The following is a 108,148-nucleotide window of genomic DNA, read 5'->3' on the forward strand; positions in this document are numbered from 1 at the left end:
CTGGGTGTTCCAGTCGGCGACGGACCTTCAGCGGTTCGTCGACCACGTCACCGGCGACGTCCTGGGCAGCGTCCAGGAGGACGCCGCCATCGCCGAGGCCGACGTGACGGAGGGCCAGACCGTCACGCTCTCGCTCTCGGAGGGGCTGTTGCACGCCCGGCCCGGCGACGACGGTGGCGCGACCGGCGTCACGACGACCGATGCCGACGCGGGCGACGTGGTCGGCGTCACGGGGTTCGAGGGTGTCATCGACCTCGATCCGGGCCACGTCAGCGTGATCCAGGTCCCGACGATCAGATCGGGGCGAGTGGAGGACCACGACGAACTCGCGGCTGCCTGTGCGGACGTCCCGCTCGTGACCGCTGCAGGCGTCGAGGCCGTCTCGGCGCTCCGGGAGGCCGGCGTCGAGCCCACGACGTACTTCGCACCGGGCGAGGTCGCCGCCGACGCCGCCTCTCGTGGACTGGACGCCGTCGTCGTCGCCACCCAGAACACCGTCGGGCGGGTCACCGACGCGCTCCGCGACGCCAACGTCGAGTACGACGTCACCCAGTGACCGGCGGCAGGCACCGACGTTTTTTACGCGCCCGGTCGTCGGTTCGGCCATGAGCGACGAGTCCACCGACACCGAGGCGGCAGTCGTCGAGTTCCTGGCGGCCGCGGACGCCGCCTACGAGGATTACGAGAAGGGGTACAGCGACGCCGACGCCACGCTCCGGCAACTGGAGAGCGCTATCGACGACCTTCGAACGTCGGTCGAGGAGTGAGCGCCGTTCCGGGAACGCGCTCGTCACTGCATCCCGCCTCGCCCACGCGGATTCGGGAAGAATTATCGGGCCGGCCCCCACTGGGTCGAGTATGACAGGGTTCTCCAGTCGTGTCGAAGCGGTCTCCATCTCCGGTATCCGCGAGGTATTCGAGGCAGCGGGCGAGGACGCAATCAACCTCGGGCTGGGCCAGCCTGACTTCCCCACGCCCGAGCACGCCCGCGAGGCGGCCGTCGACGCTATCCGCGCGGGGCAGGCCGACGCCTACACGTCCAACAAGGGTACCGAGGAACTGCGCGAGGCCATCGCGGCCAAGCACGCCCGGGACAACGACCTCGACGTCGACCCGGCCGACATCATCGCCACTTCAGGAGGGAGCGAGGCGCTCCATATCGCGCTGGAGGCCCACGTCGACGCCGGCGAGGAGGTCATCTTTCCCGACCCTGGGTTCGTCTCCTACGACGCGTTGACCCATCTGGCAGGCGGGACGCCGAACCCCGTCGGCCTGCGCGAGGACCTCACGTTGGACCCGGCGACCGTCGAGGACGCCATCACGGACGATACCGCGGCGTTCGTCGTCAACTCCCCGGCCAACCCCACCGGCGCGGTCCAGTCGCCCGAGGACATGCGCGCGTTCGCCCGCATCGCCGAGGAGCACGACGTCCTCTGTGTCTCCGACGAGGTGTACGAACACCAGGTCTTCGAGGGCGAGCACCGCTCGCCGGCGGAGTTCACCGACTCGGGTAACGTCGTCGTCGTCAACGCCTGCTCGAAGGCCTACTCGATGACCGGGTGGCGCCTGGGGTGGGTCACTGGCTCGACCGAGCGCATCGAGCGGATGCTCCGGGTCCACCAGTACGCCCAGGCGTGTGCCTCGGCACCGGCCCAGTACGCGGCCGAAGCGGCACTGACGGGGCCACAGGAACCGGTCGCCGAGATGCGCGAGGCCTTCGAACAGCGCCGAGACGTCCTGCTCGATGGGCTCGCGGAGATGGGGCTGGAGTGTCCGACGCCGAAGGGTGCCTTCTACGCCATGCCGAAAGTGCCCGAGGGCTGGGTCGACGAAGTCATCGATCGCGGTGTCGTCGTGGTTCCGGGCGACGCCTTCGGCGAACGCGGGGCCGGCTATGCGCGGATCTCCTACGCGACCGATATGGAGACACTCGAAGACGCCATCGAGGTCATGGCCGAGGCAACCGCGGCCGTCAAGTAGCTACCCGAGTTCCAGCGTCTCGATGTAGCGGACGAACGACTCCAGTGCGGGGTTGCCGTGGTAGTGGACCACCTTCGCGTCGCTGTCGTACTCGAGAATTCCCAGCTCGGACAGTTTCGGGAGGTGGGTGTGGGTCAGCGATACCATCACCGACTCCCGTGACTCGGGAGCCTCACGCACCGGGATCGACCGCTCGCGGACGACCACCTGGTCGACGATATCGTCCAGCGGGATCTCTTCGTCCGTCCGGTCCTTGAGGTGATAGAGCAGTGTCCGGCGCCTCGGGACCGAGATGAGGTTCAGCGCCTGGTCGAACGAGTAGGGGATGGGAATCGTCTCCGGGCGGTCGGGGTCCCACTTCCCGACACCGCCCGGCGGCGCACCGGACTCCCTGAACGTCGGCGCGTCGTCTGGCCGGTCGGCCCCGAGGACGGTCCAGCCGGTCTCGCAGTCGTACTCCAGGACGCTGTCGTACAGCGGTCGGAACAGTTCGACCGTCTCCTCGCTGTGGGCCGTCGGGTCCATGTGGTGGTGGGCGACGGTATCCGTGCGCTCGCAGACGTCGTTGAGCGCGTTCACCACGGAGATGACGTCGTCGCGCGCGAACGGGCGCAACAACCCGGTCACCGAGTGGAAACAGAGTGCCGACGACTCCGGTGTCTCGTCCCACCTGCCCAGTATCTGTGCAGTGGCCGCCACGAGATCGACGAGTTCCGCGTCCGACGCGAGCACTTCCAGATCGATCTCGGGAAACGCGTCGGTGCCGGCGGCCTGTGACCCCTTCGACCGATCTCCGCTGGCGTCGATCATGGCCGCCCGTCGGGGTCGGCTGTCGTCGAGGCGTTGTTGCCACACCGAGAGGCGCTCGTCCGGTGTCGCATCGACAGTGACGCTGAGCACGTTCGAGTTCTCCGGTACGTCTACCGTGAGCAGGTCGATACAGGCCGCGTCGTCCCCGTCTTCGCCGGTCGGGACTAACAGCAGGACCGTCGTCGGGTCCGCCAGCAAGGTGCTCACCCCAGCGTCGGCCTCGTTCATTCGACGGCACGTATGCTGTCGCCAGGTAAAAATGTATCACCAGGTAAACTGTCCACCAGGGTCATGGATGGGGCCCGAATTTGGAACAGTCTCGGAAGAGAGTTCGAACAACGGTTATGACGGTGGCGTGGTTCCGACTAGCCGAATCAGGTGTGTCGCACGTACACGAGACGGGCATCGGACGCGGAGACGGGGCGACCGGAGAGAGACAGCGTTATAATCGAGGCACGAGGAAAACGTGTCAAGACAGTGCGATGGAGAAGGCGCTCTGGTACCTGTTGACGGCGACGCGCGGCGGAGCCAACCGGGCGCGCATCATCGACGCTCTTTCTGACCGACCGATGAACGCAAACGAACTGGCCGACGAACTCGACGTGGGGTACAAGACGATCCGCCACCACATGGAGCAACTCGAAGAACACGACGTCGTCGAGTCGGGCGACGAGGACTACGCGAAACTGTACTTCCTCACCGACCGGTTCGACAAGTACCGTGACACCTTCGAAGAGATCGTCGAGCAGATGGACACATGAACGGGCGTACGACACACCGACACCGGACTGGATGGACGGGACAGGCCGACGACCCGGGGGTGGGCCGCTGATGGCGATGGGACCGCTCATCACGGCAGCGGCCGTGCTGGCGGGGATCAACGTGGTACTCCTGCTCCCGCTGGTAGGGATCTGGGCGCGTAACTACGCGACGTTCAGGACCGGCCTGGTCGCCGGATTGCTCGCGTTCGCCGTAGCGATGCTCGCGGAGAACGCCATCGCCGTCTACTTCTTTTTCTCGATGCAGAGCTTCTACGCCGGCGACCCCCACGTCCAGGAGGCGGTGCTGGTGTTGCGCTCGCTCCAGTTCGTCGCCATCGCGGGCCTGAGCTACACGACCCTGCGCTGACGCCACGGAATCCGAAGGGTGGATACTGGTCGGGTTCATACTGTGGGTCGATGGAACACCTCGCCCCGTCGAACGTGCCACTGTACGACACAGTCGACGAGCAACAGGACATCTGGCAACGGTGTGCGGATCGGGGACAGCCGGTGCTCGCGATCCGTCTCGGCGAACGCGGGTATATCGTCCGCTACGACCTCCAGCATCTCGACGTCGAACTGTCGACGGAGACCGTCCAGAAACTCCGGAACCGAGTCCGATCACGCCGGCCGTACCCGACGGGAACAGATCCGGTCTCGGAGACGGAGGGCGTCGGCGGCGAGACCGGCCCGGTCGCGGGCGAACTCCACGTGTCGACCGAGCACGCAGCCAGAGAACTGGCCTCCCACATCTCGCCGTTCGTACTGACACGGGACAACTGGGTCTGAGTCGCCGCGCCGGCGACCGCACGAGACTTTTTGCCCTATCGCTCCGTTGTCGACGTATGGCAATCTCCCGACACGACACGGGGATTTCGGCGGCGGGACGGGCTCTCTGGTCGCAGGTCCACCCGGTGTTCATGCTCCCGCCACTGGCGACGTCGCTGTTCGGCGCGCTCCTGGCGGGTGGTGTCGACCTGCGCGTGGCCGCCCTGCACGCCGGCGCGATGTTCTTTGCCGTCTACACCGCCCACGTCAAGGACGGCTACGTCGACTTCTACGTCCGGGGCGAGGACGACGACCACCCGCTGACGAGCACCGCGTGTCGGGGGGCGCTCGTCGGCGCTGGGGTCGCGTTCACGGCCTGTACCGCTGGCCTGTGGGCACTGGTCGGGCCCGTGGCGGCGCTGGTCACCGTGCCGACGTGGCTCATCGGTTACACGCACGCCCCGCAACTCGATATGAACCCGGTCGGGGCGACGATGGGCTACCCGACGGGCATCGCGCTCGCGCTGCTGGGTGGCTATTACGCCCAGGTGACGGCGTTCTCGCCCCGCGTGGCTGGCCTGGCCGTGGTGTTCCTCGTGCTGTTGACCGGCATCAAGGTCATCGACGACGAACAGGACTACGACTACGACTCCAGCATCGACAAACGGACCGTCGCCGTCGTGCTGGGCCCCAAACGGGCGCGTCACCTTGCCGTCGGACTACTCGTCGGCGCGATGGCCGGTGTGGTGGCGCTGGCGGCCGTGCTACCCACGGTGCCACCGACCGCCGCCGGAGCGGGTGTCGTCTTCGGTGCCGTCGCCGCCTTCGCACACCGTGCGGACTCCGAACTGGCGACGATGCTACTCATCCGTGGTTCGTACCTTTTCCTGGCGGTGTTAGTGGCTGCGGTGTGGTTCCAGCCACTGGGCTAAATGGGTGCGGAACGGTCACCCACACTCGATCGTCACTACTCTATCTAGTTCGACGCTGACGCTCTCGCTGGCAGCGAAGATGTCGATCGTGTACTGTCCGGCGGCCGTCGTGTTCTCACAGTCGACCATCACCTCAAACGCAGTCCGCTCGCCACTGTCCACGGTATCCATATCGTTCCAGGATTCGATTGCGGGCGGGCCCTCGAGGTCGCTCCGGACGAAATCGTAGCGGATTTTGATCTCCATCGGGAACCGGTTCGTGATTGTTAGAAGGGAAACATTACTCTCGTTCCCCGAAACCGTCACTGGCTCCGGGTGTTCGATCCCCAGGTAGGCGTCCGGATCCTCGGCGACCCTGATCTCGACCGTCCGGTCGGCGCCGATCGTGCTGACGCCGCCGGTCTGGACCGTCAGCGAGGCGACGACGAGCGCCACGCCGACGAGGAGGGCGACCCGTCTCCCGTTCATCGTTCGCCCACCTCCGGCGGGTCCGCGGTGCTTCCCAGTCGGAGTTGCGAGTGGTTGAGGTACGTATGAACGCTGGCAGAGACGAAGAAGGCCACGACGAGAAACAGCGCACAGGAGAAGTCCGGAACACTAGCAGCGGGACCGATATCGAAACCGACACCGACGAGTGCGACGATTCCAACCATCGAGAGCCCGACGTAGTACAGGCTCCAGGGGATGTCGACACCAGGCACCACGTCGAGGTACACTTCCAGATCGGAGACGGCATCGGCCAGCGCGACCGTCTCCCGCTGGCGGTCGTACTCGACGAACCCCTCGGCGTCCATCTTCGGCAGGTGGTGCTGATGGAGGGCTGTCTTGACCCGCTTGGTCTCTGTCGAGGTGAGCCCGTCGATGGGTTTCTCGTTCTCCCAGGCGGCGACGTGTTCCGCGAGTTCACGGAGGTAGACGCGTCGATCGCAGTTCTTGAGATAGTGGAAGACGAACCGTCGTCGATTGTTGCTCAGGATCTCGAAGACCGCGTTCTCGGAGGGTGTTTGACCAGTGCTATTAGTCCCCGCTCCCGTGTACTTGACATCGGCTTTGCTCATAGTCCCTGAGTGGCTCTCACAGCGACGCCGCCGATACGCACTCGCCGACCCGTTATAGTTAGAGACCTGACAATCCCGTGAACGAGCGGCTTACTCGCTTCGTTGTACTACTCCGCGAAACCGACATCCGGTAAGTCGGCGCTATCGAACCGAAAAGAGGGTTTGCGAGGCGAATGCGCCGGTTTCGCCCCCGCAAAGAGCCATTGGGTACTGTCACTGGTCTATACAAAAGGGGTGATGCCACGTGGCATAACGTGAGCACCCCCGGCCGTGGTGTCGGATGCGTGATTGGTCGGACGGGTGTGCAAACGGAGACCAAAATAATGCAACGACGCAAATTCCTGGTCGGACTTGGATCGCTTGCTGCTGGTGCCAGTGCCGTGATGGGGACTGGTGCTATCACAGAAACGAGTATGGAACGTGGTGTTCGCGGACGGGTCGCTGCTGACGGCCCCAGCAGTGCGTACGTGGCGATCAATCCACTGTCTATCAACGGCGAACATCTCGAATTCCGGTCGAATGGAGAGATGCGCCTGTTCTTCGGGGATATCGGAAGCGGTGGCGCTGGCCTCAACCCCGATTCGGACAACCGATTTGACGGGATCTTCGAGGTGGAAAATCAGAATCCATCCGGTAACTCGGTCCACGAGTACTGGCTCTGGATCGAGAATTCGACCTCGAGACTGACGTTCTACCGGGACAGTGAGCCCGCCAATTCGCTTGAAGGTATCGGTAACGCTGAGAGTATGGGGATGGGTGACGACGATCCCGTGCGACAAGTTGTTGGTGTCCATGTTGATCTAACTGACTCCGGACTGTCTGCAGGAGACAGCCTCTCGTCACTGGTCGACGCGGACGACGAGTTCGTCATCCACATGGAGAAGACGAACGGGTCCCCGCCCTGATCGACCGAGTATCAGCGGGAGTGTAACCTAATTACCCCCTCATTTCTTCCGACCCAAATTGTCGATACGCTTCCTCTGATAGGCGGTCGATAACTATTGAAGGTATCTCTCTATGGAGTTCTATGACCGTCAGGGCCGCTCTCTCGCGAGTTGTGACCGCAGCGCTTCTCGTTACCATCGTCGCGCTCCTGCTCAGCGGATGGCTCGGTCAACCGGTCCTGTTCGGGTACGTGGCGACCGATAGTATGAGTCCGACACTCCAACCGGGTGACGGATTCGTCGCGATACCGTCCGCGGTCGCTGGGCCAGTAGACCAGGGAGACGTCGTCACCTTCCGGGCGGAGGTACTTCACGACGGGGGCCTCACCACGCACCGCGTCATTGGGGAGACCGATCACGGGTATATTACGAAAGGAGACGCGAATCCGATCCCGGATCAGTCTGGCTCCGGCGAGCCCCCCGTCCGTGACGAGCAGGTGGTCGCGAAGGCGTTGCAGATCCACGGTACTGTCGTCGTCATCCCACGGCTCGGACAGGCCGTCACCGGAACGCAGACGATCTTAGAACGCGTCCAGCGTCATTTCGCCGGATTCGTCGGGTCCCGGACGCTCCTGGGAACACAGGGGTTCGCCACCCTCATCGCCATCGTCATGCTGGGACTGTACGGCGCAGACGTGCTCCGTGAGTGGTTCAGCGCCCAGTCGAAGTCCCGCGAACGGTCGTCCAAGCGCGATACAGGCTTGAACGTACGGGTTCTTCTGATAGTATTCACACTCACTATCGTCACCGCGATGACGGTCGGCATGGCGGCTCCGTCCGGGTATCACGAGTTTCACACGATCAAATCAGGCACTGAAGCCGCGACGCTACACGTTTCGAACAGCGCGTTCCTCCCGATGGTCGTCTATCTCGAACCGGGTAGCCAGAAGATCGAGACCTCGTCTAACCGCCTAACAGTTGGGCCCCACTCCACGGAGGAGGTGACGGCATTTATCTCACCGTCACAGGGTCCTCACGACTCCCGTCGGTATCTCGGCGAGCATCGATACTTCGCGCTCCTCCCCCAGGACGTTCTCAGCCATCTCTATCGGTACCACCCGTGGGCGCCGATCCTCGCTATCGATGCGCTCGTCGCTATCCCGTTCTACCTGTTCGGCGTTCGACTCGTGGGAACGGGTCGTGCTCGCAATCGCTCACGTGGCCGTGAGCTCTCCGTATTCGCCCACCTCCGTAGACAATTCAGGAAGCTCTACTGATCGAGATACCGTGGGATGAAACAGGACGACCTCGGACCCGACGCTGAAGTAGTAGGCGCTGGCGTCACGAAGGACCCGCTCGTCCCAGATTGGCCAGTGTCTCTGCTGCTGCGAGCTTTGTCGGCGGAAAGGTATCCCTTGTCCCGTCCCTGAAGACGGTACTCTGATCATAGCAATAGTCGTGTTCTGTCAATACTCTCGTCAGATGGCATCAATTACGAACCTTCCGCGGAGGCCGCTGGGCGCACCGGATATCGCGAAACTCGGGAGCAGAGAGCAGGTCGATGTCGTGCCATATGGCGGGCTCGGAGACGACGAGAACATCGAGATCTACGCCATCAAGCTCGCCGTCGACGACACGGCGTATGCGCTCGGGTTCGACGACGACGCCGGCGAATGGACTCACATACTGACCGTGGACGCAGCCGACCGCCAATCAGCGGACGAGCAACTAGATTCGGCTCTCGACGCGTGGGCGATCCAACACTACAGCGAGGATTTCGACGTCGTGAAGCCGCTGTGAATCACGGCTTCCACACAGACACCATACAACCAAAGCCAGTCTCGTCCACTGTGTCCTGGGGTAATCCCCACCAACCGATGAATATGGTATAAATAACAATTCTTCAATGGGACGCCGAAGAGGTAATGTCGAGACGCTGGCTCCGTCTGCGTTCTCTCTTCGACAGACAGTTCGCAACTGTCCTCGTCGGACTACTGATCCTCGCACTCCTTGGTGGCTGGCTCACCTACGGTGCTCACGTCGAACCTGGGACGACGACGGAAGAACGGGTCGCGACTTCGTGGTCGATGACTGCCAACTATGAGCACCGGGCGACAGTCACGGAATCGAACCCGATCTACGACAACGGAACGGAACTGTCGAATCGGTCGGTGTATCTCGCGTTCGCCGCGCCGGTGTTGAACGGGAGTTTCGTCTTCGACTACAACGCGAGCGACAGCGGGCAACTCGACGTGGCGGTCGTGGAACGGGCGGTGGTCCGCTCGGTTGAACGGGATCGCGAACAAACGACCGAGGTGTGGAGCCGGACACGCACGCTCACCACTGCGCGTGTCGATTCGCTGTCGCCTGACGACACGATGCGAGTCCCGTTCAGCGTCGATGTCAACCGAACGATGAACCGGACCGAACAGATCGAGGAACAACTGGGTCGACCACCTGGCGATCCGCGGATGGAAATCGTCTCGCTCGTACGCATCACCGGCACCGTCAACGGCCAGTCCGTGAACCGGACGATGGAGTACGTGCTCCCGATCGCCTTCCAGTCAGCAACCTACCGTGTCAACGCCACGGCTAGCACGCAGGAGTTCCAGACGACCGAGACCGTCCAGGTCCCCCGCGAACCGAGCACTCTCGAAACCGTCGGCGGGCCCGCGCTGATCGGGCTCGCGTTCGTCGCGCTTACCGCTCTCGTGGTCGCGCGGACGCGCAACGGCCTCGCGCTGACCGACGTCGAGCGGCAACGGCTCACCTACGAGGACGAAAGAGAGACCTTCGACGATTGGATCACAACTATCGAACTGCCGCCCGACGTTCACGACCTGCCAGAAGCGCGGGCGGCGTCGCTGGGTGACCTCGTGGACTTCGCGATCGACACCGACAACAGCGTCGTCGAGGCCCCGGATGGCCAGTCGTACCACGTGGTCCACGACGGGTACTGCTACACCTACGAGCCGCCGGCTGCCCCGACGGAGACGCCGGGTGAAGACCCGGAGATAGCTGCACCAGCAGAGGGAGTAGCCGATGGGTCCGAGGGCCCCGACGACGAATCGGAGGCGTCGAGTCCGCTCGGCGGCGACGACGCGTAGCAGTCCCACCGACCGGTGGGGCGACAGCTGGGGGCCGCGGCGGCGACGAGCGAGAGTACGGCCGTTCTCAGTTATCACTTATTATCTTCACCACGGCTCCCTCTTCCAGTTCCGTCTCGTCACTGATTCGCCGGTTCGCTCGGGCATCGACCGCGTGAGTGTAGCCCTCGCCGATGTCGGAGTGGACGGCATACGCGAGGTCCTTCGGCGTCGAGCCCTGCGGAAGGAGGAAGGCGTCCGGGAGGACGTTGCCCTGGCCGTCGGTCCACTTCGTGTCGTTCTGGACCGGGTAGGCCGTGAAGTAGTCGAGCAGACCGTAGACGGCGGTGTCCAGCGCTTGCTGGACGCCGGTGCCGCCCCACTGGTGCATCACCTCGCGGATGCGATCGAGTCCTTCGCGCTGCTGGTCGCTGACGTCGCCGACGATCTCGAAGTCATCGTCGCCCGGATCGTAGTCGATGGCGCCGGCCTTCGCGGCCTTCCGCAGTGCCAGTTCGCCGTCCGCGGTGGCGGGGACGACGACCTCGGCGGCCTCCCGTAGCCGGTCGATGTTGCCCTCGGGCGCGATGTCGGCCTTGTTGGCGACGACGGCGATCGGTTTCGTCCGGCGTCGGATGTCGCTGGCCAGTGTCTCCCGGTGGTCGTCGGTCCAGGCGATGGGATCGTCGGGATACTCCATCTCTCGGAGCGTACGGGCCACGTCCAGTTCGGTCGCGCCGACGCCGGCGAGCATGTCCGTCAGCGCCTCGTCGATGTCGAAGTCGGGCGAGCGGGAGGCGCGTTCGACCGACTCCCAGTTCCGGTCGACGATGCTGGCGAGCCACAGGTCCATCTCCCGCTCGACGAAGTCGACGTCCTCGACGGGGTCGTGTTCGCCGACTTCGACGGGTTCGCCCTCCTCGTTGGTCCCGCCAGAGGCGTCGACGACGTTGAGGATGACGTCGGCGTTCGTCAGTTCGTCGAGGAACTGGTTGCCCAGCCCGCGCCCCTCGTGGGCGCCGGGGACGAGACCGGCGACGTCGATGAGTTCGATCGGGACGTACCGTTTCCCGTCGTGACAGTGCTCGTCCCCACACCGCTCGTCGCGATCCAGACAGGGGCAGTCGGTCCGGACGTGACTGACCCCGCGGTTAGCGTCGATGGTCGTGAACGGGTAGTTCCCGACGTCCACGTCGGCCATCGTCGCCGCCTTGTAGAAGGTCGACTTCCCGGCGTTCGGTTTGCCGGCAAGCGCGATCGAGAGCATGCTATCGCATACCGCAGTCTGGGAAAAGGGGGTTTCGGTTTCGCAGGTGTCGCTGGTGGGAGACCTACTCGGCCGGTTCGACCCGCTCGTCGTCCTCGGTCGCCTCGTCCGTGGTGGAGTCGGACTCGCTCTCGCCCACAGCGTCGGACTCGTCGTTGGTTCCCGCGTCGGCCTCCTCGACGGCGTTGTCGGTCTCGGCGGTCGCCCCTGTCTCGTCGTCGGCCGCCAGTTCCTCGGCCATCTCCGCCATCGCTTCGGCGGATTCGTCCGGACGCTCGATGACCGCCTCGGTATGCATCCGCATCTCGCCGCGGGCACGGATGGTTCCGTCGACGGTCGCGTTCTCGTGGAGGTCGACGTTGTCGGCCGAGATATCGCCCCAGACCTTCACCCCGGGACCGACACGGACGTCACCGTTGCGGGTGGTCACGTCGCCCTTGATCTCGGTCCCGCGGCCGACGGCGATATCTTCGCGGGCGCGGAGGCTGCCGAAGACGGTGGTATCACGGCCGACCTCCAGGGACTCCGCACGGATGTTGCCGTGGAGTCGGCAGTCGTCGCCGACGGTCGCCGGCGTCGAGACCTGCCAGGTGTCGTCGGAGACGGTCGCGCCCCGCGGGATCAACACTGGGTCGTGGTCGTCGGCGCCGTTGCCGAGCACCTCGTCGACGACCTCCTGTGCGGCCTCGTCCTCGCCGATGCGGAGCAACTGTGAGAGGTAGACGAACAGGAAGACGATGGTCGGCATCGGGTTGCGGATGACGATCCAGCCGTTGGCCTCGAATCCCTCCTCGATGTCGACGTCGTCGCCGATGTCCAGATCGCCTGCGACACGCAACTCGCCGCCGACGTGGACGCGCTCGCCGATGTAGGCGTCCTCGCCGACGAGGACGTTCTCGGCGACGTCACACCACATATCGAGTCGACAGTCGCCTTCGGCCTCGATGTGGCCGCCGAAGCGGACGCGCTCGTCGGCGATGACCGACCGGCCCCGGACGCCGAACTCGACCGTGCTCTGCCCGCCGACGATGACGTCACCGTCCGTCACCAGGTCGTGTTCCTCGACGGTCGTCCCGTCGGGGATCGCGAGTTCCGAGAGCGGGTCAGAACCGAATGGCACGTGCCAACAAGCGGTTCCACTCGTATTAAAGCCTCAGGGTGTGCACGACGAGCGTCTGACGTGCGTCTGACGCGGCCGTTACCCGTCGTCCCTGTCCCCGAGCGCTTCCGCCTGCTCACCGCGGGTGAGACCACCGATACCGGCGAACCGACCGTCGTACTGCCAGGTCGGGATCGCGTCCCAGGTCGTCCCGTCGCCGGCATCATCCAGGCGCCGGACCCACAGGACGACTACTGTGAGCCACCCCACGAGTACGGCCAGGACGCCTGGGACGTCTGCCCGAAGCACTACGGCTATCAGTGGGAGCGTGACCCAGCCGGTGAGGACACCGGCGTCGAGATACTGCCGGGTCCGGACAGACACCGAGAGATCGACAGTCCTCGTCATAGCTGCCGTTTCGGAGCCGGGAGTAACTGTCTTGTGGGGGCGAGAAGCTACACTTTTATCTGCTACGCCCGTACGCTGGTATATGACGGTTCTCTCGTTCGACGAGCAGGGCGTCGACGTCGTGTTTCAGGGCACCGAGTTCCGCCTGGAGAAATCGCTGATCGAGGACGCGACACAGAAGTCCTACCCGGACGTCACTGACCACGAGGTACTGCAGATCGTCGAGTCCGACCCGGCGCTCTCCGGTGAGCCCCGACGGGTCTCGGAGATCGTCGACTGATCCCGTCTGCTGTCCGTCTCGTCCACATCTGCTATACGACTGAGTGGGGTCGGTACAGCAATCTCTTCGAGACGGTGCACCCTATCAGTGTGTTGTCTCTTTCTGGAGCGCCCTTATTATCACCCTATCAACACTTCTTTGCCACCAGGAATCCACGCCGTCTATCGATACCTTCGAAGGGTCTAGAACTCTCGAAGGTATATATTGGGAATTTGTATAATCGGGTGCCGTCGTGCGGTTTCGACGGTCTGTTTTCGTGACAAGTGGTCACATATGCGGCAGACATTTAAGTACTCGGTACGCACTGATAGATAATGTCAGACCCACGTGTAGCCGGGGCCGGTGTCACGAAGTTCGGGAAACACCCCGAACGGACCGGTCGCGACCTGTTCGCCGAGGCAGGACTCGAAGCACTGGACGATTCCGGCGTCGACCCGGACGACGTCGACAGCCTGTACTACGGCAACTTCATGGGCGAACTGGCCGAACACCAGGGCCATCAGGGACCGCTGATGGCCGAAGCCATCGGGCTGGACGCCCCCGCGACCAGGTTCGAGGCGGCCTGTGCCTCCGCTGGGGCAGCCATCCGTGAGGCGGTCCGGGCGATCCGGAGCGGGGAGTCCGACGTCATCGTCGTCGGCGGCGCCGAACGGATGACCAACATCGGGACCGCGGCCGCGACGGACGCGCTGGCCATCGCCGCCGACGACCTCTACGAGGTCCGTGCCGGGATGACCTTCCCCGGCGCCTACGCGCTGATGGCCCGGTCGTACTTCGACCAGTACGGTGGCTCTCACGAGGACCTCGCCCACATCGCGGTCAAGAACCACGAGCACGCCCTCGTCAACGACCACGCCCAGATTCGGAAAGAGATCACCGTCGAGGACGCGCTGGAAGCGCCGACCATCGCGAGCCCGCTGGGGCTCTACGACTCCTGTCCGATCACCGATGGCGCGGCCGCAGCGGTCCTGACGAGCGAGGCCTACGCCGAGGACCACGGCCTGGACGCGCCGGTCGCCGTCACCGGAACCGGGCAGGGTGGCGACAACCTCGCGCTCCACGACCGCCCCCACCTCGCCCAGACGCCGGCCGCCGACAAGGCCGCCGAGGAGGCCTACACCGACGCTGGCGTCGGACCCGACGACGTCGACGTCGCCGAGGTCCACGACTGTTTCACCATCGCGGAAGTGCTCGCCATCGAGTCGCTGGGGCTCTACGAGCGCGGTGAGGGGATCTTCGCGGCGACGAACGGCGAGACCGACCGCCACGGCGAGCTGCCGGTGAACCTCTCGGGTGGCCTGAAAGCCAAGGGACACCCCGTCGGTGCGACCGGCGTCGCCCAACTGGCGACGATCACCTGGGTCCTGGACGGCACCCATCCCAGGGCCGACGCGGTGCCGGAGGGAACTGTCGGCGTCGCCCACAACGCCGGCGGGACCGTGGCGTCCACGACGGTCCACGTCCTGGAGGTGGCAGAATGACCGACCGAGCGCCCGACGGGCAGTACGACGCCTGGCTCGACGCCATCGAGGGCGACGAGGGCCACTACATCGAATGTGAGAACGGCCACGGCTGGCTCCCGCCGCGGCGTATCTGTCCGGAGTGTGGCTCGCGGGACCTCACCGAGACACCGCTGCCCGACGCTGGCGAGGTGCTCACGCATACGACCATCACCGTCCCGACGCCACAGTTCGAGGACGACGCCCCCTACGTCACCGCCGTCGCGGACTTCGGCCCGGTCACGATCACAGGGATCGTCCGGGGCGTCGACCCGGAGGACGTCGATATCGGGACGATGGTCGGCATCGAGGTCGGCGAGCGCGTGACCACCGGGGACCGGCTCGTGGTCTTCCGCCCGCGCTGATCAGTCCTCGATCGGAACGGTGGTCGTCTCACCGCGGACGATGTCGACGAACTCCGCGGGATGTTCGACGTGGGGGAGCAACAGCGACTGTTCGATCGAGACGAGTTTGGTGTCGGCCCGCTCGGCCAGTTTCCGCCCTTCCGAGAGGGGTGTGATGTCAGCGTCGGCGCCCCAGACCAGCGTCACCGGCACGTCCAGTTCTGCGAGCGTGTCCCCCAGGTCCGCTTCGGGGTCGAGGAAGCCCGAGACGAACGACGCCGGCGCGAACCGGGCGCCTGGCTGGTGGCCCGACAGCCACTCGTAGTCGACGACCTCGTCGGTGAGGTTGGCCATGTCGTAGTAGCCGTGGTCGGCGTGGAAGTGCCGGATCGACCGCTTCGAGACGATGAGGTTGTAGACGGCCTGGCCGACCAGCGGCGAGCGCAGCAGCGAGCGCAGCCAGACGTTCCGGTCGCCCATCGACGAATCGGTCGGACAGATCAGGACGAGTTCGGCCACGTCGACCTCGCTGGCGGCGCTGGCGGCGTAGGCACCCGTCAGCGAGGAGGCGACCACCGTCGCGTCCTCGGTGTTGTCGGCGACGAAGTCCCGGACGAACGTTGTCAGCAGCGACGCCGAGTAGAGTAGCGGCGGCCGATCCGAGTGCCCGAAACCGGGCAGGTCGGGCGCCACGACGTGGTACTCTTCGGCCAGTCGGTCGAACACCGCGTGCCACTCGTGGCTGCTGCCCGCGGCGTTGATGCCGTGGAAGAGGACCAGGTCTGGGTCGGCCGGGTCGCCGGCCTCGGTGTAGGCGATGTCGAAGCCACGCCAGCGGTAGCTCCGCTGGGTCCCGTCGAGGAACGGTTCGAACTCTGCAGCGCGGGACTGGAGGAGACGGTTCGCGAGCGCCGTCGCGCCGACAGTCCCGGCGGCGACACCCAGGGCCTTTCGGAGTTTCATACGTCGAGACGAGGGCCGGAACGGGCTTAACCGTGGTGGGAAACTACGACCGCTCCTCTGACAGACACTTCCGCAACGGCGCCAGCAGTTCGTCGACGACGCTGTAGGGGTCGGTCTCGCGAGCGACGACCCGGTCGAGGAACTCGTCTAACCCGCCCCGCCGTTCGAGTTCGTCCGACAGCAGCCCGTTTGCGTCCTCCCGCAGGAGCGTTCGTATCTCGGCGGCGTAGCGCTCGCGGGCCTGCTGTTCGCGACGGCCGGTGCGGTCGAGGAACGCGGCGTGGTCGGTCAGCGCGTCGAGGAACGCGTCGACGCCCTCGCCACGGTTCGCGACGGTCTCGACGATGGGTGGGTCCCACGCGTCACCTTCCTCGGCCGTCGTGACCCCTGCACCGTCACCCACCGTCTCGGCGATGGTCCCGTGGTGGCCGGTCTCCGGGCGGCCGCCGCGCTCCTGGAGCATCTCGCGTAACTGCTGGACGGTCCGGTCGGCGCCGTCCAGATCGGCCTTGTTGACGACGAAGACATCGGCGATCTCGAGGATGCCGGCCTTGAGCATCTGGACGTCGTCGCCGCTGCCGGGCGGGACCAGCACGGCGACGGTGTCGGCAGTCCGGACGATGTCGACCTCGTTCTGGCCGGCGCCGACCGTCTCGACGACGATCTTGTCCTTCCCGAAGGCGTCGAGCGCGGTGACGGCGTCGGTCGTCGCCGTCGAGAGGCCGCCCAGCGACCCGCGGGCGGACATCGAGCGGAAGAAGACGTCCATGTCGCCGGCGTTGGAAGCCATGCGGATACGGTCGCCCAGGACTGCGCCGCCGGTGAACGGCGAGGAGGGGTCGATGGCGATGACGCCGACGGTGTCGCCCTGCTCGCGGTAGGCCGCTGCGACCTTGTCGACCAGCGTGGACTTGCCGGCGCCGGGACTGCCCGTGACGCCGATCACGTCGGCGTCGCCGGCGTGGTCGTGCAGCGCCGAGACCTGCTCGCGGTAGCCCGGTGCCCGGTTCTCGATGTTGGTGATGACTCTGGCCAGCGCACTGTGCTTGCCGGCGAGGACGTCCGAGACGAGGTCGCTCATCGCTCGGGGGCGTGCTCGCGGATGTAGGTAATCATCTCCGCCATCGAGGCGCCGGGGCCGAATATCTCGTCGACGCCCCGGTCGCGCAACTCGGCCTTGTCGTCGTCGGGGACGATGCCGCCGACCAGGATCAGACGGTCGTCGAAGGCGTCGTACTGTTTCAGTCCGTCGAGGATCTTCGGGACCAGCGTGTTGTGCGCTCCCGAGAGGATGGAGATGCCGACGACGTCGACGTCCTCCTGGACGGCGGCCTGGACGACCTCCTCGGGCGAGCGGTGCAGCCCCGAGTAGATGACCTCGAAGCCGGCGTCCCGTAGCGCCCGAGAGATGACGTGGGCACCCCTGTCGTGGCCGTCCAGTCCCACTTTCGCCACCAGGCACCTGATGGTCCGCTCCGATTGCTCCTGCTCGACGCTCATGTGTGACCGTACCACGTGGCGTGGTTTCACTCTTTGCCTGCCGTCGCAGGTTACATCCCCATGTCGTCGGCGGCCGCGGGCACCGGGAGCGAGTGGGCGTCGGTCCCCAATAGCTCGGCCGCGTGGTCCAGCGCCATGTCGAAGCCGTAGTATCGCTCCAGTTCGTCGCCATCGGCGGCGGGGCGGACCTTCAGCATGGCGTACCCCTCGACGTTCTGTGCGATGGCAGCGGTCCGGCCGTCCCGTTCGAATGTCAGCAGGCGCTCGGTCTCCGTCTCGCGGTACGTCGCCGTGATGCCGTCCGCGACCGCTTCGGTGTCGGTCATCGTCGTGGAGTTGGACTGGAGACAGTCGAAGCTACCGGTTCCGAACACGGGGCGGGCGCAGTCGAAAGAGCCGAGAGTCCCGCTCGCTTCTGTCCGGGTATGCCGAAGTGGCTCCAGAGCGGGCGCCGACGGGACATGTGCATCCTGCTGGCCGGCGCCGAGGACGGCGAACTCGGCGGCCAGCGCCTCAAGACCCGCCTCGAATCCCGCTACGACACGCGTATCGAACCACAGAGTTTCTACGGGGCGCTGACGGCCCTGGAAGACGCCGGCTTCGTCACCCACAGGACCGACGGCATCACCGACAAGTATTCGCTCACCGACGCGGGGGAACGGCGCCTCCGTGAGCAGTACGAGTGGATGAGCGAGCAGGTCCAGTAGCCATCGGAATCAGTGCGTACCCGATCGTACGACAGCAGTACGATCGCTGTGTAAACCGTTCGATGACTACTGTTGTCGACGAGTGACGCCGACGCTGTATCTCCTGATCCTGTCGACCCGCATCAGGTCTGAACTCGACACCGAGTTGTGTTGAGAGTCTGGTAGATAGACTGTTTACTCGCTCTGGTAGAAGTTCACACGCCTTCTAGGACCTTATACTCCCGAAATCGAACGATTCACTCGAAGCGTAGTAAATGTCAGCAACAAGATACTTAACCCTCCCGCGAGAGGTACCACCTGATGCGTTCCACCATCTCGCCTGGACGACCGACCTATCGCGATCCCTGTTCACCCCGATTTTCGAACCAATGAGCAAGTCACTCGACAGCGCGACCGCAGCGACCGACAGCACCATCGATCAGACCATCGAGACTATCGCCGAGACCGCCCCGGCGGTCCGGACGGCCATCGCGACACACCGCGAGCAGGCCGGGACCGTCAACCCCAGCGGCGACGAGCAACTGGCCGCGGACGTCAGGGCCGACGAACTGTTCGAGCAGCGCATCCTGGGCATCGACGGCATCGCCAGCTACGCCAGCGAGGAGCGCGACGAGATCGCGACCGCCGACGGTCGCCTCCACGTGGCGATGGACCCGCTGGACGGCTCCTCGAACCTCGAACCCAACAGCGGGATGGGGACCATCTTCGGCGTCTACAGCGAGCGGCCGCCGACCCACGGCAAATACCTGCTCGCAGCGGGGTTCGTCATCTACGGTCCCGTGACCTCGATGGTGGTCGCCCGTAACGGGCGCGTCCGTGAGTACATCGTCGAGGCGGACGACTACCGACTGGTCGACGACGACGTCACCATCCCGTCGGACCCGACCGTCTTCGGCTTCGGAGGCGGCGTCGACTCCTGGACCGACGACTTCGAGACCTTCGCCGAGGAGATCCGCCGCGAGCTGAAACTGCGCTACGGCGGAGCGATGATCGCCGATATCAACCAGGTCCTCTCCTACGGTGGGATGTTCTCGTATCCGGCGCTGCAGTCCCGCCCCGAGGGCAAACTCCGCCTCCAGTTCGAGGGCCAGCCGATGGCCTACATCGTCGAGACGGCTGGCGGGCGCTCCTCGAACGGTTCGGGGTCACTACTGGAGACGAACCCTGACGAACTCCACGAGCGGACGCCCCTGTACCTGGGCAACGCGGCGCTGATCGACAGGCTCGAAGCCCGACTTTAGAGGAAGTAGTCGACGAGGTAGGCGCCGCCGACGATCACCGTCGCACCCAGCGCGTCCCGCGTTCGCTGTGCTCCGAGCGGCGGAATCGGCAGCGCGCTCTCCTGTGCGTCCTCGGATGGCGTCTCACTGCTGTTGGTCGGGGTTCCCGGCGTCGACGTGGCCGATGTCTGTGTCTGAGCCTGTGCTCCCGCGTCCGTTCCGACAGGTGTCGGCGTCGTGGTCGCCACCGGCGCTGGCGTCGCGGTCGGTGTCGCCTCCCCGGCGCCCTCGACGGTGAGCGCGCCGGTCTGTGTGTCGGTCCCGGTCGCCAGCGTCACGTTGTACGTCCCCGGGTCTCGGTTCGGGAAGACAGTGTCGTAGGTGTAGGTCACCGACTCGTTCGTCCGCAGAAGTTCCACCTGGGACGCGACCGTCTCGTTCTCGATGGCCAGTGTGACGTTCTGCTGGCCCTCGACGCTGCCAGTGTTGCGGATCGTCGCCGAGAAGTTCGAGAGGGACTCGCCCTGTCCGATACTCGTCTCCGCGGGCATGCTCGTGATCTCGAAGTCGGCCGGAGCCGACCCGTTCGCCACGACCACGCCGCGCTGTTCGTCGAAGAACCGCTGGTCCTGATCTGGCGCGGTCGGTTTGCTGGTGTAGAACTCCACGTCGATGGTCTCACCGGGTTCGAGTGTCGAGAGGTCGACCGACGTTCCGAAGCTGCCGTCTCCACCGACCGTCCCCTGGGTGGTCGATATCGTTCGGATCGGCTCTTGCTCGCCGGCGACGACGTGGATCCAGTAGGGCGTTCCCGGTGCCATGTTCGTCGTTCCGGAGAGACGCGCCCCCGCCGTCGGCTCCAGTACGAGCCGGCCCTGCGTGCTCAACTGATCGTACTCGATCCGTGGTTTCTCGAAGGTAAACGTCGTCGTCGCAGTCCGCTCTTCGGTGACGTAGGGGAAGTGCTCGGTCCCGTCGTCGGCCGGTTCGTTCGCCGGTGCGAACGCCGGTGGCAGCTCGCCAGGGCCGGTTTCCTGGAATTCGTATTGCTCGCCGGCCGGGAGTTCGTAGGTGAATTCGACGCGATAGGTCTCACCCGGTTCGGGCTTCCCCTCGAATGGGCGGCGGTGGCGTGTGTCGATGACGAGATAGAACGTCTCCAGGCGCTTGCCCTCGGGACCCGGTTCGGTGAGCAACACGACGTCCTGTGGCGCTGCCGTCTCGAAGTCGACTCGATTGGGTTCGGCGTTCACACCGGGGTCGACTTCGGTGATCGTGAGGTTGACTCCCTCCTGGCGGTCCCGGAGTGCCAGTAAGTTGGTCAGGTTCGCGGCTGCGGCCGTCTGTGGGTCGCCGGTGATGTCGGTCATCGCTCCCATCGTCCCGTTCCCGCCGAACTCGACGACGAGACGGTCGCCCAGCGTGACGTTCGACGACTCCACGACGCCGCCTGGGAGGCTGCTCTCGCCCTGTACCCTGTCCGCGTTGGCACTCGGGCCAGTGTAGGTCGCTGCGGTGCCCATGCCGGGCTGGACGAGTCGGAGGTTCGAGCGAGCCAGCGAGTGTCGGAAGTCGGGTACCCCGTCGTTTCTGACGACGATGTCGTCACCGGTCCCAGCGACGAGGCGATAGCGGGCTGGCCGTAGCGGTCGTGGGAGCTGACCGATGCCGACGTGGCGCTTGAACGCCGCGAGGGTGTCGGCGACCGGCTTGCCGTCGACGGTCTCGAAGGAGAGGTCGTCGAACTCCGCCGTCGCCTCGGGATCGGTCGTGGGGCCGTAGGTGTGTGCGTAGCTGACTACCGTCCCGCTCTGTGGTCGGTAGACTGCCGACGACGGCACGTCGGTTCCCACGAGCCGGGTGTTGATCGTGAACGTCGCACCGTTCTCGACGTACAGGATATCGAGGTAGTTTCTGAGGCCGGTCCCGCCGGTCCGCTTGTCGCCGCCGATCATCACGTAGCCCGCGTCGGTGTTCTGGAAGGAGACCGTGACGGTCACGAGGTCGCCAGCGGTCGTCTCGTAGAGGGGCTTGCCGAACGAGGCCGTGTGTGGTTCCTCGACGACACTGATGTTCGCCGTCCCCGTCCAGCCGTCCGGTCGGTTTACCGCCGCGAACTCGAAGACGTAGTCGGCCGCGCTGGTCTCCTCGAAGGTGACCGTCGAGCCGTTGTAGGTGGTCGAGTCGACGATGACGATCTTCGAGTCCGATCCCTCGACGTGGTTCGCGTACATCGCGACCCCGTTGACCGTGGTCGCGTCGCCCAGATCACCGGGGACAGCGTCGTTCGGGACGGTAGACGCGGGACGGCCGGCGAAGATGCGGAACAACTGCCGTGCGGTCAGCCGGTCGGAACTGACTTCGATCGGTGTGTAGGGTCTCCGGGCCGACACCAGCAACCGTGCGTCGGTGTTGCTCCCGTTCGTGTTGACCGTCGTCTTGACGTCCCCGTTCTCGTCGACGAAGCGGGCCATTCCCCGGTCGGCTCTTGGCTCCTCTTCCTCCGGTGGGACACCCTCTCGTGGTTCTTCGTCCGTGGGTTCGTCCTCTCGTGGTTCTTCGCCCGGAGGCTCCGCTTGTGCCGTCTCGCCGGTCGCGTCTGTGGCCTGCTCCGTGTCGGTCGTTTCGTTCGCTGCCGTGATCGGACCCTCGACCGTGTCGCTCCCGGTCTGCTGGTCGCTGGCCTGGGCGCCGACAGGTGGAACGAGGAGGCTCAGGACCACGACGACGACGAACACGACCACGAGGCTCTCGAGGGCACCACGCTGGACCCGGTGGCCGTCGACCGTCGGAGAGGGTGATCGCGGAATCATCGGTGTAAGACAGCTATCGGGGTTGGTACTGGTCCGTATATCACCGCTCAGCCGGCTTATGTCTGTGGGACGGATTCTCAGCAGCAATAATCGACGGCCACGGACCGACACCATCACAATGTTCATAATCGCGTGCCGTCACGGTACTGGACGTATGCCGGACTGTGACGCGTGTGGACTCTCGCTGAACGGTTCGGTCAACTTCTGTCCCCGGTGTGGGAGTCCACAGAACGAGGCCGCCGCGAAGCGACTCGACGACTACGTCGAACAGAAGGCGGCACAGGTGGCCGAGACCGAGGACTCCGGAACCGGGACGGCGCTCGCGGACCGGGTGAGCTATCTCGTCGGCTACGTCACCATCATCGTCGCCTTCGCCGTCGCCTCGGACGTCCGGACGGTCCTGTTCCTGCTCGGGGGCATCGTGATCCTCCCACCGGTGGGCCGACTCGTCGGTCGCCTCGTCGGGCAGTCTCTCGACCGTCGGATCAGAGCGGCCGTCTTCCTCCTCCTCGTGGTAGCCGGTACTGCAGCTGGTCAGTTCCTCTGAGCGGCCCGAAACGGTGGATTTTTTACACACCGATAGGACGTGACAATAGGGCCACGAGCAGGGGTGGTGGCCCGGGGGGACGCCGTGTACTCAGGAGACCGACTGGTCCGGCTAGGGACCGCTGGTGGGTGGTATCGGACGGTACTGGACGAACTCGCGGATGTCGAGCGTGTGCTGTGGCTCGTCGTCGTCGTCACGCTGGTCGTCGACGTCTGGCTCACGCATCTCGGTCTCGAGACCGGCCTCCGCGAGGGGAACCCGCTCATGCGGCTGGCTATCGAGACGTTCGGGATCGCCGTCCTCGTGGTCGTGAAGATAGCCGTCCTCGCGCTCGCGGGTGCGGCCCGTCGTGCGCTGTCCGGACCGGACGGCGTGGTCGTGCCACTCGGTGTGGCGCTGCCCTGGGCCGTCGCTGTCTGCATCAACGGGACGCTCATCTTCGGCGGGTAACCGGTCGGGTCGTGGACCCGGACCACCGCCCATGGGTGGCGGTACCCTTTTGCGGTCTCTCTGTCAACTTTCGCCATGGCAAACGAGGTCAACCCGTTCGAGAGTCTGCAAGAGCAGATCGAGGACGCGGCCGAGTATCTCCCCTATCCGACGGACGTCCTCGAGCGGCTGAAACACCCGGAACGGGTACTCGAGACGAACCTCTCTGTCGAGCTGGACGACGGGTCGATCGAGGTGTTCCGGGCGTACCGGTCGCAGTTCAACGGCGACCGGGGGCCCTACAAAGGCGGGATCCGCTATCATCCACAGGTCACCCGCGACGAGGTGAAGGCGCTCTCGGGCTGGATGGTCTACAAGTGCGCTGCCGTCAACATCCCCTACGGCGGCGGGAAAGGGGGGATCGAGATCGATCCCGACGCCTACTCCGACAGCGAACTGGAGCGGGTCACACGGTCGTTCGCGAAGGAACTCAGGCCGTTCATCGGCGCCGACCGCGACATCCCCGCACCGGACGTCAACACCGGCCAGCGGGAGATGAACTGGATCAAGGACACCTACGAGACCCTGGAGAACACGACCGAACCGGGCGTCATCACCGGCAAGGCACTCGACTCTGGCGGGAGCGCCGGCCGGGTCGAAGCCACCGGCCGGTCGGTGATGCTCACCACGCGGGAGGCGTTCGACTACCTGGGGAAGGAGATCGAGGGCGCGACCGTGGCCGTCCAGGGGTACGGCAACGCCGGCTCCGTCGCTGCGAAACTCATCGAGGACCTCGGTGCGAACGTCGTCGCCGTCTCGGACTCCTCTGGAGCGGTCTACAACCCCGACGGCCTCGATACACGTGCCGCCAAGGATCACAAGGGAGAGACCGGTTCGCTGGCTGGCTTCGAGGGCGCGACCGAGGAACTGACCAACAAGGAGTTACTGACGATGGACGTCGACGTGCTCGTCCCGGCCGCCTTGGAGAACGCGATCACCCAGGAGATCGCTCGCGAGGTCAGCGCCGACATCATCGTCGAGGCAGCCAACGGCCCACTGACGCCGAACGCAGACGACGTCCTGACCGACCGTGACGTCCACGTCTTCCCCGACATTCTCGCGAACGCCGGCGGCGTGACGGTCTCGTACTTCGAGTGGGTCCAGAACCGCCAGCGGTTCTCCTGGACCGAACAGCGCGTCAACGACGAACTCGAACGGGTCATCACCGAGGCCTTCGAGGACCTGGTCGAGACCTACGAGGACACCGAGGCACCGAACCTCCGGACGGCGATGTACGTCGTGGCGATCAAGCGGGTCGTCAGTGCCGCCGAACAGGGCGGCATCTGGCCGTAGGTCGACGGCCGGGACCGTCGGCGTTTTCCTCGCTCCCTCCTAACCGCCGGTATGGACACCTACGACCGGCGGGTCCGCGTGAAGGCACCCTTCGAACGCGTCTGGGAGTTCCACTCCTCGGGCGACGGGTTGGTCGCACTGACGCCGGACTGGATGCACCTCCGCATCGAGGAGACGCGCGGGCCGGACGGCGAACCCGACCCCGAGGTGCTGGAGGCCGGGTCGACCGTGGTCTCCTCCGTCCAGCCCTTCGGCGTCGGGCCGCGCCAGCGCTGGGTCTCGGATATCGTCGCCCGCGAGGCGGGTGACGGCGAGGCGATGTTCCGCGACGTGATGCGGGAGGGGCCGTTCCCCCACTGGGAACACACCCACCGGTTCGTGGCCGACGGCCCCGACGCCACTATCGTCGAGGATTCGGTCGAGTACGAACTCCCCGGCGGCCCGCTGGGTCGAGCGGTGGGTCCGCTGGGCGTCGTCGGCTTCGAGCCCATGTTCCGGTACCGACACCGGACGACGAAGGAACTGCTGGAAGACTAGAGGTACTGGACCTCGCTGTGCCCGACCGCGACCGGGACGGCCCGTTCGAGCGAGCGACCGTCGAACTCGACGGTCGCCCGTATCGTCCGCGGCGCGACCGAGAGCACACGCTCCATCGGGACGTCCGGTTCGTTCACGACCGTCCCGTCTCTGTTCCTGGTGACGGTGTGATCGACGGTCACGACGAGGCCGAACAGGAGACTCCGGATGCCACGGCCCAGTCCAGGGTCGTCTGCTTCGAGGCGGTCGTCGACGATCGGGAGGACCGTCTCGGCGGCGTGTTCGATGGCTGCCCGCTTCGCCCACTGGTCGAAGGGTTCGGTCCCGTGTTCGTCCCGGACACGATCCGACTCGGCCAGGTATTCGACTGCGTCGTCGGTGACTGTCTTCGTCGTCGCTGCTGGCTCGCCGTCCGGCCGGTGGAGGCGTCCGTCGGCTGCGATGTCTGCTCTCGTTCCGCTCGCGATGGCGGTCCCGCCGGCGATCGCCGCGAGCGATCCGCCCAGGGAGGCGAGGAACCGTCGTCGGTCCATATCGTCAGACTCACACAGATCGGGAATAAGCCTTCAGTTGACACAAACGGCGGTTGTAGCGACCGGCAGGACCGAAGCGCGTGTGCAGTCGTTCCACACAGCCACACGCTTTTCCAGCGTGAGTCCTTCGTATCCGTGTATGCCGGACGTACTCGTCGTCGGTGGTGGTCCCGCCGGCCTCAGTGCTGCACTGTTCACGTCGAAGAACGGTCTCGACACGGTGGTCTACGACACCGACGACACGTGGTTGCACAAGGCCCACCTGTTCAACTACCTCGGGATCGAATCGAAGGATGGCGACGCGTTCCACGCCGACGCCCGCGACCAGGTCGCCGGCTTCGGTGCCGACCTCCGGGACGGCGAAGTGACAGCAGTCGAGCAGACCGACGACGGGTTCGAGGCGACGGTCGACGGCGAGACGGTCGCCACAACCTATCTCGTGCTCGCGACCGGGACGGACCGCTCGCTCGCGGAGTCGCTGGGTTGTGCGTTCGACGACGACGTCGTCGAGGTGGATGTCTCGATGGCCACGAGCGTCGACGACGTCTACGCGACCGGCGCGATGGTCCGCGACCAGGAGTGGCAGGCCATCATCTCGGCCGGCGACGGCGGTGCGGCGGCGCTGGACATCCTCTCGAAGGAGGAGGGCGAACATTTCCACGACTTCGATACGCCCGCCGACGCCGAGTAGCCCGTCGGAACCCTCTAGCTTCTTGTCCCGGTACTCCCTCGGGGCGTCTGTGTTCGAACGCCGATTCGACCCGCGGGTCGGACTCGTGGTCGCGGTGCTCGCCGTCAGTACGAGTGCGATCCTCGTCCGCTGGAGCGACGCGCCCCCGCTGGTCGCGGCGTTCTACCGCGTCCTGTTCACGACGGCACTGGTCGCGCCGGTCGCGCTGGGGAGACACGCGGCGCGGCTGTCGGACCTGTCAGGACGTGACCTGCTCGCGGCCGGCTTGACCGGCGTCGCGCTGGCGGTCCACTTCGCCGCGTGGTTTGAGAGTCTCTCCTGGACCAGCGTCGCCGCGTCGGTGACGCTCGTCCAGTCCCACCCGCTGTTCGTCGCGCTGGGGGCGTGGCTGCTTCTCGACGAGCGCGTCAGTCCGCGGACGGCCGTCGGCGTGCTGGTGGCCGTCGTCGGGATGCTGGTGATGTCGGTCGGGGACCTGCTGGGTGGGGGTGTCGGCCCCGCCCCGCTCTACGGGAACGGCCTCGCCGCGCTGGGTGGCCTGATGACGGCGGCCTATCTGCTCGCCGGGCGCTCGATACGACAGCGCCTCCCGCTGCTCCCGTACGTGACCGTCGTCTACGGCGTCGCCGCCGCCTGTCTGCTGGTCCTCGTCGTGAGCAGCGGCCACGCCGTCACCGGCTACCCCGCCCGCGAGTGGTGGCTCTTCCTCGCCATGGCGGTCGGCCCGGGCGTCTTCGGGCACACCGTCCTCAACTGGGCGCTGGAACACGTCGATTCCAGCCTGGTGAGCGTCTCGCTGCTGGGCGAACCGATGGGCAGCGCCCTGCTCGCGCTGCTGTTGCTCGCGGAGGTCCCCAGTGTGGCGACGCTCGCCGGCGGCGCCGTCGTCCTCGCCGGCATCGCCGTCACCGCGCGCGGCCGGCCCGGTCCGGACTGATCAGCCCGCCGGGCCGCCGCTGGCCAGTTTGTCGACGGCACCCCTGATGTCGCCGGCGTCGAAGTCGTGGTCCGGACGGATGTTGACGAAATCCAGGAACTCCTCGGCGGCGAGCAGTTCGTTCGTCTCGTAGTACTCCGCGGCTGCCCTGACGGCAACGTCGGCGCCGATGATCGGCTCCAGCGCGCCCAGCGCACAGGCCAGGTCGTAGGCCCGCGCGTCGGCGATGGCGTCCGCGCGGACACTCGTCGCGTCGATGAAGTACACCTCGTCGTCGGCCAGCAGGACGTTCTCACAGCGGAAGTCGCCGTGTGCGAGGCCGTCCTCGTGCATCAGGTGGAGGAACTCGAACACCGTCGGTGCGTGGGCTTCGACGGTTCCGGCCGTCAGGTCGTCGAACGTCTCGAACTCCGCCAGGTACTCCAGTACCACGACGCCCATCCCCTCGTACTCGAAGGCCTCGACGGGTTCGGGGGCGTTGATGCCCAGTTCGCGCATCCGCTCTGTCGCGGCCAGTTCGTGCTCGGCCATCTCGTAGGGGGTCCCGAAATGCTCGAAGAAGCCCTCCGTCCCCGAGGAGAAGGCCCCGAGGTTCCGGCCGGTGGTCAGGAGCGCGTGGACCAGCGAGTTCTGCTGGGTGATCACCTTCACGAACCAGTGATTGTTGATCACCAGCGGCGTCGAGAGCCAGTTGTCGGCCTCCAGGAACTCGACGCGTGCCGACGGCTCGTCGTAGCGGTCCATCACCGCCTGGGTCACGCCGACCAGTTGGTCCCAGGGAACCGTCCCGCGCAGGAACCGTCGGAACGCCATCGACCGGACAGAGGTGTGGCCCCCGGATATGGCTTGTGCCCCGATCAGGCGGTGGCTTTGAGGTTGTGGACGACGTCGAGCCACTCGACGATCTCGGCGGTCGGCTCGATGGCCGACTGGATGGCGCTGACGTCCTTGTAGGCCATCGGCGCCTCGTCCCGGACCGCCTCGACGACGGACTCGGAGTAGATGCCGTCCATCGCCGCGGCGAACTCGTCCATGTCGACGACGTCGTGGGCGTGGGTCCGGCTCATCACGCGGCCGGCGCCGTGGGGGGCGGTCTGGTGGTAGTCGTCGTTGCCCTTCCCGCGAGCGATGACCGACCCTTCGGCCATGTTGAACGGGATGACCAGGCGCTGGCCCTCGCGGGCGGGCGTCGCCCCCTTCCGGATCGTCAGGTCCCGGAAGTCGATGTAGTTGTGGATCGACTGGAAGCGCTCGACCGGTTCCACGCCGATGGCGTCACAGATGGCGTCGCTCATCAGTTCGCGGTTCCAGCGGGCGTACTGCTGGGCGAACAGCATGTCGACGTAGTAGCCGTGGGCCTCGCGGCCTTCGAGCCAGTCGAGGTCCGTGTTGCGGTCGCTGTCGGTGCTGTGGACCGCGTCCTGGAGCTGGCCGAGCTTGTCGAAGGCGGCCTCGATCTCTTTCCCGTCGAGTTCACGCCGGAGGCGGTCTTTCTCCAGGTAGGACTCGCCCTTGCCGCCAGTGACCCACTCGTAGAGGTCACGCGACTCGACGGTGTCGGGGTCGAACTTCAGGAACTGCGTGTACTCGTCGGGAATCTCGTCGCGGATGGCACCGATGGTCCGGCGGTCCGTCGCCGTCGACTGCCAGTACTCGGCGACGGACTTCCCGAGGTAGCGCGATCCACTGTGGATGACGAGCCAGTAGTCGCCGGACTCGCGCGCACGAGCGAACTCGACGAAGTGGTTCCCGCCGCCCAGCGTCCCGGCGCTCTTGATGACGTGGTCCATCCCCTGGCGCTGGGCTGCGAGCACGCGGTCACACAGGCCCTCGAAGTAGTCGCCGTCGTAGCCGTCGAAGTCGAATTCGATCGGGTCGATGTGCTCGCCGAACCGCTCGGCGAAGGCCTCGTCGAACTGCTCGAAGACGTCGTTGGCCCGGTCGAACGGGAACTCCTCGACGAAGTGGACGGCGTCGTCGTAGTCGTGAACCGACCGACCCATCGGAACTGCCTCGCGGACGCGGCGCTCTCGCTCGGCGTCTTCGAGGGGGAGCTCCGGCCCGAGGTTCGTCGCGCACATCCCACAGCCGACGTCGACGCCGACGATGTTCGGGACGACGCGGTCTGCCAGTGGCATCGTGAAGCCGATGGGCGCGCCGGCGCCCCAGTGGGTGTCGGGCATCACCCGGACCGGCTCGGTGAACGCAGGATGGTCGATGAGTGTCTTGATCTGGTCGAGACACCCCTCCTCGACGAGCGACTCGTCGTCTACCATGACGTGTGCCGTCGTGTGGGCACCGTCGAGTTGCAGGGTCATTGCCCGGAGTTAGCCGACTGCCGGTGTTGAAGTTCACGGTCGTCTGTGAGTGGGTGGCGCGGCTGGAGAACGCGGAAAAAGGCCCGCCCGAACACGGGGTTACGATCGAAACTACAGAATTCCTCATTCTCAGCCCGTCAGAACCGTTTTCAGTCGCTGGGAACGTCCGTCTGTTTATATGCTCCCTCCGTCCAGATGTCCATATGTGAGGTAACACCGATGTCCTACCAAGCAGCGAACCCCCTGGCCGACGAATTCGAGCTGGAGTTCGATAGACCCTGGACGGCGTACTGGCTCGCGACCCTGCGGGTGCTGACCGGCTGGTGGTTCTTCCACGCCGGCGTGACGAAACTGATCGAGGACGGCCTGAACTTCGGGTACGGGGCGGCCTACATGCAGCAGATGACCGGGACGGCGCTGGGCCCAATCCCGGTCTGGATGGGGAACAACCTTGCGTGGTTGATCAAGCCCGGCGTGCCGCTGTTCGAGACGCTGATCGGGCTGGCACTGATGGCTGGCATCCTCGTCCGACTGGCCTCCTTCGGCGGGGTCATCTTCATGACCCTGTTCTGGGTGGGCAACGCCGGCTTCGGCCACGGCCTGGTCAACAGCGACTTCATGGGCCTGCTGCTGTTCATGACCATGATCGTCCTGGCGACCGGGCGCTACTACGGCCTGGACGCCATCATCGAGAAGATGGACTTCGTCCAACAGCGCCCCCGGCTGAAGTACCTGCTCGGCTGACCAACACCACGAACACACCACAACCACACTCCACAACCAAGGTGAATACAAATGACTGACATCATCGACAAGGCGGCAATGGCACTGAGCGGCGGACTGATGCTGCTGGGCGTGGTCGGCCTGGGACTCGTCGAGACCCTCGCTGGCAAACCCTACGGGGCCGCACCACTGACCAACGAAGCGGGCGAAGTGATCGCGACCCCCATGATCGACCCGACGATCCGGACCGGGCTCGTCCTGGCCGGCATCGCCGTCCTGGGCGTCTACGCGGCCTACAAGATGGCGACGCCCGCACCGGAAGACGAGACGGCCGGCCGCGAGGTCGTGGCCGACTGATCTGTGACGGCGACTATCGACATCTGATTCTCCCCGCTTGCTGTGACCGCGTAGCGACAGCGCCGACCATCGACGGCCAGGTTCTTCTCGTCGGGAGCCCTCGTCGGCTATATGCTCGACGCTGGCAGCCCGGCACCGGATTTCGATCTCCAGGGGACCGCTGGCGGACAGACTGGCGCCTATCGGCTCTCCGCTGCGGCCAGCCAGGCGCCGGTCGTAGTGGCGTTCTACACCGAGGATTTCGCCCCGCGCTGCCGGCGCTATCTGGCAGCGCTCCGTGATACCGACTGGGGGTCACTGACCGACGGCATCGCGGTCTTCGGCGTCGCGCCGGGCGAGATGGAGGAGCATCGGTCGTTCGCGGACGACCTCGACCTCCCGTTCCCGCTGCTGGTCGACCACGCCGGGATCGACGCGCAGTTCGGCGTCCAGCGGCCCGACGGGACCACGCGACGGGCGGCGTTCCTCGTCGACGCCCGCTGTCGGGTCCGGTTCGCGTGGGCCGACGACGGGGTGGGTGAGGTCCCCGACGTCGACCCGCTACTGGACGCCGTCGCCGCGCTGTGATCACTCCCACTCACTGGCGAGCAGGCCGTAGACGTGGACGTCCTCGTGCTCGCCGTGGCGGAACCAGTGGTCCCGCATGACGCCCTCGTGTTCGAAGCCGACCTTCTCTAAGACACGCTGGGACGGTTCGTTGTCGTCGAAGGCCCGAGCGTAGACACGGTGGAGGCGCAACTCCGAGAAGGCGTGGTCGACGGTGGTCCGTGCAGCGTCTGTGGCGTAGCCGTTGCCCCAGGCGTCGGGCGTCAGGTAGTAGCCGAGTTCCCCGTTGCCAGTGGTGGGGTTGACGTCGTTCAGCCCGACGACGCCGACCGGGTCGTCATCGACACAGATCAGGAAGTGGACGTCGTCGGTCTCCTGTCCGGTGACGGATTCGATCCACTCCCGTTCCGTCGCCTCACTCTGTGGTCGGACGAACGAGAGGCCCTCACGGACCGCCGGGTCGTTGACGGTCTCGTGGAGGAACGGGGCGTCCTCCTCTTCGACGGTCGCCAGCGATACCTGCTCGCCTTCGAGGAAGGTGGGACCGGGCATAATCGAGGGGACGACGGACTGTCGGAAGAGCGTTCTCCCGGTGTGTGGGACGTTGCCTCGGATCGGCCGGGCCGACAGCGGGAGCGACACGCCAAAGGCGGGCCGGCCCTGGAGAGGGTGTATGGGGACAGCGCTATCGAGCCGGCAGGCACAGGCCGAGGAAGTCGTCGACCGCCTCTCCGCGGAGTATCCCGATTCGACAATCTCGCTCAACTACTCGAACCGTCTCGAACTGCTGGTCGCAGTCGTGCTCTCGGCGCAGTGTACCGACGAGCGCGTCAACGAGGTGACCGAAGACCTCTTCGAGACGTACCAGACGGCGGCCGACTACGCAGCGGCTAGCGAGGAGGAACTCGCAGAGGACATCTACGGGATCACGTTCCACAACAACAAGGGAGGCTACCTCAAAGGGATCGGCGAACAGATCGTCGCCGAACACGACGGGGAGGTCCCCGACACCATGTCGGCACTGACCGACCTGCCCGGCGTGGGGCGCAAGACGGCCAACGTCGTCCTCCAGCACGGCCACGACATCGTCGAGGGGATCGTCGTCGACACGCACGTCCAGCGCATCGCTCGCCGTCTGGGACTGACCGAGGAGGAACGGCCCGAAGCCATCGAACAGGACCTGCTCGACGTCGTTCCGGAGGACGACTGGCAGCAGTTCACCCACCTGCTGATCGACCACGGGCGGGCGGTCTGTGGTGCTCGCAGCGCCGACTGTGGGGCGTGCGTGCTGGCGGATATCTGTCCGTCCGAGCAGGGCGACAGTGACGTCGACCTGGCCAGTGGCGACCCCTGGTGACTATCGTAGCCATTGAAAATCAGTGCACACCCGATCGCACGACGATGGTGCGATCGGTGTGTACGTCGTTTCAATTGTTACTGTACGTCTCGTCGAGTCTGACCGTCAGTACCGGGATATCGGCGATGCGGACCACCTTCTCGGTGACGCTCCCGAGCAGATAGCGGTCCAGCCCCGTCCGGCCGTGGGTGCCCATCACCAGCAGGTCCGCGCCCACCTCGTCGGCGTACTCGACGATCCCCTCGTGGGGTTCGGCCCGCCGGACCGCTGTCGTGACCGAGACGTCGTCGCCGAACGCCGACGCGACGTTCTCGACGATCGCCTGCCCTTCGGCTTCGAGCCTGTCCAGTGTGTCGGCCTCCTCGGCGACAAGCCCTGACGGCTCTCCGGGATGGTCCTCGCCGCGCATCCCTGAGGATGTCCCCACTGGGTCCTCGCCGATCATACCGGCCCGCTCGAATGCGGTGTCTGCCACGTACAGGACGTGGACGTCGGCGCCGTACCGTTCGGCGTGGTCGCGAGCGTGTGCGAGCGCTGCCTCCGCGCCCTCGCTGCCGTCCGTCGGGAAGAGGATAGTGTCGTACATGGCTCTACACCTAGACGTTCGGTAACTGTCGGCATGAATGTTTTTGTTTATTGATAATTGTTCCTCTCGTTCACGAATTCCGCCTCGTTCGTCCGGTCAGGCGGGGAAGACGACGAGTCGGCCCGTGATGTAGACGAGATAGAGCAGGACGAGGTAGCCGCCTTCCCGGCGCCCCAGCGACCCGTCGCCGACGACCCGGAGATACGCAAGCAGCCCGACGCCGACGAGGAGCTTGAACGGGAGGTCCCAGAGGATCACCGACTGTGGGACGGTGTAGGTCGAGAGTACTCCACCGAGGCCGATTCCGACCAGCGGGTTCACGACGTTACTGCCGACGAGCGTCCCCAGCGCGAGCGAGGGGGTCCGTCGCCGTATCGACTCGATGACCGTCGACAGTTCCGGGAGCGCCGCGGCGATGCCGATGGTGAGGACGCCGAGCATCGAGCCGCCGAGCTGGAGGCGGGTAACGGTCGCCTCGACGACCGAGAGGACGACGAACGCGCCCACGAGTACACCCACGAGACCGAGGAAGGCGACGACGGCATCCCTGGCGACGTTGGGGCTCTCTGTGGCAGCTTCGGGGAGCGCCGGCGTCCGAACCGTCCGGGAGAAACTGTAGTACGCGTAGGCTCCGAACGCCAGCAACAGGACGACTCCGTCGACCCGCGAGACGATCCCGTCCACGCCGACAACCAGGACGAGCGCGAACGAGGCCAGCATCGGGATGTAACTCGCCCGGATGAACGATTTTGCAAGGGTGTACCGGCCGAACCCGACGAAGAAGAGACCGAACAGGAGCAACTGCTGGACCGTCGAGGAACCCATGTTGCTCCCGATGACGGTCGCGGACGCGACGACCGGGTCCAGGGTCCCGCTGAGGATACCCAGCGACGCGATCAGGTGGGCACCGATCTCGGGCAGACTCGTCCCGAAGGAGACGACGAACATCCCGATGAGCAGTTCCGAGACGTCGTAGTGCCGCGCCAGGCTGAGAAAGCGATCGACCGCGATGCTGGCGCTCTTGACCAGCACGACGAGCGCGACCGCGCCGAGACCGAGCTGCAGGAGCGTCGTCGTGTCGAGGACTACCATCGGCGGCCTCCGTGCATATCCCTCGTACGTACCCCCTTCCTTACAGAGCTAGGGTCACAGGACGTACCGCAGGACGTAGCGGGCGGCTCCGACCACGTAGGCGAGCATCCAGAAGATGACGTAGCCGAACACGCCGATGCGAAGTCGCGACCGCCAGTGGTCCATCGTGTCGCCGCCGATCTCGTCGAGCAGCAGGTCCTGATCGTAGTCGTTGTAGAGATCGTGCTCTTTCTTGGCTCGGAAGATACGCACGATGCCGGTTCCGCCGAACGCGAGCAGCGCGTACGCCTGGAGGCCGAGATACGCATGGACAGCCGAGAGGCCCCCTAGCTGGTCGGGCAGTCGGGGCATCATCCAGCCCAGCATCGGCACTGTTGTCAACACCAGCCCGGTGACGACGAACTTCAGGTGGTGCAGCAGTACGTCCCACGTGACCGGCTCGGTCTCGATGATGTAGTAGGCACCGTAGACGAAACACGGGAAACTCAGTGTCACCGACAACAGGACGATAGTGGCGACGACCCCGTCAGACACCATGTCCGGGGTTTAGGACAGGTCGCGCTAAAACGTGCCGGATGGCGAAGGACAGAAGGTGTAAGACGGTGCAGGCCGTACCTCCGTGCAATGGCCGACCCGGATTCGACCGCCTCGGACGACGCTGACGGTCCAGCCGTCGGTGAATCGGTCTCCGTCCCCGACGACGACAGCGGCGCGGCCGACGCCTCCTCGACGGACCAGGAGAGCGAAGAGCCGGATATGGAGGCGCTGCGCCAGCAGGTCGAGGAGAAGTACGATTTCGACGACTTCGGGCCGGCGGACATGGCCGAGATGTCTGCCGAGGAGTGGGACGCCGCCTTCGACGCCGACACCTGGATCACCGACGCCGAACTGCTCGACCGCGTCGAGCGTGACCTGCTGACCCGCGTCGCGAACCGGGACGTCTTCGCCCGTATCGAGCGCCATCACGACCCCGAGCGGGTGCTGGCTTACTCCGACGAGGGGTACGCGCTGGTCTACCCTGATGGGAGTATCGAGGGCGAAGGGACGGTCCTCCGGGACGTCAAACCGACCGTCGCGCTGTGTTCGATGGACTCCTACGAGGTGCCCGAGGAGGTCCCACGGAACCCACTTCCCGAACCCGAGGCAGTCCCGGAAGGTGGCGGCGAACTGGGCAACTGGATGCTCCAGGTCATCGCCGGGGCACAGTTGCTCGCCGGCCTCGCGCTTCTCGTCGGCGGCGGCCTGGCGACTGCTGGCATCATCGGCGACGCCGGGACCAGCATCGCGCTGCTGTTCGTCGCCGGATTCGCCTTCGTCGCTATCTCGCTCGTGCTCTTCTTCACGGTCGCGAACGCCCGTCTCTCCGATAAGTTCCGGGCCGAAGAGTACCGCGACCGCCTGCGAGCCATCGGGCTGGAGGACGGGGACCGGCCCGATTTTGTTCCCGAGATCGAACCCGAATATAGCGGGGACCGAACCGAGGCAGATTCGAACGATGAAGCCGGTGTGTGACACCGCCTGCGGGTGTATTCGGTGGGTTTATACAAACTCAGTCCCGAGCCCCACGTGTACATGAACAGACGGGAGTTCGTCCGGACCGCCGGGGGTGCCGCCGGGACAGCGGCTGCCCTCAGTGCCACCGGGTCCGCAGCCGCCCAGGAAGAGGGCGGCGACGGTGGCCAGACGGTCCCGGACTACGGCGGATACCTCGACCAGGTCGGGAACTTCGGCGGGCCCGCGAGCACCGTCGACGCCACCGGCCAGGACACGGTGACGGTCGAGGTCGGTGTCCAGGCCAACGGCGGCGCCTACGGGTTCGGCCCGCCGGCCGTCCACGTCGACAACGGTGCGACCGTGCAGTGGGAGTGGACCGGCAACGGCGGCGGCCACAACGTCGTGCAGGCCAACGGGGAGACGCTCAACTCCGGCGATGCGGTCTCGTCGAGCGGTGTCAACTACGAACACACCTTCGAAGAGGACGGCATCTACACGTACTACTGTGTCCCCCACGAAGGGCTCCAGATGAAAGGTGCCATCGTCGTCGGTGAGGACTATCCGACGGTGACCCTCAGCAGCGGCGGCCCGGTCGAAGTCGATCCTCACTACGCGGGTGTCCCAATCCAGCCGCACTTCGTCGGGTTCGGCGCGGGACTGGCCGTCCTCATCCCCCTGATCTTCACCTTCTTCATGCTGAAGTACGGTGAATCGCCACATACCAGCGGGGGGAACAACTGATGGCTTCGGAAGGCTCCACGTACGGTGACATCCACCGGTACGAACCGCCGCGCGAGAGCACGGCTGCCGCGGTCGGGATCGTCCTGCTGACGGTCCTCCAGATCGTCCTCGTCGGACTGTTCACCTACGGAATGCTCGCCGGGTGGGCGTCCGGTATCGGGACGACACTGACCGTGCGGCTCATCGAGGCTAACATGTTCCTCGGCGGCGTCCTGACGGCTATCTTCCTGGATCTGTCGTTCATCATGCTGCTGTACCGTAAGGAGTTCCTCCCCGACGTGATGATCGTCAAGAAGCGCCGTCGCAAGTGGGAGGACCTCTACATCCGCCAGGAGGACGTCGACGGAACGACCGCTCTGGACGAGGAACAGCTCGTCGACACGATCAAACGCGCAGTCTACCCCTACTACAAGAAATAACATGCCACTAGACGAAGACAAATATCCAGCCGAGACAGGGCGACGCCGTTTCGTGAAGGGTGTCGTCGGCAGCGCTGCCCTCTCCAGCGTGGGTGTTGGTGGCGCCGCGGCCATCGACGCGACCACCGACGCGGCAGGTGAGGGTGGCGGGACGACCCCGTTCGTCGCGGTCGAGAACACGGCGGGGCCAGCGCCTCGCGGGATGCCGATCATCCCGATAGAGATAGACGGCGGCCAGCTAAAGGGCGTCTGGCCCGAGTACGACTCCGACGCCGGCGTCGCCATCGCCCGTGACTTCGGCGGTAGCGGTATCGACTACTCCTCCGCGTGGTTCCAGTACTGCGGAATGCAGACCGCAGAGGGTGTCTACCCGCAGGCCGAGCAGGACAACCTCTTCCGGCACAAACCCGGCACGTTCTCCTGGCAGGGCGAGTACGAGAGCGGTGCGCCACTGACGGTCGATATGTTCTCGGACTACCAGGAATGGGGCAACGGCATCGGGCGGTCCGGTGTCGGGAAGCCGGCGGCTGCGACGTGGCGTTCCGACGGTGACGTCAAGACGATCCCTATCGAAATCATCCGTTCAGTAGAGGTCGAGAAGATGGCCAACGGCGAAGGGAAGTACTCGGAACTGCCTGGTTCGGTCCAGAGCTTCATCTCGGAAGCGACGGCGGACGGGTTCGTCGCCTGGATGAACAAGTGCACCCACTTCTGCTGTGTTCCCGGGTACAAGGCCTACTCCGGGAGCGCAAACTTCGGCGCGGAGGACAAAATTTACTGTCAGTGCCACCAATCGGTGTACGACCCGTTCAGCCCAGTACAGAAGACGTTCGTGGCACTGCCACGGCCACCACAGACGGAATAACCCATGAGCCTAGAACGCAAAGACGAACACGACCACAAAGGCTGGATGAAAAAGCGCGACCTCTCGCCCATCGAGACGGTCTACCTGACAGCGCTCATCTGGCTCGACAAACGGCTCCGGGTCGTTGACTATCTGGAGATCCTGGAGGATCTCTACTACAAGGTCAACATGCAGATGCCCAAGAGCCACACCGAGCAGTACAACCTCGACAACAAGTTCTGGTACTGGTACCCCCTGTACGCCCTGGGGTCGTTCTCGACGGTGGCGTACATCGTCGCGGCGATCTCCGGTGCGCTGCTGGGGTTCTACTACGCGCCGGCGGCGGCAGCCGCGGATGGCTCGCCGACGATCGCGTACGACTCGGTGATGCTCATCATGGGCCAGCTCAATCTCGGGTACTTCCTTCGATCGGTCCACCGATGGGCCGCTCAGGTGATGGTCGCGGCCGTGTTCCTGCACATGCTCCGTGTCTACTTCACGGGTGCGTACAAGGAACCACGCGAGCTCAACTGGCTCATCGGCATCGTGCTCATCTCGTTGACGCTGGTGTTCGGGTACACGGGCTACCTGCTCCCGTGGAGCCAGCTGTCCTACTGGGCCGGCCAGATCGGCGTCGAGATGTCGCTGTCGATCCCGCTCATCGGCGAGTGGGTCGCACAGCTGATGTTCGGCGGATTCACGCTCTCGCAGGCGACACTACAACGGATGTACATCCTGCACGTGTTCTTCCTGCCGTTCATCACCACCGCGGTCATCGCGGTCCACATCGGCATCGTCTGGATGCAGGGCATCGCGGAACCACACTGATACAATGACAGACAACGACACAGACTCCGAGGACGTTCGCACGGACGGCTCCGGCGGTGGCGGCATCGTCGCGCCGGACGACGAGACGCCAACGTGGTCCGAGCGGAAGACCCGTTCACAGGGGCTCTCGCGAGTGACCTACGAATACTTCGAGCGGGCTCGCCGTGAGGACCAGGATCTGCGCCAGGAATCCGACTACGTCGAACGTGACGTGCTGGCGTTCCCCGCCTGGCCACACGAGATGATGCGCAACATCGCCCTGACGAGCTTCTTCGTCGGGATGATCCTGTTCGTCTCGGCGGTACTCCCGCCGGAGATGCCGAACCCGGCAAACTCCAGCGTGACACCGGCGATCATCCTGCCGGACTGGTACCTCTACTGGTCCTTTGGCCTGCTGAAACTCGGGCCGCTGAATCCCAGTCTCTCGATCCTGGGCGGCTCGAAGCTGATGGCCGACCGGACCTACGGTGTGCTGGCGAATGTCGTCGTGGTCGGGTTCGTCGCCATCGTCCCCTTCCTCAACAAGGGGTCGGCACGGCGCCCCGTCGAGCAGCCCTTCTGGGCTGCTGTCGGGATGTCCGGCGTCATCTTCAGCCTGACCATCGCCGCACTGTCGATCAAGAACCTGATCCCGATGGACTCGCACCTGCTGTTCGACCTGACGTTCCTGCTCCCGTTCGTCAGCGCCACCATCACCTACGCGGTGCTGAAGACGATGCGTGAGGGGTACATGTTCGACCTCAACCGGCGGTACTACCGGCTCAGGCCGCCGAAGTGACACGCCCGCCACAATCCCTTCTCGCCGCAGTAAAGTAGTTCCCGCCCCTAGTCGATCGTAATGACAGAGGACCCGGAGTCGGACCGACGTGACGTCGTCGTCCCTCTGCGTGTGTACAAGACAGTGACAGTGTTCTCGACGCTGTTCGCCGTCCTGTGTGTCGTCGGGGGGTTCATCCTCATCGACACCGCGACCCAGCGAGCGTCGGTACCGGCCTCGGAGATCGACGTCCCGCTGGGGGTCGCCGGTCTCGGACTGATACTCGCGGGGTCGGCTGTCTACGCGTTCTCGACCCGGTTCCGCACCGAGGAAATGGGAAAGTCTAAAGACGACGCTGACGAAGGCTCGGGTAATGGCTGACGAATTCATCAAGGGGCTCGGTGCCCTCCTGGTCGGCGGTCTCGGTTGGATGAGTTTCGCCGGTTGGTATCGGACGCCCAGTTTCGAGGGGGCACAACTCACCGGTGAGGTCACCCTGGAGAACCCCACCGTCTACGACCAGCTCGGGCTGTTCCTGATGGACGCGTTCTTCTGGTTCGCTATCATCGGCGCACTCACCTTCTGGGTCGTCATCCCGCTGGTCGACGAACTCCGCGAGTATCTCGACGAGCGGTCGGCCTGAGCGGCGTCACTTCCGTCTACGGTTCCTTTCGCGCGGCCGGCTTGTCGGCCCGTCCGTGGCCATCCCCACGGCACGTTCCTGCCGGTGCGAATCCGCCGAGCAGACGCTCTATCAGCCGAGTATCGCTTACCGACAGGTGGGCGGTGACGCCATGGCGATCCAGTCGACGCCGAACAGGCGGGACGAGATCCGCTCAGCACGACCACAGTGGTGGCTCTGGACGGCTCTGAAGCTGGCGGGACGGGAGTTCGGCACCGGGGGACAGAACGCGCGTGCCGGCCATCGTACCGACCGTCGAGCGTGACGCTGGCCGGCGTAGCGAACGGAGAAAACGTGTCGCGTTCAGACGATCGACTGCCAGGGACCGGCGATGATCCAGAAGAGGCTCTGGTAGCCGGCGTACGCCAGGACCAGCATGGCAGCCACGATAGAGCCTTTCGGTCGTTCGAGCGGGATGTCCCGCCGGGCCTCGACCTTCCGGGATTCGAACTCGAAGAAGTCGGTGATGACCGCACCGAGGACGAGCATGGACATGACCATACCGCCGTGGTGAGCCAGCGTCATGTAGTAGAACGACGTCATGACGAGGACGAAGTTGCTCGCGAGATGGGCGGGATGTCGACTGACCTCCTCAGCACCGCCCGTCTCGTACTGTTGCTTGTGCCGTCTGTGGGCCAGTTGTCGCGTCACGAGGTTTGCGACCACCAGTGCGACGATGACGTACTCGATGAGGAGCACGTCTCCGGGACCTGTACTTCCCATGATGGTGTCCAGCGGCCCGAAGAGCGTGACGGATGGCTGCATACTGGATCCTCAGTCCGAATCCCATTAGTGTCTTTCCACTCGGCGCCGGTGTGGGTCGGGTCGCTGTCAGGTGAACCGCTGTCGACTCTCGTCGACGACGGCGACCCGAACCGTCCCGTCCTCGCCGAGTGTCACGGGCTCACCGGGACCGACGGTGTCGACACGAGTGTCGTCGAGCAGGAGGACGACGGTAGCCTCGTCACGTTCGACAGAGAGGGTGACGTCGGCCAGTGGGACGACCCAGTGGTCCGGATTCGTCGCGAACGGGGCGATCGGCGCGACCACGCCGACGTCGGACGGCGAGAGGATGGGGCCGCCGACACGGCGTGCGTAGCCGGCCGATCCGGCGGTAGTCGCGACGACGACGCCGTCGGCCCGGAACGCGTCGATCGTGTCGGTCGGGGTCGCGACGCCGAACTCGGAGATGCGGGCCGCGTCGGCCGTGACGAGGGTCACGTCCCAGAACGCTCGGCCTACCGCCTCGTCGCCGCGAGTGACCGACAGGACGGTGTGGTGTTCGACCTGTGCGTCGGGCAGCGCTGGGACTGCCTCTGTGACCGCTGACGCGGGGACGCTTCTGACACCTCTGCCGGCGTCGACGGGGAGCACGAGCGGGTCGCGGTCGGACCGTGCGACCCGTGTCAGTGCGGACTGGCCGACGGCGACGACGTGGTCGGTCGCGGGGACCGACCCATCTGTGGGGGTCTCGACCGCGACGCCACTGTCCGCGAGCGTCTCCGCGACGGCATCGTCGCCGACGACGCCGACCGAGGGCGTTGTCATCACTCGCCGCTTCGGTCAGCCGATGGAAAAGCGTGCCGTCCTCGGGCGGTCATAGGGATTATCGTCGCAGTCCAGAGATTGCTCCCGTGAAATCGAAGTCCGGCACCGGACCGGAGGGCTCGATTCCTCCGGCCGGCTACGATACTCCCTATTAGAATGGGAGTTTCTGCCGTGCGTACTTCCACAGCATCGGCGCGTCCGAGAGATGGAAGAGCTTCGTCATCGCCCGGACGTTCCCGCGGTTGGCCTCTGTGAGTGTGTCCGAATCGGTGCTGTGGAGGTCCCGCATCAACTGGTCGTAGCGCTCGTTGGGGGCGAGATACAGCAGTTCGGTCATCGTGAGCCGTGTCCGCTGGTTCGGCGCGACGTCGGTGTGCCAGAGGTGGTCGTAGACGGCCAGCGATTCCGCGGAGGTGTCCGGCGTGTCCGGGGTCAGCGCCGCGTCGACGGTCGCGGCGGCCGCGCGGGCGGACTTCATCCCCTTGTGGATGCCCTCGCCCCACAGCGGGTCGATGGTCGGGACGGTGTCCCCGATGGCCATGAAGTTGTCAGTGCTCATCGACTCGGGGGGCTGGATGTGGGCCGACCCGCGGTGGGCCTGCGTCCCCTCGATGCGGACGGCGTCCGCCAGTCGCGGATCGGTGTCCAGCCAGTACTCCAGGTAGTCGTCGATGGCCCACCCGTCGCGGGCGTTGTCGCGGTGGGCTTCGTTCTGGATGTAACAGAGCCCGACCTTGGCCGTGTCTTCGCCGGTGTGGAAGATCCACGAGTAGCCGCCGGGCGCGAGGTCGTGGTCCAGGCGGAGCATCATCGCGTCCGTGAGGTCTGCGTACCGAGGGTGGTCCATCTGGACGTTCTCGTACTCGTACTCGATGCCGATAGCCTGGTGGTCGCGTTCGAGGTCACAGACGTCGAGTTTCTTCGCGAGCGGGGCGGCTGGCCCCGTAGCGTCGATGACGATGTCGGCGTAGACTTCCTCGTCGCCAGCGTACCTGACGCCGACGATCTCGCCGTCGTCCATGATCGGTGCCGAGACCCGCGCGTCGAACCGGTAGGTGGCGCCGTAGTTTCGACCTTCCTCGACGAGCCACCGCTTGAAATCGGCAAACTCCAGCACGGCGCCGGTCTGCTTGCGGACGTAGTGGTCGTTGGGGGACTCCAGTACCACGTCGTCGGTGTAGTTCATCACGACGTCGTCCGGGATGTTGAACGCCGTCATCGCCGACGGGAACGTCCCCGCAGTGGACTTGTTGCTCTGACGTGGGAACTCGTCTTCGGATTCGGTCTCCAGTACCAGCACGTCGTAGTCCCGCTCGGCGAGGTCGCGGGCACACTGTGCCCCCGCTGGCCCCGCCCCCGCGACGACCACGTCAAAGCGCTCGCTCATAACCGGAGGTTACACGTCCGAGTAATCAACCTTGCTGAATCCACCGAGATACTGTGGGTCGGGTGCCTCTCGAAAGGGTAAAGACGCCACCAGCCACACGACTGGCCAACGCGGGGCAACGAGATATGGTACTCACCTCAGTCGCCGGCGCGCTCGCGGATCGACGTCGACTCCCGACCGCCCTCCGGGCAGTACTGGGCTACTACGCCGAGAGCGGCGTCTTCGACTACGCCAGCCTCTCGCTGAAATCCGAGATCGACGACCGCACCGAGGCGATGGTCGCGGACGTGAACACACGCGTCGAGGAGGCACTGGCCGCGGAGTTCGGCCACCCCGTCGCCTTCGAGTACGACACGAAACTCGTCCTGCCCGCCCAACTCACGCTGGGGTACGTCTACCGAACCGCCCGCCGGCAGGCGCCCGGCGATCCGGTCACGGACACCATCGCGGACGGCGTCCCCGACGTCGACGAGACGGCCCTGGAACAGGGGCCGGCACAGGAGCTCTCGCCTCGGGAGATGGTCGTCCGCGCCGAGCAGATGACCCGGCTCTCCATCGAGGCGCTGATCGACGGCGACATGCGCGACGCCATCAACGACGACGAGTTCGAGGACTTCGAGGTCGACTTCGAGGCCGACGCGGACGACATCCGTCGGGTCGCCGAGACCGCACAGGCGGCGCTACAGTCCCATCTGGACGGCCTCCTGGAATCGATGCCGCCCGTCGTCGAGGAGGCCTACCAGTGGGCCGTCGACTACAGCGAGGCCCACCAGGACCGCGACGACTACTTCCGGGACCTGATGACCGACGCCGAGGCCGGCGACGCGGATGCGCTGGACGCCATCCGCGCCGAGTACAAGTTCGCCGACTACGACGAGGACCCGCCGACGTTCACCGACCGGGAGAAGGAACTCCCCTACAGCAAGACCCAGTACGCCCGCGTCGGTGTCCTCTACGACGGGATGCTCGACCTCTATCGGCTCGCCGGTCTGGACATCGAACCGGCCTTCGCCAAGTCCATCGTGCTGGCGATCATCGGCGCGCAGATCTGGCTCGACGACGTCGACGACTACGAGGACGACCGCCGCGAAGGGCAACTGACGCCGGTGACCGCCGAGTACCTGCTCGCGCCCGACGAGGAAGCCGGCTATCGGCACGTCGTCGACATCACCGAACAATACCTCGACCTGGCCGAGGAGTACGCGACGGCCGCGGACTCGCCGCTGACCGGCATCGCCGCGGAGTACATCTACCGGTCGGGCGAGCCGGACGTGTTACCGGGCTCGTTCTGAGCGGGGGTTACTGACCCCTCTCTTAGCGCTTCCCGAGTGCTTGCTCGAAGACCCGCTGTGCGCGGTCGTAGGCAGCGTTCCGGTCGACGATGGGGTGTGGATACTCCGGCGCCAGTCGCTCCCGGTCGTCGTCCGAGAGCGTCGGCCAGTCGACGATCTTCGCGGAGTCGACACCTCGCAACTCGGGGACGTACTCGGTGACGTAGTCCGCGCCGTCGTCGTACTTGCTCATCTGGGAGACCGGGTCGAAGATGCGCACGTCCACGGAGTCGGTGCCAGTCGAGGCGATCCACTGCCAGCTCGCGGCGTTGGTCGCCGCGTCGTGGTCGACGAGCTGTTTGGTGAAGTAGCGCAGCCCCTCCCGCCAGTCGACGAGCAGGTGCTTCGTCAGGAACGAGGCGACGTTCTGGCGCGGGCGGTTGTGGACGTACCCCTCCTCGTTCAGCTGTCGCATCCCGGCGTCGACCAGCGGATAGCCGGTCTCGCCGCGTTTCCAGGCGGCGAGGTGGTCGGGGTCGTTCTCCCAGGCGATCTCGTTGGGGAAGCGCTTGTAGTTGGCCGACAGCAGGTCGGGATTGTAGTACAGCAGGTGGTAGCTCTGTTCCCGCCAGGAGAGTTCGTACCGGTACTTCTGGACGTTGCGCTGGGCGCTGCCGGTGACCGCTGCCTTGCGGTCGCTGGCGTCGCTCCAGACCTCGCGGATGCCGATCATTCCGGCCGCGAGATACGGCGACATGCGCGAGACGGCTCCGATCGGTCGCTCGACAGCGGCTTTCATGTCGTCGCGCGTGTCGCTGTAGCTCTCGATGCCGTCGGCGAGGAACTGGTCGTACCGCTCGCGGGCGGCCGCGTAGCCCGCGGTCGGGAGGTCGATGTCCGCAGTGATCTCCGGGGCGGTCTTTGGGTCCGAGATGTCGGCCAGTTCGTCCGCCGTCGGCGTGTCCGCAGGCGGGAGTTTGTGCTCGGCCTGCCAGTCGTCGTAGAAGCGGCTGTGGTTCTCGTAGCGGGGCGCCAGTCGTTCGGGATCGACGAGCACCAGGTCGGTCACCGACCTCGTGGGGACCGCCTCGTCGACGCGACGCTGGCGGTTCCGGCGTGCCGGTCGGTAGTACTCGTTGTAGACGACACGGTCGGCGTCGTACTCCGCGACGACCTCGGCAAGCACCTCCGCAGCGTCGCCAGACCGGACGAGCAGGTCGCTGTCCCGCTCCCGGTAGGCCCGTTTCAGTGCCCGCACACCCTGCATGAAGAAAGCTCGCTGTCGTTTCCCGACCTTCCGCAGCATGTCGGTGTCGACGACGTAGACGGGAACGACTGGGCCGTCGTTCGCGGCCAGTGCGAGCCCGCGGTTGTCCGGGAGGCGGAGGTCCCGCTGGTGCCAGAAGACGTTCATAGAGACGGGACGGCTCCGGGACGTAAGTCACCGCCACCAACGTGGTTGGGTGTGCGGGACCGCACCACGGGCTGGTATGGAACCGGTCCAGGGCATCGAAACGTCGGTCGCTCGGCTGTCACCCCTGCCCGGGATACCCCCGATCGTCCGATTCTTGACTCAACAGCGTTCGGTGGCCCGCCAACCGGTCGTAGACGCCGCCGAGGACGAGCCCGTAGACGAGATACGCCAGTAGCATCGCCGCCAGGATCGGCAGTGTCGCCGATAGCTGCTCCCAGCCTCGAAAGACAGCGACCCACACGGTCGCGGCGTACCCGAGCCAGACGACGACACCGAACACCACCCCGTGGATCGCGCCTGACTCACCGGGCAGTCCCCACGTGAAGCCGGTAAACAACAGCGGCCACGCGACGACGAACAGCGCCACGAGGACGACGGCTGTCAGCAGGGTAGCTGTCGGGCTGCCGAGCTGGCAGTACGGGGGGCCGCCGACTGAACAGAGGCTAGCGAACGTCGCGAGGACGAAGAGGTTGGTCCCGGCGAGCGCGACGTCCGCGACGAACAGGAACGCCAACAGGACGGCCGTGGCGACTGCCCCTCCGGCCAGTCCGCTTCGTACTGGGTCCATACCGTCGGCTACGCTACCGTGCCGAATAAATGTAGCTGAGAGTGAAGGAACCTCGCTCGACAGACGAGCGCAATCACCGGTAGATACGGGATAGTGTGCACCCGGCTGTCTTTGCTACCGGGACACCCGCTGCGTTCGTCTGCGAACGCCTGCGGTCGCGGTACACACGCAGCGCACCGGAATCGGCGATGAGCGCCGATTCCGGCCTTTTTCGCCCACGTTTTTGCAAGCGGGGGTCGCTCTAGTGATCGTCGGCATTTTTCGATAGATACTGCTGAGATGGCGGGAGGGAGCATGAACAGGCGCCTCTCAGACCGATGACCACCCGAGATGCCATTTATATGTAGTCGTCGATATTCCCCATCTCAAGCACTCTAAATACGCATTTGCGTCGCTATTTCACTCGTGCCAATCTCACTCTTCTCAGTCCCAAACGCTATTTGGCTGCTTTTTTAATCCTCTACGCTGATTTGAGTGGGTCTCATTGGTACCCTACCTAACTATACAAAACTTCTGAGGATCACTACCGCGACCCCCCGCAGCAAAAAGGTGGTCTAGTAGAACTCCCGAACCAGATCCATCGCGCCGTCGGGGGCGCCGTCGGGGATCTCGGCCATCGAGGACTCGATGCCCTCACGCTGCTCGAAGGGGACCGAATCCTCGTTCTGGTAGAGCACGCCCATGTACTCCTTGTCGGATTCGAGGATTTTGTCCTTGGCCTGGTCGCGGTTGTGCGGATCGTGGTCGGTCTCGTCTAAGTCCACGATCGAATCCCGGAAGTAGTCGTAGGTGTCGACGTCGTTGAAGGTGACACACGGCGAGTAGACGTTGACGAAGCCGAAGCCGTCGTGTTCGATAGCCTGCTGGACGATCTCGGCGTGGCGCTGGGCGTTCGAGCTAAAGGACTGCGCGATGAACGTCGCACCGGCCGACAGCGCGAGGGCCTTCGGGTTGACGGGGGGCTGTTTCGGCCCCTCGGGGGTCGTGCCCGTCTCGAAGTCCTCGCGCGAGGTCGGCGAGGCCTGGCCCTTGGTCAGGCCGTAGATGCGGTTGTCCATGACGACGTAGGACATGTCGACGTTCCGGCGCACCGCGTGGATGAAGTGGCCGGCACCGATGGAGTAGCCGTCGCCGTCGCCGCCGGCGACCATCACTTCCAGATCTGGGTTGGCCATCTTCACGCCGATCCCCACCGGCAGGGCGCGGCCGTGGACGCCGTGCAGCGCGTAGCTGTGCATGTAGGTCCCGATCTTCCCGGAACAGCCGATGCCGGCGACCACGAACGTGTTGTCCGGGTCGTTGCCGGTCTCGGCCAGGGCCTTCATCATGCCGTTCATAGTCCCGAAGTCACCGCAGCCGGGACACCACGTCGGTTGCTTGTCGGACTTGAAATCGGTGAATCTGACGTCTGAGCTCATTCTGCTTCGACCTCCTGTGTACCGCTGTTCGAATCGAGTGTCTCGCTGACCTCTGCTGCGAGTTCGTCCGCCTTGAAGCGGACGCCGTTGTACTTGTTGATGCGGTCGACGCGTTCGAGCACGTCGTGTTCGATGATGTCGGCGAACTGCCCGGTCGCGTTACACTCGACGACGATGACCTCCTCGGCGGCCTGGACCTCGTCGGTCAGGTCGGGCCGCGGGAAGATGTAGGGCACCGAGATGAACCGGACGTCGTAGCCCTCCTCCTCCAGCAGTGTCAGGCCCTCGCGCATCGCGCCCTCGTTCGAGCCCCAGGAGATGATGAGCGTCTCCGCCTCTGGGTCGCCGAACTCCCGGTAGTCGAACTCCTCCTGTTCGCGGGCGGTCTCGACCTTGCGCTGGCGCTTGTCGACCTGTTCGATGCGGACGTCGGTGTCCTCGGTCCGGCGCCCCAGTTCGTCGTGTTCGAGCCCGGTCGTCATGTGTGCGCCGTCTGCCGTCCCGGGGAACGCTCGCGGGGAGACGCCGTCTGCGGCGGGGAAGTGCGCCTGGAAGCGGCCCTGTTCGTCGAGCCAGGCGTCGATCTCGTCCTCGTCGACGACCTTGCCGCGCTCGACCTCGACCGCGTCCATGTCGAAGGTCTCGGGCGAGAAGGTCTGCTCGGTGACGGCCATCGCCAGGTCCGAGACCAGGAAGACGGGGGTCTGGTACTTCTCGGCGAGGTTGAACGCCTCGACAGTCTTCCAGAAGCACTCGGAGACGGTCGTCGGCGCGACGACGAACCGCGGAATCTCGCCGTGGCCGCCGTACAGTGTCATGTTGAGGTCGCCCTGTTCCTGTTTCGTGGGCATCCCGGTCGAGGGACCCGAACGCATCACGTCACAGATGACCAGCGGGGTCTCGCTGGTCGCGACGAGGCCGAAGGTCTCGGTCATCAGGTCGATGCCCGGTCCGGAGGTCGCCGTCATGGCGCGGGCGCCGGCCCGGGCCGCACCGAGGGCCATGTTGATCGCCGAGAGTTCGTCCTCGGCCTGGACGACCTTGCCGCCGAACTGGTCGACACGGCCGGTCATGTACTCCATGACGTCGGTCGCCGGCGTGATCGGGTAGCCGGCGTAGAAGCGACAACCGGCGGCGATGGCGCCCATGCCGATGGCCTCGTCGCCGTTGAGCAGGACGTAGTCCTCGTCGGTCGTCTCCATCTGGTAGTCGAAGGTCTGGTCGTACTCCTCCTGGACGTACTCCTGGCCCATGCGGGCGGCCTGTTTGTTGTTCTCGACGATGGCCTCGCCCTTGTCGCCGAAGCGCTTCTGGAGGCTCTCGTCCAAGTTCTCGATGGGGAAGCTCGTCACCTCGCAGGCCGCGCCCAGCGCCACGACGTTGAGCATGATGGCACCGCCAGCGTCCTCGGCGAGGCGTTTGAGCGGGACCTCCAGGGCGGTCGCGCCGTGGGGGACCTCGACGTCCTGCATCGTCGAGCGCTCGCCGTCGTAGATGATGACCGAGTCTTCGTGGAGTTCGTCCTCGTTCTCGTGGATGGTGCGCTCGGTGAGCGCGATGAGGATATCGAGGCGGTCGACGACGCTCTCGACGCGGTCGACCGAGGTCCGCACTTTGTAGGCGGTGTAGCCTCCGCGGATGCGGGAGGCGAAGTCCTTGGAGGTGAAGACGTGCCGACCGGCCCGGGAGAGTGCCTGTGCGAAGATCTTCCCGGTAGAGTCGATCCCATCGCCGGCTTCGCCGCCGATGGCCCAGTTGAGGTCCTCTGGCATACTACCAAACGGGTAGCCTGCGGGGGGAGAAAAGGCTTCTGTGTGCGCCCGCACGCGCGGGGAATTCGGATCTGAAATAATCTACCGAGAACCCGGCAGAATCGACCGAAACCCCCTTGTCACGGCCGTCCCACCTCGGCGATATGGACGAACGTTCACTGCCCGTGCGGGCGGTCCGCTCGGTCGGGCCAGACGCCATCGCTATCGACATCGAGACTCCCGACGAGTTCGATGCACAGCCGGGGCAGTTCGTGAAGGTCACGCTGCCCGGCGACGACGAGGACGAGTCCCGGTTCTACACTATCTCCTCTCCCGACATCGAAGGGACGTTCGAGATGACAGTCGGAATCGACCCCGAGGGGGCCGTCGCGCCGCGACTCGCCGAGCTAGAGGCCGGCGACGAACTCCTCGTCGCTGGGCCGTTCGGCTCGGACTACTACGAGGGTGAACCGCGTGCGGTCGTCATCGCCGGCGGGCCAGGCGTCGGACCCGCGGTCGGCATCGCCGAGCGCGCCCTCCAGGACGGGAACGACGCAGCTGTCGTCTATCAGGACGACGACCCGATCCACGTCGAGCGACTCGACGCGCTCGAAGACCAGGGGGCGCTCGTCCGCCTGCTGGCCGACGGGGAAGCCCTGACCGAGGCGGTCGCTGACGCCGTCGCCGACGGCGGGCAGGTCTTCGTCTACGGCTTCGCGGACTTCCTCGACGACGCGACCGAGGCCCTCACCGCCGCGGGCGTCGACGCCGACGACGCCAAGGTCGAGAACTTCGGCTGACCGTCGGTGAGGGGCTTTTGTAGGTCTATCCCCTAGCCACGCCGAATGCACACCAACGAGCAGTTCGCGTACGACGTCGCGGTCGTCGGCGGCGGTCCGGCGGGGCTGACGAGCGCGCTCTACACCACGCGACTCGGCCTCGATACCGTCGTCGTCAACCGCGGCGGCGGCCGGGCGGCCATGATGACCGACACGCACAACGTCATCGGTATCACCGAGGACGTCTCGGGCAACGAGTTCCTCCAGACGGCCCGCGAGCAGGTACAGGACTACGGCGCCGACTACCGCCAGGGGTTCGTCGAGGACGTCGAGCCACTCGACGGCGGGTTCGAACTCACGACCGACGATGGGCCTGTACTCGCACGCCGGGTCGTCCTCGCGACTGGGTTCTCGGACGAGCGGCCCGACCCCCCGCTGCCCAGAACTGGGCGCGGACTCCACTGGTGTCTCCACTGTGACGCGTTCATGTTCGTCGACGAACCGGTGTTCGTGATGGGGACCGGCGAGTCAGCGGCGGCAGTGGCGATGATCATGCTCAACTACACCGACGAGGTGGACCTGTTGACCCGCGGTGACGCGCCCGAGTGGAGCGAGGAGACGGCTCGGCAACTGGATGCACACCCCGTCGACGTTATCGAAGACGACGTCGTCGGGATGACCAAAGACGAGTCGGGCTGGCTGGAGTCCTTCGAGTTCGCCGACGGGACCGTCCGGCAGTACCGCGGCGGCTTCCCGATGTACGGCTCGGACTACCACGCCGAACTGGCCGACGCGCTGGGCGTCGAGCGCAACGACGACGGGACCGTCGCCGTCGACGGCCACGGCAGCACGTCCGTCGATGGCGTCTACGCCGTCGGCGACCTCACGCCGGGGCACAACCAGATTCCGGTGGCGATGGGCGAGGGGGCGAACGCCGGCATCGCGATCCACAAGGACCTCCGGAAGTTCCCGCGTTCGCTGGCCGACATCGAGGCCGACGGCCCTGTCGGTACGGACGAGGTGCCGGCCATCTCGGCCGAGTTGCAGGCGACGGCTGTCGCCCACGAGGGACACGCGGCCGGCCCCCGGACGGAAGGTGAGGCGGCGGCCGACGACTGATCGCAACAAAGCATATAACCATATCTTGCCAACTACCCCCATGCGCGAGGCAAGTCGGACGACGCGCCAGCGCATCGCCGACCGATTACGCGACGAAGCGATGGCTGCGGGAACGATCGCGACAGTGTTCGAGATACAGACAAGCGACGCGCTCACGCACGTCGAGCACATCGCGAAGTCACTGGAACCGACCGACGAGCAGTTGCTCGTCGCCCCGCCCGAATGCGAGGAGTGTGGGTTCAGCGACTTCGACGACCTGACCAACCGACCCAGTCGGTGTCCGGAGTGCAAGTGTGAGAGCGTGACAGAACCGGCCTACCGGATCGGCTAGCGTCTCCTCGACTCCGGTAGGCTCCCCTCACTGGCCAGAGAAGCCGATGCGACCGCGCGAGGAGAGGTCGTGGTCACCGGAGGGACCCTGCTGTTCGAACTCGTAGCGGTCGTCGGTCAGATAGACGGCGCCGTCTTCTGTGGTGATCTCGATCTCCTCTAGGACAGCCCCCTCACAGGGGCCGTAGGTACACTGCCCGGTGTCAGACTCGAAGGTCGCGCCGTGTTTCTCACACACCAGTTCCCCGTCGCGACGTGTCGCGCCGCTGCCCTTGTCGAGACGGATGTCCCGCCAGTGGGGGCAGTAGTTCTCGAAGGCGACCACGCCGTCGGTGAGACGGACCAGGATGGCCTCCTCGGTGTCGAAGCCGTCACGGACGGTAAACAGGAAACTTCCGGACTCCGGAACCTCGTCGACTGCCGCGATACGACTGTCCTCGTCCATTCTTGGCCGGTATACGGTAGAGACCGTTTTCAAGGACTCGGTCCGTGCAGAACTGGTCGGTACCCGTCTGCGACCCCCGTGAGGAACAGCGCGCGCCCCGAGTTTGGCAGTCGTCGGGCCGCACCACTCGTTTTCAGTAGTGTTCGGCCTCGATACGCCCGTCGTAGAGTCGCTGGAGGAGTTTGGTCATCGGGCCGGTTCCGACGTCGATGCCGTCGACGGATCCGACCGGGCGGACTTCCCACGTCGAGTTAGTCACGAACGCCTCGTCGGCCTCGCGGACGTCGTCGAGCGTGTACTCCCCCTCCTCGACGGGGAACCCCTCGTCTCGGGCCAGATCGACGACGACCCCGCGGGTCACGCCGGGGAGCAGATCCAGGTCTGCACTGGGGGTCCGGAGCGCGTTGTCCGCGACGAAGAAGAGGTTGCTCGTCGCGCCCTCGACGACCGTCCCGTCGACGTCGCGCATCAGCGCCTCGTCGGCAGGGTCGCCGTCGGCGGCGGCCCGCTGGAGTTCGAGTCGGGCGAGGATACCGTTGAGGTAGTTGTGGGTCTTCGTGTCGGCCGGCAGGGATTCGCTGGGAATCCGCCGGGTCCTGACCGTCTGGAGGTCGGCCGGGCCGTCCCAGACGTGGGTACCTTCGCGCCCGCCGCGGGGCAGTTCCGAACAGACGACCACCACCGTCGGATCGACCTCGGGATCCGGCGTGAGTTTCCCGGGCTGGACCCCGCGGGTGACAGAGACCTTGACGTACGCCTCGGTGAGGTTGTTTGCCGCCAGCGTCTCGTCGACGCGTTCTCGGAGGTCGTCGGGGACCGCGTCGCCGAACCCCAGCGTCGCGGCGGTGTGCTGGAGGCGTTCACGGTGGGCGTCCCAGGCGAAGGGCTCGCCGCCGTAGACGCGGAGCGTCTCGAAGCCAGCGTCGCCGTACATGAACCCGCGGTCCCGGACCGAGACCGTCGCCTCGTCGGCCGGCACGAGCGTGCCGTCTACGTGATACTGCATGTGAGACAGAAGTTCTCGATCATCGTCTTCCCGTGGTCTGTCAGGATGCTCTCGGGATGGAACTGGACGCCGATGTGTGGCCGCTCCCGGTGGCGGACTCCCATCACGATACCCGCTTCGTCGTCGGTGTAGGCGGTCTCTTCGAGGATATCCGGCAAGCCATCCCGGTCGACGGCCAGCGAGTGGTACCGGCCGACCGCGAACCCCTCTGGCAGCCCGTCGAAGACGCCGCTGCCGTCGTGGGTGATCGTCGAGGACTTGCCGTGGACGACCGACTCCGCGTGGCCGACGGGTGCGCCGTTGGCCGCACAGAGCGCCTGGTGCCCCAGACAGACCCCCAGCGTCGGATACGAGAGCTCGTCGAAGATGGGCATCGAGACGCCCGCTTGCTGTGGCGTTCCCGGCCCCGGCGAGACGACGATGCCGTCCGGGTCCAGCGCCTCGATACCTTCGACGGTGATGGCGTCGTTGCGCCGGACGATCACGTCGTCTTCGTCGCCGCCCAGGCGGAGCACCACCTCGCCGACGTACTGGACGAGGTTGTAGACGAAGGAGTCGTAGTTGTCCACGACCAGGACGGTCGGCGCCGTGCTCCCGCCAGCGGCACTCATGGCTGGCCCTCCACCGTCAGGTCCGCTCGCGCACCCAGTGCTTCGTCGACGGCCGTCACGAGGGCCCGCCCCTTGTCCAGCGTCTCCTCGTACTCGCGGTCGGGGTCGGAGTCGTGGACGATGCCCGCGCCCACGCGGAGGTGGTACTCCTCGCCGTAGCGAACGAGCGTCCGGATGACGATGTTCAGTGTCGCCCGACCGTCGAAGCCGAACAGGCCGATGGAACCGGTGTAGGGCCCCCGTCGGGTCCCCTCGACCTCGTCGATGATCTCCATCGTCCGGGGTTTGGGTGCGCCGGTGATGGTCCCGCCGGGGAACACCGCGGCGACGGCGTCACGGAGCGAGGCCCGGCGTCGCAGTCGCCCCTCGACGACCGAGACGAGATGCATCACCTCCGAGTAGCGGTCGACCCGGCGGTAGTCGGTCACCTCGACGGAGCCGAACTGGCTCACTTTCCCGAGGTCGTTGCGCTCCAGGTCGACGAGCATCGCGTGTTCGGCGCGCTCTTTCTCGTCGGCCAGCAGGTCCGCTTCGAGGCGGTCGTCTTCCACGTCGGTCGCGCCACGGGGACGAGTCCCGGCGATGGGTTCGGTGACGAGGCGGTCGCCGTCCCGGTGCAGGAGTAGCTCGGGGCTCGCACTGACGAGGTCGACGCCGGGAAACTCAAGCAGCGCCGAGTACGGCGCCGGATTCACCTCGCGGAGCGCGTCGAACGCTTCGACGGGGTGGACAGCGGCCGGAGCCGAGAGCCGCTGGGAGACGTTCGCCTGGAAGGTGTCGCCCTCGCGGATGTACTCCTTGACCGTCCGGACGCGGTCGGCGAACGTCTCGCGGGTGCAGTCGCTCTCGAAGCGTGCCTCGTCCGCCTCGACGGGCGGGTCGCCGACAGCGGGGTCGCCCTCGACGGCCTGTCGGGCCAGTTCCAGCGCGTGTTGCTTGCCGAACTCGTAGGCCACGCCGACATCCTCGTGGTCGTCCAGCCGCGGACAGGCGGTCACCCGGAGTTCGACCGGGCCGTCACCGCGAGGTTCCGCCCAGGCGGCCACTCGGTCGTAGGTCGCCACCTGGAGTCTGGGGAGCGCCCGGTCGGCGACGGCCGACTCTGGCAGCTCCTCCAGTTCGCGGGCGATGTCGTAGGAGAGCCACCCGATCGCGCCACACGGGTAGGGAACGTCACAGGGCCCGCGTGCCAGCGACTCGGCGTCGAGGACGGCCGCCAGCGCGTCGAGGCTCCCGCCCGTCTCCGGGCCGACCTCGTGGAAGTCCGTCGGCGCCGTCGCGAAGTACCCCCAGCCCGATTGCCCGCCGGTCGTCGCCAGGTAGGCGCTCCCGACGTCGTCACGGGCCCGCCGGTAGGCGGCGAAGGGGTCGTCGACGGTAACCTGAACCTCGACCGGGACGCGGGCGTTCGCGGGCGCGTCGCTGGCGACCCGCTCGAACGTCTCGCGGTCGGTTTCGACCGTTCGCATTAGCAGTAGAGAACAGGGGCGCGACTAATTCGCTTGCGGTTCAGTCAGTACTCGTTGGCGCGGTCGATCCAGCCGGCGACGCGGCTCTCGGAGAGGTCAGTCTGGGCGGCGATGTCGGCGGCGTCGGCGACGGCCAGTTCGCCGACGGTCTCGATGCCGACGCTGGAGAGGCGGTCGGCGTAGGCGGGGCCGATACCCTTGATCTCGGTCACGTCGTCGGGAGAGCCAGTCGGCGGCTCTGCGGCGGTCTCGTCGGTGCTCTCGGACTCGGTCGACGCGGGCTCGTCCGCGTCGGTGCTCTCGGCCGCCGTGTCGGTCCCCTTGACGGCGTCTTCGGACTCGGTGGCGGGGTCGCGTTCGACGGTCACGTCGACGTCGCCGGACCCACCGGTACCCGAGGCCGACTCGGCCCCGTCGAGTCCGAGAGCAGATTTCAGTTTCTGGAGCAGACCCATACGGTTCTCTATCACAGCCCGACACTAATCTCTTGCTGGACTACGTCGACGACAACCCCGCGCGTAGCGCCTCGTTCATCGCACTGACGGGTGCGTCCCGGCCGGTCCACAGCTCGAACGCCTCGACACCCTGATACAGTAGCATCCAGGCGCCGTCGACGGTCGTCGCGCCCGCGGCGGCCGCGTCCCTGAGCAGTCGTGTCTCGATGGGCGAGTACACCGCGTCCAGCACCGCGAGGTCGCCGTGGAGCGCGCCGGCCGGCACCGGCGTCGCGTCCTCGTCCATCCCGACGCTCGTGGCGTTGACGAGGACGTCGGCGTCGGCCAGCACCCCTTTCAGATCGTCCAGTCCGTGGCCGCTCGCACCCGGGACGGCCTCGGCCAGCTCGTGAGCGCGGGCCTCGGTCCGGTTGGCGATCCGAACCGTCATTCCCTCGTCCGCCAGCCCGAACGCCACCGCCCGGCCGGCCCCGCCGGCGCCGACGACGACTGCGGTCCCGGAGAGCGACACGTCGTGGTGGTCCAGCGCGCGGACGGCGCCGACGGCGTCCGTGTTGTGGCCGGTCGGCGTCTCCCCGGCGAAGTCGACGGTGTTGACGGCGCCGATCCGCTCGGCCAGCGGCGTCGGCTCGACGGCGTCGAGCACGTCCTGCTTGAACGGGATGGTGACGTTGAGCCCGTCCAGACCGAGCGTGTCGGCCGCCGCCACGGCAGCCGCGCCGTCGTCGGCCGCTGGTTCGAAGGTGACGTACTTCGCGTCGAGCCCGAGCGCGTCGTAGCCCGCCTCGTGCATCGGCGGTGACAGCGAGTGACCCACGGGGTTCCCGATGAGCGCGTACACGTCCATACGTACTCCCCGCGGACCCATCGGTCATGAACGCCACGCTCTCGGCCGGCCGGATTCGCAACCTTTTCACGACGACCTGTGCTGGACTCAGGTAGTGAGCCGTCTCCGTCACCCCCTGGTCATGGTCGCCTTCGCGGTCGCGCTGACAGCCGGCTGGGTCGCCGTCTCGCTGCTGGGCGTCCATCCGGGGACAGTCGCGGAGGTCGCCGTCTCGGGGCTGGCGATCCTCGGCGCCTCGTTCCTGCTGGCCTGGGGGGCCGAGACCGCGGAGAAAGACGTGCCGCGAGCCTTTGCTATCGCCGTCCTCGCCGTGCTGGCGGTCGCTCCCGAGTATGCCGTCGACGCCCTGTTCGCCTGGAACGCGGGGGCCGGTGGGGCGACGGCCGCGAAGTGTGGCGAACTCTCCGCTGCGGCGATCGAGGCCGGCCAGACGGAACTCGCACGGGCCTGCCACGACGCCAACCTGGCGATCGCGAACATGACCGGCGCCAACCGCATCCTGATCGGACTGGGGTGGTCCGGCATCGCGCTCTTTACTGTCTGGCGAGCCACCCAGACCCGCGACCCGGCGGTGATGCACCGCGACGGGTTCCTGAACGACGCTGTCGAACTGGACACCGACCTCGCGACCGAGATCAGCTTCCTCCTGCTGGCGACGGCCTGGGCGTTCCTGGTCCCGTTGGGCGGCGGTATTGGCGGGTTCGATACCCTGTTCCTCGTCGGCCTCTACGTCGCCTACATCGGCCTGGTCCTGAAATCGGATATCGAACAGTCCGACCACACCGTCGGCGTCCCCAAGTACTTCCAGGGGTGGTCGCTGCCGTGGCGCCCCCTCGTCGTCCTCGCGCTGTTTGGCTATTCGGGCGCGATGATCTTCACGGCCGTCGAACCGTTCGCCCACGGGCTCGAACAGATCGGACTCGATCTGGGTATCCCGTCGTTCTTCATGATCCAGTGGATTGCGCCACTGGCCAGCGAGTCGCCGGAGCTCATCGTCGTCGCCGTCCTCGTCAACAAGGCACGGTCGACGGCGGGGTTCAACGCGCTCATCTCCTCGAAACTCAACCAGTGGACGCTGCTGATCGGGACCATCGCCGTTATCTACTCCATCGCGCTCGGTGCCTACGGGACGCTCCCCTTCGACGCCCGCCAGTCCGCAGAGATCTGGATCACGGCCGGTCAGTCGTTCTTCGCGCTGGCGCTGCTCTGTAACTTCACGATCAGCCTCCGGGAGGCGGTGACCCTGTTCGTGCTGTTCATCTCGCAGGTCCTCATCGAGTTCGCCCTGATCCGCGATCTGATCGCGCTACCGATCGGCAGCCACGACCTGCTGCTGGTCTACACGGCCGTCTACGTCGTCCTCGGTCTCGCGTTGTTCGCACTGCGCTGGCAGTCGCTGATGTACCTGTTCGGGCTGGCCGGTGACGCAGTCCGGACGGCTGTCGGGCGTGAACCAGTCCACATGAACAACGCCGACTGATGCTCGCAATCGTCGTCTCCCACGCTGACGAGGCCTCCGAACACATCGGCAAGCACCTGCTGGAGCTGGTCGAGTGGGATCGGACGACCGACGAGAGCCGGGCCGACGCCGACGGCGGCGGGACCGTCTACCGGGCCGACGCTGTGGAACTCCGCGAGTTCGAGGGTCTCCACCTCGACCTGGAACGAGTCGCCGACGTCTTCGACGACCCCGACCTGCTCGTGTTCGCCTCGCGTCACGCCGGCGAGACCGACGAACTGCTGACAGCCCACCACACCGGCAACTTCGGCGCGGCCGAGTTCGGGGGCGCCGACGGCTCGTTCGCCCGGGCCTGCCCGAACGCTCACCGCGAGGTCGTCGAACGGCTCTCCGAGCACGCTCCCGACGACTACGAGGTCGGGATGGAGTGTACGCACCACGGCCCGACCGAGGTCGGCATCCCGTCGATGTTCGTCGAGGTCGGCAGCGCCGAACCACAGTGGCGGGACGCGGACGCGGCCCGTGCCGTCGCCAGGGCGATCCTGGACCTCCGGGACGTGGCTGCCGACGCACCGCGAGAGAACGGCACCCGTCGCCAGCTCCTGGGGGTCGGTGGCGGACACTACGCACCACGGTTCGAGCGGGTGATCCGCGAGACAGACTGGGCGGTCGGCCACGTCGCCGCCGACTGGTGTCTCGACGCGCTCGACGAGTGGGCCGAGACCGACGAGCAACGTCGACGGGTCCTCGAACGGGCGGTCGCGGCGAGCAACGCCGACTTCGCACTGTTCGAGGGCGAGCGACCGGCCGTCGAGGCCGATCTGGACGCGCTCGGTGTTCGGGTCGTCGGCGAGACGTTCGTCCGTGAGACCACCGGCGTGCCGATGGATACCGTCGACGCGCTCGAAGCCGGGCTCTGCCCCGTCGATGCGGGACTCCGGTTCGGCGACCTGGCCAGTGATGTCGACGACTGGACGGTCGTCGATCTCCCGACGGATCTGCTCACCGAGGCTCGCGGCATCGACGCCGAGGTCCTCAGACGGCACGTCGAGGCCAACACGCTCGCGTTCGAGACCGACCAGAACGGCACCGTCGTCACGGGACCCCTGGCCGTCCCGAGCGACTCCGGTCGTGGCCCGCTCGTCGACGCCGTCGCAGACATCTTGGAAACCAAATACGACAGCGTCGCCCGCGAGGGGGACGAACTGGTCGTCCGTGAGACGGCCTTCGACCCTTCGCTGGCGAAGACAGCCGGTATCCCCGAAGGCCCGAAGTTCGGGACGCTCGCGGCAGGGGAGCCAGTGGAGGTCGACGGCGAGGAGATCACGCCGGAGCGGTTCCAGCGCGAGCGTGTACGGCGGTTCGAGCTGTAATGTCCAGCTGAAACGGTGGCCCCGAACTGTCAGCCAGGCGTCCGACGCAGGGGGAAAACATAAGACAGTTCGCTTGTAACGGGGATTTAAATATGGACTCGATTATCGACGACGCCATCGACGAGGCCGAGGACGAGCGATCCTCGTCGGCGTCGGAATCGACGGACGGACAAGCAGGGTCAACCGAGGAAATGTCGACAGCCGGACAGATGACCGACGAGGAGCTCGCGTCGGTCGTCAAGGATCTGGAGACGAAGATCACGGTCGTCGGCTGTGGGGGCGCCGGCGGGAACACGGTCACGCGGATGACGGAGGAGGGCATCCACGGCGCGAAGCTCGTCGCCGCCAACACGGACGCCCAGCACCTCGCCGACGAGGTCGAAGCGGACACGAAGATCCTCATCGGGAAGAAACGCACCGGTGGTCGCGGTGCAGGGTCGGTCCCGAAGATCGGCGAGGAGGCTGCTCAGGAGAACCTCGAGGACATCCAGCAGTCCATCGACGGGTCGGACATGGTGTTCGTCACGGCCGGCCTCGGCGGTGGGACCGGAACCGGCGCCGCGCCGGTCGTCGCACAGGCCGCCCAGGAGTCGGGCGCACTCACCATCGCCATCGTCACCATCCCCTTCACCGCGGAGGGCGAGCGCCGCCGGGCCAACGCGGATGCCGGCCTCGAACGGCTCCGCTCTGTCTCGGACACGGTGATCGTCGTCCCGAACGACCGCTTGCTGGACTACGCACCCAGCATGCCCCTGCAGGACGCGTTCAAGATCTGTGACCGCGTGCTGATGCGCTCGGTCAAGGGGATGACCGAACTCATCACCAAGCCCGGCCTCGTCAACGTCGACTTCGCCGACGTCCGGACCATCATGGAGAACGGCGGCGTCGCCATGATCGGCCTGGGCGAGTCCGATTCGGAGAACAAGGCCCAGGACTCCATCAGATCGGCGTTACGCTCGCCACTGTTAGACGTCGAGTTCGACGGCGCCAACAGCGCGCTCGTCAACGTCGTCGGCGGTCCCGACATGTCCATCGAGGAGGCCGAAGGCGTCGTCGAGGAGATCTACGACCGCATCGACCCCGACGCCCGCATCATCTGGGGCGCCTCGGTCAACAGCGAGTTCGACGGCAAGATGGAGACGATGATCGTCGTCACCGGCGTCGAGAGCCCGCAGATCTACGGCCAGGGCGAGGCCCAGCAGGAACGGGCCTCCCAGCAACTCGGCGAGGATATCGACTACGTGGACTGATCTCCGGAGACGATTTCTACCGGACCGACACCAAAATATAGAAAAGCCACCAGTGGGTACGCCCCGCCATGGACGTTCCGTACGACCTCAACTCTTACATCCGCGTACTCAAACTGGCGAGTACGCCCTCGTGGAACGAGTTCTCGCAGATCGCGAAGATCGCCGGCGCGGGCATCGTGCTGGTGGGGCTGATCGGGTTCCTCATCTTCGCGCTGATGACGTTCGTACCCGGCAGCAAGCCGGTGTAACAGATGGGGATCTACGCAGTCAAGACCACGGCCAGCCAGGAGCGCACCGTGGCCGACATGATCATCAACCGCGAGGAGGAGAGCATCCACGCCGCGCTCGCGCCCGACTCGCTGACGAGCTACGTGATGGTCGAGGCCGACGACGCGTCTGTCTTCGATCGCATCCTCGACGAGATTCCACACGCCAACGGCGTCGTCCAGGGTGAGTCCTCGATGGCGGAGGTCGAGCACTTCCTCTCGCCGAAGCCGGACGTCGAGGGCATCGCCGAGGGCGACATCGTCGAACTCATCGCCGGCCCGTTCAAGGGCGAGAAAGCCCAGGTCCAGCGCATCGACGAGGGCAAGGACCAGGTCACCGTCGAACTGTACGAGGCGACGGTCCCGATTCCGGTCACCGTGCGTGGTGATCAGATTCGGGTGCTGGATAGCGAGGAACGATAGTTCCTCGGACCACGCGAACGGGCGCGGAGCGCCCGTGAGCGGACAGTGAGGAGCGCTGACAGCGCTCCTCAGACAGTTCGAGCGGCGTCGCCGCGAGAACATAGCGAGGAACGGTAGTTCCTCGGACCACGCGAACGGATAGCGAGGAACGGTAAGGTAGCATACCGCGCCGGAGGCGCGGTTCACCGAACGACTCGCTGTGCTCGTCTTTCGAGCCTGCGGTCGCGGTGCTCCCGCAGATCACCGGAAGCGAGGCTGACGGCCTCGCTTCCCGCCTTTTTCCCCACGTTTGTGCGACGAGAGGTAGCTGAGCGGAGCGAAGCTACCCGAGGAGGAAAAAGTGGAGGCGCATTTTCGCCCACACGCTTAATCGGGGCCCGCTCCGACACTGCTGTATGACCGGCGTCTACGAGCGTGCACTGGGCGAGGCGGCGGCCGACCTGCACCCGAAGGTCCGCGAGCGGTACGGCATCGGTTCTGACGGGGACGCCTGCGTCGGCAGCGGGCAGATGGACATCACCCGTGGGGTTCACATGCTCCCGGCGCTGTACGCCATGACCGCAGACGACCTCCTGTTCCCCGAGCACGGGTCGGACGTCCCCTTCACCGTGACGACGGTCGGCTTCCGGACCGCCGGCGGTCACGAGGCGATGACGACCCGTCGGGTCTTCGAGTTCGGTGAGACGACGCGGCGGTTCGACTCGACGACTGTCTGGGACGGAGAGAACGGGCGGTTGCTCGACTTCCTGGGACGGCACGGCCTCGTCGCCTCCGAACTGCACCCGCGCGTCGAGGACGGGGTGCTGGTCGTCGAGGGTGGCCGACAGTGGCTCAGACTCGGGTCGCGATATGTCCCGCTCCCGGGACCGCTGGCGGCCAGCGTCGAGGTCCGGGACGAGTACGATCCGGCCGACGGCCGGTTCCACGTCGACGCCATCGTCGAGAACGGCCTCGCCGGCCGTATCCTGCGCTATCGGGGGACGTTCACGCAGACCTTCGAGGACCGTGAGCGGACGTTTCCGAGCCTGCGTCATAGTCCGCTGACGACGCTGCCGCCGGCGTGACTGGTCAGTACGATCCGTCGCCGCCCTCGAGGCGGTCGATGACCTCGCCCATGTCGGCGGCGGCCTCGATCGCTTCTTTGACGCTCTCGCGGCGGCGGACGTCGCCCGCGGAGGCGTCGTAAGCCCGGACGTACTCCGCGCGCGAGTGCTCGTCGAAGGCGTGTTTGATCGCGAAGTAGCCGTCGGGGACCACCGTGCCACAGACCTGGCAGCTGATCCGTTCGTGGTCCGTCGACTGATGGACGATAAGGTCCTCGACGCTGTCGAACTGTCGATCGTCGCCCTCGATAGCGCACTCCCACCGCGTCATTTGCCGGAGACGACGCGAGCCGGCGATATAAGTATACTGCCGCTACGGAGGGACAGTTCCCCCTGCGGGAGGACGAATGGAAACCCCTAATGTGGCGACGGCAGGAGTACACGCCGTGACGAGTGAGGGGTTCAACGTCGACGTGCACGTCAAAATTCTGGACGAGCGGGTCGTCCAGCGGGCGAAGGCACGGGGGCTCGACGCCATCGTGTACGCGCCACACTTCACCCGGTTACAGGATATCCGTGAGCAAGCGGCCCGGTACTCCGACGACGAACTCGCCGTCATCCCGGCCAGAGAGCTGTTCACCGGGACCTGGCAACACCGCCGACACGTGCTGGCGATCGGGCTCGACGAACCGGTTCCGGACTTCATCACGCTCGACGCCGCGATGGCGGAACTGGACCGCCAGGACGCAGCCGTCCTGATTCCACATCCGACCTTCCTCAACGTCAGTCTCGGCCGCGAGGAGATCGAGCAGTACCGTGACAACATCGATGCCGTCGAGGTCTACAACCCGAAACACCTGCCACACGACAACCGGCGTGCACGGGAGATCGCTCGTGAGACCGGTCTCCAGACGTTCACGTCGTCGTACGCGCACCTCCACGGGACCATCGGCGAGGCCTGGATCTCCTTCGACAGCCCGCGCCGTGACGCGGCCTCGCTCGCGGACGCGTTCAGGAGTGGGGCCCCCCGCCGACTCTTCCACCGGCACGGCGTGAGTCACGTCACCCGGCGAGCACTGGAGTTCGCCCACCTCGGCTTCGAGAACTCCTGGGGCAAGTTCGACCGCCTGATGCTTCAGGGGACCGAGCCGACCCACCCGGACCACGTGGCCTACGAGGGCCGGTTCGACCACTGCAAGGTGTACTAATCGGGGATCGCAGCGCGGTGTTCTACACGGTATCGCGGTGCGGTATCCTAGGCGACCAGCGCTGTGTTCTCGGCCAGCAGTTGCGTGATCTCCGGCGGGAGGTACTGCGGGAGGACGTGGACCAGCGCCGCGACGAGTGCGAGTTCGACGACGGTGATGGCGACGGTGACGTGGCTGGCCCAGTCGCTCGTCGTCGAGACGCCCCAGGGGAACGCGTACTCGCGGTCCGAGAGCGGGTAAAAGAGCGCGATACCCCGTTTCGAGCCCAGGTAGTCCAGCACGTAGTGGGTCAGCACGCCCAGCCACACCCACTGGAGGTTCCCAGCGTGGTAGATCGGGTGGGCGAGAAAGAGCACCAGTACCGGGAGGTTGTGGAGGGTCTTCCGGTGGCGGCCGAAGGCGGTGTCGACATCCGGGAACAGCGCACCCAGGACGATCGGGAGGAACACCTCGGCGATGGTCGCGAACGTGGAGACGTCGCCCGAGGGGTCCAGCACGTAGCCCAGGCCGAGACTCAACAGGACGGCGTTCAGCACGTGGCCGCGTTTGTTCACGGGGAAACCGTCGGACGGGACGCCGATATGTCTTGCTACTGCTGGCGGCCGAGGGCGGCAAGGAGATCCGCGAGGGCCTGGCGAGCGATGCGTTCCTTGACAGTTTGCCGGTCGCCGTCGAACTCGTAGTGCTCGACGGTCACACCAGAATCGCCCGTCTCCCACGGTGCGGCGTGTGCGACGGCGATGTAGACCGTCCCGACAGGTGTCGACGGGGTGCCGCCGCCGGGGCCGGCCACGCCAGTCGTGGCGACGCCCCAGTCGGTTCCGGCCGTGTCACGGACGGCGCGGGCCATCTCCTCGGCGACCGGCGCCGAGACGGCACCGTGTTCGTCGAGCGTCTCGCGGGCGACAGCCAGAATGTCCTGCTTGGCCGCGTACGAGTAGGTGACCACCGAGCGGTCGAAGTAGTCGCTGGACCCGGGGACGTCGGTCACCAGCGACCCTACGAGCCCGCCGGTACAGGACTCGGCGACGGCCAGGGTCTCCTCGCGCTCTCTGAGTCGTTCGCCGACGCGTTCTTCGACCGGTGGAGTCGACGAGTCTGGCATGGACGACGGTAGGTCCGCCCGTAAAATAAACGTTGAGCGGGGCACCGGCTGTCGGAGACACGTCGGGCGGGACAGGGTCTTTCAGTGTGCGACCCCGAACTGTGGTATGACCTACCGCACCACGCTCGGGTGGTCGCTCGTCTCCTCCGGCATCGTGACGCTCCTGCTGGGAATCCTCCCAGGATCGGACCTCCTGTGGGGTGTCCTCTTGCTGTTGGCCGGGGTCGTGACGCTCGTCGTCCGATCCTGACCGACAGCGGTCGTCCCGGAGGGAAAGACAGACGGCATCGGACCGTCGAGGTCGGGTATGGACTACGAGGAACCGCAGTTCTTCCGCGTCATCCAGTACGCCCGCCGGGCCGACCGTGACGTGGTGAACATGGTCTCGGGGAGCCCCGACTGGGACCCGCCCGAGGGAGTCCGTGACGGACTCCGGGACTACGCCGAGGCCGATCCATCACAGTTCCAGTACGGGCCCAGCGAGGGGTTGCGCCGTCTCCGAGAGCGAATCGCCGCCCGGCGAGAGGTCGCGGTCGACCGGGTCATCGTCACGAACGGGACCGGCGAGGCCAACCACCTCGCGATGACCGGCGGCCTCGACCACTTTTCGGGCAACGAAGTGATTCTCACGGATCCTGTCTACCCCTACTACGCGGGCCGTGCGAACTTCCTCGGCGCGGAGACGACCTTCGTCCCCGTCGACGACAGCGGACACCTCCAGCCGGCGGCGGTCCGGGAGGCCGCCAGCGAGGAGACGGCCGTCATCGTCGTCAACACGCCGAACAACCCCACCGGTGCCGTCTACGACGCCGACGCGATGGCCGCCTTCGCCGACATCGCCGAGGAGTACGACGCCCTGCTGGTCGCCGACGAGGTGTACGATCACTTCGACTACGACGGTCGGTTCAGTTCGGGCCTGGAGACGGGGTCGCCGAACGTCGTCGCGACCAACGGCTTCTCGAAGTCGATGGCGATCACGGGGTTCCGGGTCGGCTACGCCGTCTTCCCGCCGGCCGAGGGGCCGACCGGCGACCTGCTGGAGCGGGCCCGGACACGACACATGCTCACGAACATCACGGGCAGCCGTCCCGCCCAGTACGCCGTCGAGCGCGCGCTGGCGACGACCCGACCGGAGTACTACGCCCGGTGTCGGGAACGCCTGGCCGACCGCGTCGATGCTATCTGTGCCGTGCTGGACGAGGTCGGCGCCGACTACAACCGTCCCGAGGGCGGATTCTACGTGATGGCGCGGTTCCCCGACTTCCCGGGAACCTTCGAGAACGTTCACGAACTGATCGACGAGGCCGGCGTAGCTGGGATGCCCGGCGAGGCGTTCGGTGAGGCCAGTGCGGGCCAGATCCGGTTCGCACTCGTGACCCCGCGCGTCGAGACGGCCGCCGAGCGTCTGCGGGACTTCTTCGCCTGACGCTGCCCCCCAGTCGGAACGATTTTGCCCCTCCGGGCAGGACGAGCGTTCATGAGTAGTTACGATGGCAGCACCGCCGGGGGTACCACGACCAAACGGACGGTGTCTGCCGACGTCGTCGTCGTCGGCGCCGGCACGTCCGGTTGTTACGCCGCGGCGACGGCGGCCGAGGCGGGATACGACGTCGTCATCGTCGAGCGCAAGGACGAGCAGGAGGCGGGCCACATCGCCTGCGGCGACGCGCTGAAAGGAGCCAGTGACTTCCCCGAGGCGATTCCGAAGTCACAGCTCGAACCGGCCTTCACGAACACCGGTGTCGACCACGGGCGCTTCGAGATCCCCCAGGAGGACACCGTTCTGGAGATCCCGGTGCCCGGCGAACTGGCCGTCATCGACCGCTGGGAGTACGGCCGCTGTCTCATCGACGGCGCCGAGCAGACCGGTGTCCAGTTCCACTACGACACCGTCGTCCAGGACGTCCTGCAGGACGAGGACGGCCGCGTGACCGGGGTCACCGGTATCCGGAAGGGCGACCCGGTCACCTACGACGCCGAGATCGTCATCGACGGCGCGGGCGCGCTCTCGATCCTCCAGGACAAGACCGACCTGGAGGACGCCACCTTCGACACGAACGTCCAGTACTCGCAGTTCTGTTCGGCCTACCGGGAGATCATCGAGGTCGACGAGCCGGTCGAGTGGGAGGACGCCCTCGTGTTCAAGCCGACCGAGCGCTCGGCGGGCTATCTGTGGTACTTCCCGCGGACGGGCACCGAGATCAACGCCGGCCTGGGGTTCCAGATGAACGAGGAGCCCATGGAACTCGTCGAGAGCCTCAAGCGGGACCTCCAGCGCCGCGAGGAGTTCGACGGCGCCGAAGTGACGGACAAACTCGGCGCCGCCCTGCCGACCCGCCGCCCGTACGACTCGGCGGTCGCACCGGGCTTCATGGCCGTCGGCGACGCCGCGGGCCACGTCAACCCGACGACCGGCGGCGGCATCGCCGGGGCCGCCTACGCCGGCACCTACGCCGCCGAGCAGGCCATCGCGGCCATCGAGGACGGCCGCACCGACGACGAGGATGCCCTCTGGGAGTACAACGTCAACGTGATGGACCACTTCGGGTCCCGCTACGCGGCACTGGACGTCTACAACATCTTCACGACGGCCTACGACATCGACGACCTGATGGCGCTGCTCGCGGCGATGCCGGGCGAGAAACTCGCCGAGGCGCTCTACGGCGGATCGACGAGCATCGGCCTCGGGCTGAAACTGAAGATGGCGGTCAAGAGCGTCGGCCACTGGGGGACCATCTACGATCTCTACCAGACGAAGCAACTGGCCGACCGCCTGCTCGACCACTACGAGGACTACCCCGAGGATCGGGCCGGCTTCGAGCAGTGGCAGCGGGAACGTGATTCCATCATGGACGACATCTACGAGACCACCGGCGCCGAGCCGAAGTACTGACGCCCGGTCTCAATTCGCTTTCTTGCCGAGTCGTTCGATCGCACCCGCGACGGTGTCGATGCCGATGGCGAGTGACCGCTCGTCGACGTCGAAGGTCGGGGTGTGGTGGCCGCCGGGGTGGTCGGTCCCGATGCCGACGAACGTCGCCAGGCCGCCGTGGGACTGCACCCGGTCCATCAGATACGTCGCGTCCTCGCTGCCGCCCAGTTCGGCACTGTGCAGACGGTTCTCGACGCCGGCCACGTCGCCCGCCACCTCGTAGACGACGTCCGCGAGGTCCGCGTCGCTCTCGGCACTGGGGGCCTCGGCGGTCGTCTCCACTTCGACCTCGCACTCGTGCATCGTCGCCGCTGACTCGATGACGGTGTCGGCGCGGTCGCTCATGTACTCCTTGAGGGCGGTCGTCTCGCCGCGGACCTCGCCCTCCATCCGGGCCTGCTCGGCGACGATGTTGGTCGCGGTGCCGCCCTCGACGACGCCGGCGTTGACCCGCGTCGCGCCGTCGCCGTGCCGGCGGATGGCGTGGAGGTTCTGGACGGCCGTCGCCAGCGCCTGGATTGCGTCCCGACCTTTGCCTGGATGGCCGCCGGCGTGTGACGATTCGCCCTCGAAGGTCGCACGGAACTGCCGGACCGCGAGGAACCCCTCGACGCCGGCGACGACCTCGCCGGTCGGATGGTCGAGCCCGATGTGGATCGCCAGCAGGTGGTCGACGTCGTCGAGGTGGCCGCTCTCGGCGATGGCACGTCCGCCGCCGATGACCTCCTCCGCTGGCTGGAAGAACAGCTTGAACGTCCCCTGGAAGTCGCTCGCTGCGACGGCTTCGAGGACGCCGACGCCGATAGTCGCGTGGGCGTCGTGGCCACAGGCGTGCATGTACCCCCCGTTGGTCGAGCGGAAACCGGCCGCTGCCGGAGCGTGGGTGTCAGCTGTCGATTCGGTGATCGGCAACCCGTCGATGTCGACTCGCAGGCCGACCGTCGGCCCCTCGCCGCGTTCGAGGACGGCCATCGCGCCGGTGAAGCCACCGGCCGTCTGTTCGAGGATGTCCGCTCTGGCGCCAGCGGCCCGGGCTCGCTCGTGCCAGTCGTCGAGTTCGTCGGCCTCGGGGACGGCCATCCTGGCGTCGGTGTCGAGGACGGCGGGGCCAACGAGCAGTTCGTCGACGCCGATGCGTTCGAGTTCCTCGACGATACGGCTGGTCGTGTAGAACTCCCGCCAGGCAGGTTCCGGATGGCGATGCAGATCTCGTCGCAGATCGACCAGATGGTCGCGGCTTTGCTGCTCCATGCCGGGGCGAAGTCCTGCAGACTCTTAGCTTCAGCTACCGATCTGCGTGCGCTGTTCGACGCCGGCCTCCACGTGGACACCGCTGGGGAACGACCGCTGGGCGACCGAGCGGGCGAACTCCTCGTAGCCGACGATCTCGATGGTCCGGGTGTATGCCGTGTAGTTCCAGGACTCGAAGCGGCCGCCGTCCGGGCCCAGCGTCTTGGACTGTGGGATCCGCAGGTCCGTCGGTGGCTCCGGGTGTGGCCCCTTCAGTTCGACGCCTTTCCGCTCGGCGCGCGCTTTGATTTCGGCGACAGTGTCGTCGAGCTGTTCTCGGTCCCCGCTGCTGAGTGTGAGTGTCGTGACGAAGGGCATCTCTTGTGTCCTGCTTCACGGCTCGGCGCAAAATACCACGTGGTTTCGCCCCGGGACCGGAACTGTCTGCGGTCCAATGTACCGCCTCCCGGAGGGGTCGATCAAGAACGGTTCGGTACTGCCGCTGTCTCCGGTATTCTCTTAAGTATCGGTCGTGTAAAATTGGGTAATGATAGAGGCCACGAGCGCGGGAGCCATCCTCTTTCGCGACACGCGTGGCCGGCGTGAGTACCTACTGCTCAAGAGTCGGCCAGGTGACTGGGAGTTCCCCAAAGGCGGCGTCGAAGGCGAAGAAGAGCTACAGCAGACTGCGATCCGTGAGGTCAAGGAGGAGGCCGGAATCAGTGACTTCCGACTGCTGGACGGGTTCCGCGAGGACTACGACTACGTCTTCGAGGCGGACGGCAACACCATCCACAAGACCGTCCACCTGTTCATCGCGAAGTCCTACGAGGCGTCGGCCGAACTGTCGAACGAACACCGTGACATGCAGTGGCGTGACTACGAGCAGGCGGTCAACACGGTCACGCAGGACGGCCCCCGCGAGATACTGGAGGAAGCACACGAGTTCCTCGACGAGGAACTCGAGGAGTAGCTGATACGACCACGCTCGCGGTTCAGGGTGTCTCGTCAGCCGTCGCTGAACTGCTCAGGTCTGTTTGACGACTTCAGTGCTGGCTGCGAGGTCGCCGACGCGCTGTCCGTCGGTCAGCAGGATCGTGATGATTCCGACGATGTACAGCGTCGGGAACGCGTCGACGATCCTGAGGACGTTCCGGATGAGCGACTCTTTCCAGCCGATAGAGTGTCCGCCGTCGGTGACAACGACGAGACCGAGTGCCAGCTTCCCGAGCGTGTAGCCGTAGATGGCTTCCATCACGATCCAGTAGCCGAAGGTCAGGACGAGCACGAGCAACTGAACGACGAGGAACACCGCGCCGAACGCTCCCCCGCCCGGCCCCGAATCCATGGGGGCCGCGAAAAAGAGTGCGCCGGACAGTGCTCCAACCACGATGCTGAGTAGTATCGTGTCGATCAGGAAGGCCGCAAACCGGGCGCCGAGGCCCGCTCGTTCTGCCATGTTCCCTCGTGGGTGTTTCTTCATATGCAATTCTATCGGCATCCGGACGGGAAATTAACCTTTCCGTGTCCGCTGCCCGTCTCCGGTATCGAGACACCGCCAACACATTTATCAGCCGCCACAGTAGGCTGGAGTGTGACAGCAGTCGATGGGGAGTCGGAGTTCGCCTTCGAGCTAGCCGTCTGCCAGTGGGCCGAGCGCGACTGGCAGCCCCACAGCGAGGACGACACGGTGCTCGTCGCCCGGCAACTCGGGACGAAGTACCGTCGCTGGGATACCATCGTCGTAGAGTGTGACGCCGACGGCCTCCGCCAGCGAGCGACGTTCGGCGAGACAGCACTGGACAGCGACCTGTTGCACGTCCTCCGGAACGCCCCTGCCGAGTGGACCTACTACCGCGACGCGCTCCCGGAGCCAGGCTACCCCTGGCGGTACGTCCGGGAGTCCATCCACGAGGCCGCCGACCGGGACGCGCTGGAGACGCGCAAGCGGGGCAACCGCATCGAGATCCGCCGCCGAGCGCCCTATCCTGACTGGATCGAGCGGGTGATCGCCATCGAGAACAAGCCGGACCTGACCGCCAGCGCCGCCCGGGACCTGCTGCCGCAACTCCAGCGGGACGTGGCGCTGGGACTGGCCGACGAGGTGTGGGTCGCCACCGAGGCCACCGGCGAACGCGTCGAACCGGTGTTGCTCGCAGACCTCCCCGCTCAGGCGGGCGTACTGACCGTCGATACCGCCACCGGGACTGCCGAGGAAGTGTGGCAGCCCCGGACGTTGGCGACCGACGAGCCAGGGACACGGATCCTCGACCGACCCGACGACGGTGCGAGCGCCGCTCGGTTCGAGTACGTCGGTACCGAGTGGAAACGCGAGAAGCGACGGGCCATCGCCGAGCGGGCCTACGAGCGTGGCTGGCGCGCCTACGCGTCGACGATGCGACCGGATTGCAGACACTTCCAGGTCGAGACGAGCGCCAGCGGCGTCTATCCGTACTGTGGCGCCAAGGGATGCGTCCCGACACAGAGCGAGTGTCGAGGATCGTGTCCGTCCTTCGAACCCGAGCCCCCCGTGTGGCGAGGGAAGGGGTGGCCTATCGACGGTGGGCCGGGCGCGGCGATCAAGCGCCTCCTCGCGGACCGGCGGCGACGACAGAGACCCGGACGGTCGACGGAGCGATAGCGGGGGATCGGCTGTGGCACGGCCTCGCTCCTCAGTTGTCGGCGAGTTCGATCTCCAGATTCTCCCGTTCGACGGCCAGTCGGAACGTCGGGACCGTCTTCTGGATCGTCTCGACGATACCCTTGTCGGCCAGGCTCCGGAGGCCGGACCGGACGTCGTCGACTTCGGGGTCCTCGCCGAGATCCCGGAGTGCGTGGAGGACGGCGACGACACTCTGGCTCTCTTCGTCGGGGCCAGCGATGACGTCCACGATGGCCTGCTGGAGCGGAGTCACCGTGATGGTCTGGACCCGTTCGGAGTCCTCGCCGTCGATGAGGGCTGTCGCCTCCGGCGTCGCACAGATGAGGCTGTCGTCGTTGCGGTAGTAGTACTCCTTGAGTTCCGATTCGAGATACTGGTGGACTTCGCTCCCGCTGTCCATTCCCCACAGCTCCTGGAGTTCGCCGTTCTTCGTCGGCTGGCGCTCGACGATGTCGGCGAGTCGCTCGCGAGCCTCGTCCGAGAGGGTCATTACCTCCGTCTAACGCCAGGGGTGTAACAAGCGTTCTGGAGTGTGCCGGGCGTCGTCGGCGAGGGGTATTTGTCCGCTCGGGCCCTCAGTTCTCGTAGATGCAGGGTTCCCGCGTTCTCCCGGTCGTCCTCGTCGTCTCGCTCGTCGTCGTGTCGCTCCCGCTGTCGGTGGCTCCCGTCGCTGGGGCGGACGCGCGGCTCACGCTGACCGAGACGACGGTGACGCCGGGGACACCGACCGCCGGGGCACCGATCACTGTCGAGACCACGGTTCGACTCTCGGGCGGGAGCGACACGCCACTGACGCTGGACAACGTCAGCGTGGTCGACAGCGAGGGCGACAGGCTCGGCCGGGCGACCGATCTGGGCAGGCTCTCGCCGGGCGAGACGCTCTCCGTCCCGGTGACGTTCACCGTCGACAGGCCCGGTGTCTACGACCTCCGTGTGATCGCTCGGGGGACCGACAGCGACGACGAGGGCGTCCGGACGAGCAGGCCGCTCACCGTCGGCGTCGAGCGCGGTGCGCCGCTCGTGGAGATTCAGAACGCGACGCTGACTGCGGACGTGGACAACGACGTCGAGGCGGTCGTCTCGAACCCGACGACGGGGCCGTTACGGAACATCGAGGTCCGGGCGACCGACCCAGCAACTGGCGAGCAGACGCGTCGGACCATCGCCTCGCTGGCCGCCGGTGCGTCGACGACGCTCGCCTTCGAGGTAAAGCCTCGCGGGGCCGGCGAGCGCGACCTCACGCTGACGACGACCTACACGGACCCGACCGGGGCGGAATCGACCGCGACCCACAGCCGTGCTGTCACCGTCGACCCCCTGACCGACGACGTGGGCGTCCGTGCCCGTCCGACGACGGCTGACGAGACCGACCAGGTCACGACGGGGCTGGCGGGACTCGTCGGCGGCGGCGGGGGCGGTGCGCTCCAACAGCAGTCCGACGACGAAGAGCGTGACCGGGCGCTGGTCGACGTGACGGTGACGAACTTCGGCAACGCGCCCGTCGAGCGGGTCGTCCTGACCGCCCGCTCGGCGGACGGCACCGTCCTGAGCAGCGTCGGTCGATTCACCGTCACGGACCGGCTTCTGCCCGGCGAATCGACCACGGTCCAGACCGACCTGAGCGACGTCCGCGGTGTCGACGGCGTCCGGTTCGTCGCCTCGTACCGCCTCGCGGACCGCACCGCGGAGTCCGTCGCGAATTATGACTACGCCTCCCGGCGTGGCAACGCGACCATCACCGGTGCCGACGTCACCGTCGACGCGGACGGTCGGCTCAGCATCGACGGGAACCTCGCTAACACGGGGACCGGCGAGGTCAGAAGCGCCGTCGTCAGAGTGGTGGCGGACGACCGCGTCAGTCCGGCGTATCCCCAGCGGAACTACTTCGTCGGCACGGTCGCCAGCAGCGAGTTCGCGCCGTTCGAGTTGACGGCCCAGGCGGACGTGGCGAACACCAGCACCGTCACCGTCGCGGTCACGTACACGACCGACGGCGAGCAGGTCAGACAGACGGCGACCCTGCCCGTTCCCGACCCGGAACCCGAAGACGAGGGCAGCGTCTCCGCCGGCGCGGTCGCTGCTGTGGTAGGTGTGCTCGTCCTGGCCGTGGTTCTGTTCGCCGTTCTCCGGCGGCGTCAGCGATGAGTGTGCCCGACTCGACGTCGGTGGTCCCGCTCCGACTCGTCGACGTCACCAAGCGTTACGACAGCGGGCCGACGGCGGTCACGGCGCTCTCGCACGTCGATTTCGCCGTCGAGGCCGGTGAGGTCGTCGCCGTCATGGGGCCCAGTGGCAGCGGCAAGAGCACGATGCTCAACATCATGGGGCTGCTCGACGAACCGACCAGCGGCAGCGTCGAACTCCAGGGCGAACCGACGGCAGGGCTGACACCGGCCCAGCAGACCGACGCCCGCCGCGAGTCGCTTGGCTTCGTCTTCCAGGATTTCCACCTCCTGCCGACCCTGACCGCACTGGAGAACGTCCGCCTGCCGACGGCGTTCCTGCCCGGCGACGCCACCGACCGGGCGCGGGACCTGCTCGAACGGGTGGGGCTGGGCGACCGGATCGACCACACGCCGGACGAACTCTCGGGTGGCCAGAAACAGCGCGTCGCCATCGCACGGGCACTGATCAACGAACCCGCGGTCCTGCTGGCCGACGAACCGACCGGCAACCTGGACCGGGAGACCGGCACCCGAATCCTCGAAGAGGTCAGGGCCATCAGCGACGAGGGCGTCGCCGTGGTCGCCGTGACCCACGACGACCTCGTCACCGACTACGCCGACCGGACGGTGGAACTCGTCGACGGGGTGATCCGCCGTGACTGAGCGCAAGAGCCGCTTTCCGGCGGTGGCGCTGGCCCGCCGGAACCTCTCGCGCCAGCGACTCCGGGCCGCACTGGCCGCGCTCGGTATCGTCATCGGCGTCTTCGCGGTCGTCACGCTGGGGCTGCTGGGCAACGCGCTGAGCGCCGCCGCGACCGAGGAACTTGGCGGGCTGGGCGACCAGGTCATCGTCAGTCCAGCACAGGGCAGCGGCGAGGACGCCCTGGACACGCGCGACCTCGCGGCCATCCAGCGTGCCGCCGACGGCCGCGGGACGGTCATCCCGCTGAAGGCGACTGGGGGGAGCGTCAGCGCCGGCGGGGGCCAGACGGTGGCACAGATCTACGGCACCGATAGCCCACGGGCGCTGTTCGGCAACGGGAGCGACGCCATCCCAGCGACACACCGACAGGGCGCTATCGTCGGCGCGGACCTCGCGCGCGATCTGAACCTCCGGGCGGGGAGTACGATCACCGTCGAGGGCAACGAGTACCGGGTGGTGTCGGTCCTCCCGGAGATCGCCAGTATCTCGCCGCTCCAGCCCGACTCGGCGGTCATCCTGCCACCCGACGAGTTCGTCACGCCGGGGTTCTCACAGGTGGTCGTCAGAGCCGATTCGGCGGCCGACGCTCGCGCGGTGGCGGCGGACGTCGACGAACGGTTGAACGCCCGTCAGGAGCGAGTGAGCGTCTTCTCGCTGACGAGCGTCCTCGACCAGATCACGGAGTTCTTCGAGTTGCTCAACGGCTTCCTGCTGGCCATCGCGGGCGTCTCGCTGGTGGTCGCCGGCGTCAGCATCTTCAACGTGATGCTGATGACCGTCTCCGAGCGCCGTGGCGAGATCGGGGTGTTGCGCGCGGTGGGGATCCACCGGAATCAGGTCCTGCGGGTCCTGCTCGTCGAGGCGACGCTGCTGGGCGTCGTCGGCGGTGCCGTCGGCGCGCTCATCGGCGTCGTCACCGTCGTCGTCACCGCGCTGAACACGGATCTCCCGCTGTGGGCGGTCCTGCTGCCGGGTAACGCCGTGGTCCCGCTCGGTGCGTGGGCGTTCGGTATCGCTATCGCCCTCGTGGGCGGGCTCTACCCAGCCTATCGGGCCGCCTGGGAGCCGCCCGTCGAAGCGTTGCGGAGCTGACCGGTCGGTTTTTTTCCGGGGCACCCCCAGCACCGGTCGTGAAGTCGCCTGCGGATTCGTACGGCACTGCGAGCCACCGGCTGGTCACCAACGACGGACCTGCACTCGCTGACGCCTGGGTTCGGGCCGAGAACGCGGTCCTGGAGACCCTGCTGGCGGCCGGGCTGTCCGTCCACGTGGCCGTCTCCGCGAAACTGCTGGACCGGGCTGCCCCACGGGTCTACGATGCGTTCGCCGAACGGGATTCGCCGGAGCGGACGCCACTGTCGACGAGCAACCCAGTCGTCGAACTGACAGCCGCGGACGCCGACCTGCCGACGGACGTGCTCGGCGTGCCGACAGACGAGCCAGTCCCGACCTGGCGGGAGCACGGCGTCGACGAAGTCGTCGCCGTCGATACCGAGGCCGATAGCTGGATCTACTACTCCGTCCCGCGCAAGCCGGCCGTTCGGGCGGTCGACGAACCCGGACAGACGCTCCGAGCTGAGATCCGGGAGGCGGTCGCGGATGTCCCCTGTACCGCACTGTTTCCCCACGGCGCGCTGGCCAGCTGGGAGGTCGCCGACGTCCGCGTCGAACTCACCGTCGAGGGTCTCTGGCTCGGCCGGGCCGACGGAACGACCCGCTGGTACCCCCACGAGCAACTGGCGGGGGTCGTCGCCGACGAACACGACTGTGAACTGCTGCTCTCCTGGCCCACCCACCGAGAGAAGGCCACGTCGTCGCTGGGTCGACTGCTGCGTGGTCTGGTCGACCGGGTCAGCGAGTCCCCGCCCCGGTTGCTCCACCCACCCGACGCGGAGACGCTGTCGACGGCCGCGACGGCCTACGAACTCGTCTCCGACCGGCTCTGCTACGACTTCGAGGTCCGCCGGCACGGTGCCGACGACCCCGTCGGCGTGGTCGGGCGTGTCAGGTGATGGCGTTCCGGACAGCTCTCGATAGAAATTATGTACCCGAGGGCGTACGCGGTCTCGTGGACGTCCCGGACCCGGATATCGACGAGGCCACCCACGGCGTCGTGACGAACATGGCCAGCGACGCGGTGACCAGAGCGACCTGGGTCCTGGCGGAGAACGCCGTCATCACGACCTGTCTGGACCACGGCCAGACGGCGTACCTGATCGTCGACGAGGGGATCGTCGAACGCCACTCCGAGTCGACAGTGGAGACGATACGGTCGCTGGAACGCATCGGCCGGGACGACGATTCTGACGAGGCCGTCTACCGGGCCACCGAGGACGACCGACAGACACTCCGCTCGGCGCTGGCAGTCGAGGACAGTTCGGGATCGATCCCGGTCCATCAGGTCATCTCCTGGCGGGCACGCGGCATCCAGCGCATCCGGACGATGGACGATGGCGTCTGGCGCTACGATTCCGTCCCGGAGACCCTCTCCAGTCGGTGGCTCCACGACCCGCCCCCGGAACTGCGAACGGACCTGGAAGCGGCGCTCGACCCGGTTCCAGCGACGGGGCTGTTCCCGGCCGGCGAGGTCGATCTGGAGACCGGCAGGTGGGGGACTATCACCGTCGACGCACACCGGATCAACTGCCACCCCGACGAGATCATCACCGAACAGTACTCCTTCTCGAATCTGGATACCGTGCTCGTCGACACGCGGGACGAGGCCATCGCGTTCGACTGGCAGACGCCCCGGTCGCGAGCCAGGTCCTCGCTCGGACGGGTCATCTGGGGGATAGCCGACCGCCTCAAGGAGTCCCCGCCGGAACGCCTCGAACCGGCCGACGAGGAGACGTTCGAACGGCTCTGGGACGTCGTCTCGACGATGGCGACAGACCTCGACTACGGAGTCGAGTACCGCGAACTATAGCTCCGCCAGCGTCGCGGCGACGTCGTCCCAGTGGCTCCCCTTCCAGAAGTGCTGGCCGCAGTCGCGACACCGCCAGACGCGCTCGTCGCCGGGGTCGGGCGCGTAGTCGGGCGTGGGTTCGGTCCGGTCGACGACCTCCAGACGGCCGTTGCAGGTCCCACAGTGTGTCGGCTCTTCGGTCAGTTCCAGATCGAACCCGGCGGCGGCCAGTTCCCGGAGTTGCCCCTCGATATCCCGTTCGGTCAGCAGGACAGCGTCCGGTGCCGACGCCGCGAGCGACTCGTCACGCGTCACCAGCCGACGGGCCTCGGTGTGGGCCAGCGCGAGCAGGTCCTCGTCGGCCTCCGCGTCGCGGTCCAGCGCGTAGGCGGTGTCGTAGCCACACATCCGCAGGTACGTGGCCAGTCGTCCGAGCATCGCGTCCAGGACGAGGGGGTCGCGCTCACTCATCGACGAACTCGCGGACTTCGGCAGCCGACTGAGCGTTCAGGACGTCACTGGACTCTGCCCACCCACGCCGAGCAGTATGCACGCCGTACCGGATCTGTTCGAACTCCCCGGGGCTGTGGGCGTCGGTGTCGATGACGACGGTGGCGCCAGCCTCGATGGCCTGCTTGACGGCGCCCCCGGACAGATCGAGCCGGGAGGGACTGGCGTTGATCTCCAGAGCGGTCCCGTGGTCGGCGGCCACCGCGGCGAGTCGCTCGACGTCCACGTCGAGGCCTGGCCGGCGGTTGAGGAACCGGCCGGTCGGGTGGCCGATGACGTCGACCTCGGGGTGTTTCGCCGCGGCGACGAGCCGGTCGGTCCCGTCGCCGTCAAGCGACGCGTGGGGCGAAGCGACGACGACGTCGAGCGCTGCGAGCAGGTCGTCGGCGACGGAGATGGCACCGTCCGTCGCGATGTTGGCCTCGACGCCGGCGAAGACGTCGATGTCGGCCTCGGCCGCGACGGCCTCGATAGCGTCCAGTTGGTCCCACAGTTCCTCGTCGGGGACGCCGACGCCGCCGACCATCCCCGGCCCGGTCGCGTGGTCGCTGATGGCGATGTAGTCGTGGCCGAACGCGGAAGCCCCCTCGACCATCTCCGCGATCGAGTAGCCGCCGTCGGACCAGTCGGTGTGGGTGTGCAGGTCGCCGCGGATGTCGCCCTCGGTCAACAGGTCCGGCAGGGTCCCCTCGGCCGCAGCCGCGACTTCCCCGCGGTTCTCGCGCAGTTCCGGGGGCATCCACTCCATGCCGAGGGCCTCGTAGACCGCTTCCTCGGTCTCGCTGGCGACCAGACGGCCGGCCCGCTGGTCGTCGTCCTCGACGCCCTCGATATCGAAGACCCCGTACTCGTTGACTTTCAGGTCCCGCTCGATGGCGCGGTTGCGGACGGCGACGTTGTGGTCCTTGCTCCCGGTGAAGTACTGGAGCGCGGCCCCGAACTCCTCGGGGACGACCACGCGGAGGTCCACGCGGACGCCGCCGGCGCGGACGCTGGCCTTGGTGTCGCCGGCCTCGATGACGCGGTCGGTCTCGGTCCAGTCAGTGAACGCTTCGACGACGGCCTGGTCGTCGTCGCTCCCGACGAGGACGTCGACGTCCCCGATGGTGGGTTTCCAGCGCCGGATGGATCCGCCCAGCGCACACCGTTCGACGGCGTCGACGCCGGCGAGATAGTCCCGGATGGACTCGCCGTAGGGACGGGCCTCGCCAAGCAGCGCCCGCTCGTGGGCCTCGCGGGCGAAGCCGATGTTGTCGAGGATGTTCTGCTCGGTCTTGGCGCCGAATCCCTTGACATCCTGTATCTCGCCGGCCTCGGCGGCGGCTTCGAGTTCGTCCAGCGTCGTGATGCCCAGCGCCTCGTAGAGGCTACCGACGGTTTTCGGGCCGACGCCCTCGACGGCCGTCAGCGCAGCCATGTCGACGGGCAGTTCCTCGCGGAGGTCATCCAGTTCCTGGATCGTACCGGTCTCGACGTACTCGACGACCTTCGCGGAGATGGCGTCGCCGACGCCGTCGATCTCCCCGACCGCGTCGGCGCCGTCGGCGGCCAGCCCCTCGATGGCACCGGGGTACTCGCGGATGTTCTCGGCCGCCCGGCGGTAGGCGCGGGGCTTGTACTCGACGCCCGTGGCGTCCAGCAGGTCGGCGAACGCTTCCAGTTCCGTCGCGACTTCGTCGTTTCGGCTCACGTTATCTCCCTCGCCCGGCACGGCCGGTACCGGAGTCCGCGTCCTCGTGACCCAGTGCCTTCCGCAGGAACTTCATCCATCGCTTCTGGTCTTTGGTTTCCTGGACCTGCTGCTCCTGTTCGAGGTTGGCCGGGCCCAGCTGTTCGAGCGCGTTCAGCGCCCGGTCGATGCCGATGATGGCGTTGGCCAGTTCCTCGCCCGCTTCGTAGCTGATCTCGCCGTCCTCGATGCGTTGCTTGCGCTGGAGGCGCTCGCGCCGCAGGTTCTTCTTGGCCCGGTCGACCCGCTCGCGCTCGCCCCGCGGGACGGTCTCCCGACGCTTGATCTCGAAGACGAACGACCGGAGGGCGATCTCCTCGCCCTGGACCGTGATCTCGTCAGGGATGTCGGCTCCGACGGTGGCGCCCTCCCGTTCGATGCGCTCTAACAGTTGCTTGCGCTCGAACTCCTTCACTGTCGATTCCTTCGGGCGGGGGACCCTTACCGGCTTCGCTCGACTCCCCGGCGGCATCTTTTTGTCCACGACTCGCCGTTCTGTGGACGAACCTCACCACGCCATGCACGTCACGTTCGAGCGACTGTCCGACGAGTCCGGTATCGAGGTGATCGACCGCGTCGAGCGACACCGGTATCGGCTGCTGACCCCGAAGCCGGTCGCGCCCACGGCTGCCGACATCGACGACTTCCTGTTCCCCGTCGAGAGGGCTGCCACGGTCGAGACGTCGTCGTTGACGCTCCCCGCGGTGGTACCGGTGATCGTCAGGGACGCCGACGGCGAGATGGTCGCCGAGGTCGGGAACGCCGACTCGGTCGCGCTGCCAGATGGGACCTACAGTCTGGACGTCTGCACGCAGATGAAGACCTACGTCCGGGTGACGGCAGCACCCCGTGTCTCGACTGAAGGCGGCGACACTCGCGTCGCGTTCGACAATCCACAACGGGTGACCATCGGGGTCCGGTCGCGTCACGACCGGCCGGCCGCCACGGTGACGACGACCGCCGACCCGACCGACGTGATGGCCGCCATCGAGACGTTCGGGTCCGCGCTGAAGACCACGAGCCCCGAGCGGTCCTTCCCCACGCTCCGGGGCCATCCGCCAGCGGTTGCGCTGGGCGAGGAACTCGACGTTCCGTCGGACATCGAGCGGCCCGAGACCGGCGTCACGCTCGAACTCCCGCCGACGCTCTCCGCTGCCGTCGTCGCAGCACCGCTGGCGTACTATCTCGGCGCTGCCGTCGAACCGGGGTCGTCGCCACGGCTCCTGACCGACGACGGGTTCGAACACCCTTTAGACGGCCCCGAGGGGTACGAACGGGCCGTCGAACGGACGCTCAAACAGCTGTTCGTCCTCGACTGTGTGGCCCGGACAGACGGGCTCTACCAGGTACCACTCGACGAACGCCGCCAGCTGGCACCCACGCTGGACGTGGAGTTCGAGACGCTATACGAGCGGTCGCTGTCGGACCAGGTCGCGACGTACCTCTCGGTACCCTACGAGGCAGTCGCCGACCACGTGCCGGAATGGCGCCTGACGACCCACGTCGATCCGGGCCTCGAAGCGATACGGTCGCTCCCGTTCCTCGTCGACGATCTGGCGGTCGTCAGAACCTGTTCGGACGGTCGGGACGGTATCGCCCAGTCGCCTGCAGCGGGCTATCGGACGTTCTCCCGTGACGACGTCGTCACCCGGTCCAGCGGCGACAGCGATGACCGATCGCGGTACGTCGAGCCCAGCGCTACCCACAGCGTCGAACAGGCCTGGATCGGTGACTCGATCCCCATCGGTGCGAGCAAACTGACGGTCGAGGCGTTCCAGAACCGCCTCGACCGGTCGCGCGCCGAGGGGAACATCGGCGTCACCGTCGTTGAGAACGACCAGCGGATGGCCGCCGAGCGCCGGACGGCCGACGAGGTGTACGGGAACAGGAGAGACCGTCACGAAGTCCCGCTAGACGTGACCGTCCGCCGGGAACTGACGCGAACGGAACTACAAGACGTACTGACGGACCCGACGGAACTGCTCCACTTTGTGGGCCACGCCGATACCGACGGACTTCGGTGTATCGATGGCTCGCTCGACGTCCGGGATGTCGACGACGTGGCCGTCGAGACGTTCATCCTGAACGCGTGTGAATCCTACGATCAGGGGCTCGCACTGGTCGAACGTGGTGCCATCGGTGGCATCGTCACACTCAACGAGGTTGTCAACGACCACGCCGTCCCTATCGGCGGAACGACGGCACGGTTGCTCAATCTGGGGTTCCCACTCCGAGCGGCGCTGACCATCGCGCGGGACGTCTCCCCGGCAGGCGGGCAGTACATTGTTGTCGGCGACGGTGGCATCACAGTGACGCAGGCGCCCGGCAGGACGCCGACCCTCCTCGACGTCTCGACCTGTGCCGCCGGGTACGAGGCCGAACTCAAGACGTACGTGACCGACCAGTGCGGACTCGGTAGTATGTTCACCCCGTTCCTCGCAGACAAGGACCGGTACTATCTGAACTCCGGATCCATCGGGCCGGTCCGTGTCGAACGGACGGAACTCGAAGAATTCCTCGAACTGGAGTCCATCCCCGTCAGGGTCGAGGGGGACCTCCACTGGAGCACCGACTCCGACCTGGACGACGTCCTGTGATTGCCCCACTCTGGCCGCCAACAGAACCGATATACGGGTCGCCTGCCTGGTGCGTGGTAGAGTTACGCATCGATGACTGAGGACGGAACTAACCGTAGCGGATTCGTCGGCATCGACCGGATGCGTTTCGATAGCGGGAACAGCGGGGACACACCACTCGTTCGGGGTGATCCGACGGAGGCCGATCGGATCGAGGTACCGAAGCCGCTGGCGTCCATCGACGAGACAAAAATACGCCTGTTGCACGTTGACGACGACCCGCAGATCTGCGAGTACGTCGAGACGTTCTTCGCCGACAGTGAGGAGCAGTTCAGCGTCGTCACCGAGACGAGCGCAGTCGCGGCACTGGACCGCCTGTCATCGGAGCCGTTCGACTGTGTCGTCAGCGACTACCGGATGCCCAACACCGACGGCCTGGAGTTCCTCGAACTCGTCCGGGAGCAGTACCCCGACCTCCCGTTCATCCTGTTCACTGGCCGTGGGGACGAAGACGTCGCCAGCGATGCCATCGCTGCCGGTGTCACCGACTACATGAAGAAAGAAGTCGGCACGGAACAGTACGAGGTGCTGGCCCACCGCGTCGAACGTGCCGTCGAACGCGCCCGGACCCGAGAGCGCTTCTTCAACGCCCTCTCGTGGTATCAGCGTCTTGTCGAACAGGAACTAGCGGGCGTCTGTATCGTCCAGGACGGGGCGTTCGTCTACGTCAACCAGAAACTGGCCGACACGTTCGGGTACGACCAGTCGGCCCTCGTGGGCGAACCCCCCGCGACTATCTTCGAGGACGGGGACGCCTTTATCGAGGCCAGCAGAGCGGACACAGAGGTATCGCTCGGTGGGACGTTCACCGGTGTCCGTGCGGACGGGGAGACAGTGACCGTCGAAGTCTCCGGCGGATCGATCGAGTACGACGGCGAACCCGCCTGGATCGGCGTCCTCCGAGCCGTCGAGGAGTAGTTTTCAGTCGTCGGCGTACCGCTCGGGTACCCGAACAAGCGTCCCGTTGGCTGCGGGATCCGGATCTGCTCGCCCTGGGCGCCGTTAGGAACCGACCGAGAAAAGCCCGCGGCACTCCGATCCGGGCGTGAGGACGGGCCACGCACAGTCACAACCCCTTTGCCCCGTCCCCCCGTACCCCTGGTAATGTCGGATTGCGACGCCTGTGGCAAGGCAGAGAGCATGCCCTACCAGTGTGGGCACTGTGGCGGGACGTACTGTTCCGAACACCGGCTCCCGGAGGCCCACGACTGTCCGGGGCTGGACAACTGGAACGACCCACAGGCCGTCTTCGACAGTGGGTTCGACGACAGCGTGAACACGAGCGGCGGCCAGCAATCGAGGGGGCTAGCCGACCGACTCGGAATCGACACTGGTCCCGGCGGTGTGTTCGGGTACTTCCGCGGGAACATGACCTACGTGTTCCTGGCCGCGATGGCGATCGTGTTCATCCTCGAACATATCGTCGGGCAGGTGATCGTCGGGATCAGCGACCCGCGTTTCTACGCCAGCTCGGAGCTGTGGCGGTCTCTCTTCGTGCTCCACCCGGACAACCCACTCTATGTCTGGACGTGGGTCACATCCGTCTTCGCACACGATCCGGCCGGCTTCTATCACATCGTCGGCAATGGCATCATCATCTACTTCTTCGGCCGCATCGTCGAGCAACAGCTCGGCTCGAAGCGGTTCACGATCTTCTTCCTGCTCTCGGGCGCGCTCGCCGGACTGGGACAGATCGGCCTCCAGTACCTCCAGCCCGGCGGTGGCTACGGCGTGCTGGGTGCCAGCGGTGCGGCGCTGGCTATCCTCGCGTTCCTGACGGTGCTGAACCCCGATCTCCGGGTCTATCTGTACTTCCTGATTCCGGTCCCGATCTGGGCGATCACCGGATTCTACCTCCTGCTCAGCGTCCTCGGGACGTTCGCGCCGGGGACCGGCGGTCTGCTGGGCGGGAACATCGCCCACACCGCTCACCTCATCGGTCTGGGGATCGGCCTCTGGTACGGGAACCGGATCAAGGGACAGACGCGAGTGCCCCAGCAGCTCCAGTTCGGCGGGGGCGGCGGGCCAGGCGGTCCCGGTGGACCGGGCGGTCCCGGCCGACGACGGCCGTGACCATGGCGGTCGTCCGCCCCGAGTTCGTCCCCGATCCGTCGCTCTCACACGACGAGATGGAGTCGATCCAGCGTGAGATCGCCGAGACGGCGGTCTTCACAGACGACCTCGGGTTCGATCCGGCGACGGTCACTGCGACCGGTGATACAGGCCAGACGACACTCGCCAGCGACGCCGACCGACACCCGCTCGTCGCCGGTGTCGATCAGGCCTTCGTCGGCGACCGCGCCGTCTCGGCGGTGGTCGTCATGCGCGGCGGCGAGGTTGTCGAACGGGTCCACGCGGTCGAACCGACGGAGATACCCTACATCCCCGGCCTGCTGTCGTTCCGGGAGGGCGGCGCCATCCTCGCCGCGATCGGCCAGGTCGAGCACGACCCCGACGTCCTGCTGGTCGACGGCAGCGGCCGCATCCACTTCCGGGAGGCCGGTCTGGCGACACACGTCGGCGTCACCGTCGACGTGCCGACCGTCGGCGTCGCGAAGAACCTCCTCTGTGGGACGCCAGAACGTCCCCTGGACGGCGGCTTCCCGGAGGGAACTCGCGTCCCGATCCGGGCCGACGACGACGTCGAGACGGCCACGAACGGGACCCACATCGGTGACGCCGTCCAGACCCGCCAGTACGACTCCCCGAATCGGCACGTCAACCCACTCATCGTCAGTCCCGGTCACCGGCTGAGCGCAGACACGGCGGCCGACCTCGTGCTGGCGACGGCGGCGGGCTACAAACTGCCGGAACCGACGCGGCTGGCCGATCGGGCCGCCGCCGAGGCGAAGGGCGAGGTGTCGTAGCGAGAGACGGATACCGGGACCGCGTCAGTCGTCGACACCCACAGCTCGCTGTAGTTCGACGACCACCTGCGGACGCCCGTCTTCCGGGAGTCCTAACCGACCGTTGCTGTTCTCGACGATCCACTTCGCGAGCCAGAGGCCGAGCCCGTGACAGTGGTTCAGTTGCGTCTCGATGCCCTCCGTCAGGACGCGTCGGTCCGATTCGGGTACCGGGCCACCATCATAGTACAACTCGATACAGATCGTCTCCGGGGACGTCGGCCCGACGGTGAGATCCAACCTCGGCGGTGTTCTGTCCTGATCCTGTACCCCGTAGAGGCACAGTTCAACGAGCGCGGTGTCGATGTTCTCGTCCGCGACGACCGTCGCTGTCGACTCACTGTCGACGCCGATATCGGCCTCCCCGTAGACCGCTGTTATCTGTTCGGTGACCGAATCGAGGATGTCGTCGAGGTCCACGGTCCGCAGCGCCGGTTCGTCGATCGTCTGCTCGACTTCACGTGCCTTCTCTGCGATGTCGATTATCTCGTCGGCGTTCGTGATGGCCGTCGAGAGGTTCTCCTGGTGTTCGTCGGCGACGTCGTCGGACTGCGCTACCAGATCCGCCATCCCGCGGATGACCAGCAGGTTGTTCCGGACGTTGTGGCGCAGGATCCGGTTCACGACGGACAGCCGCTGTTCCTGCCGGGCGACCTGGCGATCGGACTGTGTGATGTCGTGCATCTGTTCGAGCAGCAACTGCGTGTCGAGGGCGCCGTCGGACATCTCCCGGAACCGCTCGGGCCTGATGTAGTACGGGTTCTCACAGACCGTGTACCGATAGATGACGTGTCGGTGCGTCCAGAGTGCCTTGGCCACCGACTGTTCGCTGAACTGGTTCAGGTCGTACTGACAGAGGGCTTTCATCGGGAGGTCCCGACTCGCCGCGTCGAAGTCGGCCTCGAAGCCGACGACGTTGTCGTACGAGAGGTCCGTGTGGAAACACCACGACACTTCACCGGCGACCCAGAGCTCATCGTACCCGTCAGATCGGCTCTTCCGGCAGGCGTCTTCGAGTCGCTGTATCAGGCTCTCCGGGCTGAAGCCGGCTTCGCCGTACGCGTCGACGCCGTTACGGATCTGGAGGTCGCCCGCGTCGAGTCTCGTGTCGACGTCGACGTCCGTCGACCGGAGTGCTGTGAGGACCCGCTCTTCGGTGTTCGTGTCGAAGAAGTACAGACAGCGATACCCCTGTCTGAGCCCGTGACGGACGAACGTGGTGGCGACTTTCAGTTGTGTCTCGGGTGAACGATAGAAGAACGCGACGTGTGGTGAGAGGTCGATCCGTTCGAGATCCCCAGACAGGTCGTTGATCGCTCGCTGGTCCGGCTCGGTGGGCGGTGCCTGGTCGTCGCCGAAGCCAGCATCGTGGGCCATCTACCAACACCTGTGTATCTATCCGTAAAGACCTGTCCCTGTAATGAGACGTCCGACCGCGTTCCGCTGACGGTGTGTCCTCGGGCGCAGGACCGGGTGTGCTTAACTGCCCGCGGCGTGTCCCCCCGGACAGACAATGGCGAAGACGGTGCTGATCACGGGTGCGTCCTCGGGGGTCGGGACGGCGACGGCCGAGGCCTTCCTGGCCGACGACTGGGCCGTCTGGGCGACCGCGCCCGACGAGGACGACGTCGAGGACCTTGCCGAACAGGGCTGTGAAACAGCGGAACTGGACGTGACGAACGCCCGCGAGTGCGAGCGGGTCGTCGAGGACCTCGTCGACCAGGAAGGGCGGCTGGACTGCCTGGTCAACGCGGCCGCGATCTCCCGGTTCGGGGCCGTCGAGGACGTCTCGACCGAACAGCTCCACGAGCAGTTCGACGTCACCGTCTACGGACCACACCGGCTGGTGCGCGAGGCGCTGCCCCACATGCGGGCCCGCGAGAACGGCACCGTGGTCAACGTCTCCAGCATCACGGGCCGGCTCTCGACGCCCGGACGGGGAGCCGACGCCGCCGCGAAGTTCGCACTGGAGGGACTGAGCGACGCGCTCCGGGTCGAAGCGGACGCCTTCGACGTCGACGTGGTGGTCGTCGAGCCCGGTCCGATCCGCGACGGGCCCGAGGAACCCGCCGAGGAGCCAGCGAGCGCAAGCGGCGCCTACGACTGGCTCTACCGGGCGCGTGAGGATTCGCGGCTGACCGGCGTCCAGGACGCGCTGGGCGTCACGCCCGAGACGGTCGCGCTCGCGATCCGCGACGCCGCGAGCACGAGCGATCCGGAGCCACGCTACCCCGTCGGCGAGGGCGCGAAACTCCTCTTGCTCGCCGACTACGTCCCCGAACGGTGGCGTGACTCGGCGTTCGGTCTGCTCCGGCAGTTGATGGGCTGAGGTCCCGAGTTCAGTCCAGGCAGGCGCCGACGACGTTCAGCAGTCGTTCGCCCCGGACCTCCTCGGCGAACAGTGGGATCCGGCGGACGTCGTGACCCTGGAACAGTTCCTGCGAGCGGGCCAGCGCCCGCTGCTGGACGTCCCACCGGCGGGCACAGAACGAACACTCCGAGTGGTTCGGTCCGGGGATGTCGACCGGTTCGCCCAGTACCTCGCTGGGATCCTGCATCACGCGGTTGACGACGACGGTACTGACCGGGACACCGTACTCGTCGAGCCGGCCCAGCAGGCGCTCGGACTCGACGACGGAGAGTTCCTCGGGGACCATCACGACCCGGAAGTCTGTCTGGGTCGGGTCACGGAGGATGCCACGCAGGTGTTCGATGCGGTCGCTCAGTTCCCGCAGGTCCTCGATGCCCTGCTCTGCGTCGACCTCGTCCTCGCTCCCCCCGAACATCCCGGTGAGGTTCCCGAGCATCCCGGAGAAGCGCTCGCGGAGCTGGAGGATCTTCCCGACCATCGAGTCCATCGTCTCGGGGAGTTCCAGCAGCCGGAGCGTGTGGCCGGTCGGCGCCGTGTCGATGACCACGCGGTCGAAGCGGTCGTCGTCGACGTAGTCCAGCAGGAGGCGCATCGCCGCGGCCTCGTCGGCGCCGGGCATCGAGCCCCCGAGCAGGCCACCCTCGCCGCCGATGACGTCCTCGCCGGCCGCGCCCTCGGCGCCCATGGGGCCGTTTCCACCCATCGGCCCGTCACCGCCGAGCATCTGTCCGAGGCCGCCCAGTGCGTCGTCGTCCATCCCGAGCGGCCCCTCGCCGACGGCGGCTTCGGGGTCGATCTCGGCGCCGTACAGCGGGATATCCTCGCGGATCCGCGTCGGCGTCGCCGGGATGTCGGTATCGAGCGTATCCGACAGGGAGTGTGCGGGATCCGTCGAGACGACGAGTGTCGCGGTGTCGTCACGGGCGGACGCGAGCGCCGTCGCCGCCGCGCAGGTCGTCTTCCCGACGCCGCCCTTGCCGCCGTAGAGGACGTACTCGGCGGCGTCGACGCCGGCCGGCGCGTCGATGCTGTCGACAGCCTCGACATCGAGTTCGTGATCGTTCATGGGCGGGATACGCGCCGCTTCCCTTGAGTATGTCCCGAAAACAGACCGCGTTATTGCCTGGAGGAGCGGGCTTCGCGGACCTCGGCACCGTCCCGGAGTTTGTCCTCGCAGTTGGGGCAAACGCGTGGCCCGTGAGCCTCGTTTGCCTCGGGTGTGAACACCCGTACGTACTGCTCCGTAACGAACTCACCGCAATTCTGACACTCGGGCATCTCGTTGAAAACTTTCCTCAATGACCATATGTTTTCTGTTGCCCGCGACATGGTCCGGGTCAGCGACAGGTGTCGAAATCGGAGCGTCAGCCGCGATCACGCCAGAACGTGTCGAGTTGTCCCGCGAGGAACTCGGGTGTCATCCGCGTGAACTCTGTGCGCTCGCCATCGGGTAGATACGGGAACACCGAATGCCGGGCCTCTGGTGTATAGCGCCGGCCGACGAACGCACGGACGCCGACCTCCTCGGTCCCGCGGATGACACGACCGATGGCCTGGCGGGCCCGACGCACTGCCGGGACCGTCAGGGCGTACTCGAAGGCGACGTCCTCGCCGAACGCGTCGCCGTAGGCCCGCTGGACTGCACGTACGCGGGGCGAGCCGATGTTCACGAGCGGGACGCCGACGACCGCACAGGTCGACAGTTTCGCGCCGTCGTAGTCGACACCCTCGGTCAGGGTCCCGCGCGTCGACGTGACCAGGACTTTCCCGTCACCGCGGAAGAACCGCTGTTTGCGTTCCTCGGTGGCCTCGTTGCTGGAGGCCTCGTCCACGAGGACCGGTTTCTCGACCGCGCCGTCGAGGTAGGCCCCCGCCCAGGCGGCCTCCCGGTAGTTCGGCATCGCGATCATGACGTTGCCCGGCGAGCGCGCAAGCGCCCGCAGGGCCTGGGCGTACTCGTCGCGGGTCCGGTTCCACTCCTCGCCCAGCGGTTCCATCGACTCGGGGTCGCCGCGATTGCGGGCCGTGAATGGCGTGGCGTCGACGAGATACGAGGCTCGGTTCTCCGGCGGGAACGGCAGATCGTAGGTCGTCGAGCGGACCGGCCGGAACTCGTCGTCGCTTCCGTCCGACCCGTCTCCCGTGCCGTCGTTGTCCGCGGCCAGCGCGTCCAGCCCCGAGACGCGGGTGAACACGTCCAGCGGTTCCAGGGTCGCGCTCATCAGCACGCCGCCGCCGAGGTCCTCGAAGACGTCTCGCAGCGCAGTCGCCGGCATGCAGTTGTAACAGAGCAACCCTGGCGTGTAGACGGCCTCGTAGTCGGCGTCGGTCTGCCGGGCCTGGGCGGGCGAGTGTTCGAGTTCGATCTCCCGGAGGAAGGTACTGTGATCGCGTTCCCACCAGTGGCCGGCCAGGACGCCGACGGCGGCACAGACCGGCTGGCGGGCCAACCCCAGTTGATCGATGGCGTCCTCGACGGCCGCGCCGACCTGGGCCAGCGTCCGCCAGACGCCGCCGTCGTAGCCCTTCCGTTCGGCCCACTCGGTGAGTTCGTCCCGCTCGACGGTCTCGGGGTCGCGAAGCGGAATCTCGCGGTCTCGCTCGGGGAGCATCGCCGGGTCGGCCCGCCACCCCTCGTGTTCGGCGTCGAGGAACGACTCGACGCGGTCGTCGAGCCAGCGAACGAGGTCGTCGTAGAACTTGCGTGCCTGGTCGACGGCGTCCAGGGGTACCTCGCGGGCCGAGAGCACCTCACGGACCTGCTCCTTGTGGTCGGCGCTCTGCTGGGCGCGCTGGACCAGCAGGTCGCAGTCGTTGCGGGCCTGGACGAGTGTCTGTTTGCCCAGACGGTCCGACAGCAGGTCCCGGACCCGCTCTTCGAGGCGGTGGGCCTCGTCGACGACTACGAACGTCGAGTCGTCGAGCAGTCCCGACAGCAGCGGGCGCGAGCCCGGGTCGAACAGATGGTTGTAGTTCCCGACGATCACGTCGGCCCGTTCCAGCATCACACTCATTACCCGGTGCGGGCAGGTACCTCGCTCGGTGGCCGCCGGGAGATAGTCGTCGATGGTGACGACGTTTTCGGGCCCGGCCGAGAAGTCCACGGGCGAGCCCTTGTTGCGGGCGTACCAGTCGGCCTCGAACGGGCAGTACAGCGGCGGGTCGTCGCCCTCGGCCATCGACTCGGGCGCGGTGGGCTGGCTGGGGCGATAGGGTGAGGCAGCCCCCGCCGTCGCCAGCGTGTCCTCGCCCAGTCTGGTCTGGGACGTCGCGTCCGGCCGAGCGGCGGCAGCGAGGTCCTGCCCCTTCCGGGGGTCCCACCACTGGTCCTCGTCGTCGACCTCGGGCTGGATGGCTGTCTCGGCGACGGCCGCGCCGCCGCTTCGGCCGTCGTCCTCGACGAGGCGAGCGGTCGCCTCCCGCAGGTCCTCACAGCGGTCGTGCGTGCTCGCGTCCTCGGGGAACTTCCCCTCGCGGCCGTACGGACAGAGGTCCCGTTTGCCGACCAGCGCGATCCCGTCGAGTGGCTCCTCGATGCCCGCGTTGAGCGTCCGCAGGTCGTCGACGAACTGCTGGAGTTGCTGTTTGACCGGCGTCACTACGAGGATCCGGTCGTAGAACTCCGTCTCGCGGACGAGGTGGGCGCCGGCCGTCAGCGCCGCCATCGTCTTCCCGGTACCACAGGGGCCCTCCATCGCGAGGAAGCCCCGGGACTTGCCGGCCTCGATGGCGCGTTCGACGGCGTCTGCCTGGTTCGCGTACGGCTCCTCGAACCCGAAGTACTCGCGCCAGGACTCGTCGCCGGTCGAGGCCGTCTCTCGCATCGAGACGGGGTTGGGCGTCGTCCTATTTGAACCGCCGGGTTCGCTAGCGACTCTCCCTGGTGGGACGGTATACAGCTTGAAAGCCCCCTCCCGTTCGACTGCCGGGACTCGCTGCGCGCTTCCCTCGCTTCGCTCGGTCCAGTGCTTGCGTCGTCCGGGCGAGTCGAACGGTCGGCCCCTTTCAGTCCCACCCGTGTTGGTAAGTCGACCGGCTGACGGACGTGGAAGGCTCCGTCGGTTGGTGCGTGGCTGTATGGTCGATCTGCATCGCTGTCTTCACAACACCACGAAACTCGGCAGATAGAGAGCGAGACAGACGACGGCGGCCCGGCGGTCGATGCCGCGGCGCCAGTAGAACAGCCCCAGGACCGCGATGGAGGCCGCGAGCATGTACAGCAGTGAGGGACGGATGGCGGCGGGGTCGGCGACCACGACGTCGAAGAACACCGCGCCGATGCCAAGCGAGAAGACGGGGTCGGTGATGTTGCTCCCGAGGATCGACCCGACGGAGATGCCGCTGCGCCCCTCGTAGGCGGCGATGCCGGCGATGACGATCTCTGGCAGCGTCGTCCCGAGGCCGGTGAGCAGGCCGACGAGGAACGCCGGCGTCCCGAACAGTCGGGCGAGAGCGACGCCGTTCGTGACCATCAACTGCCCGCCGACGACCACGAGCGCGAGGCCGCCGATGATCCAGGGGAACGTCTCGCGCGGCGTTCGTGGCTCCTCGATGACCTCCTCGGTGATTTCCTCGCCGCCCTCGTTCGTGTAGAGCGTGTAGATGAACTGGACGTACGCGAGCATCATGAGCAGCCCCTCCGAGCGGTTGATGAGTCCGTCCTCCAGCGTGAGGATCATGATGATCATCGCCAGGATCATCGCGGTCCCGTAGACCAGTACGGAGCGGCGCTCGACGACGAACGGCGCGATGAAGGCTACGACCGCGATCGCCAGCGTGATCTGGGCGGTCTCCGAACCGACGATGTTCCCCACGACGAGATCGCCCGCGCCGTAGTAGGCGGCGTAGATGGAGGTGACCATCTCCGGGACGGAGGTCCCCACCGAGACGACGGTCACACCGATGAAAAAGGGCGAGACGCCGTAGTACAGCGCCAGGTCGCCACTCGACGTGACCGCGCGGTCGGCGCCGACGACGAGTGCCGCCAGCCCGACCAGGAACAGTGCTACCTCGACGAGCATCTAGCAGAGGCGACTCCCGGGTGGGACAAAAGTAGTGGCCACGAACTACTGGCGAGAGCGATCTTCGTTCAGTCGTCGCTCTCTGCGGGCCGCGGATCGCTATTCGGTGCCTGCTCGTCCAGCAGCTCCGCTCGATGCTCGTCCAGTATCGGCGCCCGGCCGCGGGGTCGCGGGTTCGTCTCGGTCATCTTGATCGGGCTGCCGGCGACGGTCATCTCGCCGTCAGCGCCGGGTTGGGAGACGTCGGCGAGCATATCCCGAGCGTGGACGTGGGGGTCCTCGAAGACGTCCGCGGTCGTCTGCACCGGCGCGGCCGGGACACGGCCGTCGAGTAACTCGACGATCGCGTCGGTCTCGTGCTGGCGCGTCCACTCGGCGATGGCCGCACGCAGTGGCTCGCGGTTCGCGAGCCGTGAGGCGGTGTCGGGGTAGTCGGCGGCCAGGTCGGGACGGTCCATCGCCTCGCACAGCGTCCGCCAGTGGCCGTCCGAGAACGCGGCGACGACGGCATAGCCGTCGGCCGTCTCGAAGGCGTCGTAGGGGAACAGCGTGGGGTGGGAGTTGCCCTGTCGCGTCGGCGCCTCGCCGTCACAGGAGTACTGATAGACGGTCCGCTCACAGAGGGAGACCATCGCGTCGTACATCGCGGTGTCGACGTACTGTCCCTCGCCCGTCCGTTCGCGGTGGTGGACCGCCGCGAGGATGCCGACGGCGTTGAGCGCAGCGGTGAAGATGTCGCCCACACCCGGCCCGACCTTCGTCGGCGGGCCATCTTCCTGCCCGGTGATCTCCATGACGCCGCCCAGCGCCTGTGCGATGAGGTCGAAGGAGGGCTGGCCCTGGCGTTCGGTCTCGCCCGTGCGCGGGTCACCGAACCCCCGGATCGAGGAGTAGATCAACTGCGGGTTGTGCTCGCGCAGCGTCTCGTAGCCCAGGTCGAACCGCTCCATCGTTCCGGCCTTGAAGTTCTCGACGACGATGTCCGCTCGCTCGACGAGCGAGAGGAAGGCCGCACGGTCGTCGTCGGTCCGCAGATCCAGTTCCAGCGAGCGCTTCCCGCGGTTGACACTCTGGAAGTAGCCGCCGTAGGCTTCGGCCTCGCTGTCCTCGACGAACGGTGGGTTCGAGCGGATGAGGTCCCCGCCCGGTCGCTCGACCTTTACGACGTCCGCGCCCATGTCCGCGAGCAGCATCGTACAGTACGGTCCGGCCAGGACCTGCGTCAGGTCGAGCACCCGCAGGTCGGCAAGCGCACCCATGGTCGAGGCGAGGAGAGTGGGGGTGATAAACTTTGGTGATAAATCATTATAGATTGTATAAGGACATTTTATCATTATAGACCATTAACTTTATCTCTCCCCCTCCACCACCATCGAGTACATGCCCCGGACCGTCATCCTCGGCGTGATTGGCTCCGACGCACACGTCGTCGGTATCACGATTCTCGAGCAGGCGCTCTCGGCCGCTGGCTTCGAGGTCGTCAACCTCGGCGTCCAGACGTCACAGGCCGAGTTCGTCGATGCTGCGAAAGCGCACGACGCCGAGGCTGTACTGGTCTCCTCGCTCTACGGGCACGCCCGGCAGGACTGCGAGGGGTTCCACGACCGTCTCGACGCGGCCGGACTCGACGTCTGGACCTACGTCGGCGGCAACCTCGCGGTCGGGCAGGACGACTTCGAGGAGACTCGGCGGACGTTCCGCGAGATGGGCTTCGACCGGGTCTTCGACGCCGAAACCGACCCGGAGGACGCCATCGCGGCGCTCCGGCAGGATCTTGAGCTGACGACGGCTGAGACAGACCGCGTCAGCGTCGAGGGCTGAGCGATGCCCACAGACAGCCGGCTCGCAGCCGACGAGCTACAGCGCATCGCCAACGACCTGCGGGACAACTGGCACACCGGCCGCCAGGTCGACTTCGAGGAGGCCATCGCCTTCCACGAGTCGCTGCCGGCCGGGAAGCGGTTCGCCCGTGTGCTGGAGACGGCCGACCAGCCGCTCCTCCAGCCACGCGCCGGCGTCCCCTGCCTGGAAGACCAGATATCGCTGCTGGAGTACCTCCAGGACGAGGGTGGCGCCGACTTGCTCCCGACGACTATCGACTCCTACACGCGTGACAACGAGTACGAGAAAGCCGAAGAGGGACTCGCGGCCTCCCGCAACGGCGAGGCCGACGAACTCAACGGCTTCCCCGCGGTGAACCACGGCGTCGAGGACTGCCGGCGGCTCGTCCGGGCGCTCGACGCTCCCATCGAAGTCCGCCACGGGACCCCGGACGCGCGATTGCTGGCAATGGTCACGCTCGCCGGGGGCTTCCAGAGCTTCGAGGGCGGCCCCATCTCGTACAACATCCCCTACACGAAGCGCCACGACCTGGCGACGACCATCGAACACTGGCAGTTCGTCGACCGGCTCTGTGGCGCCTACACCGAGCGTGGGGTCACGATCAACCGCGAGCCGTTCGGCCCGCTGACCGGGACTCTGGTCCCGCCGTGTATCGCTATCGCGGTGATGCTGATCGAGGGGAAACTCGCGGCGACACAGGGCGTGCGCTCGCTGACGCTTGGCTACGGACAGGTCGGCAACCTCGTCCAGGACGTCGCCGCGCTGCGGGCCCTGCGCTCGCTGGGCGAGGCGTACCTCCCCGACACGGTGACGGTCACCACCGTCTTCCACGAGTGGATGGGCGGGTTCCCGCCCGACGAGGCCCGGGCGAACGGCGTCATCGGCCTGGGCGGCGCCACGGCCGCCGTCGCACAGCCGGACAAGGTCATCACGAAGTCCCCCCAGGAGTTCCAGGGGGTGCCGACCAAGGAGGCCAACGCGGCCGGCCTCCGCACGACACGACAACTCATCGATATGCTCATCGAACAGGACATCGACCTGGGTGGCATCGACGACGAACAGCAACTCATCGAGCGGGCGACCCGCGCGCTCATGGACGCCGTCCGCGACGCTGGCGACGGCGACGTCGCCAAGGGTGTCATCCGTGCCTTCGACTCCGGCGCACTCGACGTCCCGTTCGCGCCCAGCGACGCCGCTCACGGGGCGGTGCTGCCGGCCCGTGACGACGACGGCCGGGTCCGCATCTTCGAGTTCGGCGACCTCGCGCTCCCAGCGGAGATCCAGGAGATGCACAGAGCCAGACTCGGCGAGCGCGCGGAGACGGAGGGTCGGGACCAGTCGTTCCGGATGGTCGCCGACGACGTCGACGCCATCAGCGACGGTCGTCTCATCGGCCGACCACGAGGGGGTGCCAGCGATGCGGATTGAGGCCGTCCGCGCGGTTCCGGGCCTCTCGGGCTTCTTCTTCGACGACCAGCGCGCGATCAAGGACGGTGCCACACAGGAGGGGTTCGACTACGACGGCCAGCCGGCGACCGCGGGCTTCGACCGCATCAGGGAGGCCGGCGAGTCGCTCATCGTCGAACTCGAACTGGTCGACGGCACCGTCGTCACCGGCGACTGTGCCGCGGTCCAGTACTCCGGGGCCGGCGGCCGTGATCCGCTCTTCCGGGCCAGCGAGTACCGCCCAGTTGTCGAGGGCCCGATCGCAGACGAACTGCGGGGGCGGGACGCGACGATGTTCCGCCAGAACGCCGCCGTCGTCGAGGACCTCGACCCCGTGCGCTCGGACAGCGAGCGCCTCCACACCGCGCTCCGCTACGGCGTCTCGCAAGCGCTCCTGAACGCCGCTGCACGGGCGACCGGCCAGACACCGGCGGCCGTCGTCGCCGCAGCCTACCGGACAGAGATGGCAGACACGCCGGTGCCGGTCTTCGGACAGTCCGGCGACGAGCGCCGGCTCAACGCCGAGAAGATGCTCATCAAGGGCGTCCCGGTCCTGCCGCATGGCCTGTTCAACAGCGTCGAGAAGGTCGGAAGCGAAGGGGAGCGTCTCGTCGAATATCTGGCGTGGCTCCGCGAGCGGACCGACGAGCTGGGTCCCGAGACCTACTCGCCGCGGTTCCACGTCGACGTCTACGGCATCCTCGGGAAGGTCTTCGGACCGCCCTACGACCGTCCGGAGGTGGTCGACTACTTCGAGTCGCTGCGCGAGGCCGCGGCGCCGTACCCCCTGCAGATCGAGGGGCCGATGGACGCCGGCGACCGGGCCGCGCAGATCCGCCAGATGGCCGAACTTCGGGACGGTCTCTCCGATGCGGGCGTCGACGTGGACATCGTCGCCGACGAGTGGTGCAACACCTTCGACGACGTCCGGGCGTTCGTCGACGCCAACGCGGCCGACGTGGTCCAGATCAAGACCCCGGACCTGGGGGGCATCCACCGCTCCGCCGAGGCGGTCCTGTACTGCGAGGGGACCGACACCAGGGCGTACCTGGGTGGGACCTGCAACGAGACGGGCACCTCCGCGCGGGCCTGTGCGAACGTCGCCCTGGCGACCGACGCGGCCCAGGTGCTCGCGAAACCCGGCATGGGCTTCGACGAGGGATTCATGATCGTGACCAACGAGATGCGGCGGACGCTGGCCCGGTCGGACGCGGCGACCCTCGGGAGCGAGTCCGCCGGAGGGCCGAGTGGCGGGAACCGCCAGACGGCGTCGGACGGGGGGACCCCGCGATGACCGACTGGAGCGACCCCGACGCGCTGGACCTCTCGGACGGCGAGACGTTCGAGACGCTGCTGGACCGCGCCGAGACCCGCGAGAAGGGCCACTACTACGAGTTCTTCACGCCCGGCGACGAACTCACTCACGACCCCGGCCTCGTGCTCTCTCAGTCCGGTAGCGAGGACTGGATGGGCCAGACGCTCAACCACGATCCGGCCTACTGGCGGCCCGACCGGGCCCGTGACCGGGGCTTCGAGGGGGTTCCGGTCCACCCGGACTACCTCCTGGCCTGCGTGATGGGCGTGACCGTCGAGGATCTCTCGGAGAAGGGCGGCTACTTCCTCGGGCGCGACGACGTGACCGTCCACCGCACGCCCAGACCCGGGACGGAACTGGCAGTCACCTCGACCGTCGTCGAGACGACGCCGTCGTCCTCGCGGCCCGAGTACGGGATCGTCACCTGGGAGACGATCGGTCGGAACCGCGAGACCGGCGACCGCCTGGTCAGCTACGAGCGGACGAACATGATTCCACGGCGCGAACCGACCGCGACGGACGGGGGCAACGCCGTCACCGATTCGGGGGACGGCGACGACGAGTCGTCCCTCCCAGCGACCCTCGTCACGCCTGAAGGCGGCTACTTCGAGGACTTCCGGACCGCCCTCGACCGGGCGGACGCCACCGACGCCGCCGTCGCCTACGCGCACGAACGCGGCCGGACGATGGACGACGGCCTCGTCTCGGGGCTCCCGCTGGCGACGCTGAACACGGCCCGCCAGCACCACAACCGCGACGTGATGGCCGACTCGCCGTCGGGCGACATCGTGGCCTACGGCGACGTCACCCGATCCATCGCACTGGCCCACGCCCGCTCGGACGAGGAGACCTACCGCGAGTGGCGCTACGCCGACGAGCGGTTCCACGACTTCGTCACGCTCGGCGACACCGTCTACGGGTTCACCCGCGTGCTCGACTGCGACGGCGACAGCGGACCGACTCGGGCCGGCGCGGTCACCTTCGAGCACGTGGCCTACAATCAGCACCGCACCCCGGTCTACAGCGGCCGGCGTACCGCTCTCGTTCAACGACACGATTCCCGATGACACGCACACGACTCTGCCGAACGTTCCAGACCGCACCCGCTGCCGTCCCCCGCGACGACAGCGCGAAGTTCCTCGTCTCCGGCCTCACCAGCGAGGGGTTCCAGACACCCGACTGGCTCGTCCCCGACATCGAGGACGGCACGGCCCCCTCGATGAAGGCCGAGGCCGTCGACAACATCGTCGACCACCTCCCCGAGCACGGGCCCGACTTCGCCGGGAACGTCCTCCCGCGGGTCGAGTGGGCCTACGACGACGCCACCTTCCGTGACCGCGGTCGCGACCAGGTCCGCCGGCTGGCCGACGACGTGGGCGAGTATCTCGACGGCATCGTCTTCCCGAAGGTCGGCCGCCTCGACGACGTGCGCGCGGCGGCCGGTGTCCTCGCTGAGGCCGAGCGCGACGCCGGCCTCGACGACGGGGCGCTCTCGATGGCCATGATCCTGGAGACGGCACCGGCCCGCTCCGATCTGCGGGAGATCTGCCAGTTCGCAGCCGACTCGCGACTGGACGCGCTCGTCTTCGGCCCGGTCGACTACACCGCGGAACTTGGCGGGCGCGCGCTCGACGGGGAGCGGCCGCGCTGGGACGGGCTTCTGGAAGCCCTCTCGAACGAGACCAGCGCTGCCGGCGTCGCCGCCATCGGCGGCCCCTTCGACCAGTTGTTCCACGAGCGTGCCGGCGTCACCTACTACAACGCCGAGGGGTACGCCGACCAGGTCGAACACGAGGCGACCATCGGCATCGACGGCTCGTGGTCGCTCCACCCCAAACAGACCGCACAGGCCAACCGCATCCACATGCCCCGGACCGACGAACTGACCGAGGCACTACGGAAGGTGGAGGCGTTCAACGACGCCAAGCGTGAGGGGACCGGCGCCGTCGTCGTCGACGGCCAGATGGTCGACGAGGCGACCTACAAGAACTTCGCCAACACCGTCCAGACGGTCCGGGATATCGACGCGACCCATCCCGAACAGACCGCCGAGTTCTACACGGAGACGCTGCTGGAGCGGGCGCTGGACGTCGAACTCCGGTTCAACTGAGGCGGTAGCGCGGAGTCTATCGAGCGTCCCGGTCAGGTCACGTCGTACCTGCTGACTGGTCCGCCACAGGTCGGACACCGCCCGTCCCCCGGCGAGAGATTCTCCCCGCACTCGATGCACTCGTAGTGGTGCTGCTCGTCGAGCGGCGCCGTCGCCGAGAACAGGTCACGGACGCCCACCGGACCGCCTCCCTCTGGCCGCGACGGCAGTAGTCGTCTGCACGCTTCTGGATACCATGTGTGACACTCCCTGGCGCATCGTCGCAAGTCCGTACAGATGGCTATCGTATTAACTCACCGACACGAACGGGTATCTGGTACGCATCCTGTAACAACCCACCGGGACCAACCCTCAAGCCTGTCGGGGCCTGACGAGGCCACATGAACGCCATCGAGGTCGACGGCCTGACGCGGCGCTACGGCGATCTGGTCGCCGTCGATGACGTCTCCCTGACCGTCGCCGAGGGGGAGATTCTCGGGTTGCTCGGCCCGAACGGGGCGGGGAAGTCGACGCTCGTCAACACGTTGTGTACCCTCCTCAGGCCCAGCGAGGGCAGCGCACGTGTCGCCGGCCACGACGTGGTCGTCGACCCGGGCGCCGTTCGGTCGAACATCGGCGTGGTCTTCCAGGAACCGGCACTCGACGAGGAACTGACCGGCGTCGAGAACCTCCGCTTTCACGCTCGTCTCTACGGGATTCGCGGCGAGCGCCGCCGCGAGCGCGTCGAGACGGTCCTCTCGCTCGTCGATCTGGCCGGCGACGCCGACAAGCGGGTCGGGGAGTACTCCGGTGGGATGGCCCGCCGGTTGGAACTCGCCCGTGGGCTGCTCCACGAACCGTCGGTCCTCTTCCTGGACGAACCGACGGTCGGGCTCGACGCGGGCACGCGCAAGACAGTCCGGGAGTACATCGCACGGCTGAACGAGGAAGCGGGTGTCACAGTGGTGCTGACGACCCACTACATGGAGGAGGCCGACGCCCTCTGTGACCGCGTGGCCATCGTGGACGACGGCTCCGTGGTCGCGCTGGACACCCCCGACGCACTGAAAGCGGATCTGGGCGGCGACGTGGTCCGACTCGGGACCGACCGACCGGCCGCTGTCGCCGACACCATCAGATCACAGTCGTGGGTCCACTCGGTGACCGCCCACGACGACGGCCTGGACGTGGGTGTCGACGACGGCGCCAGGCGGGTTGCGGCGCTGGTCACCGTCGCTAGCGAGGTTGCCGACGTCACCACCGTCTCGGTCGACCGACCGACGCTCGAACGGGTGTTCCTCTCGCTGACCGGACGGACGGTCGCGGCGGCGGAAGCGGAATCGACTGCGAGCCAGCCAGTGACGCCCGACCCGGGGGGTGACGACGATGACTGAGGACAGCCGGCTCCGTCGTGAGGCAACCGCCGTCTACGGCCTCTGGTACCGAGACCTCGTTCGCTTCTGGCGGGCCAAGAGCCGCGTCGTCGGCCTCCTGCTGGGCCCCTTCTTCATCCTGGTGTTCTTCGGCTTCGGTTTCCGGGACGTCCAGTTCGGCTCGATCCCATCGGGTGTGACCTACCTGGAGTATCTGGTCCCCGGTATCCTCGGGTTCACCATGGTGTTCTCGGCCTCGTTCACCGGGCTGGCGGTCCTCTCGGACCGGGAGGTCGGCTTCCTCAAGGAGATACTGGTCGCACCGGTGAGCCGGACCGGCATCGTCGTGGGACGCATCGCTGGCGGTGCGACGACCACGATGCTCCAGTCGCTGCTCATCCTGGCGCTGGCACTCCCCCTGGGGTTCCGACCCGCGTCGCTGGTCGGTGTCGGAATCGCCGTCGTCTTCCTCGTCCTCGTGGCCGCGACGTTCATCGGCTTCGGTCTGGCCATCGCCTCCCAGTTCAAGGACACGCAGGGGTACAACCTCATCGTCAACTTCGCGCTGTTCCCGCTGGCGTTCCTCTCGGGGGCGTTCTACCCGCTCGGGAACCTCCCGGTACCGCTCCGGCTGGTCGGCTATCTGAACCCGCTGACCTACGGCGTCGACGGCCTCCGCGGGGCGCTCGTCGGAGTCTCCCAGCGGTCGCTCGTCCTGGACTTCGTGGCGATGGTCGTCGCCAGCGTGTTGATGGTCGTGCTGGGCGCGGCGCTGTTTCGCCGTGTCGAGGCGGTCTGACGGGGGCCGGCGGTTGCGGTTACCGGCCGCAGTGCCGTTCACCCTCGCCGAGCCCTACTCGACCGCGGTGAGCGTGATGTTGCGCGCCTCGTAGTCCTCGAAGTAGGCCCCCGTGCCACCCATCGTGACACGGCCCTCGTCCTCGACGTAGGCGACGAGGCCGATCTCGCCGAAGAAGGAGTTGTTACTCGGGCTGACGAAACTCTGCCGGACCGTCGAGAGCTGGCCCTCCAACGACTCCCAGGTGTCGCCGTCGTCGGCGGGGGCCTCCCGGACCTCCGCCTCGAAACCGATCTTGTTGTCCTGCCGGAGGTGGAGCGTCGCGTTGACCGCGGCGTCCCGGAGGTTGGCACACTCGTACGGAAACTCTCGGCCGGGCGTGACGTACACTTCTTCCCCCTCGTCCCACTGCTGGGACATGAACTGCAGGAGCGCCATGCCGTAGATGCGTTCGGTGTCGTAGTCCATACCGACGTCCTCCTTCTCCTCGTCCGCTTCGAGTAGCTGTCCGACGACGCCGCGCTCGTGGTCGACACTCAGCATCGTGTCCAGTTCCTGGTCCCAGGCCCGGACCAGCGTGGCCGTCGACTCGAAGTCGTACTGGCTCGCCGTCTCCGGGTCCGCGTACAGACAGAGCGCGACGAAGGTCCCGCTCTCGTAACAGCGTCTGAGCTCGTCTTCGAGCCGTTCGTACATCTTCGGCTGTGTCGCGATGAGGACCTCGCTTTCGGCAGATTCGATATGCCGACGGAGACTCGACACGAGTTCGTCGTTCGTCTGGATGGGATCGACTCTCATAGGGATGGCTGTCGGGTGGTTGCGCGATTGTATGCATAAGCTTGCCGTCGCAGATCAAATTTTGTGAAACTAATTCATAGAACTTCGTAGCGGGCGGGGGGCGACGTTACCACGCGATGCTGGCCCGATTCTTTCTCCTCGAACCCCCCGTCGGAGTGACACTCACGAACGTGTCCTCCCAGTCCGCTGACTCGCCAAGCGATAAAGAGTTTTGTCGCGGGGTTCCGAACGGCCGAGCATGACCGACTACACCGTCGAGTTCGTGGGGACGGGTGAGGAGATCACCGTCTCCGACAAGGAGACGATCCTGTCGCGCTGTCTGGAAGAGGGGATCGCTCAGGAGTACTCCTGCCGCGTGGGGATGTGTCTGGCCTGCTCTGCCGAGATCATCGAAGGTGACGTAGTCCAGCCGGCGGCACGGGGGCTTACCGAACAGGAACGTGAGTCCTACGCGCTCACGTGCATGGCCCGTCCCGCCTCGGATCTGGTCCTCGACCGCGGGGAGTACCCCCCGAGCATCGAAGGTGCTACCGTGACAGACGATACCGAACCAGCCGCCGCAGACGATTAACTGTCCGAACGTCGTGTTTTCGAGCCCGCTCGTATCGTAAGGAGCAATTACTATCAGGATAAGCAGTCTGTTCGTCAGATTCGACCCGCTTCCTGTCGGCCGAATGGCGAAGGACAGATGATATAAGCGAGTGTCTCCTACATCAGGGTGACTGTAGCGTCAGCGGACGGCCGTCGACCACCGACACACGTTCCCAACTATGACCAGCCGCGTATACAGACTTCATTCGACACTTGAACTGCCACTCGAAGACGCCTACGATTTCTTCGAGGATCCAGACCTTCCGCCTGCGGTCGCTGACGTTGATATCACCCGGCGGAACAACACGCTCATCGTCAGTGCTGTCGCCGACGACGACAGCATGAGCAAGTACACGCCGACTGCACAGCTCAAAGCCAGTGTCACCGAGAACCGCGTCTACGAGGAGGACCCCGACGAGATGGGGCCGCCCGGCGCAGCCAGCACCGGCAGCGCCGGTGGCGGACCGCAGTGGGGCGCACTCGAAGAAGAGGAAGAGGAGATCGAGTCGGAACTCGTCGAGTACGCATGTTTCAAGGGCGACCGCGAGACCGTGCTCCAGAACACGGCGCTCCAGTACGAGATGTTCGAGGTCCTCTGTGAAGTCGCGAAGATCGCCGAGAAGGGGACGCTGACCGCGATCGCGTCCGTCGACGAGGACCTGGAGGCGGTCCGGATCGTCGACGGCGAGGAACGACCCGCCGTCATCAACGTCGCCGAAGAACCTCGCGACGACGAGGAGAAAGACGGCGTCAACTGGCGGGACAACGAATTCATTAACTGACACCGGTCGTTGTGACGGTCTCCCGGTGCGCGCTGACCCGTGGTCGGCGCGATCCGGAGCGAATCCACAGCAATCAGCACGAATCCGTCTCTCTGTCGTCGGTCCTCCGCTCTGTCTCTCACCCGAGACGATCCCTCCGTCCTGCTCGTCCGTAGCGACAGCGACGTGCGAACTCCTGTCTTCACAACGGTTCTACCCAGAGGCGACACCCGAGATCGACCCGTCCGCGACCCGCTCGGCAATCGCCAGCGTGACGTTGGCCTCGATGTAGGCGGCGAGCAGGATGAGGATGCAGGACAGGAGCACGAGCCACCCCGCCTCACGGAGGTCGCGCTCGGTCACCAGTTGCTCCTCTTTCCCGCGGAGGTACCGGACGGTCAACCGACCGAACCGGAGCCCGATAGCGGCGACGACGAGCAACGCCGGGATCTCGATGATGCCATGTGGGACGATGAGCGCGAGGATGACGAGCAGCGGGAGTTCCTGGCTGGCCAGACCGACCACGACACCGATCAGGAGACCGTTCAGCACCAGGCCGACGATAGTGACGATCCCGATCGACACCGCACCCAGCAGCATGACGAACACGGCGGTCAGGTTGTTGACGGCGATGGAGTACGTCGTGATCTCGGTCGGGAGAAACGGGTTCGAGCCGCCCTCGGGGGCCGTCGGAAGCGATTCGGTCGGAATCGCGTTCCCGAGCAAGAGCCCGAGGAGCGTACTCACTCCCAGGATGACGGCGGCGACGGGGACGTACAGTGCCAGCCACCGGCGCGCGATCACGCGGGCTGGCGATCGGGGACCGATCATCTCTCACTGGATCCACGGACGTGAATGGCAATAATTCAGGGGGCTCCGGCTCCGAGATCGGTGTGTATCTCGCTCACACACCTGTCGATGGAGCAAAAAATACTTACTGCGTCTAATTACATTTCATTACACGATGTCCAAGACAGCCGAGTTCCCCGACTATCTCGACGTCGACTACAGCGACGGCGAGGGCGAGTCGCCCGCGGACTACCCGACGGTCAACCACAAGATCGAGAAGGCCATCGAGGTCACGAAGAAGGGTCTCGAAGAGTACGAGAACCCCGTCGTCATGTGGACCGGCGGCAAGGACTCGACGCTCACGCTGTACTTCGTCAAGGAAGTCGCTGACCGCTTCGATCTGGAGGTCCCGCCGGTCGTCTTCATCGACCACTACCAGCACTTCGACGAACTCATCGAGTTCACGAAGCACTGGGCCGACGAGTGGGACCTCGACGTGATCTGGGCGCGCAACACCGACGTCGGTGACTACGTCGACGAACACGGCCTCGAACCGGGTGACGACATCCCGGTCGAGGACCTCTCGGAACACAACCAGCACCACATCCGCAACATCCTCGAATACGAGGAGGACACGTTCCCGTTCCTGCTGGACACCTACGTCGGCAACCACCTGCTGAAGACGGTCGCGCTCAACGACACCATCGAGGAGCACGACGTCGACGGTATCCTCTCGGGGATTCGCTGGGACGAACAGGAGTCCCGCGCCGACGAGACGTTCTTCTCGCCGCGGCACGACCCCGACATCTACCCGCCCCACGACCGCATCCAGCCGATCCTGCAGTTCGCCGAGGCCGACGTCTGGGAGGCCTTCTGGAACTTCGTCGTGCCGGATACGGTCGAGGGCTACCCGGACGACGGCTACGTCCCGCAGGGCCAGGACGACCTGCCCGAGGGCATCGAGAAGGAGGACGTGCCCGTCTCGCCGAAGTACTTCGCCGGCTTCCGCTCGCTGGGCAGTGAGGTCAGCACGGACAAGTCCGCCGAAGAGCCCGCCTGGCTGCAGGACATGGAGAACACGACCGAGCGCGCCGGCCGCGCCCAGGACAAGGAGGACCTGATGGAGCGCCTGCGCGACCTCGGGTACATGTAGGAACCCACTTTTTACTTCGTCGGGTTCGAGGCGCGCCTTCGGCGCGCTCGAACCACTCCTCGCAAAAACGTGGGGAAAAACTGCCGGCCGCTCGGCACAGCCTCGCGGCCGGTGAAACCGCGCCTGCGGCGCGGTATGCTCCGTGGTCAGCCTGCCCTTCCCCGTCTTCGCTCGGCCGCGACTGTCGTCGCGGCACTCGCTCACGGCCACCGCAGGGCATAGTTGGTGTCACCGCCACGTTCACCTCATTCGCGTTCGCTGTCGGCCGTATGGACGACTACGCCCGCCAGTTGCTCGGCATCGCGGTGGTCCTCGCCGGCGGCTTCGTCGTGCTCGGTCACGACGACCGCCTGAGGAAACACTGAACTCGGTCGGGGACACACGCGAACCCATGTCAACCGCATACGACTGGCTCACGCTGGACGACGACGAAGAGATCGTCTGGTCGGGCCAGCCCTCCAGCACGTCGCTGTACGGTACATACGTCATCGGTGTCCTGTTGATTCCGCTCGTCGGCCTCGGCCTGCTCGTCATCCTCGGGGGGTACCTGACGATGACCAACACCGACTACGTCATCACGACCAAGGGCGTCTACAAGAAGAGCGGTATCCTCAGTCGCTCCGTGGCCGAGATCGAGTACGAGAAGGTCCAGAACACGGCCTACTCGGCCGGCCCGATCGGGCGCTCGCTGGGCTACGGCAACGTCGAGATCAGCACCGCGGGTGGCTCCGGCGTCGAGATGATACTACAGGGCGTCGAGGACCCACAGGCCGTCCAGAAACAGCTCTCACGGAAGGTCAAGCAGGTCCAGGGCAGTCGCGAGGACGCCGAGGGCGAGTCCAAGGCCGACGTGCTCGACGAGATCCTGGTCGAACTCCGGGCGATCCGCCAGTCACTGGAAGCCGAGCCGCGACAGTTCGAGGACCGATGAGCGCCGCTGACTGGCATCCAGCGACCAGCGAGGAGGCAATCGTCTGGCAGGGCCAGCCCCGGGAACGCGTCGTATTGCAGGGCCTCGCCCCCGGCCTCGTCGGGGCTGTTCTCGTCGGCGTCGTCGCGTTCGGACTTGTCTCGAACGAGGCACTCTCACCCGTGACCGGGCTGGCTGTCGGGGTGCCGCTGGCGCTACTCGCCCTGGCGGTCCCCACCGGTTCGGTGTGGCTCTGGCGGCGGACGACCCATTACGTCCTGACCGAGCGCGCGCTGTACCACCGGACGGGCATCGTCTCGGTAACGGTCACAGAACTCCCACTGGGGAAGATACAGAACACCGGCTACGATCAGGGTGTTCTCGGCGTCGTGTTCGGCCACGGAACCGTCACCGTCGACACGGCCAGCAGCGAGGGCGCCGAACTGACACTCCGTGCGCTGAACGACCCCGGCGAGGTCCACCGGCGTCTCAGCGAGCACGTCGACCGTGCGCAGGGACGTACTGACGACGACATCCCGGGAACACCCGAGCAGTGGCGCGCCGTCCGCGACGAGACGAGAGCGATCAACCGCCTCGTCGCCGGCGAGTAGGACGGCCCTCAACCTGCTCTCATGGTCTTCTCGATGATCACACCGCCCGAGGGGACGTGGATAACGCGGACGGTTATCTGATCACCCGCATCCAGTGAGCACGCCCCGTTGGTCAGTCGGAACCGAATCGTGTCCCCGGCACTGAACTCGTCGTCGCCCGTCGTCGGGTCGAGCGCGCCTCCGTCGGGCGAATCGTCGTCGAAGATGTTGTCACCCTCTATCTGGTCGGGGCTACCGTGGCCGACAGCGTTGTCCGGAAGGTCGACGAGCCGTCCCTGTTTCCCGCAGGCGTCGCTGGCGTCGACGGCGACTTCCAGTGTCTCGACCGGGACGGTATCTCCACCCTCGTGTGTGATGTTGACAACCTGATCGTCCACGTAAGTACCAGTGATATCGCGGGTAAGTTCGCCACTCGACTGGGCGACGATCGGCGCCGGATCGTCGACCTGCGCGCCGAAGCCGAACGCGACGACCGACACTGTCGACGCGAGGATGACCACCACCGCCACCATGAGGACCGTCGATACGATCGGTGACACCCCCCGTTCCGTTGCGCTAGACATCACTGTCGCCTCTCTGATTGGATAGTCCCGCCTTCCCGTTGATAAACACTCGGACCGGCTCCGATCAGGAGTCCTCGACGATCCGGTACCGATCGCCGTCGCGTTCGAGTCGCCCCTCGGCGGTCGCACGCTTCAGCGCGCGGTCGACCTCCCGTTTGTCGATCGTCGTCGCGCCCATCAGTGACTCGACCTGTGCGCGGGAACACCAGCCGTCGACCGTCCCGCGCTCGACGGCCGCGACGACCCGAGTCGTGATATCTTCGGGCATCCGCCCGTCACTCTCGTGGGCCTGCACTTGGGTGTTCCGCCCAACGTTTACCCTCGTCCGGACCGCTCACTGGATATGGACTGGAGTCGCAGAGCGCTCCTCTCGGCCGTGCTGGCCGGCGGCGTCGGCGGGGCCGCCCTCTCGCCGGCACGGTCGTTCCTCGACCGGTTCGCGCCGCTCGACGGCGATTACTGGACGGCCGCCCGGCGGACCACACCGTCGACGGTCGCGAGCCCCTACGGACAGGCGACCGTTCGGTACGACGACGACGGAGTTCCGACGGTCGACGCCGACGGGTCGCGGTCGCTAGCCTAC

At 66.4% G+C, this 108,148-nt stretch carries 125 protein-coding genes (2 of these 125 only partly in view); 73 read left to right on the forward strand and 52 right to left on the reverse strand.

From position 1 onward, the window contains the following. The 3 genes from Hhyl2_RS02875 to Hhyl2_RS02885 form a co-directional block, all read left to right on the forward strand. On the forward strand, positions 1-556 hold the 3' portion of the coding sequence (locus Hhyl2_RS02875; RefSeq protein WP_483549216.1) for a DUF7839 domain-containing protein. It extends 215 nt beyond the left edge of the window; 556 of the gene's 771 nt are visible here — the last part of the coding sequence; the start codon falls outside the window, past its left edge; its stop codon occupies positions 554-556. A 49-nt stretch (positions 557-605) separates the two neighbouring features. Further along, entirely contained in the window at positions 606-767 is a 162-nt protein-coding gene (locus tag Hhyl2_RS02880; protein ID WP_483549217.1) for a hypothetical protein, read from the forward strand. Between the two features lie 91 nt (positions 768-858). Further along, positions 859-1,980 carry a pyridoxal phosphate-dependent aminotransferase gene (locus Hhyl2_RS02885; protein ID WP_483549218.1) on the forward strand — a complete coding sequence of 374 codons (1,122 nt, stop codon included), beginning with the start codon at positions 859-861 and terminating at the stop codon, positions 1,978-1,980. Here the strand turns inward: Hhyl2_RS02885 and Hhyl2_RS02890 are convergent, their stop codons facing one another. Further along, positions 1,981-3,018 carry a DUF7504 family protein gene (locus Hhyl2_RS02890; RefSeq protein WP_483549219.1) on the reverse strand — a complete coding sequence of 346 codons (1,038 nt, stop codon included), beginning with the start codon at positions 3,016-3,018 and terminating at the stop codon, positions 1,981-1,983. A 254-nt stretch (positions 3,019-3,272) separates the two neighbouring features. Between Hhyl2_RS02890 and Hhyl2_RS02895 the strand changes: the two genes are divergently transcribed. From Hhyl2_RS02895 to Hhyl2_RS02910, 4 genes are all read left to right on the forward strand, one after another. Beyond that, positions 3,273-3,551, forward strand: a complete 279-nt coding sequence (locus tag Hhyl2_RS02895; protein WP_483549220.1) for an ArsR/SmtB family transcription factor — start codon at positions 3,273-3,275, stop codon at positions 3,549-3,551. A 70-nt stretch (positions 3,552-3,621) separates the two neighbouring features. Continuing rightward, positions 3,622-3,918, forward strand: coding sequence for a DUF8036 family membrane protein (locus Hhyl2_RS02900; RefSeq protein ID WP_483549221.1), 297 nt, complete (start codon positions 3,622-3,624; stop codon positions 3,916-3,918). A gap of 50 nt (positions 3,919-3,968) precedes the next feature. Further along, positions 3,969-4,340, forward strand: coding sequence for a hypothetical protein (locus Hhyl2_RS02905; protein ID WP_483549222.1), 372 nt, complete (start codon positions 3,969-3,971; stop codon positions 4,338-4,340). 56 nt (positions 4,341-4,396) lie between these two features. Next, positions 4,397-5,251: a UbiA family prenyltransferase gene (locus Hhyl2_RS02910; protein WP_483549224.1), complete on the forward strand. Its 855-nt coding sequence runs from the start codon at positions 4,397-4,399 to the stop codon at positions 5,249-5,251. Positions 5,252-5,266: 15 nt separating this feature from the next. On the opposite strand, the gene Hhyl2_RS02915 is transcribed toward Hhyl2_RS02910, so the two are convergent. Further along, positions 5,267-5,719: a hypothetical protein gene (locus Hhyl2_RS02915; protein WP_483549225.1), complete on the reverse strand. Its 453-nt coding sequence runs from the start codon at positions 5,717-5,719 to the stop codon at positions 5,267-5,269. Beyond that, entirely contained in the window at positions 5,716-6,309 is a 594-nt protein-coding gene (locus Hhyl2_RS02920) for a DUF7344 domain-containing protein (protein ID WP_483549226.1), read from the reverse strand. The genes Hhyl2_RS02915 and Hhyl2_RS02920 overlap by 4 nt, the downstream gene beginning before the upstream one ends. Before the next feature lie 527 nt (positions 6,310-6,836). Between Hhyl2_RS02920 and Hhyl2_RS02925 the strand changes: the two genes are divergently transcribed. The 4 genes from Hhyl2_RS02925 to Hhyl2_RS02940 all read left to right on the forward strand — a co-directional run bounded on the left by Hhyl2_RS02925 (position 6,837) and on the right by Hhyl2_RS02940 (position 10,300). Beyond that, positions 6,837-7,214: a hypothetical protein gene (locus Hhyl2_RS02925; RefSeq protein WP_483549227.1), complete on the forward strand. Its 378-nt coding sequence runs from the start codon at positions 6,837-6,839 to the stop codon at positions 7,212-7,214. A 122-nt stretch (positions 7,215-7,336) separates the two neighbouring features. Then, entirely contained in the window at positions 7,337-8,470 is a 1,134-nt protein-coding gene (locus Hhyl2_RS02930; RefSeq protein WP_483549228.1) for a signal peptidase I, read from the forward strand. A 205-nt stretch (positions 8,471-8,675) separates the two neighbouring features. Then, on the forward strand, positions 8,676-8,993 hold the full coding sequence (locus Hhyl2_RS02935; RefSeq protein WP_483549229.1) for a DUF7964 domain-containing protein: 318 nt from the start codon (positions 8,676-8,678) through the stop codon (positions 8,991-8,993). Positions 8,994-9,118: 125 nt separating this feature from the next. Next, a complete protein-coding gene (locus Hhyl2_RS02940) occupies positions 9,119-10,300 on the forward strand; it encodes a DUF5305 domain-containing protein (protein WP_483549230.1) in 1,182 nt (393 codons plus the stop codon). Positions 10,301-10,367: 67 nt separating this feature from the next. Here Hhyl2_RS02940 and Hhyl2_RS02945 read toward each other — a convergent pair whose 3' ends face one another. From Hhyl2_RS02945 to Hhyl2_RS02955, 3 genes are all read right to left on the reverse strand, one after another. Beyond that, on the reverse strand, positions 10,368-11,546 hold the full coding sequence (locus Hhyl2_RS02945) for a redox-regulated ATPase YchF (RefSeq protein ID WP_483549231.1): 1,179 nt from the start codon (positions 11,544-11,546) through the stop codon (positions 10,368-10,370). 64 nt (positions 11,547-11,610) lie between these two features. Continuing rightward, a complete protein-coding gene (locus Hhyl2_RS02950) occupies positions 11,611-12,666 on the reverse strand; it encodes a polymer-forming cytoskeletal protein (RefSeq protein WP_483549232.1) in 1,056 nt (351 codons plus the stop codon). A gap of 78 nt (positions 12,667-12,744) precedes the next feature. Continuing rightward, positions 12,745-13,053 (reverse strand): hypothetical protein, encoded by a 309-nt coding sequence (locus Hhyl2_RS02955; protein ID WP_483549233.1) that lies wholly within the window; start codon positions 13,051-13,053, stop codon positions 12,745-12,747. Positions 13,054-13,135: 82 nt separating this feature from the next. Here Hhyl2_RS02955 and Hhyl2_RS02960 point away from each other — a divergent pair, with 82 nt between their 5' ends. The 3 genes from Hhyl2_RS02960 (at position 13,136) to Hhyl2_RS02970 (ending at position 15,197) form a co-directional block, all read left to right on the forward strand. After that, entirely contained in the window at positions 13,136-13,333 is a 198-nt protein-coding gene (locus Hhyl2_RS02960; RefSeq protein WP_483549234.1) for a DUF5800 family protein, read from the forward strand. 314 nt (positions 13,334-13,647) lie between these two features. Beyond that, positions 13,648-14,814: a thiolase domain-containing protein gene (locus Hhyl2_RS02965; RefSeq protein WP_483549235.1), complete on the forward strand. Its 1,167-nt coding sequence runs from the start codon at positions 13,648-13,650 to the stop codon at positions 14,812-14,814. After that, the gene (locus tag Hhyl2_RS02970) at positions 14,811-15,197 is read left to right on the forward strand and encodes a Zn-ribbon domain-containing OB-fold protein (protein WP_483549236.1); all 387 of its coding nucleotides are present in this window, start codon (positions 14,811-14,813) and stop codon (positions 15,195-15,197) included. Before Hhyl2_RS02965 ends, Hhyl2_RS02970 begins: the two co-directional genes overlap by 4 nt. On the opposite strand, the gene Hhyl2_RS02975 is transcribed toward Hhyl2_RS02970, so the two are convergent. Genes Hhyl2_RS02975 through Hhyl2_RS02990 form a run of 4 tightly spaced genes read right to left on the reverse strand, consistent with a single transcriptional unit; the run spans position 15,198 to position 17,965 of the window. After that, entirely contained in the window at positions 15,198-16,139 is a 942-nt protein-coding gene (locus tag Hhyl2_RS02975) for an alpha/beta fold hydrolase (protein ID WP_483549237.1), read from the reverse strand. Positions 16,140-16,182: 43 nt separating this feature from the next. Further along, on the reverse strand, positions 16,183-17,220 hold the full coding sequence (gene meaB / locus Hhyl2_RS02980) for a methylmalonyl Co-A mutase-associated GTPase MeaB (RefSeq protein ID WP_483549238.1): 1,038 nt from the start codon (positions 17,218-17,220) through the stop codon (positions 16,183-16,185). After that, positions 17,217-17,639, reverse strand: coding sequence for a cobalamin B12-binding domain-containing protein (locus tag Hhyl2_RS02985; protein ID WP_483549239.1), 423 nt, complete (start codon positions 17,637-17,639; stop codon positions 17,217-17,219). The genes meaB and Hhyl2_RS02985 overlap by 4 nt, the downstream gene beginning before the upstream one ends. A 50-nt stretch (positions 17,640-17,689) precedes the next feature. Then, entirely contained in the window at positions 17,690-17,965 is a 276-nt protein-coding gene (locus tag Hhyl2_RS02990; protein WP_483549240.1) for a DUF7111 family protein, read from the reverse strand. Positions 17,966-18,064: 99 nt separating this feature from the next. Here Hhyl2_RS02990 and Hhyl2_RS02995 point away from each other — a divergent pair, with 99 nt between their 5' ends. Beyond that, on the forward strand, positions 18,065-18,346 hold the full coding sequence (locus Hhyl2_RS02995) for a PadR family transcriptional regulator (protein WP_483549241.1): 282 nt from the start codon (positions 18,065-18,067) through the stop codon (positions 18,344-18,346). Between the two features lie 368 nt (positions 18,347-18,714). Beyond that, positions 18,715-19,587: a class 1 fructose-bisphosphatase gene (locus Hhyl2_RS03000; RefSeq protein WP_483549242.1), complete on the forward strand. Its 873-nt coding sequence runs from the start codon at positions 18,715-18,717 to the stop codon at positions 19,585-19,587. Here Hhyl2_RS03000 and Hhyl2_RS03005 read toward each other — a convergent pair. Continuing rightward, positions 19,584-22,379, reverse strand: a complete 2,796-nt coding sequence (locus Hhyl2_RS03005) for a BGTF surface domain-containing protein (RefSeq protein ID WP_483549243.1) — start codon at positions 22,377-22,379, stop codon at positions 19,584-19,586. The genes Hhyl2_RS03000 and Hhyl2_RS03005 overlap by 4 nt on opposite strands. A gap of 154 nt (positions 22,380-22,533) precedes the next feature. Between Hhyl2_RS03005 and Hhyl2_RS03010 the strand changes: the two genes are divergently transcribed. From Hhyl2_RS03010 to Hhyl2_RS03025, 4 genes are all read left to right on the forward strand, one after another. After that, complete coding sequence (locus Hhyl2_RS03010) at positions 22,534-22,926, forward strand: hypothetical protein (protein WP_483549245.1); 393 nt, start codon at positions 22,534-22,536, stop codon at positions 22,924-22,926. Between the two features lie 84 nt (positions 22,927-23,010). Beyond that, entirely contained in the window at positions 23,011-23,376 is a 366-nt protein-coding gene (locus tag Hhyl2_RS03015; RefSeq protein ID WP_483549246.1) for a DUF5658 family protein, read from the forward strand. 75 nt (positions 23,377-23,451) lie between these two features. Further along, a complete protein-coding gene (locus Hhyl2_RS03020; RefSeq protein ID WP_483549247.1) occupies positions 23,452-24,708 on the forward strand; it encodes a Glu/Leu/Phe/Val family dehydrogenase in 1,257 nt (418 codons plus the stop codon). A 51-nt stretch (positions 24,709-24,759) separates the two neighbouring features. After that, on the forward strand, positions 24,760-25,245 hold the full coding sequence (locus Hhyl2_RS03025; RefSeq protein ID WP_483549248.1) for an SRPBCC family protein: 486 nt from the start codon (positions 24,760-24,762) through the stop codon (positions 25,243-25,245). Here the strand turns inward: Hhyl2_RS03025 and Hhyl2_RS03030 are convergent. After that, positions 25,242-25,778 (reverse strand): hypothetical protein, encoded by a 537-nt coding sequence (locus Hhyl2_RS03030; protein ID WP_483549249.1) that lies wholly within the window; start codon positions 25,776-25,778, stop codon positions 25,242-25,244. The two genes, Hhyl2_RS03025 and Hhyl2_RS03030, sit on opposite strands and share 4 nt — an antisense overlap. 139 nt (positions 25,779-25,917) lie before the next feature. Between Hhyl2_RS03030 and Hhyl2_RS03035 the strand changes: the two genes are divergently transcribed. Both Hhyl2_RS03035 and Hhyl2_RS03040 read left to right on the forward strand, forming a co-directional pair. Beyond that, entirely contained in the window at positions 25,918-26,469 is a 552-nt protein-coding gene (locus Hhyl2_RS03035; RefSeq protein WP_483549250.1) for an FAD-dependent oxidoreductase, read from the forward strand. Between the two features lie 49 nt (positions 26,470-26,518). Further along, the gene (locus Hhyl2_RS03040) at positions 26,519-27,406 is read left to right on the forward strand and encodes a DMT family transporter (protein ID WP_483549251.1); all 888 of its coding nucleotides are present in this window, start codon (positions 26,519-26,521) and stop codon (positions 27,404-27,406) included. Here Hhyl2_RS03040 and Hhyl2_RS03045 read toward each other — a convergent pair whose 3' ends face one another. Beyond that, entirely contained in the window at positions 27,407-28,219 is an 813-nt protein-coding gene (locus Hhyl2_RS03045; RefSeq protein WP_483549252.1) for an RIO1 family regulatory kinase/ATPase domain-containing protein, read from the reverse strand. A gap of 44 nt (positions 28,220-28,263) precedes the next feature. Next, positions 28,264-29,724, reverse strand: a complete 1,461-nt coding sequence (locus tag Hhyl2_RS03050) for an RtcB family protein (RefSeq protein WP_483549253.1) — start codon at positions 29,722-29,724, stop codon at positions 28,264-28,266. 219 nt (positions 29,725-29,943) lie between these two features. On the opposite strand from Hhyl2_RS03050, the gene Hhyl2_RS03055 reads away from it, so the two are divergent. From Hhyl2_RS03055 to Hhyl2_RS03065, 3 genes are all read left to right on the forward strand, one after another. Next, complete coding sequence (locus Hhyl2_RS03055) at positions 29,944-30,468, forward strand: DoxX family protein (RefSeq protein ID WP_483549254.1); 525 nt, start codon at positions 29,944-29,946, stop codon at positions 30,466-30,468. Positions 30,469-30,519: 51 nt separating this feature from the next. Then, the gene (locus Hhyl2_RS03060; protein WP_483549255.1) at positions 30,520-30,804 is read left to right on the forward strand and encodes a hypothetical protein; all 285 of its coding nucleotides are present in this window, start codon (positions 30,520-30,522) and stop codon (positions 30,802-30,804) included. 111 nt (positions 30,805-30,915) lie between these two features. After that, positions 30,916-31,371 (forward strand): peroxiredoxin family protein, encoded by a 456-nt coding sequence (locus Hhyl2_RS03065; RefSeq protein ID WP_483549256.1) that lies wholly within the window; start codon positions 30,916-30,918, stop codon positions 31,369-31,371. Here Hhyl2_RS03065 and Hhyl2_RS03070 read toward each other — a convergent pair whose 3' ends face one another. After that, positions 31,372-31,902, reverse strand: a complete 531-nt coding sequence (locus Hhyl2_RS03070; protein WP_483549257.1) for a GNAT family N-acetyltransferase — start codon at positions 31,900-31,902, stop codon at positions 31,372-31,374. Positions 31,903-32,023: 121 nt separating this feature from the next. On the opposite strand from Hhyl2_RS03070, the gene nth reads away from it, so the two are divergent. Further along, positions 32,024-32,707, forward strand: coding sequence for an endonuclease III (gene nth / locus Hhyl2_RS03075; RefSeq protein ID WP_483549258.1), 684 nt, complete (start codon positions 32,024-32,026; stop codon positions 32,705-32,707). 70 nt (positions 32,708-32,777) lie between these two features. Here nth and Hhyl2_RS03080 read toward each other — a convergent pair whose 3' ends face one another. The 3 genes from Hhyl2_RS03080 to Hhyl2_RS03090 form a co-directional block, all read right to left on the reverse strand. Then, positions 32,778-33,293, reverse strand: a complete 516-nt coding sequence (locus Hhyl2_RS03080) for a universal stress protein (RefSeq protein ID WP_483549259.1) — start codon at positions 33,291-33,293, stop codon at positions 32,778-32,780. Positions 33,294-33,389: 96 nt separating this feature from the next. Then, complete coding sequence (locus Hhyl2_RS03085) at positions 33,390-34,385, reverse strand: sodium:calcium antiporter (protein ID WP_483549260.1); 996 nt, start codon at positions 34,383-34,385, stop codon at positions 33,390-33,392. 54 nt (positions 34,386-34,439) lie between these two features. Next, positions 34,440-34,922: a DUF7321 family protein gene (locus Hhyl2_RS03090; RefSeq protein ID WP_483549261.1), complete on the reverse strand. Its 483-nt coding sequence runs from the start codon at positions 34,920-34,922 to the stop codon at positions 34,440-34,442. 87 nt (positions 34,923-35,009) lie between these two features. On the opposite strand from Hhyl2_RS03090, the gene Hhyl2_RS03095 reads away from it, so the two are divergent. From Hhyl2_RS03095 to Hhyl2_RS03130, 8 genes are read left to right on the forward strand one after another with little or no spacing between them, the layout of a single operon-like run. Then, entirely contained in the window at positions 35,010-35,897 is an 888-nt protein-coding gene (locus Hhyl2_RS03095; protein WP_483549262.1) for a DUF7319 domain-containing protein, read from the forward strand. Positions 35,898-35,957: 60 nt separating this feature from the next. Continuing rightward, a complete protein-coding gene (locus Hhyl2_RS03100; protein WP_483549263.1) occupies positions 35,958-36,620 on the forward strand; it encodes a halocyanin domain-containing protein in 663 nt (220 codons plus the stop codon). After that, positions 36,620-37,039, forward strand: coding sequence for a DUF7318 family protein (locus tag Hhyl2_RS03105; RefSeq protein ID WP_483549264.1), 420 nt, complete (start codon positions 36,620-36,622; stop codon positions 37,037-37,039). The genes Hhyl2_RS03100 and Hhyl2_RS03105 overlap by 1 nt, the downstream gene beginning before the upstream one ends. 1 nt (position 37,040) lies before the next feature. Continuing rightward, positions 37,041-37,904, forward strand: coding sequence for a ubiquinol-cytochrome c reductase iron-sulfur subunit (locus Hhyl2_RS03110; RefSeq protein WP_483549265.1), 864 nt, complete (start codon positions 37,041-37,043; stop codon positions 37,902-37,904). A gap of 3 nt (positions 37,905-37,907) precedes the next feature. Beyond that, positions 37,908-38,711: a cytochrome b gene (locus Hhyl2_RS03115; RefSeq protein ID WP_483549266.1), complete on the forward strand. Its 804-nt coding sequence runs from the start codon at positions 37,908-37,910 to the stop codon at positions 38,709-38,711. 4 nt (positions 38,712-38,715) lie between these two features. After that, a complete protein-coding gene (locus Hhyl2_RS03120) occupies positions 38,716-39,489 on the forward strand; it encodes a cytochrome b family protein (RefSeq protein ID WP_483549267.1) in 774 nt (257 codons plus the stop codon). A gap of 60 nt (positions 39,490-39,549) precedes the next feature. Then, the gene (locus Hhyl2_RS03125) at positions 39,550-39,849 is read left to right on the forward strand and encodes a DUF7315 family membrane protein (RefSeq protein ID WP_483549268.1); all 300 of its coding nucleotides are present in this window, start codon (positions 39,550-39,552) and stop codon (positions 39,847-39,849) included. Continuing rightward, positions 39,842-40,111, forward strand: a complete 270-nt coding sequence (locus Hhyl2_RS03130) for a DUF7314 family protein (protein ID WP_483549269.1) — start codon at positions 39,842-39,844, stop codon at positions 40,109-40,111. Before Hhyl2_RS03125 ends, Hhyl2_RS03130 begins: the two co-directional genes overlap by 8 nt. A 342-nt stretch (positions 40,112-40,453) precedes the next feature. Here the strand turns inward: Hhyl2_RS03130 and Hhyl2_RS03135 are convergent, their stop codons facing one another. From Hhyl2_RS03135 to Hhyl2_RS03145, 3 genes are all read right to left on the reverse strand, one after another. Beyond that, complete coding sequence (locus Hhyl2_RS03135) at positions 40,454-40,915, reverse strand: DUF7313 family protein (RefSeq protein WP_483549271.1); 462 nt, start codon at positions 40,913-40,915, stop codon at positions 40,454-40,456. A gap of 66 nt (positions 40,916-40,981) precedes the next feature. Continuing rightward, positions 40,982-41,698, reverse strand: a complete 717-nt coding sequence (locus tag Hhyl2_RS03140) for an NAD(+)/NADH kinase (RefSeq protein ID WP_483549272.1) — start codon at positions 41,696-41,698, stop codon at positions 40,982-40,984. A gap of 151 nt (positions 41,699-41,849) precedes the next feature. Further along, entirely contained in the window at positions 41,850-43,085 is a 1,236-nt protein-coding gene (locus tag Hhyl2_RS03145) for a digeranylgeranylglycerophospholipid reductase (protein WP_483549273.1), read from the reverse strand. Positions 43,086-43,210: 125 nt separating this feature from the next. Here Hhyl2_RS03145 and Hhyl2_RS03150 point away from each other — a divergent pair, with 125 nt between their 5' ends. Then, positions 43,211-44,377: a hypothetical protein gene (locus tag Hhyl2_RS03150; protein WP_483549274.1), complete on the forward strand. Its 1,167-nt coding sequence runs from the start codon at positions 43,211-43,213 to the stop codon at positions 44,375-44,377. 22 nt (positions 44,378-44,399) lie between these two features. On the opposite strand, the gene Hhyl2_RS03155 is transcribed toward Hhyl2_RS03150, so the two are convergent. The 4 genes from Hhyl2_RS03155 to Hhyl2_RS03170 all read right to left on the reverse strand — a co-directional run bounded on the left by Hhyl2_RS03155 (position 44,400) and on the right by Hhyl2_RS03170 (position 49,588). Beyond that, a complete protein-coding gene (locus Hhyl2_RS03155; RefSeq protein WP_483549275.1) occupies positions 44,400-45,770 on the reverse strand; it encodes a cryptochrome/photolyase family protein in 1,371 nt (456 codons plus the stop codon). Positions 45,771-45,888: 118 nt separating this feature from the next. Continuing rightward, positions 45,889-46,398 carry a DUF6789 family protein gene (locus Hhyl2_RS03160; protein WP_483549276.1) on the reverse strand — a complete coding sequence of 170 codons (510 nt, stop codon included), beginning with the start codon at positions 46,396-46,398 and terminating at the stop codon, positions 45,889-45,891. 554 nt (positions 46,399-46,952) lie between these two features. Beyond that, entirely contained in the window at positions 46,953-47,816 is an 864-nt protein-coding gene (locus tag Hhyl2_RS03165) for a 2-oxoacid:ferredoxin oxidoreductase subunit beta (protein ID WP_483549277.1), read from the reverse strand. Then, the gene (locus tag Hhyl2_RS03170; protein WP_483549278.1) at positions 47,813-49,588 is read right to left on the reverse strand and encodes a 2-oxoacid:acceptor oxidoreductase subunit alpha; all 1,776 of its coding nucleotides are present in this window, start codon (positions 49,586-49,588) and stop codon (positions 47,813-47,815) included. The genes Hhyl2_RS03165 and Hhyl2_RS03170 overlap by 4 nt, the downstream gene beginning before the upstream one ends. A 143-nt stretch (positions 49,589-49,731) precedes the next feature. Here Hhyl2_RS03170 and Hhyl2_RS03175 point away from each other — a divergent pair, with 143 nt between their 5' ends. Genes Hhyl2_RS03175 through Hhyl2_RS03185 form a run of 3 tightly spaced genes read left to right on the forward strand, consistent with a single transcriptional unit; the run spans position 49,732 to position 51,796 of the window. Next, entirely contained in the window at positions 49,732-50,367 is a 636-nt protein-coding gene (locus Hhyl2_RS03175) for an FAD-dependent oxidoreductase (RefSeq protein WP_483549279.1), read from the forward strand. Between the two features lie 45 nt (positions 50,368-50,412). Continuing rightward, on the forward strand, positions 50,413-51,465 hold the full coding sequence (locus Hhyl2_RS03180) for an NAD(P)/FAD-dependent oxidoreductase (protein WP_483549280.1): 1,053 nt from the start codon (positions 50,413-50,415) through the stop codon (positions 51,463-51,465). A gap of 40 nt (positions 51,466-51,505) precedes the next feature. Then, on the forward strand, positions 51,506-51,796 hold the full coding sequence (locus tag Hhyl2_RS03185) for a transcriptional regulator (protein WP_483549281.1): 291 nt from the start codon (positions 51,506-51,508) through the stop codon (positions 51,794-51,796). A 27-nt stretch (positions 51,797-51,823) separates the two neighbouring features. On the opposite strand, the gene Hhyl2_RS03190 is transcribed toward Hhyl2_RS03185, so the two are convergent. The 6 genes from Hhyl2_RS03190 to Hhyl2_RS03215 form a co-directional block, all read right to left on the reverse strand. Next, on the reverse strand, positions 51,824-52,240 hold the full coding sequence (locus Hhyl2_RS03190) for a Rieske (2Fe-2S) protein (RefSeq protein ID WP_483549282.1): 417 nt from the start codon (positions 52,238-52,240) through the stop codon (positions 51,824-51,826). Between the two features lie 133 nt (positions 52,241-52,373). Further along, a complete protein-coding gene (locus Hhyl2_RS03195; protein ID WP_483549283.1) occupies positions 52,374-53,246 on the reverse strand; it encodes an aminotransferase class IV in 873 nt (290 codons plus the stop codon). Next, positions 53,231-53,857 carry an anthranilate synthase component II gene (locus Hhyl2_RS03200; protein WP_483549284.1) on the reverse strand — a complete coding sequence of 209 codons (627 nt, stop codon included), beginning with the start codon at positions 53,855-53,857 and terminating at the stop codon, positions 53,231-53,233. The genes Hhyl2_RS03195 and Hhyl2_RS03200 overlap by 16 nt, the downstream gene beginning before the upstream one ends. After that, a complete protein-coding gene (gene pabB / locus Hhyl2_RS03205; RefSeq protein WP_483549285.1) occupies positions 53,854-55,326 on the reverse strand; it encodes an aminodeoxychorismate synthase, component I in 1,473 nt (490 codons plus the stop codon). The genes Hhyl2_RS03200 and pabB overlap by 4 nt, the downstream gene beginning before the upstream one ends. A gap of 44 nt (positions 55,327-55,370) precedes the next feature. After that, positions 55,371-55,781, reverse strand: a complete 411-nt coding sequence (locus Hhyl2_RS03210; protein ID WP_483549286.1) for a helix-hairpin-helix domain-containing protein — start codon at positions 55,779-55,781, stop codon at positions 55,371-55,373. A 40-nt stretch (positions 55,782-55,821) separates the two neighbouring features. Then, positions 55,822-56,628: a shikimate dehydrogenase gene (locus tag Hhyl2_RS03215; RefSeq protein WP_483549287.1), complete on the reverse strand. Its 807-nt coding sequence runs from the start codon at positions 56,626-56,628 to the stop codon at positions 55,822-55,824. Positions 56,629-56,749: 121 nt separating this feature from the next. Here Hhyl2_RS03215 and Hhyl2_RS03220 point away from each other — a divergent pair, with 121 nt between their 5' ends. The 6 genes from Hhyl2_RS03220 (at position 56,750) to Hhyl2_RS03245 (ending at position 62,463) form a co-directional block, all read left to right on the forward strand. After that, positions 56,750-58,108, forward strand: coding sequence for a sodium:calcium antiporter (locus Hhyl2_RS03220; RefSeq protein ID WP_483550545.1), 1,359 nt, complete (start codon positions 56,750-56,752; stop codon positions 58,106-58,108). Next, positions 58,108-59,460: a D-aminoacyl-tRNA deacylase gene (locus tag Hhyl2_RS03225; RefSeq protein WP_483549288.1), complete on the forward strand. Its 1,353-nt coding sequence runs from the start codon at positions 58,108-58,110 to the stop codon at positions 59,458-59,460. Before Hhyl2_RS03220 ends, Hhyl2_RS03225 begins: the two co-directional genes overlap by 1 nt. Positions 59,461-59,552: 92 nt before the next feature. After that, on the forward strand, positions 59,553-60,710 hold the full coding sequence (gene ftsZ, locus Hhyl2_RS03230) for a cell division protein FtsZ (protein ID WP_483549289.1): 1,158 nt from the start codon (positions 59,553-59,555) through the stop codon (positions 60,708-60,710). A 68-nt stretch (positions 60,711-60,778) separates the two neighbouring features. Continuing rightward, entirely contained in the window at positions 60,779-60,958 is a 180-nt protein-coding gene (locus tag Hhyl2_RS03235; protein ID WP_483549290.1) for a protein translocase SEC61 complex subunit gamma, read from the forward strand. A 3-nt stretch (positions 60,959-60,961) separates the two neighbouring features. Next, a complete protein-coding gene (locus tag Hhyl2_RS03240; protein WP_276220680.1) occupies positions 60,962-61,399 on the forward strand; it encodes a transcription elongation factor Spt5 in 438 nt (145 codons plus the stop codon). Positions 61,400-61,794: 395 nt separating this feature from the next. Further along, on the forward strand, positions 61,795-62,463 hold the full coding sequence (locus tag Hhyl2_RS03245) for a DUF4166 domain-containing protein (RefSeq protein ID WP_483549291.1): 669 nt from the start codon (positions 61,795-61,797) through the stop codon (positions 62,461-62,463). 4 nt (positions 62,464-62,467) lie between these two features. Here Hhyl2_RS03245 and Hhyl2_RS03250 read toward each other — a convergent pair whose 3' ends face one another. Beyond that, positions 62,468-62,773 (reverse strand): DUF7565 family protein, encoded by a 306-nt coding sequence (locus Hhyl2_RS03250; RefSeq protein ID WP_483549292.1) that lies wholly within the window; start codon positions 62,771-62,773, stop codon positions 62,468-62,470. Positions 62,774-62,849: 76 nt separating this feature from the next. On the opposite strand from Hhyl2_RS03250, the gene Hhyl2_RS03255 reads away from it, so the two are divergent. Then, on the forward strand, positions 62,850-63,650 hold the full coding sequence (locus Hhyl2_RS03255; protein WP_483549293.1) for a PHP-associated domain-containing protein: 801 nt from the start codon (positions 62,850-62,852) through the stop codon (positions 63,648-63,650). 47 nt (positions 63,651-63,697) lie between these two features. Here the strand turns inward: Hhyl2_RS03255 and Hhyl2_RS03260 are convergent, their stop codons facing one another. Continuing rightward, positions 63,698-64,204 carry a metal-dependent hydrolase gene (locus Hhyl2_RS03260; RefSeq protein WP_483549294.1) on the reverse strand — a complete coding sequence of 169 codons (507 nt, stop codon included), beginning with the start codon at positions 64,202-64,204 and terminating at the stop codon, positions 63,698-63,700. Positions 64,205-64,239: 35 nt separating this feature from the next. Continuing rightward, positions 64,240-64,755, reverse strand: a complete 516-nt coding sequence (locus tag Hhyl2_RS03265; protein ID WP_483549295.1) for a CinA family protein — start codon at positions 64,753-64,755, stop codon at positions 64,240-64,242. Between the two features lie 106 nt (positions 64,756-64,861). Here Hhyl2_RS03265 and Hhyl2_RS03270 point away from each other — a divergent pair, with 106 nt between their 5' ends. The 3 genes from Hhyl2_RS03270 to Hhyl2_RS03280 are packed head-to-tail and all read left to right on the forward strand — an operon-like array spanning position 64,862 to position 67,648. Next, complete coding sequence (locus tag Hhyl2_RS03270) at positions 64,862-65,005, forward strand: hypothetical protein (protein WP_483549296.1); 144 nt, start codon at positions 64,862-64,864, stop codon at positions 65,003-65,005. A gap of 57 nt (positions 65,006-65,062) precedes the next feature. Beyond that, positions 65,063-66,181 (forward strand): pyridoxal phosphate-dependent aminotransferase, encoded by a 1,119-nt coding sequence (locus Hhyl2_RS03275; protein ID WP_483549297.1) that lies wholly within the window; start codon positions 65,063-65,065, stop codon positions 66,179-66,181. A 51-nt stretch (positions 66,182-66,232) separates the two neighbouring features. Beyond that, positions 66,233-67,648, forward strand: coding sequence for a geranylgeranyl reductase family protein (locus tag Hhyl2_RS03280; protein WP_483549298.1), 1,416 nt, complete (start codon positions 66,233-66,235; stop codon positions 67,646-67,648). 9 nt (positions 67,649-67,657) lie between these two features. On the opposite strand, the gene Hhyl2_RS03285 is transcribed toward Hhyl2_RS03280, so the two are convergent. Then, positions 67,658-68,938, reverse strand: a complete 1,281-nt coding sequence (locus Hhyl2_RS03285; protein WP_483549299.1) for an amidohydrolase — start codon at positions 68,936-68,938, stop codon at positions 67,658-67,660. 30 nt (positions 68,939-68,968) lie between these two features. Next, positions 68,969-69,295: a 30S ribosomal protein S10 gene (locus tag Hhyl2_RS03290; protein WP_483549300.1), complete on the reverse strand. Its 327-nt coding sequence runs from the start codon at positions 69,293-69,295 to the stop codon at positions 68,969-68,971. Between the two features lie 169 nt (positions 69,296-69,464). Here Hhyl2_RS03290 and Hhyl2_RS03295 point away from each other — a divergent pair, with 169 nt between their 5' ends. Beyond that, the gene (locus Hhyl2_RS03295) at positions 69,465-69,890 is read left to right on the forward strand and encodes a bis(5'-nucleosyl)-tetraphosphatase (protein ID WP_483549302.1); all 426 of its coding nucleotides are present in this window, start codon (positions 69,465-69,467) and stop codon (positions 69,888-69,890) included. 54 nt (positions 69,891-69,944) lie between these two features. On the opposite strand, the gene Hhyl2_RS03300 is transcribed toward Hhyl2_RS03295, so the two are convergent. Beyond that, positions 69,945-70,376, reverse strand: coding sequence for an RDD family protein (locus Hhyl2_RS03300; protein WP_483549303.1), 432 nt, complete (start codon positions 70,374-70,376; stop codon positions 69,945-69,947). Between the two features lie 135 nt (positions 70,377-70,511). Between Hhyl2_RS03300 and Hhyl2_RS03305 the strand changes: the two genes are divergently transcribed. Further along, positions 70,512-71,558, forward strand: coding sequence for a DUF5787 family protein (locus Hhyl2_RS03305; protein WP_483549304.1), 1,047 nt, complete (start codon positions 70,512-70,514; stop codon positions 71,556-71,558). Between the two features lie 31 nt (positions 71,559-71,589). Here the strand turns inward: Hhyl2_RS03305 and Hhyl2_RS03310 are convergent, their stop codons facing one another. Next, the gene (locus Hhyl2_RS03310) at positions 71,590-72,069 is read right to left on the reverse strand and encodes a DUF5797 family protein (RefSeq protein ID WP_483549305.1); all 480 of its coding nucleotides are present in this window, start codon (positions 72,067-72,069) and stop codon (positions 71,590-71,592) included. 98 nt (positions 72,070-72,167) lie between these two features. Between Hhyl2_RS03310 and Hhyl2_RS03315 the strand changes: the two genes are divergently transcribed. The 5 genes from Hhyl2_RS03315 to Hhyl2_RS03335 are packed head-to-tail and all read left to right on the forward strand — an operon-like array spanning position 72,168 to position 77,373. Then, positions 72,168-73,724 (forward strand): COG1361 family protein, encoded by a 1,557-nt coding sequence (locus Hhyl2_RS03315; RefSeq protein ID WP_483549306.1) that lies wholly within the window; start codon positions 72,168-72,170, stop codon positions 73,722-73,724. After that, a complete protein-coding gene (locus Hhyl2_RS03320; RefSeq protein WP_483549307.1) occupies positions 73,721-74,407 on the forward strand; it encodes an ABC transporter ATP-binding protein in 687 nt (228 codons plus the stop codon). Before Hhyl2_RS03315 ends, Hhyl2_RS03320 begins: the two co-directional genes overlap by 4 nt. Further along, positions 74,400-75,539, forward strand: coding sequence for an ABC transporter permease (locus Hhyl2_RS03325; RefSeq protein WP_483549308.1), 1,140 nt, complete (start codon positions 74,400-74,402; stop codon positions 75,537-75,539). Before Hhyl2_RS03320 ends, Hhyl2_RS03325 begins: the two co-directional genes overlap by 8 nt. A gap of 38 nt (positions 75,540-75,577) precedes the next feature. After that, positions 75,578-76,459, forward strand: a complete 882-nt coding sequence (locus tag Hhyl2_RS03330; RefSeq protein ID WP_483549309.1) for a hypothetical protein — start codon at positions 75,578-75,580, stop codon at positions 76,457-76,459. 56 nt (positions 76,460-76,515) lie between these two features. Next, entirely contained in the window at positions 76,516-77,373 is an 858-nt protein-coding gene (locus Hhyl2_RS03335; RefSeq protein WP_483549310.1) for a hypothetical protein, read from the forward strand. Here the strand turns inward: Hhyl2_RS03335 and Hhyl2_RS03340 are convergent. The 3 genes from Hhyl2_RS03340 to Hhyl2_RS03350 are packed head-to-tail and all read right to left on the reverse strand — an operon-like array spanning position 77,368 to position 80,006. Next, positions 77,368-77,823, reverse strand: a complete 456-nt coding sequence (locus Hhyl2_RS03340; RefSeq protein ID WP_483549311.1) for a Mut7-C RNAse domain-containing protein — start codon at positions 77,821-77,823, stop codon at positions 77,368-77,370. The genes Hhyl2_RS03335 and Hhyl2_RS03340 overlap by 6 nt on opposite strands. Further along, a complete protein-coding gene (polX, locus tag Hhyl2_RS03345; protein WP_483549312.1) occupies positions 77,816-79,552 on the reverse strand; it encodes a DNA polymerase/3'-5' exonuclease PolX in 1,737 nt (578 codons plus the stop codon). The genes Hhyl2_RS03340 and polX overlap by 8 nt, the downstream gene beginning before the upstream one ends. Before the next feature lies 1 nt (position 79,553). Then, positions 79,554-80,006, reverse strand: coding sequence for a DUF5788 family protein (locus Hhyl2_RS03350; protein WP_483549313.1), 453 nt, complete (start codon positions 80,004-80,006; stop codon positions 79,554-79,556). An 82-nt stretch (positions 80,007-80,088) separates the two neighbouring features. On the opposite strand from Hhyl2_RS03350, the gene Hhyl2_RS03355 reads away from it, so the two are divergent. The 4 genes from Hhyl2_RS03355 to Hhyl2_RS03370 all read left to right on the forward strand — a co-directional run bounded on the left by Hhyl2_RS03355 (position 80,089) and on the right by Hhyl2_RS03370 (position 85,094). Further along, entirely contained in the window at positions 80,089-82,188 is a 2,100-nt protein-coding gene (locus Hhyl2_RS03355; RefSeq protein WP_483549314.1) for a hypothetical protein, read from the forward strand. Positions 82,189-82,260: 72 nt separating this feature from the next. Beyond that, positions 82,261-83,145 carry a response regulator gene (locus Hhyl2_RS03360; protein WP_483549315.1) on the forward strand — a complete coding sequence of 295 codons (885 nt, stop codon included), beginning with the start codon at positions 82,261-82,263 and terminating at the stop codon, positions 83,143-83,145. A 186-nt stretch (positions 83,146-83,331) separates the two neighbouring features. Then, complete coding sequence (locus Hhyl2_RS03365) at positions 83,332-84,300, forward strand: rhomboid family intramembrane serine protease (protein WP_483549316.1); 969 nt, start codon at positions 83,332-83,334, stop codon at positions 84,298-84,300. Positions 84,301-84,302: 2 nt separating this feature from the next. Then, complete coding sequence (locus Hhyl2_RS03370; RefSeq protein ID WP_483549317.1) at positions 84,303-85,094, forward strand: endonuclease V; 792 nt, start codon at positions 84,303-84,305, stop codon at positions 85,092-85,094. Between the two features lie 24 nt (positions 85,095-85,118). Here the strand turns inward: Hhyl2_RS03370 and Hhyl2_RS03375 are convergent, their stop codons facing one another. Next, positions 85,119-86,510 (reverse strand): MEDS domain-containing protein, encoded by a 1,392-nt coding sequence (locus Hhyl2_RS03375; protein WP_483549318.1) that lies wholly within the window; start codon positions 86,508-86,510, stop codon positions 85,119-85,121. 136 nt (positions 86,511-86,646) lie between these two features. On the opposite strand from Hhyl2_RS03375, the gene Hhyl2_RS03380 reads away from it, so the two are divergent. Then, entirely contained in the window at positions 86,647-87,462 is an 816-nt protein-coding gene (locus tag Hhyl2_RS03380) for an SDR family oxidoreductase (protein WP_483549319.1), read from the forward strand. Positions 87,463-87,472: 10 nt separating this feature from the next. On the opposite strand, the gene Hhyl2_RS03385 is transcribed toward Hhyl2_RS03380, so the two are convergent. From Hhyl2_RS03385 to mct, 5 genes are all read right to left on the reverse strand, one after another. After that, complete coding sequence (locus Hhyl2_RS03385) at positions 87,473-88,570, reverse strand: ArsA family ATPase (protein ID WP_483549320.1); 1,098 nt, start codon at positions 88,568-88,570, stop codon at positions 87,473-87,475. 50 nt (positions 88,571-88,620) lie between these two features. Continuing rightward, positions 88,621-88,782, reverse strand: coding sequence for a DUF7563 family protein (locus tag Hhyl2_RS03390; protein WP_284009774.1), 162 nt, complete (start codon positions 88,780-88,782; stop codon positions 88,621-88,623). 86 nt (positions 88,783-88,868) lie between these two features. Continuing rightward, the gene (locus Hhyl2_RS03395) at positions 88,869-91,328 is read right to left on the reverse strand and encodes an ATP-dependent DNA helicase (RefSeq protein ID WP_483549321.1); all 2,460 of its coding nucleotides are present in this window, start codon (positions 91,326-91,328) and stop codon (positions 88,869-88,871) included. Between the two features lie 276 nt (positions 91,329-91,604). Further along, positions 91,605-92,525, reverse strand: a complete 921-nt coding sequence (locus Hhyl2_RS03400) for a sodium:calcium antiporter (RefSeq protein WP_483549322.1) — start codon at positions 92,523-92,525, stop codon at positions 91,605-91,607. 68 nt (positions 92,526-92,593) lie between these two features. Continuing rightward, positions 92,594-93,784: a succinyl-CoA:mesaconate CoA-transferase gene (mct, locus tag Hhyl2_RS03405; protein WP_483549323.1), complete on the reverse strand. Its 1,191-nt coding sequence runs from the start codon at positions 93,782-93,784 to the stop codon at positions 92,594-92,596. Positions 93,785-93,905: 121 nt separating this feature from the next. Between mct and glmS the strand changes: the two genes are divergently transcribed. Genes glmS through citE form a run of 5 tightly spaced genes read left to right on the forward strand, consistent with a single transcriptional unit; the run spans position 93,906 to position 99,238 of the window. Further along, positions 93,906-94,346, forward strand: coding sequence for a methylaspartate mutase subunit S (glmS, locus tag Hhyl2_RS03410; protein ID WP_483549324.1), 441 nt, complete (start codon positions 93,906-93,908; stop codon positions 94,344-94,346). Positions 94,347-94,349: 3 nt separating this feature from the next. Beyond that, complete coding sequence (locus tag Hhyl2_RS03415; protein ID WP_483549325.1) at positions 94,350-95,795, forward strand: methylaspartate mutase subunit E; 1,446 nt, start codon at positions 94,350-94,352, stop codon at positions 95,793-95,795. After that, positions 95,785-97,107: a methylaspartate ammonia-lyase gene (locus Hhyl2_RS03420; RefSeq protein ID WP_483549326.1), complete on the forward strand. Its 1,323-nt coding sequence runs from the start codon at positions 95,785-95,787 to the stop codon at positions 97,105-97,107. Before Hhyl2_RS03415 ends, Hhyl2_RS03420 begins: the two co-directional genes overlap by 11 nt. Then, complete coding sequence (gene mch / locus Hhyl2_RS03425) at positions 97,104-98,195, forward strand: 2-methylfumaryl-CoA hydratase (RefSeq protein ID WP_483549327.1); 1,092 nt, start codon at positions 97,104-97,106, stop codon at positions 98,193-98,195. The genes Hhyl2_RS03420 and mch overlap by 4 nt, the downstream gene beginning before the upstream one ends. Continuing rightward, positions 98,192-99,238: an L-malyl-CoA/beta-methylmalyl-CoA lyase gene (citE, locus tag Hhyl2_RS03430; RefSeq protein WP_483549328.1), complete on the forward strand. Its 1,047-nt coding sequence runs from the start codon at positions 98,192-98,194 to the stop codon at positions 99,236-99,238. The genes mch and citE overlap by 4 nt, the downstream gene beginning before the upstream one ends. Positions 99,239-99,270: 32 nt before the next feature. Here citE and Hhyl2_RS03435 read toward each other — a convergent pair whose 3' ends face one another. Continuing rightward, entirely contained in the window at positions 99,271-99,417 is a 147-nt protein-coding gene (locus Hhyl2_RS03435; protein ID WP_483549329.1) for a hypothetical protein, read from the reverse strand. A gap of 201 nt (positions 99,418-99,618) precedes the next feature. Between Hhyl2_RS03435 and Hhyl2_RS03440 the strand changes: the two genes are divergently transcribed. Both Hhyl2_RS03440 and Hhyl2_RS03445 read left to right on the forward strand, forming a co-directional pair. After that, complete coding sequence (locus Hhyl2_RS03440) at positions 99,619-100,611, forward strand: ABC transporter ATP-binding protein (RefSeq protein WP_483549330.1); 993 nt, start codon at positions 99,619-99,621, stop codon at positions 100,609-100,611. Further along, the gene (locus tag Hhyl2_RS03445; protein WP_483549331.1) at positions 100,604-101,389 is read left to right on the forward strand and encodes an ABC transporter permease; all 786 of its coding nucleotides are present in this window, start codon (positions 100,604-100,606) and stop codon (positions 101,387-101,389) included. The genes Hhyl2_RS03440 and Hhyl2_RS03445 overlap by 8 nt, the downstream gene beginning before the upstream one ends. 54 nt (positions 101,390-101,443) lie before the next feature. Here Hhyl2_RS03445 and Hhyl2_RS03450 read toward each other — a convergent pair whose 3' ends face one another. After that, positions 101,444-102,187, reverse strand: coding sequence for a TrmB family transcriptional regulator sugar-binding domain-containing protein (locus tag Hhyl2_RS03450; protein ID WP_483549332.1), 744 nt, complete (start codon positions 102,185-102,187; stop codon positions 101,444-101,446). 238 nt (positions 102,188-102,425) lie between these two features. Between Hhyl2_RS03450 and Hhyl2_RS03455 the strand changes: the two genes are divergently transcribed. Together Hhyl2_RS03455 and Hhyl2_RS03460 are read left to right on the forward strand one after the other, a co-directional pair. After that, entirely contained in the window at positions 102,426-102,758 is a 333-nt protein-coding gene (locus Hhyl2_RS03455) for a 2Fe-2S iron-sulfur cluster-binding protein (RefSeq protein WP_483549333.1), read from the forward strand. A gap of 199 nt (positions 102,759-102,957) precedes the next feature. Beyond that, a complete protein-coding gene (locus Hhyl2_RS03460; RefSeq protein WP_483549334.1) occupies positions 102,958-103,560 on the forward strand; it encodes a DUF7110 family protein in 603 nt (200 codons plus the stop codon). Positions 103,561-103,752: 192 nt separating this feature from the next. Here Hhyl2_RS03460 and Hhyl2_RS03465 read toward each other — a convergent pair whose 3' ends face one another. Beyond that, a complete protein-coding gene (locus tag Hhyl2_RS03465; protein WP_483549335.1) occupies positions 103,753-104,370 on the reverse strand; it encodes a stage II sporulation protein M in 618 nt (205 codons plus the stop codon). A 133-nt stretch (positions 104,371-104,503) separates the two neighbouring features. On the opposite strand from Hhyl2_RS03465, the gene Hhyl2_RS03470 reads away from it, so the two are divergent. From Hhyl2_RS03470 to Hhyl2_RS03480, 3 genes are all read left to right on the forward strand, one after another. Beyond that, positions 104,504-105,481, forward strand: coding sequence for a phosphoadenosine phosphosulfate reductase family protein (locus Hhyl2_RS03470; RefSeq protein ID WP_483549336.1), 978 nt, complete (start codon positions 104,504-104,506; stop codon positions 105,479-105,481). Positions 105,482-105,872: 391 nt separating this feature from the next. Beyond that, positions 105,873-106,412, forward strand: coding sequence for a PH domain-containing protein (locus Hhyl2_RS03475; protein ID WP_483549337.1), 540 nt, complete (start codon positions 105,873-105,875; stop codon positions 106,410-106,412). Beyond that, the gene (locus Hhyl2_RS03480; RefSeq protein WP_483549338.1) at positions 106,409-107,002 is read left to right on the forward strand and encodes a PH domain-containing protein; all 594 of its coding nucleotides are present in this window, start codon (positions 106,409-106,411) and stop codon (positions 107,000-107,002) included. The genes Hhyl2_RS03475 and Hhyl2_RS03480 overlap by 4 nt, the downstream gene beginning before the upstream one ends. An 8-nt stretch (positions 107,003-107,010) precedes the next feature. Here the strand turns inward: Hhyl2_RS03480 and Hhyl2_RS03485 are convergent, their stop codons facing one another. Together Hhyl2_RS03485 and Hhyl2_RS03490 are read right to left on the reverse strand one after the other, a co-directional pair. Then, positions 107,011-107,565, reverse strand: a complete 555-nt coding sequence (locus Hhyl2_RS03485; protein WP_483549339.1) for a type IV pilin domain-containing protein — start codon at positions 107,563-107,565, stop codon at positions 107,011-107,013. A 64-nt stretch (positions 107,566-107,629) separates the two neighbouring features. Then, positions 107,630-107,833 (reverse strand): hypothetical protein, encoded by a 204-nt coding sequence (locus Hhyl2_RS03490; protein ID WP_483549340.1) that lies wholly within the window; start codon positions 107,831-107,833, stop codon positions 107,630-107,632. 75 nt (positions 107,834-107,908) lie between these two features. Here Hhyl2_RS03490 and Hhyl2_RS03495 point away from each other — a divergent pair, with 75 nt between their 5' ends. Next, a protein-coding gene (locus Hhyl2_RS03495) for a penicillin acylase family protein (RefSeq protein WP_483549341.1) crosses the window boundary here: on the forward strand, positions 107,909-108,148 show its beginning. The gene runs 2,145 nt beyond the window's last position; only the first 240 of its 2,385 coding nucleotides appear in the window; it begins with the start codon at positions 107,909-107,911; the stop codon falls past the right edge of the window.

Source organism: Haloarcula sp. H-hyl2, assembly GCF_056934385.1.

Coding starts and splice junctions, on each gene's coding strand:
- Hhyl2_RS02880 (WP_483549217.1), top strand. CDS start 606: ATGAGCGACGAGTCCACCGACACCGAGGCGGCAGTCGTCGAGTTCCTG.
- Hhyl2_RS02885 (WP_483549218.1), top strand. CDS start 859: ATGACAGGGTTCTCCAGTCGTGTCGAAGCGGTCTCCATCTCCGGTATC.
- Hhyl2_RS02890 (WP_483549219.1), bottom strand. CDS start 3,018: ATGAACGAGGCCGACGCTGGGGTGAGCACCTTGCTGGCGGACCCGACG.
- Hhyl2_RS02895 (WP_483549220.1), top strand. CDS start 3,273: ATGGAGAAGGCGCTCTGGTACCTGTTGACGGCGACGCGCGGCGGAGCC.
- Hhyl2_RS02900 (WP_483549221.1), top strand. CDS start 3,622: ATGGCGATGGGACCGCTCATCACGGCAGCGGCCGTGCTGGCGGGGATC.
- Hhyl2_RS02905 (WP_483549222.1), top strand. CDS start 3,969: ATGGAACACCTCGCCCCGTCGAACGTGCCACTGTACGACACAGTCGAC.
- Hhyl2_RS02910 (WP_483549224.1), top strand. CDS start 4,397: ATGGCAATCTCCCGACACGACACGGGGATTTCGGCGGCGGGACGGGCT.
- Hhyl2_RS02915 (WP_483549225.1), bottom strand. CDS start 5,719: ATGAACGGGAGACGGGTCGCCCTCCTCGTCGGCGTGGCGCTCGTCGTC.
- Hhyl2_RS02920 (WP_483549226.1), bottom strand. CDS start 6,309: ATGAGCAAAGCCGATGTCAAGTACACGGGAGCGGGGACTAATAGCACT.
- Hhyl2_RS02925 (WP_483549227.1), top strand. CDS start 6,837: ATGCGCCTGTTCTTCGGGGATATCGGAAGCGGTGGCGCTGGCCTCAAC.
- Hhyl2_RS02930 (WP_483549228.1), top strand. CDS start 7,337: ATGACCGTCAGGGCCGCTCTCTCGCGAGTTGTGACCGCAGCGCTTCTC.
- Hhyl2_RS02935 (WP_483549229.1), top strand. CDS start 8,676: ATGGCATCAATTACGAACCTTCCGCGGAGGCCGCTGGGCGCACCGGAT.
- Hhyl2_RS02940 (WP_483549230.1), top strand. CDS start 9,119: ATGTCGAGACGCTGGCTCCGTCTGCGTTCTCTCTTCGACAGACAGTTC.
- Hhyl2_RS02945 (WP_483549231.1), bottom strand. CDS start 11,546: ATGCTCTCGATCGCGCTTGCCGGCAAACCGAACGCCGGGAAGTCGACC.
- Hhyl2_RS02955 (WP_483549233.1), bottom strand. CDS start 13,053: ATGACGAGGACTGTCGATCTCTCGGTGTCTGTCCGGACCCGGCAGTAT.
- Hhyl2_RS02960 (WP_483549234.1), top strand. CDS start 13,136: ATGACGGTTCTCTCGTTCGACGAGCAGGGCGTCGACGTCGTGTTTCAG.
- Hhyl2_RS02965 (WP_483549235.1), top strand. CDS start 13,648: ATGTCAGACCCACGTGTAGCCGGGGCCGGTGTCACGAAGTTCGGGAAA.
- Hhyl2_RS02970 (WP_483549236.1), top strand. CDS start 14,811: ATGACCGACCGAGCGCCCGACGGGCAGTACGACGCCTGGCTCGACGCC.
- Hhyl2_RS02975 (WP_483549237.1), bottom strand. CDS start 16,139: ATGAAACTCCGAAAGGCCCTGGGTGTCGCCGCCGGGACTGTCGGCGCG.
- meaB (WP_483549238.1), bottom strand. CDS start 17,220: ATGAGCGACCTCGTCTCGGACGTCCTCGCCGGCAAGCACAGTGCGCTG.
- Hhyl2_RS02985 (WP_483549239.1), bottom strand. CDS start 17,639: ATGAGCGTCGAGCAGGAGCAATCGGAGCGGACCATCAGGTGCCTGGTG.
- Hhyl2_RS02990 (WP_483549240.1), bottom strand. CDS start 17,965: ATGACCGACACCGAAGCGGTCGCGGACGGCATCACGGCGACGTACCGC.
- Hhyl2_RS02995 (WP_483549241.1), top strand. CDS start 18,065: ATGCCGAAGTGGCTCCAGAGCGGGCGCCGACGGGACATGTGCATCCTG.
- Hhyl2_RS03000 (WP_483549242.1), top strand. CDS start 18,715: ATGAGCAAGTCACTCGACAGCGCGACCGCAGCGACCGACAGCACCATC.
- Hhyl2_RS03005 (WP_483549243.1), bottom strand. CDS start 22,379: ATGATTCCGCGATCACCCTCTCCGACGGTCGACGGCCACCGGGTCCAG.
- Hhyl2_RS03010 (WP_483549245.1), top strand. CDS start 22,534: ATGCCGGACTGTGACGCGTGTGGACTCTCGCTGAACGGTTCGGTCAAC.
- Hhyl2_RS03020 (WP_483549247.1), top strand. CDS start 23,452: ATGGCAAACGAGGTCAACCCGTTCGAGAGTCTGCAAGAGCAGATCGAG.
- Hhyl2_RS03025 (WP_483549248.1), top strand. CDS start 24,760: ATGGACACCTACGACCGGCGGGTCCGCGTGAAGGCACCCTTCGAACGC.
- Hhyl2_RS03030 (WP_483549249.1), bottom strand. CDS start 25,778: ATGGACCGACGACGGTTCCTCGCCTCCCTGGGCGGATCGCTCGCGGCG.
- Hhyl2_RS03035 (WP_483549250.1), top strand. CDS start 25,918: ATGCCGGACGTACTCGTCGTCGGTGGTGGTCCCGCCGGCCTCAGTGCT.
- Hhyl2_RS03045 (WP_483549252.1), bottom strand. CDS start 28,219: ATGGCGTTCCGACGGTTCCTGCGCGGGACGGTTCCCTGGGACCAACTG.
- Hhyl2_RS03050 (WP_483549253.1), bottom strand. CDS start 29,724: ATGACCCTGCAACTCGACGGTGCCCACACGACGGCACACGTCATGGTA.
- Hhyl2_RS03055 (WP_483549254.1), top strand. CDS start 29,944: ATGTCCTACCAAGCAGCGAACCCCCTGGCCGACGAATTCGAGCTGGAG.
- Hhyl2_RS03060 (WP_483549255.1), top strand. CDS start 30,520: ATGACTGACATCATCGACAAGGCGGCAATGGCACTGAGCGGCGGACTG.
- Hhyl2_RS03065 (WP_483549256.1), top strand. CDS start 30,916: ATGCTCGACGCTGGCAGCCCGGCACCGGATTTCGATCTCCAGGGGACC.
- Hhyl2_RS03070 (WP_483549257.1), bottom strand. CDS start 31,902: ATGCCCGGTCCCACCTTCCTCGAAGGCGAGCAGGTATCGCTGGCGACC.
- nth (WP_483549258.1), top strand. CDS start 32,024: ATGGGGACAGCGCTATCGAGCCGGCAGGCACAGGCCGAGGAAGTCGTC.
- Hhyl2_RS03080 (WP_483549259.1), bottom strand. CDS start 33,293: ATGTACGACACTATCCTCTTCCCGACGGACGGCAGCGAGGGCGCGGAG.
- Hhyl2_RS03085 (WP_483549260.1), bottom strand. CDS start 34,385: ATGGTAGTCCTCGACACGACGACGCTCCTGCAGCTCGGTCTCGGCGCG.
- Hhyl2_RS03090 (WP_483549261.1), bottom strand. CDS start 34,922: ATGGTGTCTGACGGGGTCGTCGCCACTATCGTCCTGTTGTCGGTGACA.
- Hhyl2_RS03095 (WP_483549262.1), top strand. CDS start 35,010: ATGGCCGACCCGGATTCGACCGCCTCGGACGACGCTGACGGTCCAGCC.
- Hhyl2_RS03100 (WP_483549263.1), top strand. CDS start 35,958: ATGAACAGACGGGAGTTCGTCCGGACCGCCGGGGGTGCCGCCGGGACA.
- Hhyl2_RS03105 (WP_483549264.1), top strand. CDS start 36,620: ATGGCTTCGGAAGGCTCCACGTACGGTGACATCCACCGGTACGAACCG.
- Hhyl2_RS03110 (WP_483549265.1), top strand. CDS start 37,041: ATGCCACTAGACGAAGACAAATATCCAGCCGAGACAGGGCGACGCCGT.
- Hhyl2_RS03115 (WP_483549266.1), top strand. CDS start 37,908: ATGAGCCTAGAACGCAAAGACGAACACGACCACAAAGGCTGGATGAAA.
- Hhyl2_RS03120 (WP_483549267.1), top strand. CDS start 38,716: ATGACAGACAACGACACAGACTCCGAGGACGTTCGCACGGACGGCTCC.
- Hhyl2_RS03125 (WP_483549268.1), top strand. CDS start 39,550: ATGACAGAGGACCCGGAGTCGGACCGACGTGACGTCGTCGTCCCTCTG.
- Hhyl2_RS03130 (WP_483549269.1), top strand. CDS start 39,842: ATGGCTGACGAATTCATCAAGGGGCTCGGTGCCCTCCTGGTCGGCGGT.
- Hhyl2_RS03135 (WP_483549271.1), bottom strand. CDS start 40,915: ATGCAGCCATCCGTCACGCTCTTCGGGCCGCTGGACACCATCATGGGA.
- Hhyl2_RS03140 (WP_483549272.1), bottom strand. CDS start 41,698: ATGACAACGCCCTCGGTCGGCGTCGTCGGCGACGATGCCGTCGCGGAG.
- Hhyl2_RS03145 (WP_483549273.1), bottom strand. CDS start 43,085: ATGAGCGAGCGCTTTGACGTGGTCGTCGCGGGGGCGGGGCCAGCGGGG.
- Hhyl2_RS03150 (WP_483549274.1), top strand. CDS start 43,211: ATGGTACTCACCTCAGTCGCCGGCGCGCTCGCGGATCGACGTCGACTC.
- Hhyl2_RS03155 (WP_483549275.1), bottom strand. CDS start 45,770: ATGAACGTCTTCTGGCACCAGCGGGACCTCCGCCTCCCGGACAACCGC.
- Hhyl2_RS03160 (WP_483549276.1), bottom strand. CDS start 46,398: ATGGACCCAGTACGAAGCGGACTGGCCGGAGGGGCAGTCGCCACGGCC.
- Hhyl2_RS03165 (WP_483549277.1), bottom strand. CDS start 47,816: ATGAGCTCAGACGTCAGATTCACCGATTTCAAGTCCGACAAGCAACCG.
- Hhyl2_RS03170 (WP_483549278.1), bottom strand. CDS start 49,588: ATGCCAGAGGACCTCAACTGGGCCATCGGCGGCGAAGCCGGCGATGGG.
- Hhyl2_RS03175 (WP_483549279.1), top strand. CDS start 49,732: ATGGACGAACGTTCACTGCCCGTGCGGGCGGTCCGCTCGGTCGGGCCA.
- Hhyl2_RS03180 (WP_483549280.1), top strand. CDS start 50,413: ATGCACACCAACGAGCAGTTCGCGTACGACGTCGCGGTCGTCGGCGGC.
- Hhyl2_RS03185 (WP_483549281.1), top strand. CDS start 51,506: ATGCGCGAGGCAAGTCGGACGACGCGCCAGCGCATCGCCGACCGATTA.
- Hhyl2_RS03190 (WP_483549282.1), bottom strand. CDS start 52,240: ATGGACGAGGACAGTCGTATCGCGGCAGTCGACGAGGTTCCGGAGTCC.
- Hhyl2_RS03195 (WP_483549283.1), bottom strand. CDS start 53,246: ATGCAGTATCACGTAGACGGCACGCTCGTGCCGGCCGACGAGGCGACG.
- Hhyl2_RS03200 (WP_483549284.1), bottom strand. CDS start 53,857: ATGAGTGCCGCTGGCGGGAGCACGGCGCCGACCGTCCTGGTCGTGGAC.
- pabB (WP_483549285.1), bottom strand. CDS start 55,326: ATGCGAACGGTCGAAACCGACCGCGAGACGTTCGAGCGGGTCGCCAGC.
- Hhyl2_RS03210 (WP_483549286.1), bottom strand. CDS start 55,781: ATGGGTCTGCTCCAGAAACTGAAATCTGCTCTCGGACTCGACGGGGCC.
- Hhyl2_RS03215 (WP_483549287.1), bottom strand. CDS start 56,628: ATGGACGTGTACGCGCTCATCGGGAACCCCGTGGGTCACTCGCTGTCA.
- Hhyl2_RS03220 (WP_483550545.1), top strand. CDS start 56,750: ATGGTCGCCTTCGCGGTCGCGCTGACAGCCGGCTGGGTCGCCGTCTCG.
- Hhyl2_RS03225 (WP_483549288.1), top strand. CDS start 58,108: ATGCTCGCAATCGTCGTCTCCCACGCTGACGAGGCCTCCGAACACATC.
- ftsZ (WP_483549289.1), top strand. CDS start 59,553: ATGGACTCGATTATCGACGACGCCATCGACGAGGCCGAGGACGAGCGA.
- Hhyl2_RS03235 (WP_483549290.1), top strand. CDS start 60,779: ATGGACGTTCCGTACGACCTCAACTCTTACATCCGCGTACTCAAACTG.
- Hhyl2_RS03240 (WP_276220680.1), top strand. CDS start 60,962: ATGGGGATCTACGCAGTCAAGACCACGGCCAGCCAGGAGCGCACCGTG.
- Hhyl2_RS03245 (WP_483549291.1), top strand. CDS start 61,795: ATGACCGGCGTCTACGAGCGTGCACTGGGCGAGGCGGCGGCCGACCTG.
- Hhyl2_RS03250 (WP_483549292.1), bottom strand. CDS start 62,773: ATGACGCGGTGGGAGTGCGCTATCGAGGGCGACGATCGACAGTTCGAC.
- Hhyl2_RS03255 (WP_483549293.1), top strand. CDS start 62,850: ATGGAAACCCCTAATGTGGCGACGGCAGGAGTACACGCCGTGACGAGT.
- Hhyl2_RS03265 (WP_483549295.1), bottom strand. CDS start 64,755: ATGCCAGACTCGTCGACTCCACCGGTCGAAGAACGCGTCGGCGAACGA.
- Hhyl2_RS03270 (WP_483549296.1), top strand. CDS start 64,862: ATGACCTACCGCACCACGCTCGGGTGGTCGCTCGTCTCCTCCGGCATC.
- Hhyl2_RS03275 (WP_483549297.1), top strand. CDS start 65,063: ATGGACTACGAGGAACCGCAGTTCTTCCGCGTCATCCAGTACGCCCGC.
- Hhyl2_RS03280 (WP_483549298.1), top strand. CDS start 66,233: ATGAGTAGTTACGATGGCAGCACCGCCGGGGGTACCACGACCAAACGG.
- Hhyl2_RS03285 (WP_483549299.1), bottom strand. CDS start 68,938: ATGGAGCAGCAAAGCCGCGACCATCTGGTCGATCTGCGACGAGATCTG.
- Hhyl2_RS03290 (WP_483549300.1), bottom strand. CDS start 69,295: ATGCCCTTCGTCACGACACTCACACTCAGCAGCGGGGACCGAGAACAG.
- Hhyl2_RS03295 (WP_483549302.1), top strand. CDS start 69,465: ATGATAGAGGCCACGAGCGCGGGAGCCATCCTCTTTCGCGACACGCGT.
- Hhyl2_RS03300 (WP_483549303.1), bottom strand. CDS start 70,376: ATGGCAGAACGAGCGGGCCTCGGCGCCCGGTTTGCGGCCTTCCTGATC.
- Hhyl2_RS03310 (WP_483549305.1), bottom strand. CDS start 72,069: ATGACCCTCTCGGACGAGGCTCGCGAGCGACTCGCCGACATCGTCGAG.
- Hhyl2_RS03315 (WP_483549306.1), top strand. CDS start 72,168: ATGCAGGGTTCCCGCGTTCTCCCGGTCGTCCTCGTCGTCTCGCTCGTC.
- Hhyl2_RS03320 (WP_483549307.1), top strand. CDS start 73,721: ATGAGTGTGCCCGACTCGACGTCGGTGGTCCCGCTCCGACTCGTCGAC.
- Hhyl2_RS03340 (WP_483549311.1), bottom strand. CDS start 77,823: ATGAGTGAGCGCGACCCCCTCGTCCTGGACGCGATGCTCGGACGACTG.
- Hhyl2_RS03360 (WP_483549315.1), top strand. CDS start 82,261: ATGACTGAGGACGGAACTAACCGTAGCGGATTCGTCGGCATCGACCGG.
- Hhyl2_RS03365 (WP_483549316.1), top strand. CDS start 83,332: ATGTCGGATTGCGACGCCTGTGGCAAGGCAGAGAGCATGCCCTACCAG.
- Hhyl2_RS03370 (WP_483549317.1), top strand. CDS start 84,303: ATGGCGGTCGTCCGCCCCGAGTTCGTCCCCGATCCGTCGCTCTCACAC.
- Hhyl2_RS03375 (WP_483549318.1), bottom strand. CDS start 86,510: ATGGCCCACGATGCTGGCTTCGGCGACGACCAGGCACCGCCCACCGAG.
- Hhyl2_RS03380 (WP_483549319.1), top strand. CDS start 86,647: ATGGCGAAGACGGTGCTGATCACGGGTGCGTCCTCGGGGGTCGGGACG.
- Hhyl2_RS03385 (WP_483549320.1), bottom strand. CDS start 88,570: ATGAACGATCACGAACTCGATGTCGAGGCTGTCGACAGCATCGACGCG.
- Hhyl2_RS03390 (WP_284009774.1), bottom strand. CDS start 88,782: ATGCCCGAGTGTCAGAATTGCGGTGAGTTCGTTACGGAGCAGTACGTA.
- Hhyl2_RS03395 (WP_483549321.1), bottom strand. CDS start 91,328: ATGCGAGAGACGGCCTCGACCGGCGACGAGTCCTGGCGCGAGTACTTC.
- Hhyl2_RS03400 (WP_483549322.1), bottom strand. CDS start 92,525: ATGCTCGTCGAGGTAGCACTGTTCCTGGTCGGGCTGGCGGCACTCGTC.
- mct (WP_483549323.1), bottom strand. CDS start 93,784: ATGGGTGCGCTTGCCGACCTGCGGGTGCTCGACCTGACGCAGGTCCTG.
- glmS (WP_483549324.1), top strand. CDS start 93,906: ATGCCCCGGACCGTCATCCTCGGCGTGATTGGCTCCGACGCACACGTC.
- Hhyl2_RS03415 (WP_483549325.1), top strand. CDS start 94,350: ATGCCCACAGACAGCCGGCTCGCAGCCGACGAGCTACAGCGCATCGCC.
- Hhyl2_RS03420 (WP_483549326.1), top strand. CDS start 95,785: ATGCGGATTGAGGCCGTCCGCGCGGTTCCGGGCCTCTCGGGCTTCTTC.
- mch (WP_483549327.1), top strand. CDS start 97,104: ATGACCGACTGGAGCGACCCCGACGCGCTGGACCTCTCGGACGGCGAG.
- citE (WP_483549328.1), top strand. CDS start 98,192: ATGACACGCACACGACTCTGCCGAACGTTCCAGACCGCACCCGCTGCC.
- Hhyl2_RS03440 (WP_483549330.1), top strand. CDS start 99,619: ATGAACGCCATCGAGGTCGACGGCCTGACGCGGCGCTACGGCGATCTG.
- Hhyl2_RS03445 (WP_483549331.1), top strand. CDS start 100,604: ATGACTGAGGACAGCCGGCTCCGTCGTGAGGCAACCGCCGTCTACGGC.
- Hhyl2_RS03450 (WP_483549332.1), bottom strand. CDS start 102,187: ATGAGAGTCGATCCCATCCAGACGAACGACGAACTCGTGTCGAGTCTC.
- Hhyl2_RS03455 (WP_483549333.1), top strand. CDS start 102,426: ATGACCGACTACACCGTCGAGTTCGTGGGGACGGGTGAGGAGATCACC.
- Hhyl2_RS03460 (WP_483549334.1), top strand. CDS start 102,958: ATGACCAGCCGCGTATACAGACTTCATTCGACACTTGAACTGCCACTC.
- Hhyl2_RS03465 (WP_483549335.1), bottom strand. CDS start 104,370: ATGATCGGTCCCCGATCGCCAGCCCGCGTGATCGCGCGCCGGTGGCTG.
- Hhyl2_RS03470 (WP_483549336.1), top strand. CDS start 104,504: ATGTCCAAGACAGCCGAGTTCCCCGACTATCTCGACGTCGACTACAGC.
- Hhyl2_RS03475 (WP_483549337.1), top strand. CDS start 105,873: ATGTCAACCGCATACGACTGGCTCACGCTGGACGACGACGAAGAGATC.
- Hhyl2_RS03480 (WP_483549338.1), top strand. CDS start 106,409: ATGAGCGCCGCTGACTGGCATCCAGCGACCAGCGAGGAGGCAATCGTC.
- Hhyl2_RS03485 (WP_483549339.1), bottom strand. CDS start 107,565: ATGTCTAGCGCAACGGAACGGGGGGTGTCACCGATCGTATCGACGGTC.
- Hhyl2_RS03490 (WP_483549340.1), bottom strand. CDS start 107,833: ATGCCCGAAGATATCACGACTCGGGTCGTCGCGGCCGTCGAGCGCGGG.